Genomic DNA, 115,343 nt, shown 5'->3' with positions numbered 1-115,343 from the left:
ATATAACAAGTTTACAAGAAATGCTTTTTAGTGCTTTTAATGCTATTGTAATAGCATTTTGTGCATTAAGTTTTCATTCTGAGTATAGAAAAGGACATCTAAGAATGGTTTTTACAAGAGGGATTTCTATAAAAAAATTATACATAGCAAAATCCTCATCTTTAATAATTAATATATTTTTAATACTATTATTTCAATTTTTAGTTTCTTGCTTTCTGAGTTCCTTATTTTTACCAAGATTAAATAAAACTTCACTATTTTTCAAAGATGGACCTTACAGTTTAAATGATGTTGTCACCTTTTCTTTGAAATATTATTTATTAGCATATTTAAGTTTAATTGTTTATGCAAGTATTGTAGAATTCATTTCTATAAAACTCAAATCAATCACAGGAGTCATTGGTTTAAGTTTAGGTTTTTTATTCTCCAATATATTCCTTTTTATAGTTATCGGTTATTTTATTCAAGGATATCCAGAGAACCATCCAACTACATTCATGTACCAATCTTTATCCCTATTATTTATACAATTTAAAGGTGCTGCTTATTTTGCTGCTGGAATTTCAAATGTTTTTATATACAGCTTAATCGTTACTTTTGTAATTTGTAAATCCTTATCTTATTTAGCATTTACAAATACAGATTATCTTGATTAAAAAGGAGGATATGTCTTATGCGAAGATTAATTTTATCTGAAATTGAAAGAATTTATTCTAGAAAAAGTACCAAAGTACTGTTTGTAATCTCTGTTTTATTTCCGATATTTTCCTATTTACTATTTCAGTTAAGATGGAATTACACTACTTATACTGTGGATGGAATAAAATTCTCGATAAACAGCTTGAATTATCCAATAACACAAATGAGCGAATATAATGCTCTTTTGATATTTATCTTATTACCATTATTTTTTTCAGAATCACTAAGTTCTGAAATTGATTCTGGTGCTTATAAAATGATTTTACTTCGTCCATTAAAAAAGTGGAAACTAATTGTAAGTAAATGGATTTCTCTTGCAACTGTTTATACCGGAATTCTACTATGTACGTATCTGACAAATGTTTTAATTGGTTATTTACTTATGCCTAAAGTGGAATATACAGTCTATTATAATATAGATAAACATCTAAATTTGTTAGATTCTACTATATATAATCTCAAATGCTACTTAATTATGTTCGGAATACATATAGCGTTACTTGCAGCAATTTCATTACTAAGTGTAATTGTTCAAAAACCAATTTTAACATTTTTAGGAAGTATCGCATTGTTAATTAGTGGTATTTATTTATTCGAACCAGTAAAAATTATATTTTTCCAAACATCCGATATCGCTTTTTCTATTCTAGGCGGAGCATTTGAATTACATTATGTTCTTATATTCCTATTAGTAATTTTATTATTTTTCAGTTTATCCCTATGGATTTGGAATAAAAGAATTGGAGATATAGCTTAGATGACATATTTTATCTTAAAATATTCTTAAAAAAGCCCTAGACTTTTACAGGCAGTCCCCTAAACGTGGTTATACTGATCTCCATCTTTTTTCAACAAAGTAAACTAGTCATAAATTATGAACCTATAAATATTTTCTTCTTGACTTACCATATAATTCATGACTATAATTACTCATGTTAATTTCATAGCATTCGGATGAACCATACAGGAGAAGATCTATTGATCTACCGATGGGGCAAAAAGCTGGTCGGACAGCTTTGAAACTCTCAGGTCTTGTGTTCAAGTAGAACTGTATGGGGACGAATCTCTGGAGAGACTCCCTCCTGTTGCACAGCAACATGGAGGAAACAGAGCACCGAAGGAGCAAATCCGCCATTACAGCGGATAATCTCTCAGGTAAAAGGACAGAGACAAGCGACAGAAAATACCGATTCCCGAATCGGTTTATTTTTCTATTCCTTGTATCTCCAGAGACCATTTCGTTTACATGAAATGGTTTTTTATTTTTTCTAAAGGAGAGTAAAGATGGAAACAGTGAATCAAGTATTAGAAGTAATCAATCATTATGTATGGGGGCTGCCAACACTCGTGTTGCTTGTTGGAACAGGAATCCTCCTTACAGTACGCCTACGAGGCCTACAATTTATCAAACTATTATACGCACATAAGCTAGCATTCGGAAAATCAGAAGACAACTCTTCTAAAGGAGATATTAGCCACTTTCAAGCGTTAATGACCGCCATGTCAGCTACTATTGGGATGGGAAATATAGCTGGCGTTGCAACCGCAGTATCTATTGGAGGACCCGGCGCAGTGTTTTGGATGTGGATTACTGCCTTGTTTGGTATGGCAACAAAATATTCAGAAGCGATCCTTGCAGTAAAATATCGCATGCATGGTGCTAACGGGGAATACTCTGGTGGTCCGATGTATTATTTAGAACATGGGTTAGGAAAGAAATGGCTCGCTATACTATTTGCTATTTTCGGAACGACAGCTTCATTTGGAATCGGAAATATGGTGCAGTCTAATTCAGTTGCTGAGGCGATGAAAATTAATTTTTCCGTATCCCCTGTCGTAACAGGAATCGTAATGGCTCTTTTCATCGCAATTGTCATTTTAGGCGGCGTTAAAAAAATTGGAAAAGTAACTGGTTTTTTTGTTCCAATTAAAGCTTTCTTTTATATCATTGCTGGTCTTATTATTATTTTTTATCATATAGATCAAATTCCAACAGCATTCCAGTTCATTTTCTCAGGCGCTTTTCATGGTACTGCCGCTGCTGGAGGCTTTGCCGGAGCAACCGTTGCTTCAGCTATTCAAATTGGGATGGCGCGAGGTGTGTTCGCAAATGAAGCAGGACTAGGCAGTGCACCGATTGCTGCCGCTGCTGCGAAGACTGATTCCCCCGCTAAACAAGCACTCGTATCTATGACGGGAACGTTCCTTGATACATTTGTTGTATGTACAATCACTGGTTTAGTCCTCATTACAACAGGTGCTTGGAATTCTGGTAAAACAGGTGTTGAAGCGACGACGTTTGCATTTCAAACTGTATTTGGAAGTGCCGGAAGTATGATCCTTGGCATCGCAATTATTTTATTTGCGTATTCAACAATGTTAGGCTGGTCATATTATGGAGAGAAATGTGTTGAATATTTATTTGGCTATCATGCGGTTCGATACTACCGTCTCATTTTTGTTGGTATGATCACGTTTGGGGCAAATTTAAAACTTGGACTTGTTTGGACGTTTTCTGATATTGCAAATGGACTAATGGCAATCCCAAATTTAATTGGTTTGATTGGCTTAAGCGGAGTCGTTGTTTCAGAAACACAACGCTTTTTACAGGCTGAGAAATCAAATAATTCCAATAATCAGATTGCAAGTTAAATTAAGAAAAAGCTGTATAGTGACGGAACACTATACAGCCTTTTGTTTATGCTCTATTCTTAAAGATTGGCGCTAATGAAGATAGAGGTAAAAGGATAATTATAGTAAAATCAAATTACGAGAGGTGAACGATAATGAAATTACCCAAATGTACGAATTGTAACCATAAACTTTCTTGGGCACATACATTTAAACAAACAATGATTGTAAAGAGAGACCCTTTACAATGTCAACACTGTAAACATGACTTATTCTTTACTGCCAAGTCGAAAAAGAGGTTATTTCTATTAGTAGCACTTTTCCCCATTTTATTTGTAATTTTGACTGCCTTCCAAGTTCCAATGATAATAGCTGTTCCTTCACTAATTATCTACCCTACTTTAGTTGTGCTAATTACACCATTCCTTATTGAGGTGAGAAGAGATGAAGAGGCTCTGTTTTGAAAAGGACGAAATTGCCTCTTTCTAACCTGAAATAAAGACTGAATATTTTAAAAATTAAGAGTAGGATTTCTTTTGGTGATATAGAATTATACAGTATATAAATTCATTTTGATTTTTCAACATATAAGTCACTGTAATGCATCGCCAGAGGCTCTCACCCAACTAAAAAGAAAAAGGTTTTTATATCATGCAAAGAACGAAATCCCTCAACAATACAAATGTTTATTCTCTTAAATTACTAATCTACTGCAACAAACTAAAGGAACCCAATTCTTTAAGATAAAGTGAAACTTTAATCAGTGGGGGTTTTCTTCATCCCCCACTGATTATTAGTGGAACCAATCGGGCTTTTACGGGCAGTTTATCTCCCACCTAACTTCTTAAGAAAAGCGGAAGCGGCTCGCTCAGAATCGCAGGACGTTGGAGCACCCGACAGAGAGGCGCTTTTGGCCTCGTCCGAGGGGGAGAAACGACCGGAGATTCTAGCCGCTAGAGCTGGACAATGCTTTCGCCGAATTTTGAGGTGGGAGTATTACTGCCCACAAATAGCGGGATAAATTCTATTTATCACAGTGAATGACCTAGAAAAAGATAATAAAATTAGGAGGATTACGATGGTGCAGCTTGATTCATTACATCCAATTGTAGAAAAGATAATCAACAATATTGAAAAATTGATGGTCGGAAAACGAAAAGAAACGATCCTAACCTTGACAGCTCTCTTAGCTGAAGGACATGTATTATTAGAAGATGTTCCCGGTGTCGGAAAAACAATGCTAGTCCGGGCTCTTTCTAAATCAATTGATGCTGATTACAAGCGAATTCAATTCACACCTGATTTACTGCCGTCAGATGTAACAGGTGTTTCTATTTATAATCCAAAAGAATTGCAGTTTGAGTTTAAACCAGGGCCAATTATGGGGAATTTCGTGCTTGCTGATGAAATTAACCGTACCTCGCCGAAAACACAATCTGCCTTACTTGAAAGTATGGAGGAAGGCAATATTACAATAGATGGCATCACAAGATCGTTACCAAAACCGTTCTTTGTAATGGCTACACAAAATCCGGTCGAATATGAGGGAACATATCCTTTACCAGAAGCTCAGCTCGATCGTTTCTTGTTGAAGCTAAAAATGGGCTATCCTACCCCAGAAGAAGAATTTGAAATTTTAAACCGTATGGAAAAAACAAATCCACTCTCTCGTTTACAAGCTATTACTACAATAGAAGAATTACTGCATTTACAACAAAGCGTACGGGAGGTAAGCATAGACAAATCCATCAAGCATTACATTGTAAAACTTGTTAATCAGACTCGTTCTTATAGTTCTATACAACTTGGTGCAAGTCCACGCGGCTCAATTGCTTTAATGAAGGCTTCGCAGGCTTATGCATTCATCCATGGCAGAAATTATGTTATTCCAGACGATGTTAAATTTTTAGCTCCTTACGTTTTAGCTCACAGACTCATTCTGAAAATGGAAGCAAAATTTGAAGGAATAACGGGAGAAAAAGTTATCGCCAAAATCGTTGCACGAACTACCGTACCGACTCAAAGGACGATGAACCTTTGATGAAAAGACTACTACGTGCACTTTATCACGTTACCAAGTTATTGCTAGTCCCTTTATGCCTTGTCTTAACATTTGTGTATGCTATGCTGCAAGGAGGATTTGTAAGTTGGTTTTTGTTTTACAGCACGGTTCCTTTCGGCCTTTACTCATTACTACTTCCCTTCTACTCTTTACGGGACGCTGAAGTGAGACGAATAACGAATCAAAAAGAATATCTAGCGGGAGAACAATTTTTAAGTACGATTACAATAAAAAGAAAACTCCCTTTTCCCTTGTTTTATTTAGTTGTAGAAGATGAACTGCCGCCGCAATTTACAAATTGGAATCAAACAAAGGCGAATAAAGTAATACTCTTTCCAGGATTGAAGCGACATATTTCGTTTCAATATGTCATTGGCACAATCCCTAGAGGAGAGCACAATTTTTCGAGCGTACGTGTAAAAACTGGCGACCTATTCGGTATTATGGAAAAAGAGACCATTTTTTCAGTTCCTGATACATTTTTAGTCTATCCTCAATATGTAGATATAACGTATCGACAATTGGAAAATCATTTCGAACAAGGAACACTTTCAGCAAATATAAATTTAACAAAAGACTCTACAATCTCTGTCGGTGTCAGAGATTATAAGCCTGGTGATCGTTTTTCATGGATTGATTGGAAGGCAACTGCACGAACAAACAATATTATGACGAAAGAGTTTGAACAACAGCGCAGCCATAATATCATGATATTCATGGACAGAACCCCATCTTCTCTATTCGAATCAGTCGTTACATTTACTGCATCTATTGTAAGGGCTGTCTTGAAACAACATTCACCAGCATCATTCGTATCTGTCGGAAAAGAACGAACGATTTTCCCTTTAGATAATGGAGATACTCAGTTACAACAAATCTTTTGTCATTTAGCGAAAGTACAAGCAGATAGTATATCCCCGCTCTCTCAAATTGTAGAAATGGAATTAAGAAAAATCTATCAGCCAATAACCATTCTATTTGTGACAAGTGATCTTTCTCCCGATATTCAAAAAACGGCTGATTGTGCTGCGATAAAAAATAGAAAATTAATGGTGTTTGTTGTGAAAGAAAAAGCGAACCAACTCTCACATCGAGAACTAAACATATTAGAAACGCTACAAAAACGAAAAATATTTGTAAAAGTGGTTTATGAAAACCGTTATACAAACGTGTTTTTTGAGGTGAGCAGATGATAATATTACAAGCAAAAAATCAATGGGATATGAGCAGATTCTTCATGCATGTATGCGGATTTTTTCTTTTACTAGAGTGGCTAAGACCGCTTATAGGTATTACAAACGTAGGTAGACTAGATATTTTTGTAATATTTATAGGGGTTTGCTTCACTCTCTCTTTTTTTCAAACAAGGTGGCAGATTCCTATAAAAATTGTAACGATCTTATTCATCATTCATTCCCTATTTTACAAAAACGCTTTTATAAATCCATCTTGGCTAACAGCATTCTTTTCTGATATTTCTCGAAATTCCTCTCTGTTTTTTCAGGGGAATTTGCTAGATATTTCTCCCGTTTTTCCGACATCCCTATTTTTTCTATCATTCTGGTTTTTATGTTCTTTCATCTCTTATTGGATCATTCATAAAAAACGCGGATTGTTATTTCTTGTGTTAACTATTATTTATATCACGACTTTTCATAACTTACATCTATACAACGCATACTTTGCTATTATTCGTACTGTTATCATCGGCTTTTTTCTGCTTAGTCTTCTTCAAATTGAACGAATAAAAGCAAGCGAACACTTACATAATTATGCTAGACATATCTCGAAATTACTGAGACCTCTTACGATATTTATTGTATTGTCAGCAACCATCGCATACTTTGCTCCAAAATTTGGCCCTCAATGGCAAAACCCGCTGAATTTTTTGAAATTCGGCACATCTGAAGCGAGTAAGAAACTAGAAGTTGCTAAAATTGGGTACGGTTTAGATGACTCGCAATTAGGCGGGCCTTTTGAGGCAGATCATACAATTGTTTTTACAGCACAAACACAAAACAAACAATATTGGAGAGTAGAAACAAAAGATTTTTATACAGGAAAAGGCTGGAAAGTTTCTGAGGAACCAAAAAAAATTTCTTTTAAAAATAAAAACGACGTCATGAGCTGGTACGAACAAAATACAAAAACGGAGACAAATGCAGCAACGATTACTATGCAAAAAAGTTATCCTCACCTTATTTATCCAGCAGGATTAGTATCTGTTGAGGCTGCTTCTGATGTATCATACAGCGCGGACCCGTTTTCAGAAAAAATTTATACGATGAAGGGAAACTCTTCGACTACTTTAAATTCGTATAAAGTAACATATAAGATCCCGCAGTTTTCCATAGAAAGTTTGAAAGCTGTAAAAACGAATGAAGGTCATGAAACAAGTTCTTATTTCATGACTAAGTATACACAGCTTCCAAAATCATTACCACAGCGAGTAAAAGACTTGGCTGTCAATCTTACAAAGGATAAAGACAACCGATATGATAAAGTATTAGCTATTGAAAGTTACTTCACAAACAATTCTTTTGTATACGAAACAATGAATGTCATGGTGCCTGCCAAAAACCAAGATTATGTAGATCAATTCCTTTTCGATACAAAAAGCGGATACTGTAATAATTTTTCGACGTCTATGATCGTATTACTTCGTTCCGCCTCGATTCCCGCTCGCTGGGTGAAAGGTTATACAGAAGGCACTCTTGACAATACATTTATTAGTTCAGAAAGTGATAGCGTATATAAAATCGCGAATAATAACGCACACTCTTGGGTCGAAGTATACTTTCCTGGATATGGATGGGTTCCGTTCGAACCAACAAAGGGATTTACCAATCCATATAATTTTATAAATAACGCTCCAGCTTCCACTTCGCAAAATAGCGAAGTAATCACTTCTAACAACGAACAAATACAGCAGCGGAACAATGAAGCAAAACTCAAAAGTTTAATAGAAAATTCAGAAAAAGTCTCTACTAAAAAGATTTCAAATTCTAAAGTGGCATTTTCTTGGTGGTACGTATTCCTCTCTACGATACCACTGAGTATCATGGGATATATTCTCTTTACGACTAGAATGAAGTGGATTACATTCTTTCTGATTCTTTTCTATAAATACCGAAAAGGTGATGCCGTTTATCCAAAAGCCTACGATGCACTTTTAAAACAATTTGCGAGAATCGGTATCCCCCGGGGTGAAAGTCAAACATTACGAGAATACGCCCTCCGCATCGATATGCTTTACAACTCAACTGATATGCAACAACTTACTCTCAATTATGAGAATGCTATGTATCAAAATGGGCAGGCCGCAGACGAATGGAACAAATCCGTACAATTATGGGAAGTACTTATGAAAAGAGCGGCTTCTCTTCCTAAATCAAATGGCTTCGATGCAGTGATTTAATTTTTGAATAATGTGGTTTTAAAGGAAATGCCTCAAAGGCTGTCACACTTCCATTTTACCAAAGAACGGTTTCTTTTTGTTTTTCTTGATATAAAAAGGGGCAATCCCTCAGCCAATTTTCCATGGCTTTTGGGACAGCCCCTTTAATCCTTTAACTGATAGAAAACCTGTTCAATTTTGCCTCAGTACCAAGCATGACAGTGTTAAGCTCATTCCCTCGGCTATCTTGTCCCCTTCTGAAATAGAGACTGCGTAAAAAATTCTTGCTGTTCACGCGAGCAATCACCTGACTACGACTTCTCGGCAAATTGCAGCATTGTGTTAAGCCGCTAATCCAATCAGCGATTTCTTGATGTGGAAGTAACTCTTTGTCAATCATCGTATCCACGATGTTGACCAACCGCTCATCATCCTCATCGCTAAAAATGTGTCTACCATTATGAAGCATGCCAGAAATAGCGACAAGAACCTCGCGTAGCATTGCGACGCTACTCTCCTCGCACTGCACCAGCTCGACAAAAACATCCGCACCGTGAGACGCGCTGTGAGCCCAGCCTCCTACTGAAAGGTAACCTCGCAGATCCTTCTCCTCTTTATAATAACGGAGCATTGCATGCATTAATTGCTCAATTTCCGCTTGATTGAAAAATGGATTTTGTCTGTGGTGTTGCACAATCAAAGCGATAGGCAAGGCAGAGAACGTCCTTGTAAAAACTGACTGATCATCCTCGCTGCCAATATTATAGAACAAATGATTCTCATCAGTCAGAACAGTTAAGAGGCTACGCAATTCCTCTCCACTGAACCTATTCTCTTCCTTAATCCACATATAAAACATCGGATAAATCAGGTTATCCCGTAATTCTGGCTGAAGATCGCCAATATATTGAAGTAACAAAGGTAAGAAATCTTGATGCTGCTCACCTTCGCGTAACTTATACTCATCCTTCTCAATTCTTTTCAAATCCAGCATTAATTTTGTCCTTGTATCGCTCATTTTCCCATCCCTCTCATCATTCGTTCACTCGCCCATCATCTAATTTCTTTCCCACATATGTTGAGTCCCAACCCTCTAACCACCTTTTCATTGATTTTTTAGGGTTTGTCCATGACCTAGAACCTGGATAGTGTAGTGCCCCTGTAAAAGGGGACTGAATTGCATAGCTATCTTTGTTTGTAACCGTGGCAACTACTCTCTTTCAATCTCAACCTTTTCGAGTACACGTTCTTTCAGTAAGTCATCCTTCATTTTGATTGTACGAGCTACTTCAGTCACATTCTGTCCTTTATTAACTGTTAATAAAAAATCAGTTGTCATCACAATCGGACTACCAGTTTTAGGGTCAGTAGGATAATTTATACCTAACTCGTTTGCAATAACAATGTAAACCCTTTTTACGCTCGGTCTACCGCTGTGGGCTTTGTCCCCTAACTAATAAAAACACATTTCATTAATCACATTATATACATAATAGACATTTTTTCGAATATCCGATTATTCTATCTATTTTGTATAAAAAATAGAATAGTTAACAGAACGGCCATCTTATGCTTCTTGTTACAAAGACTAAGAGCTACTTTGTTCTTTGAGGCGTTTTTTTAATAAACATAATAAGAGATAGCTAACTTCTAATCTCCTCCGCCGTCTCCCCCACTATCTCCTGAACTGCCACATCCACTATCACTGCTACTATCACACCCATTATCAATATCCCAATGATGAATCTGAAGAACTATTTCTTGATTTTTTTCTTTTGTTCGTCTGTTTATTAGTTTGATCTTCTCCCTCGAACAGTACAAACAATGCTAAATAAAGAAAAAATAATACCATCATTACCAGAAAAAGCAGCATCGAATCCCCAAAACCAGTTGGTTTAATAGCTAAAAATAATCCCCCACATATACATGCTGCTGTTATTCCATATATTATTTTAGCTATCGATCTTTGTTTTCTATTAATTTCTAATTTCCTCTGTTTTCTTTTTTTATTCATATTTCCCCTCGTTTGTCATTTTCTTTAGCCGCATCTATCTTTTATTTTCTCTAAGGCATAACAATCCCTTAATTTGCTTAATATGATGGTTGTCATGTTCCACCATTCCTTTGAAATATTCATTTACTGTCATTTCATTTGACCCTATTTTAAAAATAATCTCTAAATTCTTATCTACTAACGAATCTAATAATCTTTGTCTTGTTTCACAGACCTCTTGAATTAGTTGTACCTTACTAATTCCTGAATGTGCATATTTCTCCGCCAACCTATTCATATCTTCTACATTTACTTTAGATTTAGGAAGTAATTCCCCATTATTCATACCCTCAAGACGTTCCTCTAAAATAAATCGATCCCAATACATGAGATGAGAGATAATTGCAGCCGTTGACCATTTCCCTTCACTAATAGGACTAAAAAATATCTTGTCATTTACTGCCTCCAAAGAGTTAAGAAAAGGGATTAACTGATTTAATTCTTCTATAACGCAATGAGTTGACTTTTTCAAAATTCTCTCCTCCTTTTGTAAAGTTACAATAAATGTATTTCATTCTAATGTCTTAAACATGTATAACCCCGTCCTAAAATCAGAACGGGGTTATACATGTTTAATTTTGGTGTAAAATACTTCACCGTATTTAAAAATATAACAATAACGCCGTTTACATATAAGTTGGGATCTTCCACAATCACGTCTGATTACCGAAGACCAATAATTTTTTCCGTGCCTTTCAAGTTAAGTGGATAAATGACAATTTACCGGTAATTGTCATGGATTGGTTGGAACAAATCTTCTTGGGTAGTCCGAACAACAGAAAAATTATCAACATTGTAATGACCATGAAGTATTTCATTGTGATGACTTATGATCTTTTCAGCAGATAGGATTGACGAATCTGTCGTCGAATGACCATCGCCAACTAAAGTAACATCAAAATGATTCACCGTTGCAGTTCTAACAGCCGTGTCAATACAGTGTTCTGTTTTACATCCCATGATAACAAGATGTTCGATCTCGTTTTCCTTTAAAAAACCCATTAATGGTGTACCATAAAACGCATTTGTGGCTGCTTTATCAAATATTTTTGCAGTGGTTGGCACCTTTAACTTCGGGTGTATTTGAAACCCTGGACCTTTTCCTTCAGCAACATCTTTATCCCTTATGAAGACGATTAAAGCTTGTGATTCTATTGCCTTATTAATAACTAAATTAATGTGATCTAATAATGCTTCTTTATTAAACACACTTTTCATTTCATTATTACCATCAACTAATTCTTGTTGGACATCAATAATAAGCAAGGCTTGTTTCAATAGAAAAACTCCTTTTCATTATAATTTTCACACATATTCTCCATACTTTTTCTTCATTTTAATATTCATAAATATCGCCTCCCTTATCTTTTAATTTATTTCGTTATAGAAATATAAAATCCTCTTTTACAATCTGATATTATGTAGAAATTTTTACCTTTTGTTATTTAACTAAATGGTCCTTTAATGGAATGATATGACTGACTTTTTAAAATGTAGTGTTTTTAAAACAAATGAATAATCATTAAACACAGAAAAAAATCCCTGATTTGATTAAAAAGCAGGGATTTTTGGTATTTTAATAGACTTAGTGAAATGAATAAATAAGCAAATACGGATTAACGAATTCTAGCCTTACGGAAGCCATCAAATACACTGCTTGCCGCAGATATCATATAAATGAAAATTCCACCGCCAACTACCCACGTTCTAAATTGATTAGTAGTAATACTAAATAAATCCGTTATATACGTAATGAAATCTTTACTTATTACATTTGGGTTTAATACGATTACAATAAACACAATCGTTCCAATTAGCTGGAGGACAGTATTGCATATTGCCATTCTTTGCGTCCATTGTCTCTTTATTAATTTATAAAGGGATAATGCTATTTCTAAACCGATCATAATAACAACGATTGGCCAATACTGAAGCAAAACATCTTGACTGAAAGTTGGTGTCACAAATTCAAGGCCGTTTCCACTTTTTTCATATACACCCACAAGATGATTCGCATAAAAATAAAGTGTTGCCCAGATTGCAGTCCACATTAAGCTTCCAAATACTTCGAACCTTGAAATTGCTTTTTTCTTAGGGATATTTTCCTTAGGGATATAATGGATATTTTTCAAATCATCAGGAGTCCATTTTTTAAGACTTGCTGTTAATGGTTGCTCATCTTTTCCTTTATCTGTTCTTTCTAAAATAGCAAACACAAGTGTTAGCCAAAAGAATACATGGATCCCAACTTCAATGATTCCCCCTATTCCTTTGCCCATAAGACTCAAAATAATATTTATAGCCGCTTGATCTCCACTATATCCAATAAAATTTTCGGCAATCATCGAAATTAACGAAATGACAGCGGCAATCGGTAAAATCATTTTTAGTAACGTCACATATACATCAAAATAGCGTGGACCAATTAAGTGCATTGGTCGATCCCGATAGCCACTAGCCATAGTGACTGGACTCCCTAATTTTTCAAGAACCGACTTTACATCTTCTTCACTGTAATCATCAGGCAGCATATCCTCTATGGTTGACCGTAACTCAAGTGTAATATCCTCACGATTTTTTTCAGGAAGCCTCCGAGCAACTTCCTGAATATAAATCTCAATTAAGTTCATCATCTTCCTCCCCCTTTATTAAGTTATAAAGCTCTTTCGAATTATTTATCCATTCCTTTTTTAACTGCAAAAAGATCTCTAACCCATATTCACTTAAAACATAGTACTTACGTGGTCTACTCTCAGATGTATCCCAACTACTCGACACCAACTCCTGTTTCTCTAATCGGCGAAGCAATGGATATAAGGTACTTTGATCTATAGCAATACCTGATCCCTCCAATAACTGAACAAGTGAATATCCATACTGGGGGGTTCGTAATTGACTTAAAACCGCTAATGTCAACGTTCCTCTCCTTAGCTCTGTCGTTAATGAATTCAATAAAGTACTCATTCACCCACCTCATTTTTATTACTATATGTCATACAGTATTTAATTTATACTATGCATCATACAGTATTGTTGTGACAAAAAATAATTGAAAATGAGAAATATTTTAAAATATAAACAGGATGTTTGAATGTTTAAACTATACAAGTAGACCAACTAAAATCTAAAGATTGTTTTTTATGGTAATATAAGGATTGAAGGAAACCTATTTTAGTCTAAAGGAGACGTTTAAATGTTAACAATAAGGATTGAGAAAGCATCTATTATAGACGCTGAAACATTAACAGCAATTTCGAAAAGAACCTTTGATGAAGAAGCAAAAAAATGGCTTCCAGATCAAGAAAGTATAATTGACTATAACATTCAGCCACCAGGGTATGCTTCAATTGAAATGACAAAGTATATGATTAAAGAGTTAAATTCCTTCAAAATTATATATAATGAAACGATTGTGGGTGGAATTATTGTCACGCTTTCAGGTCAGTCTTTTGGGAGGATAGACCGTATTTTTGTAGATCCTAACTATCAGGGGAAAGGCATAGGATCAAAAGTCATAACTTTGATAGAAAAAGAGTTTTTAAATGTACGAGCTTGGGATCTTGAAACATCTAGTAGACAAATCAACAACCACTTCTTTTATGAAAAGATGGGATATGAAGCAACCTTTAAAACAGAAGATGAATATTGTTACATAAAAAGAATAGGAACTTCATCAGGAATAGAAAACTTAGTTGAAAATGAGGATATTTCAGATACCCAATATGAAAACTGTAATATGGCTAAGACGGATTGTTATCAGGTAACTCTAAAAGGCAGTTCTTTTAGCAACAGTAACATGATAAGCAGTCATATTAACAACTGTAACCTTAGTCATTCAAAGTTCCATAATATAAATTTTATAAGCACATTGTTTGCCGATTTAAATTTTTCTAACAGTGAAATGGCTTTCGTGACTTTAGATGGGGTTCGTTTCGTTGATACAAATCTTGGAGAAGAAGATAATCCAATTACGTTTAAAAGATGCAATCTTAAAGGTAGTAAAATAACTCATAGTAACCTTAGGGATGTGGAAATACAGCAAAGTGATATAACAGGTATGAAGATAAACAATATTCCAGTTGCAGATCTTCTTGAGTTGTATGATCAAGTAAATAAAAAGTAACCAACTTATGTTTTTTTTAAGGAGCTTATATATTAGTCATGTCTAGTATGTTAGCTCCTTTATTTTCTAATAGTCTCCTAAAATTAGGTCTTGATAACATCTAAAGAAAAAAAGCCGATTTCCTGTACGCTAAGGAATCGACTCTTTTATGTTTTTTCTACACTAAAGCACTCGTTAGTTCGTAATTCGTTTCTAAATTCACATAGAAAACGTTCTACACCTGGATACTTTTCACCCAGACTTGTTATCTCGAAACCGTATTTTCGATTTAATGATTTTAAATATCTTCCATATTCTTGCTCAACTTTAAAAATGAACGCAAAGTGAGACAGTATATTAAAGTTTGATTAATATTTTTTCTTATCCAATGACTTGTGTGAGCCGTCACAGTTGGGCTGTTTTTGAGATAGCCCACAAGTACAATCATTTAATCCCTTTCCATCGAGAATTCTCTGGGTATATTTTTCAACCCTTGACTCTCGAGTTTTGGATTGTTTGGCTTGAGAAAAATAAAGAATGTATGCTCTTTGCCGTCCCGGTGTCAATGATTCAAAAGCAGTTTTAAAAGTAGGCATTTCATCGAATTTATTTTGAAGTTCTTCAGGAATTATGAATTCTTTATGCTCTTTCTTCTTCACTTCTAAACCGGCTTTTTCGACTTCAATGGCTTCATAAATATAGGCTTTCAAGATGGTTTCCATTTCAACTATTTCTTGAACATTGGTGAATCGAATCTGGCGCCCCGCCTGTACATTCTCCGTTTGTTGGATTAGAATCCCATGAGTATCCTGTAACAAGGCACCTTTGTGAAACGAAAGCGCACAATATTCTTTAAATCCATGTATTAAAACTATGTTTTTTTTCTCAAACGTGTAACAAGGATGCATCCATTTAAATTCTTCGGTTAGCTCACAGTCAAGAACAATATTTCTCAACTTCTCATATTCTTCTTTCCACTTTTTGGCTGCCTTTAAAAATTCATCAACCTTAGGATTCATTCTACTATTTGTCATCAAAGAACACCCCTCTGCAATTTTACAATCAGCTGACAGTCAAGAATGATCATTCTCAATTTCCCGATTCTTTCTGTCACTTTTTGGCTGCATTTAAAAACTCATCAATCTTGAATCATTTTCCATCATCCACTTGGCAAGTTTTCTTGATTTTCCAGCAAGATGGCATCTAAACAATTCATATTCTTGGCAATTAATTAATTTATTTTCATATGGATATCGTCGGAATTCATAAAATTTAGTCTTTCAAAGCAAACGGCTTAGTCCTATACTGAGCCGTTTGCTTTTGCCTATTCATTAGCTAAGCTACACTTCTTCAAAATTTCTTTTCTATCTTAACATATATATAATTTAGTGCGTGAAAAAAGGACCAAAAACGGATGTTTAAGGTACTTTTTTCATTTCTAATGACTCTATATATTTCTTAATCACATGAAATCTTGGACTACTAAGTACTGTTGTAATAGTTGATGAGATGCCTAAAACTATAAGTATTCATTTCAAAAAGTTATGATAAGCCTGCCTTTGATTTATATACGTTTCATTTCATCGATAATCTTATATATCCCCTCTTCAATCCTTTCTGTTTTTACATTCGACACATTCAACTTCAATATTTTTTCTTTTGGAAACGAAGATAAATAATTTTTCTTAATCGAATCTAGTAAGATTTTATTATGCTGTAACTTTCGAATAAGCGATTGAATGATAACCTTCTTATTTAGGATGATGTGTGTATGCACACACGGTAAATTTGCATCGTGATATTGAAATAACTGTTTGTTCATACTACTCCATTCTTTCAAAGAAGCAGCTAACCTCTTGGACCTTTCGTAATAGGAAGCGCGAGTTTTTTGTTTATGCCGATCAAACATCCCGCTCTTTATGTAAACTTCTAGAGCTGCTTGTGAAATCATCGAGCTATCGATATCTTGTAATTTTTTATATGTAAGGAAGATTTCAGTTAAACAATCAGGTATAACGGCAACACCAACACGGAGCCCTGGAAAAATAATTTTAGAGTAACTTTTCAAATAAATAACCTGGGAAGAATCATCGTAACTATACATCGGATCTGCTTTCGCATCTCTTTCTAAATCCGCTAAATAATCATCCTCCACAATAAACACATCATATTTCTTCGCTAAACGGACAATGGATTCCTTTTCTTTCTTAGAATACGATGTTCCTAATGGATTATGAAATCTGGGCATTGTATAAAAAAATTTAATATCTTCTGTTCGAAATATATGTTCTAATTCATTTAAGTCGATCCCTTCGGCTGTTCGTTCTATGCCAATCACAGGAATGCCATGCGTTTCTAAATATTCGATAAACAAATGATAACTCGGCTGTTCAATTAGAAGCGTTTTCTTTTTATTTGGAAACGGAATAGAAGTTAACAAAGATAATGCCTGCTGAACACCTGATGTAATAAAAATATTTTCTTCATTCGTAAATACTTGATAGTTTGCTAATTGCCTTTGGATCACTCGAATTAACGAAGGCAGTCCTTTCGGAGTCCCGTATATAAATAAGTCATTTTTATATGTATCAATTGCTTTATTCATGCAATGCTGAAAATCTAAATATGGAAAAATATCTGGATCAGGTGCAGATGTTGCAAAATCTATGACACTACTATGCCTAACAAGATTTTCGTTTGTTTTTTTCACAACATAGTATCCGCTTTTCAAAACGGAGTATATCATATGTCTTTTTTCTAACTCTTGAAGCGCACGAATAATGGTACTTTTCGTGCATTGATAACGCGCACTTAAAGATCGAATAGAAGGTAACTTATCTCCTTCTTTTAATTCACCAGTTTGAATTAACTTTTCTAAATCATTAAAAACAATTAAATATTTATACACGCTTACACCTCTATATATTTTTGTACCGGTACAGATTGTATGTATTTGTATTGTAGCATCCGCAAGAAAACTTTACCATTTACATATACTGGCCAGTAAGAAAATTGATGATACGAGGTGTGACTATGACACAAACAAAAAAAGCATACGCCGCAGCCATTCTTTATACATTCATTATTGGTTTTTCATTTATGTTTGTAAAACTAACCCTTACAATCACGGGACCACTGGATACATTAGCTCATCGATTTACTGTTTCTTTTCTAACCGCATCTATTCCAGTGATATTCGGTTTGATCAAATTAAATATTACCTTTAAAAATATGCTTTCTATTTTACCTGTAGCCATTCTATATCCAGCTTTATTCTTTACTTTTCAAGCATTTGGATTAGTGTATACCTCTTCTTCTGAAGCAGGAATTATTCAAGCCACCATTCCTATCTTTACAATGGTATGCGCCTCTTACTTTTTAAAAGAACGAACAACAATTTGGCAAAAACTATCCCTTCTTTTATCTGTATCTGGCGTTATGTTTATTTTTGTTATGAAAGGATTTGGCTCTCATACTACTAATTTTACCGGTGTGATCCTTATTCTCTTATCAGCATTATCATCAGCTGGTTATAACGTTCTAGCACGAAAGATGACAAAACAATTTCGATTAATCGATGTAACGTATATGATGACTGTAATTGGGTTTGTTTGCTTCAATACATTATCTATCGGAAACCATATTACAGCTGGAACTATGCATCTATATTTTCAGCCCTTTACAAACTCGTTATTTCTAATTTCCATCTTATATTTAGGAATCCTTTCCTCACTGTTAACAGCATTCCTATCAAATTACGCTTTATCCATTGTAGAAGCGTCAAAAATGAGTGTATTTAGCAATGTGTCTACTTTAATTACAATGTTTGCTGGTGTTATCTTTTTACATGAAGAACTAGCGTATTACCATATTATTGGAGCGATCATAATTATTCTCGGCGTATTAGGTACAAACTTTCTAGATGAAAGATATATGTCAACGAAGAAGAAAAACGTTAGTGTGTAGAAGAAAAATCCTGTTTTGATCTAATCAAAACAGGATTGCAACGATATTAGATACTCTATTCATTATTTTATAACTGCTCTTGTGCCTCTAATCTCAGCATCGCACCAAAATATTGCGAAGCAGTGGTAAAAGCAATAAATGCACACAGCTCACTTATTTCTTCTTCACTTAAACATTCCCTCAAAATATAAAAAGTTGAATTTGATATATCTCCCTTTTGCTTAAAAAACACTTCTGCAAATCCTACTGCAATAGATATTTTTTCATTAAACTTATCAAACTCAGGTTTTCCTTTCGCTTTACAATACTCACAGCCATTACTTTGCGCCAACGTTCTCCTTACTTGTTCCTTTAATTCAGCAGAGAGCAATCCATCTTTTTCTAATACATCTCCTAAGTGAGACCATCCTTTCATCACTTCTATGTTATGCCCTAAAAGTCTTTGAAATGGTGATTCTCCGAAATTCGATTCAATAATTCTTGCCATTAAAAGCACCTCCTTGTTATATTAATTATAAAAAAACAGAATTATTAAATCACATTAAATTAATAAAGAATCGCCAATAAATATTTTAAACATTTAACGAAAGAAAGAGGATTTATTTAAAAAATGAAAATAGATAATATTGATAAAAAAATAATAGATGAATTACATAATAATAGTCGTTTATCAATGAGCGAAATTGGAAGAAGAGTTCATTTATCTTCGCCATCCGTAACAGAACGTGTAAGACAAATGGAGTCATTTGGAATAATAAAAAAATATACTTTAGAAATTGATTATGAGAAATTAGGTTTACCTATCCAATGTATAATAGAAGCAACAGTCAAAAACGGAGACTATAAATCGTTTAAAAATTATATAGAGAAACTTCCAAACGTAGAATTTTGTTATCGTATAGCAGGAAATGCTTGTTACATGCTAAAAATGCAATTTGAAAATTTTTCTAAAGCAGAGGAATTCATTGAAGATGTAAATCCATTTGCACATACTGTTACACATTTTATTTTTTCACCGGTTCAAACAAATTTACGAATGAATACGGACTAAACATCCGCCTAAAAATTGCTAAAGTTTAATAAATTATTCCTAAATCTTTAGTAAAAGAATCCCAAAAAGATTTAGTTAATCTGATTAGGATTAGCTAGCCTTCATCACATTAACGTAAGAAAATGGTTTTTAAAGATATTCGCAGGAGGATTTATATTGAAAAAGAAAATTACTTATAGTGTAATTGTTTTAGTAACTTTATCATTAGGAACGTACATCACTCTAACATATAATGATAAAAAAATAGAAGAAAAGGTTCAGGAAAAACCGAAAGCTCAAACCATTCAAAAGCAACAAAAAGATAGTTATGTAGTTAGTAATGATGATTTATCCAAAGCAGCTCAGTCTATTGGAGAAATCAAAAACGAGCAAACTATAAATGACATGATGATAAACATGTCTTTCCAAAAACTTACGTTTGATAAAAATAATCTTCATGTTCGCGGTACCCGTGATGTAGGTCGAGTTCAAATGACCAAGGAAAACATCCAATACTTAAAAAACAACTTGAATGTTAGTAATGATGATAAAAGGCCAAAATATGAATCTATTCTGAACAAATGGTACAATGGAAATTTCGAATCTGCAGTTGAAGACTTTTTAGAAATTCGTTATTTACGTCTTGGAAAAAAGGTAAGTGCAGAGGAATTTAAACTAGCTAAAAAAACCGATAGCGATGAAAAAGAATATATTCTCCATTTCTTTGGTCAAGAAGGATTAGATATTCATAATAAAGAGTGGAAATAAGGAGCGTTGTAGCAATGAAACTGAATATTTCATTGCACAATATGAATTCTCTTTAATTATTAGTAAATATTATAAAAGTCATAAAACAAGGGAAAGAAAGACGAACGCTCTGAAGAAGTTGAAGAAATAGATTTGCATCCTCAATGAACAAAATTTCCGACACTGTTTTACAGTTTTGTTTATAAAGTGAAACTTCCATCAGTGGAGGTTTTCTTCATCCCCCACTGATTATCAGCCCTCACCAATCGGGCTTTTACGGGCAGTTTATCTCCCGCCTAACTTCTTAAGAAAAGCGGAAGCGGCTCGTTCAGAATCGTAGGACGCCCACGCCCCTGACAGAGAGGCGCTTTCTGCCTCGTCCGAGGGGGCGAAACGACCGGAGATTCTAGCCGCTAGAGCTGGACAATACTTTCGCTGAATTTTGAGGTGGGAGTATTACTGCCCACAAATAGCGGGATAAAATTAACCACCAATGTCTCCCTCTGCCATCATAACGCTAATGGATGCGGCGGCAGTTTTGAATCTAATCAAAACAGGCTTTCAACGATTTTATTGATATTTTTTTGCAACAAAGAACTCAATAAAAGGTAGTGTAATCATTGATAACCCTAATAAGAATAATAAAAAAATGTTGGTCGTTCCATTTACCATTTTGTCACCGATAATTGCTCCAAATATAAAAAGAATGATAAGAAAATAACTAATTTTAGAACTTTTCTCAGTAATTTTTTGGCCCAGTTCTTCTTCCTGCAAAATGCCATCCTTTTCTTCCTTTGTTCCCCAAGTAATACTAGTCAAAAACATTGAAAGTAACAACCCTATAGCAACAATTTCATTAAACCCAACGTCTTTACCTACTATCATTTTATAAATAGTAAAGACAATTACAATTGCAGTGGCAATCCCGTAGATTATGGCACCAATTTTCCTTCTACTCATTTTTTCCCCTGCCCCTCATACAAAAATAATTGATCAACTGTAACCCCTAAATTGCTTGCTATATCAAAAGCTAAATATAAACTAGGATCATATTTGTTATTTTCCACAGCGTTAATTGTTTGCCTGCTAACATTACATAAATCTGCTAGTTCCCCTTGTGAAATGTTCTTTTTCTCTCTGTATTCTTTCATTCGATTTCGCATAAAATTGCCACCTCTATAGCCGATATAGGTGTAAAAAACATTTTACACCTATATTATAGAAAAACACTCTTTAGGTGTCAAATATGTTTTACATATATGTATCGCCAACAAAACTCGAATAAAGAACAAAATAGAAAAACAGCCAGCCTTCACCACATTAAAAATTCTCGTTTTTTCTTGCTGAGTAACTGGAAAATGGCAGGTGTTGATTAATAAAAAAAGCTATCCTAAGTCGGATAGCCAAAATCCATGTATCTATATCTAATGTGCTTTCATTTACGTCCCCGCTAGTTGAACAAATAATAAAGCCTTTAAATTTCTGATAAGCAAGTTTCAATATTTTTTTGCAGTGATAACAAATTAGAGTCTGAGTTAATTTCTATATAAAAACTTTTTAAAAATGACTTACAGTTTGCTTTTAGGAACAAATAATGTTCATCATCAAGCTCTTCTTTTTGAGATTTCATTTCCATTGGTATACCTTTGATTAAAGCTTCTACTTCCTCTATCTCTAATCCTCGATTTAACATTTCTAGAATTGGTCTTATAATTCTTCCGTCTTCATTATGGATATAAACACCTTTTGTGTAAAATATTTTTTTCCAAAGCGTTTCTAATATATCTGAGTAATACTTCTGTTCTATTTTTTCGTTTTTCACAAGTTCCGCACAAGCGTCAGCCACATGTGCTACACTATGAGCCCATCCTTTTTCAGAGATATATCCCCTTAAATCCTGTTCTAAATTAATATAATGAATTAACTCATCTTTTGCTTTATAAACAATGAATTGAGGTAGAAAATGATCTTCGTTATCCTTGTATAAAATGACTGCTATTAAAAGTGAGGTAAATGACCTTGTAAATACAGTGTCTGTCCCATTCTCGCCAATCCCTTTAAATAACAAGTCACTTAAACAAAAATCCAATATTTCCGCTAATAATTCATGCGCAAGTTCATTATCTAATATCAATTGACAAAAAGAACTGTAAATCAATTCTCTAAGTTCGCTATCCGTTGAACCGATATGGTTAATCATCGCTTTAACAATATCAATCTTGTTCTCTTCATCCCATGTTTTTTGCCCGCTTTGAATTTCCTTTAAGACTTTTTCCAGTTCATTTTCCTTTATTTGTACTGGGTTGGACAGTAAATTCATCATTTAATTTTCTTCCTCCTAGTTTATAGCAAGAACAATACTGCTAGGATAAGAAGTCCATAAACCTAGGGAAGTATATTAATAATCCTTTATCAATAAGCAAATTAAAAAGATTATCTATTTACGATAATCTCACGCAAATTCATTTCTGATCATTATCGCTTACGGTTTAACATACCTGTTATAAGTAGGCTTAATGCCGGACATCGTAATTTTTATTGTTCTTGTATGAAATTTAAAAGTATACAAGATTACCCCTCCTTACACAAATATATTTCCTAACATATTCCATTATACAGTAATGCACAACTTTAGTAATTAACATTTATGAATTTTTAGAATATTTTATTTTATAATACGAAAGTAAAGCTTCTATCAGGGGAAGTATTTTCATCCCCCTACTGAACCAATCGAGCTTTTACGGGCAGTTATTTTTGCACGTACACGATTAAAAAACTAAAATATCTTACATACATAAAAATGAGACTTCTATATGGACTACTACCGCATGTCCAACAACTTAAGAATTTTATAACGCCCCAAAACAAAAAAATTGTACATTTCACCTGGAGATGTCAATTTTCTCATTTTGGGGTATTTGCTTTTCTTAGCTTGATAGTGATGGGGCTCTATCCCTTCTATAACTAAAAATCATTCTCGTTCTCATTCAACTTGTTTTCTCTTTCTAGAAATTCTCTATATTCTCACACAAAAAGTCATCTAACGTACGGGGCTCTCTACCAAGCAACTGTTTCACAGTATCCGTAGGTCTTTCTGGCAGCATCACAGACATGGCCTGAATTTCTAAAACGTGATCTGCAAGCCACGGGGGCATGCGTTCCTGCTCAATTAGATTACGTCGTAATACTTGAGGGTCCATGTTGATATAGCGAATTGGCCGACTTAGCAGAACGGATAGTTTACTTGCAATTTGTGGATAGCTATATACTTCAGAGCCGGTAAGTGTGTATACTTTGCCAGCTATCTTACTGTTAGTCAAAACTTCCGCAGCAACATCTGCAATATCTCGGCAATCAATGAAGTTACATGGAGTATCCCCCATAGAACCGTAGAAAACATCTTGCGTTACAATCGTCGGTGCAAAGCGTAGTAAGTTTTGCATAAACGCATATGGACGCAGCACAGTATGAGTGATATTAGATTTAGCTAGAGTTTTCTCAATTTCATGATGCCATCTTGCTACTGCTACTGGAGCGTTTCGATTAAAAGCTGGACTAGATACTTTTACAATGTGCTCAATTCCGACTTCTGCAGCAATACGAATAATCGAAGTCTCCAGCTCAACTTGCCTAGGACTGTTAGACATCGCAAGAAAAAGCTGGTTCGCCCCTGTAAACGCACAGCGCAACGATTCAGGTTCAGCTGCATCGGCCGATGTTATTTCAATAAGTGACTGGTCTAAATCTCCAATCTGCATATGCAATTTCTCAGGATTTCTACTCAGTGCCCGAACAGGAATACTCTGGTTAACTAAACGTTTCAAAAGTGCACCGCCAATCGTACCCGTTGCCCCAATCATAACAATCATCTTCTATTCTCCTTTGAATGAAATATTTTTTTAAGGTTCCTACGCCACCGCCATGTTATCGTTGCGCTCGCGATTACTGCAGATAGTGGAAAATCAATCCACACCCGATTGAGCCAGACAAAGTGGTTGAACGGCCCAAACACTTCCATTAAAAAAGTTGTCATCCACGCAGCAAATATACCAATCGCAGCCCCAATTAATGTGAAAACTACCATCACAACTAAGTGATTTACACCGATAAGCCATTGATTATGAATTCCTCGTCTCTCTAACCAAAGACCAAGTATCAAAGCTACTATGGCTGATATTCCTCCAATCGTTGTCAGTGCAGCAATTTGAAGGTTCTTACTACCAGTAATCAGTCCCCCAATCCCTGCCATCATGGCCGGGCCAACATAAGCCATCAATACTTCACGCCATAATACAAAAGTTTTTACCTTGGTACCCGTATCCGCAATAGCATATACCTCTTCCGTCTTATCCGGATATTTTACGTTTCTCATGTACTCACCTCCTTTCTTTTTATATAGTTAGGTTCCTTATATAATTAGGAACCTAACTATATAAAAAGAAAAATAGGCTAGCTCTACTAGCCCTTTCTGATTATTGCTCATATGTCCTATTCATCTAGTTCTTCCGTAAGTGCTGAGATGCCTTCTGTCACTCGGCTAAGCAAGTCGAGAAACACACTGCGTTCCTCGATACTAAGTAGGCCGACCATGGCTTCTAGCCTTGCGAAATGCTCTGGAGCCATTTCACGAAGTTTCTTTGCTCCTCGCTCCGTTAAAATGATCGATTTTTGCCGACCATCTTTTGAACTAGGTCGACGGGATACGAGACCATCTCTCTCAAGGGTATCAATTAGACCTGTCACAGTAGCACGTGTGACACCTAGATGTTCCGCCAGTTGCGAAGGTAACGCTTCCCCTTCGTTATCTTCAAGGTCTGCCAGTAAACGATAGCGCCCTGTTGATAAACCGAATCTAGAGAAATGAATCTCCGTAGCATGTCCAAGCTTAGCTCCCGCTGCCATTAGCCTAGTCGCAACGAGAACAGCTTGTGCGTCAACGTCTAAATTGTAACGATCAATTTGACGCTTAGATTGTATAAGTGAAGGAACAGCATCATTATAATTTGTTACTTTCATATCGGAACCAGCAGGCGGAACAGCATAAACATCTTCCGCTTTTTCCGAATCTTTCATATTGCTCATATATGTACCTTCTTTCTTCTTTTAAGTCATTCACCAATTACTTTTAGTATTATATAATTAGGGAGCTAACTATATAACAGTAAACATAGGCTAGTTTTACTAGCCTATGTTATTAGTCATATTTATAATATGGCACCTAATCACTTTTTCTGTCAACACATTTTAAATTTTGAAACGATAAGATTGGTCAATAAGCTTACTTGCATTACGTCCAAATAATGGAAATTTTTATTAATAGCTGATTTCGTTAAACTATTACATGTTCCAAATATGAAACTTAAAAAACTTCCTATAATCATTTTTCTTCTACTCTATCTAACCATTCATTTATTAATGAATGGAATAAAACATCCTGCTCAATCTGCAAGTTATGTCCTGCTCTATCTAAAACCGCAAAAGTAGCCCGAGGAAATTTATCAAGCAAATCCCAAGCATCTTTATAGCCTGTTACTGAATCCTGTTTCCCTAATACAAAGAGGCTTGGTTTTTCATATAAGGATAACTGACTATCCACATCATATGAAAAAGCATATTGCTTCTGTATTTTTGTTAAAAACGCCTCATCTGCTATTTGAATTCCTGATATAATCTCTTCAAGATAACGTTGCCAATTATATTCATTAAGCACTACAAAATTCGAACTGAAATTCTCACATTCTTCATTACTTAACTTTGATAAAAACTTCTCATCTCGGTAAATAACGGTATGTGGAGAAAGCTGTCTCTTGTTTATATTCGGAATAATCATCGGGCAAATAAATGCTGCACCATCTATTTTTTCTTTTCTTTTCGATATAACTCCCCTAGTAATGTATCCGCCATATGATTCGCCTGCAATTAAGAAAGATTCGTTTGGAATAATCGTATCTATGAATTTTAAAACGAGATCTAACATTCCATCTGAATTTTGAATAGATTCGTGTCCCTTCGTATGTCCCATACCTGGCAAATCAATATAAATTCGTTTCCAACCTTCTCTTTGTGAAAAAACAGGCTCCATACAACCTGACATTAGTCTATGATCAGGAGTAAAACCATGAAGCATGATAATTGGTTTTCCAGAACCATAAATTTCATAATGAACTTTTACATCCCCTATTAAGCATTCCATTATCATCCACTCCAAATTTTCAGTATTTTTAATACTATAATAAGGTAAAAGCTATTTCTTTCCAAACGATTAATCTTATGCCTCTTATTGTTAGTTAAAGAACATTTTTATTTCTTTTCATTTTAAATTAATCAATCTTTACAACAAAATAAGTATGGAATGTCATTATGTCAACCGTCTCTAGTTATTTCACTTCCTCAACTCACTATACTGTATATGAATTCTGTTTTCTGGATTTCTGTCCACCGTATACAACACAACAAGAAATAACCATTCCAAAGGCTTCATGATAAGATAGATGATGTCTGCGGACCACTTTGAATTGATGTGCCTGCTGATTGGATAGCCATACTTGTCATAAAAGTTACGAATAGCTTTATGTAAGTTTGGAACATATTGTTCAAGAATATTTTCAAATGCATTGGCAATTAGTAGCTGGCGGTTCACAGGGATTCTTGCTCCAGCTCTAATACCTGCCCTGACTGGCTTGACCAACTTTTTATGCCCTCTAGCAGAGACAGTACACAAATAATGTCCATCACCCTTCACTATTTCTGGTTTTGGCGCCGGGATATTCGAATAGTTGAAAGAGCTTGTTTCAAGAAACACACGAATAAGGCTATCTGGTCGTTGTCCAAACAGTACCAAAATGAGCTGGATGATAATCAGGACTGGAAATAAGCTTATAGCCCATAGTTTTGACATCTTTTGATAGTTATTACATATCCTTACGAGAAATAACATACATTTATTGTTGTACTCAATCTCTTTTTCATGCTGGCTATCAAGAAAATGCTTCAGAGATTCTTTCAAACTTGCGATATATAAAAAAAGCAATGATAGAAAGCTAATTTGCAGAAAGAAAATCGAAAATTCTTCACCATCATGTGAGCAGACTGTATGAGTGAGATAAGCAACTGCAAATATGATATTCAATATCATTAATGTACTGCATACCACATAAACAAGTGGGGGAAGATTCCCATAATTAAAGCTTACGATCCAAAAGCTAATCATACCCAATGTTAATAAGACAATTACTGAAACAACATATTCATTTGCAAGAGAAGCATATCCGTTATTCTTAGCACCAGTCATTTCAAAAATGAGCAAACGCTCACCAGCACCTGCTGCCATTCCATTTAGAACAAAGCCAAGCATGAATAAACAATAAATAATTATAGAGGTATAAACATCTATCGCTTTGATTTTGACTGATTTATCTTTTACATCTTGTGGTTTCTCCTTTATAAATATAAAATCCTGAAACATCCTAAAAAAGGCATACACAGGAATTGAAATAAATATAAGAAGCTTTATAAAAACAAGCAACCCTCTTCCTCCTCTAATTCAGCAAAAACTTTGCTAGTATTTTAACTCTTACAAAAGAAACTATCACTCTATTTTCCGCTATTAATAATCCTAGGCACGAGAAAAAATATGAGTGTAAATGTTTGATGATGAATAAAAAGGACACAATTCCGTGTACTAAAATCGCATCCGTTAATTAAAGAAGGACTACCACATCGGTTCATCCTTATTACTAAGCTTATTCCGACTATTTTTATACATCCCAATGTCTATATTTATTTATCTCACCCTTTTTTCTAAATGCATCTTCTAAGTCAATATCGAGTTTGTTAGCAAGATCAAAAAGATTCCATACCACATCGTATATTTCAAAACCTAACTGTTCCTTTCGTTCATTAATATGATCAGAATCAGGTTTGGAAGAGATTTTTAAGACTTCTTGAACGACCTCTCCTATTTCTGTAACCAAAAATAAGGTTCTTTCTTCAATCGTTGCGTTCTCAAAACCTTTGTTTTTACTAAACTCTCTAACCTCTCTTTGTAATGCAGATATTTTCATTTTGCCACCCCCTCCTATTTTGAAACTCTCCAAAAATCTGTTCCGTATTCTCTATTCTGAAATTTAACTGGTAACGATGTGTTTGAAAAACTATCACCTACGCCAATCTTATATATCTTATTTTGCACCGGTGACCCAAAGGAAAATTCAAGCTGACAATCAGTAAGATTAAATAATACAGAATAAACGGTTCCGAAATTTTCTTGGTAATTATGAACGGATAACCCATCTGGAAACTCAGTAGAAATAAGTTTCTTTAATTCGCCAACAGATCTTTTACCAATAGCACTAAACTTACGCTCTAAAACATTAAATCGTATTTGTGAATGAACCAAGCTTCCTATTTCAAGACTTTCAATTTCAGGAAATAGAGCATGATTCGTTGCGATTAAATAGTCGAGATTCGTTTTTCTTACAGCTTTAGCGCCATCATACGTTTCATATAAAGCTGCTTCACCATTTGCATCGGCTAAGAGTAAATTCATATTCGCTCCAATAGGCATGTTCTCTAAACACCAAATGCCTTCCTCAACATTTTTACAATTTTCAAGTAAGGCTCTTACTATTACCATAAATTGCAGTCCTTTTGTGACGGGCTTTTTCATTCCTAGATGCTTTCCAACTGGAATACCACATGAGGCAAAAGCTACACAGAACCCCTTCTCATTTAAGCCTTCACTTCGACCAAAGTAAGAAACAGAGAAGCCAGTGTGACTGTATTTACCTTGAACTTTTGTCGTGCATAGTCTCATATCAGATATTGCTGGTGACAAATCGTAGTTTCTAAGGACATAAGTTTTCTTGTCAATTGTTTTAGATGGTAAAATAGCACCTAAACTACATCCTCCTGGTTGTAACCAAGCTTCATCGTAAAAGTTCAGATAACTATAATTTACATCAAGTGCATCTGCAAATCCTTCTAATTCTTCGTTTAAACCAGGACAATATTGCTCAATTAATTTCTTCATTTTTTTAAATTTGCTTTCATCTATTGATTTAGATGATAAAAGTACATTCATTGCATGAGGATTCTTTTTTATTTCTTCCCCTTGCTTTCTACCAATTTCATAACTATTCCCTTCAAGAAAAGAAAAGTGGGCTTGAAATATATTCATATTTATCTCTCCAATTCAAATTAATAATCAGCATCTTATCTCTCTTTTAAAACCGCATCTATTAATCGTCTATCTGATATATACTTTGCTCTATTTGGTTGTCCTTCCGCTCTTCTTACCTCTAATGTATTTAAGTTTGCTACAACAGAGAAAAGCGTACCAAAATGATGTTCTTTTAAATTTAAACAAACATGTCCTTTCGTTTCCGACATAATTGATTGTGCAATAGAAAGGTTTATTTTATTTATGTTTTCTTTAAGGCTTAATTCTAAAGTTTCAAAACGTTCTTTTGATTTGCTCCAATTCCAGCTTTCACATACTGATGTATTTTCATGATGGTTTGTGCAATGGATATAATTATTAGTAGGAAGGCGTACATTATAGTTGTCAGGGGTAACCTCTACAACAGCCATATTTCCTGATGGATCCGCCAATAAGTAGTTATTGGCAATCGAACTTGGAAAACTTTTCAATACTTCTATACCTTCCTCTACAGTACAACAATTTTCTAAAATGTATTTAACGGCGAAGTAAAAATTCAATCCTGGCTGAATTCTTTCATGAGGAACTGATGTAATTCCGACAAATAAACCATATTGATTTATACCATCAACTTTTCCAATAAAACAATCCGAATGACCGAGATATTTATTTTTCCCTTCAAAACAAACTAATGAGGACTCAGTAGTTTTCTTCAAATTAAAGAGCATATCATAATTACGTCCAATAATCATTTCGCTTCCATTAAAAGCTGAAAAAATACTACATTGACCGGTCAATTCAAATACTCCTATACTTAACAAAAAAGAACTTACTTCTTCAAAAGAAGAATGGCAGCCTTCAGCAAATCCTTGTATTTCCTTCACAACATTAGGATCAAATTCAGTAAGAATAGGTTTGCATGCTTCTCCAAATTTTAATTTTCCTTCAGTTACTTTTGGAAATCGAAATCCATTTTTATAAAGGATTTCTGCATAATGTTTTCCAGCCTCATAAGAATTTCCTTTTAATCTAGGATGATACATAATAAATCCCTCCAGTGTGTACTTCTTTGTATATATATAAATCCAATTTGATTTTCCAACATATAAATCGCTGCTATGCGGAATACAACATGTCCTCCTATTAGCCTGCTCCTTTTGTTTTAAACATCTCATGTGGCAGAAAAAGGCCCTGACCGCTTCTATGCATGGCCAGTTGCTCTCGCCCACCTAAAAAAAGCGGGTTTATGTCGTGTTTTCAATTTGTATTTATATATAAAGAATAAACCCTCCACTTACTGGAGGGTTTACTCTGTTTTTACATAAAAAATTGTTAGTTAACTCTAATTCTCGCTAACTGGTATACATATTTTGGTGATAAATTCTGATGGATGCCTGTTTAAATCTGGTCTTATATCTCTTATATTAAAATTAGACGGAACAAGTCCTTTTTCATAAATCTCTATTCCTTTTCCTATCTGAGTTAGATTCTGTTCCCTTATCCAACTTTCCAACATTTTATACCCTACATCCAATTCTGAATAAGAACCTTTAACAGTAGTGCACGCATATATCCCACCAAATAAAATTTTACAGCCGTCTATCTTATTCGTATCTTTTACTGGAAGAATTAGCTCTACATCTGCCTCTTTTTGATTCAAATCTCTTTCGTGAAAGATGGACATTAACTTTCCGTTAACTACAAGATTAAAAGCATAAACTCGATCAAATAAATTTTTTATTAATTGATCTATAAACTTTATTTTTATTTTCTCACGAATCGTATAGACTGTTATTTCCTTTCGGTTTTCAATATAACAGCTAGATAAAACAGGTCCCGGGATTATAGAAGCTTCTTTTTCTATTTGTACTTTTAACATTTTCATTTCTTCTATTTGTTTAGAAATTTGCTCTTTTTGACTTTCAAGGTCACAAATTTTATGCTCTAATACGCTAGTCCATTGCAATCGACTAGCGCTTTCAATTAATTCCTTAATAGTAGATAAGGAGCATTGAAAACTTTTTAAAAGCATAATTTTTTTCATGACTTGAATTTTTTCATAGTCGTAATACCGATAGTTTGTTACAGGATCTATATAAGAAGGTGTTAATAAACCAATATCATCATAATAGCGTAATGTTTTAACAGGAACATTACATATTTTAGAAAACTTACCGATAGAGTACATTATATTCTTCCTTTATTGGCTAATAATAAAATATTTATTGTAAATTAAAATTCCAACACCTTATTACTCTTCCTCAAGTAACTCCAACTCTTTCTCCACAAACTCCATCAACTCCTGAATTGTTTGCGCCGAAAAGTCAAAACGAATACCTGCCGCTTCATACACTTCTTTTACTGATTTTATACTTCCTAAAGATAACGCTTGTTTATAATTCATTAAAGTTTGTTTTGGATTCTCTTTATATTGCTTGTACATCTGCAGGGCACCTATTTGGGCAATTGCGTACTCGATATAGTAAAAAGGCACTTCGAAAATATGTAAAATAGACAACCACCTTGTCTCTAACCAATTTTCATACCCTTCCCAATTCACAAAGTTAGAGTCATATATTCTTGCTAGTTCTTTGAATTTCTCTCTTCTTTCCACATGCGTATGGTTTGGATTGTCATACATCCAATGCTGGAATTGATCAACTACAGTAATAATAGGTAAGTATTGTATCATCAAGCGGAGTTGCTCACGCTTTGCTCTTTTGAAATCTTCCCCACTTGGATAAAACGTATTCCAATACTCCATCGTTATGAGTTCCATTGTTGTGCTCGCCAATTCTGCTGATTCCATTGGAACGTTTCGATATGGCCCTAGTTCAATGTCTTTCATAAGCTCATTATGAATGCAATGACCCATTTCATGTAAAAGCACCACTACATCATCTTGTGTGTTACAACCATTCATAAAAATAAATGATTGTTTAGACGCAGGTAAGTATTCACAAAAACCACCTGGAGCTTTTCCTTTTCGGCTCTCTAAATCTAAGAGATTATTTTCTTTCATTTCATGTAGTAATGCCGAAAAATGAGAATCAATATTCTCCAGAATATGAAAACTCCCCTTTACTAACTCGTCTACATTTTGAACCGGTTGTAAAGGCTGCTCGTTTATTGGAACGGCTCTAATATCCCAAGGTCTAAAAGTATGTAATCCCAAAGTTTTTTGCTGTTTTTCTTGAAGCTTCTTCTGTAACGGGACAACATATTGACGCATTGTTTCTGCTAACTCAAGACAATTCGCTGCTGTATAATCAAACCGTTCATATTTTTTAAACATATAATCACGATAATTTTGCAAACCCACATTTTGAGCTTTTTGGTGTCGCAATGCAATTAACTTATCCAGAATGATCTGAAGGTCTTCTTCAACTGCTAACATGCTTTCTTGAATAAGAGTCATCGCATTTTTTCTAACCGTACGTTCTGGATCTTGAAGATACATCTGCATGTCGCTTAACGACTTTTCTTCACCTTCCCACATTACAGTTAAGTTACCTGTAATCTCGAAATACCTCGTTACTAACTCATCTTCTTCAATTTCTAAATCTATATTTTTTTCATTGAACAAACGAATCGTATTTTCTATTTTTTTATTCAACAAACTAAAAAATTCAGGATTTAGCTCCAAACGGAATGGGGATTCGTAGTATTTATTGTCTAATAAGCTTTTATATCGTTTTACTAATGGCAGCACATGCTTTTGGTCAAAATCGAAAACTTCTTTCGCTTGCTGGTTATCAGTGTTACACTGAAATTGAATATAATGTTGTCTAAGCTGTTCTTCCACTTCATCTAAAAACCGGGACTGCCTTTTCAACCAACCTTCAAGTTCCTCGCTACATTGAATCTCTGTTTGTAATAAATCTTTAAATTGTTTTTGTAACGCTTCCAAATCACCAATAATGAAATATTCAGTATTGTCCACGCACAAGACACCCTTTCATACGATATTCTTTGCAACAAGTTTCAAATGCTCAGCAGGAATAATTTGTTTCACTGTTTCCTGTAAATCCTCTGCCATCACTTCTTCAACATGCTCCAAAGCGACTTCTAATATGCTACACTCCATCGTTTCCACATTGAGCAGAGAATAATGGTCATGTTTCTTAATCACCAAATATCTATGATGTTCTGTCACTAGTAAAGCACCTAGCTGAATTCCTGATACTCTGTTATCTTCAAATTTCATATATATTCCTCCCCTTTATAATTATTTTACAATAAAAGGATATTGGAAGATACAAAAATAAATAGATGTTTTACTATACTCTCCTTGTAGTAGGAAGAAAAGAGACATACATTCGTACCCATTTTTTTGATCCATTCTTTATTTTGCCAACTTCACACTATAGTAGTTCATTTTTTTAGGAAATCTTCCAGTTCGACTCTATCTAAACGAATGTTTTTATAAAGTGAAACTTTAATCAGTGGGGGTTTTCTTCATCCCCCACTGATTATTAGTTGAACCAATCGGGCTTTTACGGGCAGTTTATCTCCCACCTAACTTCTTTGCTTTCGCTGAATTTTGAGGTGGGAATATTACTGCCCGTTAATGCGGGATAAAAACAGCGAAGAAACATTTGCTAAAATGATAGGCTGGGCAGATCTATCGTTTACGTTAATAAAGTGAAACTTCCGTCAGTGGTGGTTTTCTTCATCCCCCACTGACGGTTAGTTGAACCAATCGGGCTTTTACGGGCAGTTATCCCCCAGCTATCTTCTTTGCTTCTCTCTGAATCTTGAGGTGGGGGTCTTACTGCCCACAAATAGCGGGATAAAAGAAAAAACGGGCTTGTTAGACAACCCGTTTTTTCTTTTAGCTCTTTTTTCTTTTCGGTAAGTCAGGAGCCTTCTTCATTGTGTCAAGAACATGCATGACCGCGAAATATGGATGTTTTAAAATCATTTTCGGTCCGCTCCTCTTCATAACATCTTTAACAAAATCTTTCATATCTGGTTTATAACAATGAATTTTGCAATTTTGACATGCGGGCTTCTTCTCTTGAAATGGACATTTTGATAAACGAAAATAAGCATACTCTTTTAACTTCTGACATTCTCCACATATAGTATCTTGTTCATGTTCGTTTTTACAATACATATCAATCATAATACTAATTGTTTTCTCTTCACGTTCCATTCGATTCATGGCTAGCGCCTCCTTCTCTGCTTTGATTGTAAGACTTTTTTAGAAGGTTTACATGAATTTTTATTGACAATTTTTCTAATGTTTATCTCCTTCCTACGAATTATTAATGGAGAATGTCCCTACCAATCAATTAGACCAAATAAAAAAACACCTCTCATTTCGAGAGGCGTTTACCATTAAGATATTAATTCTTCCCCAATAATTTTTACTTCTGTTTCTAATTCTACGCTAAATTTAGATTTTACCGTTTCCTGCACATAACGAATAAGTTTCACATAATCACTCGCTGTAGCTTCACCTAAATTTACGATAAATCCAGCGTGCTTCGTAGATACTTGGGCATCTCCTATTTGTTTTCCTTGCAACCCGCTATCTTGAATTAACTTACCAGCGAACATACCTGGAGGACGTTTAAAAACACTGCCACAAGAAGGATACTCTAATGGTTGTTTTGATTCACGCAAAAATGTCAATTCATCCATTTTTTCTTTGATTTTATTGTGTTCACCTTCTTGTAAATCAAACGTCGCTTCTAACACAAGATGCCCTTCTCTAGAAATGGAACTGTTTCTATATTCTAATTCTAAATCATTTTTATTTAAATTAAGAATTTCGCCATCTCTAGTTAGAACTAATACACTTTCAATAACATGTGATACTTCGCCGCCATATGCTCCCGCATTCATGTATACTGCTCCGCCAACTGTTCCTGGAATTCCACAAGCAAATTCTAATCCAGTTAGATGATTTTTCAATGCAAATCTAGAAGTATCAATAATAGTTGCTCCGCTTTGAACAATGATCTTATTATCTGTCAATGAGATATTAGTTAACTTAGTTAAATTCAGAACAATCCCTCTAATGCCGCCATCCTTAATAATGATGTTTGAACCATTACCTAAAATAGTGAAATCTAAATTATTTTGACTTGCATATTTTATAACGTCTTGTACATCTTGATACGTAGTAGGTAAAACAAAATAATCCGCATTTCCACCCGTTTTAGTAAAAGTGTATCGTTTTAACGGCTCATCTTTTTTTACTTTATCCTCATCTAATATATTCAATAAATCGCTGTATACTTTATCCATTTCCCTAACCTCTTTACTAAGAATCTTTCCTATCCATTATAATGTATTTAGTTTCAAAAAAAACCTCTAATATGTCACTTTTTTTTGAAATTCAAGCAATAAATTTAACTAGATCTCATTTTTTAATACTAAAATATGTAAAAAAAGGCATACTTATCCCTTATCGAGATATCTTTCGGAATAGACTGCAATTTTTCAATTTCTATTAAATGTAATTATGCAAGGATGCTCTGCAATAAATATTTCGCTTCATCTTCTTGATGTATGTCTCTTCCTCTATTCACTATTTTGTATTTACTAAAGGTTTATAGAATAACTATGATTTCTTTATCCCTTCAAGTGCATTTCTCATCATCTCAACTGGATACTTCGGTAACTTTAGCATAATTAGACGATTAAGATATTGATTCATCTCTGCTATATCTATAAATTCCTGTCCTTTTTCTACTAGTTCATAATAAAAGTAATGATCTACAGTAAAAATGGACTCATTCATTTGTGGTTAAATTCTTCTTAAATACAAGGTGTAAGTTTTGCAAATCCTTCTTTAATACCCCATAAATAACAAAGTGATACCTGGTAGCATTATTCATAATCATTACACATTTTTTGCGGCCAATCTTAAAAAGATGTGCATGCCAACAATTTAGCGGATTAAAATCATCAGCATCTACTTTTTGAACTTTTATTTTCATTTCATCAGCTAACTTTTTTGTACATTGGATAAGTTGCATAAATTCCTCATTCTTTCTTTTAATTAATAACTGAGTTTCCGTCCATATTTTTGAAAAAAACAATTACCCTTACATATTGCAATAGAAATAACTACTTTTGTTTATTCTTTAATTATACACTTTTTGTAACTGTAACCTTGAAATAAAATTTGAGCAAAAACACCTCACAACCAGCAATTTACGAAAGTTAAAAAAGATCCATTTTGAAAAAAGGTTGATTAAAAAACTCATTAGTTCGGGTTGTATTTATTTTCAAATTTCATTTTTGCAATCTTAGTATATTTGTTAACAAACTCTGTTTTTGCTTCCGTATATCCGTCTCTGTCATGTTCATATTTATCTATTAAGCTCATTTTCAAATTACCATATTCCTCGGCAACAGCTTTATGTAGTTGTAAAAAATCTCTAAAATACAATTCATTCCAATTCCCTAAGTACCTAACATGAAGATGAAATACTTTTTCAGCAAATCCATTTTCCGTATAACCTTTCATAAACATCATATGAGGTGCTGGCTTTTGTGGTTGCTTTTCAAAGATATATCCGTTTTTCTCTAACGTACTTATCAAAAATTCCAAATCGCAATCTTCTGTTATTTCAAGCAATATATCTATCGTTGGCTTTGCTAATAATCCGTTCACAGAAGTACTTCCTATATGGTTTATTCGTTCAATATATTGATTACCGATTATGTTGCTAAGCAATTTTTCTTCTTGTAAATACCAATCTTTCCATATTGGATTATGTTCTTTCAGTATAATTGGAAACAGTTCCCACAATTCTTCAAGTGACATTTCTGATAAACTCTTACCCACTATACAATCCTCCATTCTACTTAGTAAACCGTTTTACCAAACGTTATTTCAAAGCCACATCCGTATTCTCAAATATTGATCTCCATCTCTAAATCCTGAATTTTCTCAAACTTTGTAACCTGTATCTTCGCAGGATAAGATTCAAGTATTTCACTATACTCTATTCTAACTTTGTCACCTGTTTGTAATTCCTTTTCTATATTTGGATTATTAAAGTGCAAAATAGCGTCAGCGGGAAATCTCCATTTTAACCTTTGTTCTAAGTTTTTTCTATCGTAATCTGATTTTATAATTTTCTCGTAAATAAAAAATACAGTATCTTCCTTAAGCAAAATATAGCCACGTACCCTATTTGAAACCGTATTATTATCTGTTTTCGTTGTAGACCTTTTTAATTCATTACTAGTATCTGTTTTCCACATTAAAACCATAATGAAGATAATTACAAAAAATATAATCATACCAACTGTTTGTATACTTTTTTTCATTTGCATCTCCATCACCCAAAATGCTGTTTCTAAAACATTCATTACCAAATAGTTAAAATAGCATAAATGAAACTCCTACACTTTAATTTCTTTTAAAGAATGCAGTAAAAATGCCACCATATATTCGCATGCTTTTTCACAAGCTAACATCTTAAATACTTTTTGTTCTTCTACAGTTTTATCATTCGCTTGATCTGAAGCAGCTTTTAGGCAAAGAAACGGCTTGCCGTTCACATGACAAACGTAAGAAAATGCCGCAATTTCTTGATCGACTGCAAGTGCTCCGTATACTGTCTGAAGTAGTTCTCTCGTTTCTGCACTGCGAATACGTTGATCCCCTGAAATAAATGTACCATAATGAGAGTTGTAAGCTAATTGCAACTTTTTCATTTCTTTAATCAACTGTTTAGAAGGTTGAATACTCGCTGCTCGACCCGTATATAAATCAAACGGATCCGTTCCCGTTCCTGCTCCGGTTACATCATGTTGCATAACTTTAGTGGCGACAACAATATCACCGTTTTTCACCTTGTTTGATAAACTACCGCAAATCCCTGTCATAAATAGCTGTTCTGGTTGAAATTCACTAATAAGAAGCTGAACACAACTTGCACATTGTACTTTTCCGACTCCAGTTATAACAGAAATCAATTCGATGCCGTTTAGATTATGAAAATGAAATTCCCAAGCTGCTCGTTTTTCTTTTCGATAGCTTGGGTAATATTTATGTAAATACGTAAGCTCCGGTTCCCATGCCGCCACGATAGCAATTCGATTCATAGATAAAAGTCCTTTCCTACTATTTCTTTCCTTAAATGTAGTACAAACCCATCATTAGTTAACGATAATATAATTATGTAGTTCTTTTTGAAAATTATAATGCATTTTTTATTGATGTGTATATTCCATACCTTTCATAAAGATTTAGAATATACACAATCATTTACTTCGCTCTTAATAACTAATAACCTTTTTTCCTTTTCAACATAAAACACGTAATCTAAAAAACGCTATCCATGTTTTTTAGATTACGTGTTTGGGTCTATAAAGTAACGACATATATGTTGAAAAATCAAAATGTATTTATATAAGCGATAAAAATAACTCAAACATGTACTTACAAAATGGAAAGCTTCTAGTATTGCAAAGATTAAATACTGGAAGCTGCTAATTCTTCTTTATACCATTTGCGAAGTTGATTAATGTGAGCCTGATGATATCTATTATGATCTGCTATATGCCAAATGCCCCATCGGATAGTTGCTGTTGCTCCATTTTCATAATCAACTTTTTTATTCAATTGTTCGTCAGTTAACTGAAGGCAAGTAGACTTAAACATGTTGAATACCTCATCATAATCAGAGAGAACTCTTTCCAAGGAAACCCCAAAAATCAATGGAATTTCATTATTTTTATCCAACATAGGTCCGTACTTATCTTCAAGAAGCTTTGGTACTAGCTCACCTTTAATCCGAAAAGCCCAATTAAGATCTACATATGTCAAATGCCTTATTAATTGCGCTGTACTGTTATATTTCTGATTTGGCCCCTTATAATCTAATTCCTCCTGTGACATACCTGCAACAATGGATATTAATCGCTTATAATTACCATCTACAGCAGAATATAGCATACCTACAATAGGATCCATTTTGAATTCACCTTTTAAATCTAAAATCATGAATCTCCACCTCACTCAAAATTAAATGAACGCTTTTACCCTACAATAATACAATTCAACTTTAGCAATATTACTATTGCTAGTTCAATTTAGGCTACTGTATTAAAATCACATACTGCTAAGTTATTCGGATCGTTTACGTAATCATCATCTACAATAAGCAACACCATCACTATACCTTTAGCTATCGTAAATCCTATATACTCTCATCAATAATTTTGAATCCACTATACTCAATCAAAGTTCTAAACACATCGCTGCCTCCATATGGCCATGCATAGGGATAAAATTCAATTCTTCCAATATTGTTTGATGTCTTTTCACAAGATATCAGTTCATATTCTCCACAAGCAAACGCTTCAATCATAGACTCAAAATCCCACGGGGTGACAAGCTTAGGTTCCGTTAGGCGTTCTTCTACAGGAGTTTGTTCCCATAATATCCAATAGTTATGTAATTCTTCTTCAGTCGGCCACCAAAACTGTTGTAAAACGTCCTCCTCAAAATACTCTAACCACATAGAATCACTAGAATTTATCCTCTCTTTTTCTTTCTCTTCCTTAAGTTTGTAAAAGAACTCTCTTAGTTTATAAAAATGATCCCCTTTATGTATTACAAACTCAAAATAACAATTCGTCATGTACTCACCTCTCTATTTGAATTCTTATTTATATGGTAAGATCATGAAACTGCATTCTCCTAAATTATAACATTCTATAATTCAATTATGGTATACTGTCGTTTTATAAGAAAGTTATTTTCACTTAAAGATTTTTATCATGATTTCGTACAATAATAAAAAGACTCCTACAAGCGTAAGAGCCTTCTAAATCCTAGTGTAGTAACATGATATCTTCCATTTTCTATACTAGATTACACATCGACAACTTCATCCCAAATATTAATATCATTTTCATCTAAAATTGCTTTTATTTGATCTTTTTCAAAGACTACAAGGTATTCAGCAGGCAATGTTAAAACTTGAACAATAGAAGACCTCAATTTTAAAAGTTCATATGCATAAAACGCTTCTAACTCTTCTGTATTGTCCTCATCATTAACAGGGCCTATATACCAACCGGAGTCACCTGTTTCACAATCTTTTGTTCTCTCTAAGTAAATATCATCTAACTGCAATACATTTTTTGCAGCAACAATTTTGTCACAAAAACGCAGCAATTCCCCTTCAACTTTTAATTGTTTTACACAACGAACTTGTTTCAATAGAATCCATAAAGAAATTGTTAAATCATCCGTCATATCTTCAAATGGATTCTTTGTATAATCATGTACGATAATATGATATCCGTCTTCCCTTTGATCAAGAAAGTAAATCGACCACCCAACTTGCATAGAAAACCCATCTATTAATCGATCATTTTCTACCTCAGATAGAAAATGAAATAACCCCTCTACCTGCACCGCTAAATACTCTTCTGCCTGAGCAATGAAAGTTTTATCCCCGATATTTTTAATAAACTTTTCCATTTACGTTCTCCTCTTTATACAAACAGTTTCATATCTTCTTAAGTAGCTACTCTACTACAATATGGACTATTATACTTTTCATCATTTCGAGCCGTTATAGGTATCTCCATTCCCCCTCAATTCTCACTAAAATTTTATCAAGAAGTAAATGATCTCCACATTCCCAAACCTTTTCTATTATACTTTTCATTTTTTCAATTCCGTTACTAGAGCTATAATCACAAAAGACAATAATATCTCTTGCCGGTATGGCAACAGCATACCCATTTGATACGAATTCTTTTTATGACATATTTAACACTATTTTTCACATTTGTATTTGGCATAGAACCAACATGGAAAAATTTAAAAAGCCTAAAAAGAACCCATATCGAAAAATACATTGAGTATCTACATGAATACTCTAAAAATAATCTGAAACGACGTAATTCACACCCAGAAGTTTATGTAATAAGATCGTTATCAATTTTACATAAGTTTCTTGAAGATATACAACGGCATGAATTTGAGATTACTCCTGAAACCCATGTGCAATTATTGATTTTCCCCGAAGATAAGCCACAGCTAAGAAAAAAATCGATTGATCAAATTAACTATATTCCAGACTATGTGTTAGAGCAACTTTTTACTCATATTGATGATTTGCATAAAGAAGTTATCCCTGTTGTTTGGATAGCATTTAAAACAGGACTTAGAATATCAGATGTATTAGAATTAACTAATGATTGTTTAGTTCAACTCAACGGTCAATACTCAATTGTAACCGACACAGGTTCCTACACCGAAACAAGTAAAGCGAGAAATGAATGAAAGTAACAAGGATGCACTTATCGCATCACTTAAAAGGAAAAATAAGAAATTGGAAAATGAAAACAAGCAATTGAGAGAACAACTGAAAGTAGCTTACGCAGATGTATATAAGATGTTATAGTCAATAGGAGAACGTTGTTCTCCTTCTTCAACTATCGGGCCAGATTGTTGAAGAAAATATCTTGAAATTAAATCAAATAAATAAACCATGTAGGAGGTGACAATCATTAATGAAACAACAAGAACAAGTTATCTTTCGTGAGGTTCAGCGACCACAACAAATTTGGGTATGGATACTCATATTGGGGATCGCCACACTGATGTGGTATGGATTCATTCAACAAATTATCCTTGATACCCCGTTTGGAGATAAACCAGCTCCCAATGGTGTATTAATTGTTTTGTGGTTGTTTTTTGGGATTGCCTTTCCTGTATTAATGCTTGGGGTATTGAAACTGATCATTGAGGTCCGTGAACAAGGTCTTTATGTTCGTTTTGTTCCTTTTCACTTTCAATATAAGCAGTACCTTTTCAAAAATATACGTCACTATGAAAGTATTACTTACAGTCCACTAAAACGATTTGGAGGATGGGGAATTCGTTTTAACCTTAAGGGTGAAAAAGCCTATAACATGAATGGAAAGAAAGGTATAGAGTTAAAGTTGAAACATAACACAGTGGTAATCGGTACTCAAAAACCGGACGAATTAAAAAAAGCATTGGACTCGGCACAAAAAGCATAATGAAAATTAATCTTCAACAAACGGGCGCGATTGTTGAAGAAGAGAGGACATTACATATTAGTCATATAAAATATGTAATGTCCTTAAATTTATTTGTTTTTTTAAATTTAGGCCTTGATAAAATCTTGATCAAAATGGATTTTTCTCCAGCAGTTTTAAGTTTAGTTTTTATAAAAAAATTTGATCATTTCTACCTATGTTATATCGACAATAGTTACCCATGAGAACATGACAAATGATTAAAGTACGGAAAATTTCTCCATGCTTTTCCAAACATATATTTTATCTCGAAAGATTTAGTTACCACGAGACAACGAACCGATGGTGTACTTATCCTAACTGGCGTTTAAATGCTTTATTGGCGAAGAAGTAAGCGATGACCATGATGCCGACACACCAAGCAAGTGCGATCCAGATACCGTTGCCAACAGATCCTTCATACAAGAGGGCACGAATCGCATTCACGATTGAAGTTACGGGCTGGTTCTCAGCGAACGCACGGACAATTTTAGGCATGGTTTCGGTGGGGACAAAGGCTGAACTGATAAACGGCAGGAAAATCAGCGGGTACGAGTAGGCTGTCGCTCCTTCCATAGATCTCGCTGTCAATCCGGGAATAACAGCCAGCCATGTCAGCGCCAGCGTAAACAACCCGAGTATCCCAGCTACTGCGAGCCAATCCAGGATATTAGCGCTGGAGCGGAAACCCATCAAGAGCGCAACGAGGATAACCACTACGATAGTAAGTGCATTGGAAACAAGCGAGGTCAATACGTGAGCCCACAATACCGACGAGCGCTTGATGGGCATGGTAATGAAACGTGCCATCAGCCCGCTCTTTACATCCGTAAACAGCCGCACGGAAGTGTAAGCGACGCCGGATGCGATAGCCATCAGCAAGATTCCCGGCAATAAATAATTGACGTAGTTGTCCGTGCCTGTCTCTATGGCGCCGCCAAATACATAGACAAACAGCAGCATCATCATAATCGGCGTTATCGCCACCGTGATAATCGTATCTGGGCTCCGCATGATGTTGCGCATTAAACGCCCTAGTAATACCCCTGTTTTGCTTTTCATTTACATCTCCTCCTTTTTGCCAATGATTGCGAGGAAAATTTCCTCCAATGTCGGCTGCTTCTCGATGTACTCCACTTTCGCTGGCGGGAACATCTCTTTGAGTTCGGTAAGGGTACCGGTCGTGATGATTTTTCCGCCATGCAGGATGGCAATACGGTCCGCCAGTTGTTCGGCTTCCTCCAGGTATTGGGTCGTCAGCAAGATGGTTGTGCCGCCGCCGGCAAGTTCCTTGACGGTATCCCAGACTTCAATCCGCGCTTCGGGGTCAAGCCCTGTCGTCGGTTCGTCGAGAAAAATGACTGCTGGTGTCCCGATCAGGCTCATGGCGATGTCAAGCCGGCGCTTCATCCCGCCGGAATATTCGTCTGCCCGGCGGTTGGCCGCATCGGTCAAGCTGAATCTTGCAAGCAGATTGTCGGCGACTTGAGCGGGATTGGAAACTCCACGCAAATTGGCGATCATCATCAGGTTTTCCCGCCCGGTGAGCATGCCGTCTAAAGCTGCGAACTGCCCTGTCAGGCTGATGTTCTGGCGAACATGATCCGGTTGACGCTGGACGTCAAAGCCGCAAATACTTACTTCACCGCCATCGTGCTTCATCAGCGTCGAGAGGATGTTGACCGTCGTCGTCTTGCCCGCTCCATTTGAACCCAGCAGTGCGAAAATTTCGCCACGCCGCACCTCAAAATCCACCCCCTTTAAGACTTCCTTGTCTTTAAAGGATTTTTTTAACCCTTTTACAGAAATCGCTGCATTGCTCATACCTTTTTCCTCCTTATAAAGTGAAAATTCCATCAGTGGAGAGTTTTTCCATCTCCCACTGATGGTTAGTTGAACCAATCGGGCTTTTACGGGCAGTTATCCCCCACCTATCTTCCTCGCTTCTCTCTGAATCTTGAGGTGGGGGTTTTACTGCCCGTTAATGCGGGATAAAAAGTGCCTTGCGGAGCTAGATTGCCTATACTCCACTATTTAGTCTGACTGATAATCTGTACGACTTATTACCAGGTTAAAAATATAACTGAATAGCGAAGGCAACAATTCATATTTGTCACCAGCTAATCAGTCGGTATTATCTATTGAATTTATTTTTTTCTCAATCGCTTCATGATACTCTGATTCAAATCTTCACGATACTTGGCGACATAGGTTTTAGCGTTTGCCACTAGTTCGTCGGCAAAGGACGCCACGTCGTCCCCAGTGATTTCCAGCACTTGTCTACCTTCCGCCGCACCGGCTTCGAACAACTCAATTAATTCATACTGTATGTGCAGCATATCCATCCCGTTGCCTGTTGAGAAATTCCACATGTAGTTTTGAATTTTCTTAAATACAAACTGGTAGTCCTCTGGCAGGGCTTCAACCCGTGCCATCATCATTTTGTACTCTTTTTTGTCACCAATCATTTTTTTGAACATTTCCATCATTTTATCTTTCCTCCTTTTTTATAGAGCTGAACAAGACACTCCAAAAATATCGGATGGAATATCTTATGAAGCTAGATTGACTTCAAGACATTAATTTTTGATGATACAAAATCCCATTTTTCCCAAAACAATTCAAGTTCCTGGCGGCCAGCCTCATTAAGTGAGTAAAACTTGCGGGGCGGCCCCATATCTGATGGTTTCTTTTCTATATTCACAAGTTTTTTCTTTTCTAATCGCACGAGGATGGTATAGACCGTCCCTTCTACGACTTCGGTAAACCCAAGCTCGTTCAGGCGGCGGGTAATCTCGTAGCCATAAGTTTCATGGCGGCTGATGATTTCCAGAACGCAGCCTTCCAGCGAACCCTTCAGCATTTCAGTTAAATTTTCCATGTTCTGCTCCTCCTCTACCTCCTCTATTTAGTCTGACTTATATTCAGTATAACAGAGTACTAAGGGAAATTTTTACTGAATATCTTTTGAGAAAACACGCTATTCAGTATTGCTTATTACAGGTACATTGTAACACCGAGTAGTAGAGGGTGTCAACTGGATTTTCTGAATATTTTTAAAACCAGCTATCCTCATTGGATACAGCCGACTTTCTTTATGGGGCTTTTACTTCCTCCTATGCTTCTTTCACAATGATTACACCGCGGATCATTCCCATCCGGCAGCTGCACATGTGAATATAGCAATTCTATCCCTCCATTATTTTTCGATTATCTTACTCACTACTTGCTCATTAACTTTTTTAAGTAAAAAGCCGTCTTCTATTTCAATGAACTCACCGAATAGATCTAGAAATTTGTTGTTCATTCGTATATAACTCTTATGTCTTTACTGGATTTATTATAAATTAAAAGCTTTACTCGCTCTAAGGGGGACCGTTCCATACCCATCAAGCTAAGAAAAGCAAATACCCCAAAACGAGAAAATTGACATCTCCAGGTGAAAATGTACAATTTTTTTGTTTTGGGGTAATTCTGTTGATGACAATATACGGTGAACCCTATTAGTTATTCATACGACTTTTACGAAAATAAAATAATAAGTTCCCAATAAATATAGTAGTCCAACAAATTCTCTGAAGCCACTTCATCATAATAGATTCATCTGAAAAAAAAGTCAAAGTTACTATAATAGCGGCACCAACCATCAAAAGTATACTTAATACAGGATAAAATTCCTTTCGTGACATTTAATATCACCGCAATCTTGTTTATATTTATCTATACAAATGATAATATACTCAATTCACAAATCAAAGAAAATTGTAAAAACTTCACTTTCTGTATAAATGATCTTTGATATTAATGGTTTAAAAAACATTAAATTAAGATGAAAAGTTGCGTCACTATTTTCAACAACCTAAAACAACCTTGTATCCATAAAATTTTTCAAACGCCATCCTTTCCTATGATTCTATAGACAGAATAGCGTATTTTTTCATTTTAGGAGGAATTTTGTTTTGTTAGCTTGATAGCGACGGGGCGGGACCACGATATAAATTTTTTAATCACATTTCGTTATTACAGTAAACATTCCTGTCATATTAGGTGAGTAATCCTTAAAATCATATTTTTCATAAAATTTTTCTTTTCCCTCTGATGCAAATAATCCTACAAACGCTTTATTTGGTGCGTTTTCTTTTAGATACTCTACTAACACATTCATAATTTTTTTGCCGATACCCATTCCTTGATAATCTGGATGAACTACCACATCTTGAATATAAAAATAAATAGCTCCATCGCCAACAATTCTTCCCATTCCTATGGCCTTACTCTCATCCTTAACTGTAACGGCAAAAACAGAATTTTTTAATGATATTTCGGCAACATCAAAGTTCATATAATCTTCCCAACCTACAACTGAACATAAATATTTATATTCTTCTAATGTTGGTGCATAATTTGAGATTTCATATTGTCTTTCCATAAATCCTCCCCCTATCTCTCTATAATTTCAAGTTAGCATTTTTGCGTTTCTTTTTCTTCCGAATGTTCAGATTTAAGTATATACCATATTCATGTAAAAGTTAACATAATCACTTATTGAAGTAGAAGGAACATCTATGCTAGGAAACGTAAAAAAATTAAAAAAGGATGAGCTTATAGGGGGATCACCCCATATACACCTTGTTCGTCATTTACATATCATGGTATAATTTCAAGAGGTTAGCAGATAATCATCTATGTTCCATGCTAACGGGTTGGGAATGACAATTTATTCCCCTGCTGACGACTGACGGAGTCGAAAAGTATTTTGGAGTTGAGGTGATCTTATGAAAAAGATAATTGGATTAAGTTTTATTCTATTTGCTGGTATCACATTATCCGGATGTTCAGGTATAGTAGAGAACTCTTTAGATTCAAGTGATAAAGCTGCTTATGAAGTTGCTAATAAACAAGAAACTGGAAACGGAAGTATTGAATTATTAACACCAACAATTACAACAAAAGATAATCAATTAGAATTTAGGACTGAGGGAATTGATGAAAATAAAGTGACCTTTATTTTTGTTGCCAATAAAAAAGTATTTGAACAAAAAATAAAAAATGGTGAATCCTACAAACTTAACATTAAAGGTATCAAAGATGCTCATAGGACGGACTACAAGCCAAAAGTTCAACTTTTGCAAACTAAAGATGATACTGAAAATGGAGACATGGTAAACTTTAAACAAGTTAGATATACAGTTGAAAAAGATTAGTTTTATAGTTATTTAATTTCAATTTGATGAATAAAAATACCAATTTATTCATGAATTGGTATTTTTTTCTTTTCGGCGTACCGCCCCATCGCTATCAAGCTAAAAAGAACGGGTTACCTCAAAACAATAAAAACGATCATAATGCACAAAATTTTCGTTTTGGGGTATTTCAAAATCTTAGCTTGATGGGTATGGGGTACTGCCGTCATTTCACGGATTTTATAAGTTAAGACAAATATTGTAAATTAATAAAACCCAAAACGTCTAACTGTTGCTGTTTTGGTTATTTGTTTTTGGTTTGGCTTTTGGATATACATGTGGCTTTGAAACAAAGTCACATTGTTTATAAAAAAGTTGCGAAATTTAATTGAAAAAGGTTTGAGTATTCAAAATCGTGATTAAGTAGGAATTTACTAAAGACGACAGCAATCAGATAATGTTGAGCCACCTGATTGCTGTCGTCTTTAGTTTTAAAGTTTAATTAAAAAATTTTTTCTTGTTATTTTTGATGTAGCTAACGACAATTACAAAGTAAATAACAGCTATGAGATTAATTATGCTTAATGTTAGACCTGATAGATTGGACCAGGGAAGTACAAAAAGCCAAAATACTACTAAAATTGAACTCAATACATATAACCATTTAAATTGATCTGTCATTTTTAATTCCCCCATTTTTCCTTCTTTGATGATTTTATCTTTCAAGAAATCATCTCCTTTAATTAATTCATCAATGCTAATGTTGAATAAATCACTTAATGTAATAAGTGTTTCAATATTTGGATAGCCTTTTTCAAGCTCCCACTTAGAAACTGATTGTCTGCTTATGTTTAATTTAATGGCTAATTCTTCTTGTGATAAGTTATGTTTTAAGCGTTCTTCTTTTAGTTTTTTATAGAACTCCATGATTTCAACTCCTGTAATTTTATTTTTACTATAACTTATAAAAATTTGTAAGAATCGCAAGGTAGAATGATGTAACCTAAGAGTAGCGAATGGTTGGAACATTCCGCAATCGGGCGCTTTTGCGGAATAACTTACTATTTCAAAGTGAACAATCCAATCCCCTTCTTTATTCCAAAATATGGTCCAATTGCAGAACAAAAAAATCCTGCATCAATACAGGACTTTTGATCAATCTTTTTTATAAACGGTGCAACTTTATTACAAACGGTCAGACTTTATTATAAATTTACAGCTAACGAGCCCATGACTTTTTATATGCAATATCACAAATAATCCGGGAACACTTTACATCCCTTTTCTTGCTCCATATCATGTCCAAAGAAAATAATCGGATTTTCTTTCCTAACAACATCTTTTAAACGTTTTATTGAAGATAAAGCTAAATCTGGATCAAATCCAGCAAACGGTACTTCATCTTCAAAGTTTTCTTTCGTATATGATGCATCAATAGTTAGTAACACTGGACCTGATTTTTCCGTCTCAATTAATAATGACTGATGCCCTGGCGTATGTCCCGGTGTATATATTAATTGAACACCTGGCACTACTTCATAATCCCCTTCAATGATTTTATAGTTTAAATCCGGCAATATACATTCTTTCAAATATTCCTTTCTGTGGAGTGCTGCCTCATATTCAGCACGCTGTACAATAATTGGTGTATTTGTAAAAACGCCATTTCCTCCTGCATGATCAAAATGCAAGTGAGAACTAATGATATAAAGAAGATCTTCTGGCTCATATCCGGCACGCCTTAAAATATTTACGATCCTATCGTTCTCATTCATTTTAGGTAAAATTTGTCCTTCAACAAATGTACCTTTAAAAAGATTCTCATTATTAAGCGCACTTTCTGGCATACCTGTATCTACTAAAATAGGTCCCTCTTCTGTCTCCAAAAGATAACACCAAACAGGTAAGTTTAATAGTTTACCCGGTGTAAGTGTACTATTAACTGAAGAATGATCCAACATACAACGACCTGCTGGGACGAAATAAAGCTTCTTTACTGTCATTATGTATCCACCTTTACAAATAATTTAGGATAAAACAATACAATATTTCGCTTATTAGAAATAAACTCCTTCTCACCCTTCATTATTTCAACTATTATTTTTTCAATTGTTCACAACTTTTCATTACAAATTCAGTGATACTGGAAAGCCTATGCAGGAATTCAGTCCGCCTTTAGGCATAGGATAAAAGTAAACGTCAAGTAACTCCAAAATATACAACAAAGGTTGATTTAGAGTTACTTTTCCACATTGGTATATTTTGTCTTATTCCCCTTTTTCGGGGGATGGGCAAAAACACCCTTTTTACAGTTATTTATGAGAATTCAGCTCATTTTTTTCGTTTTGGAGAACACTCAATTTCTTAAGTTGATGGTGATCGGGTACCGCCAACATTTCAGAAATTTTGTATGCTAAGACATTTTTCAGAATTAAAACCCCTGATTTTTCTACGCTAAGCAGAAAAATCAGGGGTTTTATTAAGATCTATTGTTTCTAGGTTTTAGTTTCCAAATAATGTAACCTTAAACTAAAGCTCTCGTTAGTCCAACAACGATTTAGTCATTAAATATCTTTTCAATATTATTAAGTTCTATCTTTTTTTCTTCTTTTCGATAATCATTATTATTGTTTTTACTCATTATAAAAATATTGTGAAGTAAAACAACTTCTGATTATGTTTATTATGTAAAATAACTTAATAATCTATCAAAAGAATTGATCTCGGCATATGGTTTTATTTCGGTATCATTCTTGATCATATGAGGATTAAACCATATGCCCTTTATATTTGCATTTTGACAACCACTAATATCCTTTTCTATGTCATCTCCAACGAATAATGCGGCTTCCGGTTGCACATTAAGCTTATTTAATGCTAATTCAAATATGCGTTTGTCAGGTTTACTAAATCCCACTTCTTCAGAAATAATTATTATATCAAAACAACTATTTAAATTAGTGTTAATTATTTTAGCTTTTTGTCTCTGAGTTAAGCCGTTTGTTATAATCGCAACTTTAACTTGCCTCTTTATAGTATTTACGATATTTATAGTCTTTTGGTTTATAGAAAAACAATGAGGAAAATTATTATTCCAAAAATCTTGAATGTAATTGCGTGGCAATCTATATTTTGGTGGAAATTCATCAAAAAATGATTCCAAAACTTTTGTTTTATCACCATAGCCATAGCCTCTTTTGTCATATTCTTTGAATTTCCGCAACATTTCGTTTTTTACCGAATGTTTAACATTCTCATAACATTTTTCTAAAATAATTAAAAACATTTTATCTACTGCCTTATCCCTATTAAGTAAGGTATCATCTAAATCAAATAGCATTGCTTTATAACCTCTCAAATAACTTCACAGCCTTTCTCACATTATATAAAGTGAAACTTTAATCAGTGGGGGTTTTCTTCATCCCCCACTAATTATCAGCCCTCACCAATCGGGCTTTTACGGGCAGTTTATCTCCCACCTAACCTCTTAAGAAAGGCGGAAGCGGCTCGCTCAGAATCGCAGGACGTTGGAGCACCCGACAGAGAGGCGCTTTCTGCCTCGTCCGAGGGGGCGAAACGACCGGAGATTCTAGCCGTTAGAGCTGGACAACAAAGAAATGTGGAAGTGGCTCGCCCAGAATGTGAGGGGGATGGAGCTTCTGACGTAGAGGTGTTTTTTACCTCGTAGGAAGAAGCGAAGCCACCGAACATTCTAGCCACTGGAACTGGACAATGCTTTCGCTGAATTTTGAGGTGGGAGTATTACTGCCCACAAATAGCGGGATAAATAATCCCTAGTTCGTACCTTCAAACTTTTGGTTTATCAAAAAAACGTCATCTTCAACTATCGCGCCCGATAATTGAAGATAAGAAAAACTGAGTTGTCAATTGGCAACCAGTTCTTAAAATCAAATTCATTTCTTTGTTAATCATTACGCAAAAATTTATCACAACGGGGTTGGAGCATTAATTAGTTGGTCAAAATTTGTTAATTTTCTCCAGGTACATATGTCCCAGTAGCTGTTATTCTCGCCCCTATCATACGTTTAACCCCATATTTTTTACACTTAACACCAATATCTGGTACTAATTATAACAATTTATTTTATTTAAAATCAATTTGTTTTCTGAATCTTCCCTCAACAATCTGGTCCTCTAACGGAATAACTCTATTGTCACTCAGCAGTTCCTTAACCCACCTTTCAATTCAGATGTTCTATTCCATTTCACTAAAAAACCCCTTAGATAACCATATCCAAGGGGGATAACATCGTATCTTTTTTGCAGAGCTACACCAGAGAATTTCCCGACCATATTTTTACTTATTCAGGGAAATACGGTGTTTTATTTTGCTAATTGTTCTCACATAATGTAGGTTTCGAATAAAGTTTAATTATTTTTATTCAACCACAGTTCCCCGATAGTTAATTTTGAATATAGTTCACTATCTAAAGTGAAAATAGAATGATCTAAAAGTATGTATTAAGTGACATTGGATACTTCACCTGCTTACAACAAACTTCTACTATCCCATCGTTGTCATCAGAATCATAATTCCATTAGTTAGACCATGAATAATAACTGACGGCCAAATTGAGTTAGTTCGTTCATACGCCCATGCAAAGACTATACCACTCAAGAAGTTTACAGGCATCGCATTATAAGTTGGAATGTGGATAATTGTAAAGATTAATGAGCTTAGAAAAATAGCCCCCATCATACCAAAACGTGTACGTAGCCATCGATATAAAAAACCACGATAAAATATTTCCTCATATATTGGTGAAATGACCGCCGCAGAAATAAAAGCAATAAGAACAGTAAAGAAATTTACGTTTTGCTGTATCGCTTCAGTTTTGCTGTTCTCATAAGAATTCCCAATAAAGCTAGTAAGCACCATCACTATTACATCACCAACTATTAATATAATAGTTAGTAAGACAATAAGTTTCCAATCCTTTATAGAGAATGACCTGATTCCTACTTCACTCCAAGAAAGTTTCTTTGGCCGAATGATCATAAAATACACACCTGAAACTAAAACAATCGCTATTGTTAATCCTATTAAAGTTCCTGAATATAGCTCATTATCAAACCACTTAGAATAAATAGGCTTTACTAAGAATTTTATGCATCCTATAACAAATACAAATTCAAGTAGCATCATTAATAGAAATTCTTTTAATCCCCAAGGGTCTTGGTCCTTCCAATTTATGTCCTTTTTCTTCATTCATCATTCCTCTTTCCTTGCATGATATAACCTAACTATAATAGGTGACGTAACGTCACTTGCAACATTCAGTTTCAGGAGGATATGCATCCAAACGACATAATTTCACTCCCATAATAAAAAATACCCCTTTAGACATGATTCTAAAGGGGTAAAAGCATCGCGACTTTATTTCAAAGTTACAACAAATAATAACTGCATAGAAATAATAATGTATTGAACTATACAAATTTATTCACATTAAAAGATAATAAAGCTGTTTAAATTTATTAAACAAAAGCACCTTTTAGTTTAATAAGAAAATTAGTATATTTTTTGATTACATTTCTATGAAATCATACATTAAGCATAATTCCAATCTTTTCCGATATCACAATTCCCATATGGATTTATTCCATTAAATGCTCCGACATACATAACTTCCCCACTACGAATGATCCATTCCATACCATGTTCTTCTTCCCATGTGCAATTTAATTCTAAATCAATGACAGGTTCAGATTTATTTTTAGGATTCGGAATACATATAGTATTTGGTGTAATATAAGGTAGAACATCTGTCGGTTTAGAAAATTCTATAATATCTTCACCTATATCATCAAGAAATTCATTACAGTATCTAATAGATGCTTTACAAAGTTTATTTATCAGTTCCTCACTTAAAGAATTTAAATATGTTATACATAGTTCTGCGTATTCGATATCTGCATCTTGGTCTATGTATACCAGAATATTTTGATCAAATAATTCGAAATAGGCTTCTCCTTCTAATTCGGAATATTCATTGGTTTTAAGGTTTTTAATAGCCATTTCATTTAATACCTCCTTTAAATTGAATTTTCATATTATTTTACCACATAAGTAGTCCCTTATTTTTTAAGGTTATTAACTAACTATATTTGAACGAATCGGAACTTTAAAGCATCGTATTGAATGTAGCTTTAAAATAAAATTTAATTAAAAACTTCACATGAACATTGATTTAATCATCAATAAAAAGAATCCATTTTGAAAAAAGTTCGATCCATTTTTTGTCTTTATTTAACAAACGTCCCTTTAGTTGAATGGCAATAATAAAATGAGCACCGTACTTATGCATCATTATCAATTATAGATTAATAAATTTTAAGATATATTCCTTTTTTAGCAATGCGATGAGCTTGATTAGTCATCCCTCTCACATTTACAGACAAATCTGAAGAGAAACTAGATATCCCATCTTTCAGAATTAAAGGATTTATTATACGTACTTTATTTTTTTGGAAGATATCATAGTCTTTTTGATTAATACGTAATTGTACCTTTGGATGAATCTTTTCTAAGATATTTATAAGCTCAGCATCTTTGGTTTCGTGTATTTTATTTAACAATTCATTATCTGTTCTAAGAAAATCTGTTTCTGTGATTTTTCCTTTGTCAAAAGCCTTTTTTAAACATTCAGCTAACATATAATTAGCATAAATACACAATGGATTCATAAAGAAGTCAATGACTTCTTTATAGTAAGTTTCAACAAACCACTCTGCTATCTCTATATCTCTAAGGTGAATTGTACCTTTAAATACTATCAGGTTATCAAGAAAACTTTGAATGTTGTCTAAAGATATATAACCATACTCATACATATCACGAAGTGTGTAGTCTATTCGATCAGCACATAAAGCTGAGGCAGGCTGTTCTAATATTGACCAGTTAGAATCGTCTATAATTTCACTGTAATTATAATTAAAATCAGAAAGAATATTGGGTATTTCGGAATCATCCACTACATCCTTATATATTTTTTCGTGGTAATCTTCAAATTCGTTCTCAAAGACATAATCCACTACATGAGAAAATGTAGTATGAGAAACATCGTGTAGCAACCCTGCAATCTGTTCTTCTAAAGAACCTCCAAGTTTACGAATTAATAACATTACACCAATTGAATGTTCATAGCGTGTAATATTCCATTTTTCGTTAACTAAATAATTCGCTCCCCCTTGATGAATCCCTTTTAATCGCTGAATTGGCTCACTCATAATCAATTTCTCTAAAACTTTATCGTTAATAATAAATTGACCATAAATATTATCTTTAATAAGCATATTTACATCTCCTTAATTTCTTCAAAATCTAAAAGCCATTAATACAACTCCAATTGCTCTAGCTCTATACGCTTCATCGCTTATTTGGGAAGCTATTGTAACACACAATGAAATAAGTAACGCTGCACACATGGCTGACAATATTCTTGCTACCATAAGAAAAATATATCCATCACTCAAAACTATTATTAAATTAGATAAAAAGAAGATGAATAAGACAATTAGAAATAACCTTTTTCGTTCTATCTTAGACGTCAAAGATAATAAAATGGAGCCTGATACTGCAAAACTTAAGGAAAACATTGAGATTAACAGTCCAACTTGACCATACGAAACACCTAAATCTTCAGCAATAAGAGGAAGTATTCCCCCAATAATTAATTCAACTAGACCTACAACAAAGGTAATAATCGTAAGTAGGTAAATTCTTTTATCCATCTAATCCCTCCCACATTAAAATAAAAAAATGCAGAGCCCCCCTAAGAATTAGGAGGCTCTGCATTAAAACATTTTCTATGTTAATTCGCCAACATGACGTCCATAGCCATGTTGCCTTTATTCAATTTAAAATTACATTAATAAAATTAACACTTACCTTTAATATTGTCAATCCAGTTATTTTTCTGTTTGCCTTCTTAAATGAAGAGTACTTTTGTAATTAAACTAAACTGCATCTTTATTTCAAATTTACAATATGAGTAGAAACGCAGATTATCAACCCAATAGACCGCTTCTCAAACTATTTATAAAAAGCACTTCCGATTACACTGATTATGTGAATGGAAAGTCCCTTCAGCTTGCACAACTTCCTCAACTGTAATTGGCCCATGCTTCGGGATATTTTTCGTATTCCTTATCAATCGCTTTGACAAGTTCTATATTCATTATTCTCCTATACTCATTTATCTCGAATTCACGTCAAATTTTTATACTACTCTTTTTTTACTAACGCCCAAATTCCATACTGATTATAAAACAGTTCATCTTCTGAAAAATGTCTACACTCCGTATGTTGCAATATAAAATGAGGATTATTTTCATCTAGGCTGAATGTAGAATAATCCGTTAAGCTAGGCTTTTCAATGAGATTATACAAACAAAAAACGTTCATTAATTCTTGAGCATATTGCGGCGTTATTTGATCTTTAAAAGTAATTACATCCGGGAGCCCAAAGCAATGCATACCACATGTATAGTAAAAATCATCTTCTTCAATCACTGTCACAAAAGCTTGAAATAATTCTACCGCATCATCTGTATGATACATACGATTCCAGTTTTCAATTGTATTTGCAGTACCTGAAGATTCAACCTTCACGCCAAGTCCTCCAGCTTTTACAAGTGCATTTGCAGCATCAACTAACTTTCTTATCTTTTCAATCGAACCTCCGTCCCCAATTAAATACAGAGTTAAAGAATGTTTTCTAATAAGATCAAGGTCTTCCTCAGTAAATGAATTGTATCCAGCAATTTCAAAAGCTTCTGCTACTCGTTCATCATGCTCATATATATCAACTTCAAAAAACATACTCGGATCCCCTAGTTTACTAATATAATTCCCAGCGAACATATATCCCTCACTTTTTCTTACAATCGCTTCAATTAATTCACTTCTATTCTTCCATAAACCAGGTATACATAATACAACTTTTGAACTTTCCATCTCATTCTCCCCCTACCCACAGCCTCATATAAAAACAAGTACAATTTCTTATCTAATTGTTTCAGTTATTCTTTTTCTCTCTTATAACTTAATGCACTTTCTACTACTTCTTCAGGTGTTAATTCTATATCATTCCAAAATATTAAATCACTAGGTGCCGGATGCGGAACACCGCTATTATTGAATTCATTCACATATTCGCTATGTTCTGCTTCTGGTAAATCAAGATTATAGATCTTTTTTACAAGTTCAATAAGTTCCTCTTTATTCATTTTACTTTCCACATTGTTCAACACCTCAAAGCTATTAATAATAAGATACAGCACCAACAAATATAAATTCTAGATCCTCATATGTATCTTTTACTCTCTCTGCATCGTAACGAAAATCATACAGTAATATAACAGAATTCGTACTGTTCCCTATTGCCCTCTTAGCTAAGTTAAATATATATGAGGGCAAGTAGCTGCCTATATAAAACCTGTAACAATGATTACCAAGTAATCATTGTTACAGACTAATTTTTATTTCTATTTAACTAACGCGCCCCCTAACACAATAGAATGATTAGTCATTATCTTCTGCCCACAGTATACCTATTTTATTTTTATCTATTGCTAAAATTCCTGTGTCAAATGTTGAGTTTGTGATTGATGTCCATTCACTTAACCTAAAGAATCCATCAACCTCATCAAATTTCCCATTAGTATAGTATTTTGCATCTGATAGAAATTCCTTTAAAAAATAATTACTTAATTTTTCTGCTAAAGGCTTTGTTTCTAAATCAATATCATAGGCCATATCCATTGATAAAATGTATTCAAGAATTTTCTTAGCCATTCTTTTGTCAATTACTTCCCATCTTCCTTTTATTTCATTGGATTGATGACCTATCTCTTCTAAAAATTCTTCCTTTGTTATTTCATTTCCTAAATTATTTATACTTTTAAAACTGCAAATAATACTACCTGAATTTCTTTTGGTTAACAATATATCATTAAAATCTTCAAAGCTATTAAACATACATCAATTTCTCCTTGTTGTATTTGCATATTTACGGCTAATTTTGTTTACATTTTTCTTTATTATGAATTAATCTTGATAATTCAACTACATGTTTTCCTTTTTCGCTCACTCTTATATACTACTAATAGTAAATAATTAATTGTATGGTTTCATTAGTTGCTGTTTTGTTAGTGCTGATTTAACGACATATGAATTTTCTTCCTTTTTACAGGGAAATCTAAAATTTTCAGTAATGAAATATATATGTGATTCTGTTTCTAAGGCTACATAAGCTTTAAGTAAATGTTCCTCAATGTCTTTATTATTTCTTAATCCTAACCTTTCACGGCTACGTGATAAAAATTGTATATATGCATGATCTGAGACTATAAAATTTAGTTCGCTAAAGATAGTCACTCATTTTATTCTCAATTTCTTCAATTAAGAGCATACCTAAATCAACCTGATAATTTTCTAAAACTCTCCCCATTGCCATTGAAAATGTTATCAAACCATTTTCTTCTATATTTTTAAGTATCCGATTTTCTGCTTCTTTTGATATTATTCCTACTTTATTCATTAATACTTTCTTTATTTCCATTACTTCTTTAGAAAGCTCTTGCACTGCCGAATCATTTGTGTTCTTATCTGTATAATTCTTCATTTTCTCAAACGTCAAATGCATACTAGAAAATTCTAGTTTATTTTCCTGATTAACCCCTACAACTTTAACATTATCAATTCTGTCCCCTATTGAAATATATTCTTCTATATTTTTAATGAATTTATCCTGAAACTTATTGATGTGTAAAAGTCCTTCGATTTTGTATTCATCATCAGTTACTACAAATATACCAAATCCAACAATATTTTTTACTATGACTGAAACAAAAGAATTTATTTTATAAATAACCTTTAAATCCCTATGCTCTATCGCTGTTGTATGAAGGTGTAGTTCAATATTAGTATCAACAGTTGCTAATCTTTTCTGTACCATTTTTATCACTCCTCTCCATATCACCTTTTCCGTAAATTTCCATGCGCACTTTGAATTCCCTCTAATTAATATAATAACTTGTATAATATTAAAATTTAATTTAACCTACTGTTCGACTTGAAAAATGTTTTAGACTGAATGCTGTTGACCAAATTAGATTTTTCTCTTCTTATTTCTTTAGTTTAATAAGATTAGGATTTAGACTGCTGACTTAGTTTCATTTCGTGTGAAGAACTTTTATTAAAATAAAGTATGAAACTAAATAGTAGATATGAAATTTTCATACAGGAAATAAGGAAAATTTCGAGAAAATATACTTGAAAAAGACTTAAGCCTGTTTGTTTACTACGTATAATGACACATTATGTAAATCTACATTGTTAATACTATGCTATTTAAAAATTAAGTGTAAAAACTGGAGGTTACTACTTATGTCTCAAGTAAACATGAAGGGAATAACTTCTGAAAACTGGCAAGAAGCTCTTGGACTTTCCGTGAATACTGAGCAGCAAAAGTTTGTTGCCGTAGTCACGCCTCCTGTCGCTATTGCTCTTGCCAAGGCATACATCAAGACCAGACGATAGGATGGTTGAACCTTATGGGATATATCATCAGCACAAAATGGTGGGTTTCTTTAATCTGCACTATACACCTGATAGTAAAGAAGACTTTTGGCTTTTTCATTTTTTCATTGATAAAAGGTTTCAAAAAAAGGATTGGGGTCTGCTGCGATGGAAGTGTTGATTAATCATATCAAGGGCACGCATCCTTCTTGCCATCACATTCGCTTGACTGTACATTCTGAAAATGATGCGGGTAAAAAAATTTACACAGGACTTGGATTTACCGATGATTATATTCTTACATACGATGAACTGACTTATTCCTTGTACATTTAGCAGATTTTTAATCTAGCCTAACAACTGTTGATAACACGGATTATATGAATGGAAAGTTCTTTCAGATTCAAATCTTCTGAAGGGACTTTTCATTTTTTACAATACATCGATTTGATGTTAACATAAAGTGCTTTCATGTATAGAAAACACCATTTCAGTCTAAAACTTTTTTCGATAGTCTAAAACATTTTTTATGAAATAACTACACAATCAAGAATTTTTTAGGAGTGATATATCATATTTTTAAAAAATAAATGAATTGAAAAAGCATTGAATGGTGTAAAGCAATTATTAGATAATAATTAGAAGATAAAGATATATATTGGTGTAGGAAAGACTCCAAAAGCAACTTGTAAATTTTCACAATACTTTCGAGTGGAACACCAATTTCATGTATACTTCAGTTCAGCTAGAATATGTAAAAAAACGGGCATAGATATGCCCATTTGGAAAGACAAGCGATTGTTTATACAACTTGATTGATAGTATTATTAAAAACCCTGTTGTACACAATAAATATCGTTAATTTTCGCTACAATCTCATCCACAGCGTACAAGACTTCTTCTTCACTTAAATATGGACTAATTGATATACGAATAGAACTATTTGCTTCTTCTTTTGTTAATCCAATCTCTTGTAATACATATGACGGTTCTAAACTACTTGAGTTACAAGCAGATCCTGAAGAGATAGAAACAGTTCTCATACCTGCTATAAGTGTTTCTGAACTAATGTTTGGAATCATTATATTTATAATATGAGGTATACTATTTTCCATGCATACATTTACGCAAGAATGAGGTATTTCTTGTTGAATTCGCTTTACAACAATTGTTCTTAATCTCTTTACCTTTTCATAATTTTCTTCTAGTTCTAATATAGCAATATCACTTGCTGCTCCCAGACCAGCTATTAGCGAAGTCGGTAATGTCCCACTGCGTAAATATGTTTGTTCACCACCAAATAGTAAAGGCCGGAAATCTTTCTGTTTGTGTTCATTTACATATAAAACGCCTATGCCTTTTGGTCCATAAATTTTATGTCCCGATAATGATAGAGCATCGATATCTAATTTTTTCACATCGATTGGTATTTTTCCAAAAGCTTGAACAGCATCTACATGTATCAATGTTTTATACTTTCTGCATAGAGCAGAGATTTCATTGATAGGCTGAATTGTCCCAATTTCAGAATTAACATATGCAAAACTAACAACCCTTGTATTGTCATCTAACAAGTATCGCAATGAATCTAAACAAATCGTTCCATCACGATTAATATCCACATATTTTACGATAATCCCTCTTCTTTGTAACTCTTTTCCGACTCCTAGAATCGATTTATGATCTATAGGAGAGAGAATTACATTTACCGGTTCTTGTTCATAATAATCAATGGCTCCTAATAATGCCAAGTTATTACTTTCTGTTGCACCTGAAGTAAATATTATTTCTTCTTTATCAGCACCAATAGAAGTGGCAATTTTACTTTTTGCTTGATCAACTGCATACTGTGCTTTTTTTCCCATCACATGCTGAGACGATGGATTTGCAAATTCTGTTTTCATGTACTTTTCCATCACTTCAACCACTTTATTATGACATGGAGTGGTAGCAGCATAATCTAAGTACACTTGTCTCATAAACATTGTCCTCCTTTATCCCGCTATTCGTGGGCAGTAATACTCCCGCCTCAAAATTCAGCAAAAGCATTGTCCAGCTTTAGCGGCTAGAATCTCCGGTCGTTTCTCCCCCTCGGACGAGGCCAAAAGCGCCTCTCTGTCAGGGGCGAGGGCGTCCTGCGATTCTGAGCGAGCCGCTTCTGCTTTTCTTAAGAAGTTAGGCGGGAGATAAACTGCCCGTAAAAGCCCGATTGGTGAGGGCTGATAATCAGTGGGGGATGAAGAAAACCCCCACTGATTAAAGTTTCACTTTATTAAGAAGAAAACACAGAGAAATTAATAGGCTTTTCATAGATTTCTTCCTTGGACATTTCACCACTTCCTCCCGGATCTGCAACGATAACTTTCATACCTGTTAAATTATATAGATTAAGAGCAATTTCAATCCCTGTACGTACTGGCTGGTAACACTCCCCAGGCGCAAATAACAACAATGCTCTATAACCCGCCTTATATACCTCAGCAATCATTTCTGTAATTTCTCCTGCACATCCAGTTACACCGCAACTAATTAATGTTTTATAATTTCCATCTTCATCTAAAAACGATACTTCAGATTGATTGTCTTGATCATTTAACATTCTTTTTTCTAATTTTCCTTCTTTTACTAGCTTACTAGCGCTTTTTTGAAATCTATATTTAAGCCAAGTTTCCGGAAAAAAGATTGGATTTTTTCGGCTAGACAAAATACTTTGTTGATTAAAATACTTACTCTTTTCTAAACTTGTAACGTAAGCTTCTGGAATTTCTGTATATCTTTCATAAAATTCTTTACGAAGATCGCTAACACTTGCATTTGTAGAAGGGACATATTGCCAATCATTAATTAATAACAGGAATTTAATGTCTTTAAACTGTTCATAAAATTGCTCCCCTAACTGAATTCCAATATCCCAAGTATACATAGGGAATATACCTACTCTGCGTGAAATCCTCTCTTTCATTATGTCTGTTTTCTGCTCTTCGGTAATTCCAGGAGTTAAGTTATTCGTTTCTTCATTAAAGAAAAGCATAAAATGCCCTGACATAATTACTAATTTTTCTTGAGTGGTATTTTTTAATTCTTCACTGATTAATTTAATCATTTCTTCTTCTGATGCAACTAATTGATGAATTCCTTTCTTTTTTACATGAATTGAATTTGACATATGTTATCCCCCTTAAAATGGATAGAGGCAGTGCTTGGATTTGAACCAAGGAATTAGGTTTTGCAGACCTATGCCTTACCACTTGGCTACACTGCCATTTCATAAAGTTTAGCTGCCAATTTGAAGCTTGCCTATCACGTTGTTAATGGTATTATTAGTAAAACGAATCGTCAATAATATTTGGAATATAATTATTTTTCTCAACATTAAAGTGAATACCCAGAAAATCTATTGAAAATACAAGCATTCAAATAAAACAAAGGGATATACATACGATTCTAAAATAGGAGTTTTTTTCAAAATATAACCGTATAACATTTTTTCTGTTTTATGAATAATTACTCTGGATAAATTTCTCAAATCATACTCAATTTTTTATTTTGCAAATCTAAGCTATATTATGCTACGGTTAGTTATGATTTTTAGAAATTTTTGGTTTATATACACAAAAGAATTTTCCAACTTATAGAAATCCAAAAAAATTTAATCGTATGTAAACAGTTACATATCAAAACAACAGCAAGCAACATTACAAATAAAACTACTTAATAGTGAAAATTTATTAAGAAAGGAATTCTTTATGTCTAAACAAACATTTGCTTATATTCAAATTTCATTTGCAATGATTGCAATTGGAAGCTTTGTGGTTGTTAATAAATTCATTATTAAAGAACTTCCCATATTTATTGCTTCTGAGCTTAGATTATTAATTGCTAGCCTCATACTACTTCCTTTATTTTTATATAAAGGGGAAAAAATGCCGAAACTCGTAAAAAAGGATTACATCATATTTTTTCTTCAAAGTTTTATAGGTGTGTTCTTATTTAGCATATGCACGTTATATGGACTAAGAAAAACAACAGCTTTAGACAGCGGCATTATTATGAGTTGTACACCTGCGATAATGGCTGTAATCTCTTATTTTTTTCTAAAAGAAAAACTAGGAATTCATAAAATAGGAGGAATTCTTTTAACCATTTTAGGTACATTATCTATTAATGTTTTTGGACAATTTTTAAATTTTAATGAAAACTCACATTCATTAATAGGAAATATACTAATCTTTTGCGCTGTTATTGGAGAAGCAGTTTTCTTTTCATTTGGAAAATTAATTTCCACATCTTTAAGACCTTTAACAATAACGACAATTATGAGTTTGACAGGCGCCGTATTATTTTTGCCTTTGGCCATGTATCAGTCCTTACATTTTAACTTTTTTACTGTATCTCCATTGATATGGTCGCTAGTACTATATACAGGGGTTGTAATTACTGTGTTAGCAGTTCTATTGATGAACCAAGGATTAGAAGTAGTATCAGCGGGAACCGCAGCAGTATTTACTGCTTTAATGCCGATAAGCACCGTCGTTTTATCAGCCCTTATCTTACATGAACCTCTTTTCTGGTATCATATTTTCGGTATGCTATTGGTTATGGGGGGGATTTTTGTGATTACGAACTCTTCAAGTAAAAGTACAGTTACAAGTAATGAAATATTTCCAAAAAGCAAGAACGAAAATATGAGTTCTGATGCATGAGTTTGAATGCAAATTAAATGACAAATTTATACCCACTTAATACGCGATATCTTCAATAAGAATTTAAAAACAATAACAAGAGTCTTTTTTACATAACTTTTGAAAAACACATTCTTGCATAAAAAGAAGCATAAACCGGCATAAAATGCGAAGTTATGCTTCTTAATTTTATTAAATAAATGTAACTACTCAGCTATACCTTTTAGAAATTTAGAAAAGGGTATGATTCTAGTGAAGATGTGTCTCACTATTACTTATAAATTCACTCTTTAGCATATAGACTGCTGTCACGCAAACGGGGCAGGCACCTGCACGTATTGTCTACTTTTGTTTTCAAACCTTGCACGGGGCAGGAAAAGGCCCTGACCGCTCCTATGCATTGCCAGTCCCTCTCGCCCATTAAAAAAAATGCTTTTCTGTCGGTTTTTCATAAAGTAACTGAGTAGTTACAAATAAATACTTTTGTATGAGGATTCGTATGTATTGTAGAAGTATCATACCCTAGCCACCGAATTTTATAGTTATAAATCACGGAACAATTTCAAAAACAGTACCTTGATTAAAATCAGTCACTTTCATAGAGCCATAAACCCCTAAATATAGTCTGGTTTGATCCAAATTCGTTCCCAAATTAACATAATAAGCTGGTTGAGACCCAAAATTATAATCGGTTTCAATAACACTAAAATCATTTTGTTTACAATCTGTCCTTACCCTTGTATAAGCTAACCCCCCTCTAACCGGAGGTCGAGATTCTTCTTTCTGGGCAAAATCGATAAATACAACGCTTCCCGTTAAATTGGGGATTCCATTCCCCATATATGGCTGGACTCCCGTAAGTGCAGTTCCCCCAAACTTGCCGGGCCGGGGATCTTTATGGAAATAACTAGTTAAAGGCTGAAGACGCCCTACTAAAGTTTTTACTGCTTCATTGTAATAAGCAATTGTTTTCTCATCCAAAGTCGGATTTGCAGAACAACTCCTTATAAACGAAGTAGGAAAAGCACCTTCCCACCCCCGCCAGCCAAAGTTAATAAATCCTTCTTGGTCAGGTTTAGATCTCATTAAAGAAGCTTGAATAAGCTGAGTAACCGGTATTGGATTATAATGAACAAATGAAAAAATCGACTCTACCAAATCCTGTCCGACATTTCCCACATATTTGATATACTGATTAGAAAACCTTTGAAATGAAATGCCTGTTATATTGCGAACCCCTTTGGCAATTACCGTAAGCGTTTCCTGAATAGGTGCGGGAAGTTCATTAAAACGTGTTACTACGGGGGGATTATTGATAAATGTATTCTTGGCTACATCAATTTCAATTATTTTACCAGCTATCTCCATATCGTCCTGACTTAAATTAAACGGATCATAGCCTGCTCCACCATCTCCAGTTGTTAAAACAAGTTTTCCGGTTTCAGGTGAAAAGTTTAAGCTATTGACACCATTATGATTAAAAAATGGTCTTCTTATGTTAAGTAATGTCCGGCGTTTTTGAGGTTGACTGTTCGATTGTAAAATCCATTCTTCAACTGTATCAATATGATCATATTGAGTTTCTCTATTTATCCACCTTAAGTTTAAAGTACTGGAATCACACGGGTTAGGCTTAAAATGTTCAGAGAGAGCCCCTGGACCTTGTGTTCCAGCTACTGAATAATGAAGATAAAATAAACCGTTATAATAAAATTCTGGATGAAACGCTAGCCCTAGCAATCCCCGTTCATCATATCCACTACCAGAAACACCTTGTTCAGAATTACCTAATTTTATAATTTGCGAGCGAATATCTAAAAAGGTCTTTATAACTCCGTTTCCTATGTAAAAGATCTCTCCAACCTGGGTTGCAATAAATAATCTTTCCATTGAGTCACCTGGAAGTATAGTTGTTTTCAAAACGGTAGGTAAATTTATCCTACTTACAATAGGTCGTAAACTAACCTTAACTTTTATCAACTAATTTTACACTCCTTCTTATTATTTTCTTCTATAAGAATATGATTAGAACTGTTCTATTAGTATCAAATTAAGGACGGGGATTTAGGGGAATTTCCTTTTAATATTGGTCCGTTTTTGCATTTATATTAAATGTAGACTGATTTAAAAAACGATAAACAACATCCTTGATTACAACGCTTATTCGTTCAAAAAGATTTTACTCAACTTTTAGGCAATGCCCGGCACAATCTATCCATGATTATTCTACAAAGCTCTGCGAAGATCCAACAGTAAAGAAAACTCAATATAAATAGTATTGCAATAACCTTTAAATCCATTGTTGTATCAACAGTAGGGCCTAGCACAGGAAAACGGAATACATACAGAATCATCATAATACCCGTAAGTAGACATAGTGATGAAAAGGAAACAACCAAAATTCTCCTCTTCAATTGTAAAAAGCCCACACCCATCGCTATACCTAATAAACCTGTTGTAAAAGGAAAGATAATTAATTCACTCGGCTGAATAATAAATAAAAGGAAAATCGTAAGGATATAAGAGAGGATTCCCTGGCGGATAGTAAAGCAAGTAGCTAAAAAAATTGGTAATGTCGCTAGAAAACTAATCAGATAGCCTATACCAGGCATAAAGCCACCCGCTGATTGAAACATAGTGGCAAATGTACTCAGTAAGGCTGTAATAACTAACTTGGTTGCAAGGGCCATCTTTCTTACATAAATATAATTCCCATCTATCTCTATCATCGATTGATACCAATAACGAACAAACCGATTGATGAAAATCACCCCCTAAAATATCCAATCTGTCACTTTCTATATAAATCCAACTTAAAAACCTGACATAAACCCCTTTTCTTTTTAAATGGTCGAGAGCATCTGGCATACGTAGAAGCGGCCAGGGCCTTTTTCTGCCACATGCGAAGTTCAAACAAAGGGAGAAAGAAAGTAGCAGGCTATTTTTTGCTTGGCATGGCGGCGACTTGTGTGTTGGAAAGTCAAGTTGGATTTATATATAACTATTCATTCCTTTATGCTTTATGCAGTATTACCTGTTAGTAATCAATTGGAATGAGGATTGCTCCTCTAATAAATATTTAAAAATTAGACGCTTTTTCTAGGGGATGTTCAATTTTAATTTTGATCCTTCTTTCGGTCCTATTGGAGAGGTTTTTATTGCTGAGTTTAGGAGTGAGGTACCTGATGTGACAGGCGGTAAACTTGCACCAAACGTAGGTCATTGTATATCTAGGGCCAACCTTGAAACGGGTGCAATCTATAAGACAGGGCTTGCTGCCTTTACAACAGAAGGTGGTAGCTTAACTTTTGAAAAGGAAAATGAAATGTACAATACCGACTTTGGAATCTATAAGCCACTTGAAAGTAATGTGCGTATTTTCCCGAACACATATAAATCCATTTTAATTTTTCGACATATAGGTTGAGGTTGCTATTTTGCAGACTGCAACACGACCTGTGTTCGCTTTCTCCCTTTGTTTTAAAACATTGCATGTGGCAGGAAAGGGCCCTGACCGCTACTATATATAGCCAGTCCTTCCCTAGCCACTTAAAAACATGCTTTTCTATCGGTTTTTCATAGCGTGACTGAGTAGTTACAAATTAAGTTCATTTTTTTGCTTTAGGATAAAACAAATTTTTTAACTTGATGGCGATGTTTAGTGATTAAGTTAAAAAATGCTAATTTTCTACATAACCATTTTTTAAGGGTCCCCTTTAAAGATTAGATTCATCTTTCAGGAACATTCTTGTTATTCGGGGCTATTTCCGGCTGCGCTGCATTTCCTGCTTCTCCATATAACTGCGCATCCGTTGCATATATTTAGGTGCGTCCATCGGATTCCCTGCGATCATTTCAATGATACAGAGTCTTTCCGTACTTTCCGTTTCAGCTTGGATTATAGCCTGATCAAGTTCTCCACAGGTCCGGACCGTAACGGTAAACGCGTTACCTCCAAAAGCTTCAGCCAGCTTGGTGTAAGACCATTGAGGGATTTGGTTGTACTTTTGATCCTCTGTTTTGACATTCAAATATTTCTCGATTGTATAACCATCGTTGTTCAAGACAAAGATTATAGGCTTGCAGCCGTAATAGAGCATAGAACTGATTTCCTGGGCTGTTAGCTGCAGGGCGCCGTCACCTGTAAACAGCAACACTCGGCGTTCCGGCGCGGCCATCATAGCACCAAACGCCGAGGGAGTTGCGTAACCGATGGACTGCCATCCTCCTTGCCCAATATATGTTACATTGCCCGGCAGTCTCACCTCTGCCATTCCATTATAGAATGTCCCGGTCTCGGCGATCACAATATCGCCCTCTTTCAACATGCGCTGAAAACGGGGATAATAGCCGGCGGCCATTAGAGGCTCGTCGACACTCATTGTGAATTGATCGTAAGGGAATGACAATTTTCCTGACAAACCTTGGCCCGTGTAACCCACTTTCTGCACGGCAAGCAGCATGTCGGCTGCAAGAACATTCGGATATTCTGCCTCGGCAATCTTAACCATGTCCGGTTGAATATTGACAGTCATCAGCGGGTTCAGCTTTGCGGTAAAATTCGCGGTGTTGTTGTCCGCCCATACCATGCCGATTGCAATGATACAATCTGCATTTTCCACCGTACTTTGGACTTCAGAACCTCCGAAAGAGCCTAGGTACATTCCGATATAATTTGGATGGGTTTCGTCGAATGCCCCCTTACCGAACATCATCGTTACAACAGGCACGTTCATGGCGTCGGCCAGCTGCCGAGCTGCTGTCTGAAGGCCAAAACGCATTGTTTTCACATCCACCAGGATAACTGGTCGTTTGGCACGCTCCAGCAGCCGACGAACATGATCCTCCGCAGCCTGAAGGGCTTTCATGTTGGACGTTGGACGTGGCGGTACCGGCTCTTCCCGAAACTTGATTGGCTTGTTCACTAAATCATCGGCCACAACCAGGTATACCGGCTTTTTCTTTTCCTTAGCAATGCGAATCGCAGCTGGAATTTCAATCTTAGCGTTTTCCGGCGTAATCACCGCGGTATAAGCCGTAATCTGCTCATACACCTTGCGAAAGACATCAAAATTCCCATCCATTAAAGTGTGGTGCATCAGCTTGTGCTCTTTTTGATCTTTCTCAGGAGGCGCACCCACAATGTGAATTATTGGCACGTGCTCGCTGTTGGCTCCCGCTATCGCATTGCAGGCGCTGAGCTCTCCGACCCCGAATGTCGTAATAAGAGCGGATATTCCTTTAATTCTTGCATAACCATCTGCGGCATAACCCGAGTTTAGTTCGTTCCGTCCTTCTATAAACCGGATGCCGTTATAACGCTCCAAAGTATCAAGAAGTGTAAAATTATAGTCCCCTGCGACGCCGAAAATTTCGCTAATGCCCTCCAGTTTCAGGCAATCGAACAAATACTGACCAACCGTTTTTTGAGCAGTTCTGCTTTGCGAACCAAAGTTGCCCGCAATCATCATGTTGTCCATCGCTCACTCACTCCTTATCCATTTCTTAGGCTTGTTCTGTTTTATAGTACCCTTTTTGATAATTTCCTTTCGCTAAGCAGGTTATCCGTCGTGCTGTGCTAAAGTGAGGCGTTGACGAAATGATACTATAATAAGACATTAAGTCTTAAATTATCTCGAATTTTAGGAACAAAAAAAGGACAAACCTCTGGTGTAAAAGTATTACACTAGAAAGGTTTGTCCTTTTCTAATACATTTTAGTTATTTAAACAGTTAGTAGCACTACAAGTGATTTAAATAAGAAACTAATGGCTGATAAGATAGATAGTATGAGGAACAAGTATTTCAAAAACTTCATAAGATATGCACCTGGTTTAAAATCCTTCAGTACGTCTACCATATTTTTGAAAACGAAGTAACTGAAAACAAGCACGTTAAAATTAAACCCATAACCTAAGTAAATTAAAGTTTTAGTAGGTAAACCTATAAATCCACTTGCTCCCATCATAATAAATGAGAAAAGAAATGCTAGTCCATATGAAATATAAGTTACCTTTGAATCTCTTAATCTCTTTTTCTGTATTAATAGTCTTATAAACATAACAATGAACCATAATTGCAAACCGAATTCTACTAATCTAATTACATATTCTCTCCAAAACGGTAACACGTTACTACCCCTTTCACTTCACTACTCTTTGTTTAAATTAATTTTCTTATTTTTCGTTTTCCTGCTATTTTTCACGTTTTTAATAAACCGTCTTACCCAAAGTACAAGAAGTATGATATAACCAATTATAGCTGATGGATTTAATATGTACGTGTTTATGAATTCTGCTGTTCCGTCAAATCCTTCATTGGTAAATTCACCCCAGGTTACAAATTTCATCATTATCCACATAGTTGTATTAAACATAAAACCACAAAGTAATATAATATTATAATCGTCTCTTTCGTTATTCATACCAATGCACTCCCCTTTTATGAATGGTTATATAAATTCATCATAAGCATCTCCAAATGATACAAAATCACTCTGCAGCCAATACCAATACTTCCCCTTTTTATGTATATAAATCCATCTTGACTTTCCAACACACAAGTCGCCGCCATGCCAAGCAAAAAATAACCTGCTACTTTCTTTCTCTCTTTGTTTGAACTTCGCACGCAGAAGAAAAAGGAACTGACCGCTTCTACGCATGGCCAGACGCTCTCGACCATCTAAAAAGAAAAGGGGTTTATGTTAAGTTTTCAATTTGGATTTATATATAAATCTTTCAAGTAGATCTGCAAACGATGTTGCAATGATTTGTGATTCTCCTACAATTCCCTTCCTAAATCATGTAGAATCTAGAAAAATGATCGTAGCACTGTCATTCAATTTCTTTTATAAAGTTTCAATTTACTTCATTGATGGCGGAATGATTTAATATAAAATCAACCTTTACCGCATATAACTCTGGCACTTCACTCTTTATATTACATAAAATAGCTCTCACTATTTGTTTTGTATGTTTATCAATCTGTTGTAATGCTTTAATATAGGGAAAAATTAGTTCTTCTGAATGTAAAAGCGTTCGATGAATTCTATCAGCCCAAAATTCTGCCTGAGGTAACATATTTGCTATTCCACTCGCTAACTGTACAAGTCCATCTTCTAATCCATTCCGGCTTGCAATATAAAAAATAGTTTCAATTACATAATCGTCTGCAGAAGGTTCTGCTATTTCATCTTCAAATATTTTACAAAGCTCTGGAATCACCTCATTTCCTGCATGAAATGATAAGTCATTTAATATTTCTTCAAACTTTTCAATATCATCACCTTCATTTTCCATAAAGCGCATCTTATATAAAATAGCAAGTTGTTCTTTATAATTCATAATGTACCTCCTAATTCTATCCGCAGCGTTATTTCCAACTATTCAATCTTGTTCTACTGAATCCTCAATTCATTTTCTACATTTCATTGACACTCACTAAGGGATACGGAACATGATTTAAACAATTATTATGTAAAAAAACAGCAGAGTTTTTAAAATCTCTGCTGTTTTCTGTTATTTAACTTCTAACTTGAACCAATTTTTTATTGAATACACCAACGTTACCAAACTTACGATAAAAGCAAACAAAATAACACTACGATCAATCATGGAACTATATACTACTCCTATTAACATTACTATATACAATAACATGGCTATACCATTAATCTTAATTTTGACTATATCGCCGCTTTTCACTTGCTTTTCTTTACTTCCGAAAAACAATTGATTTGCTTTTATCTTCGCTTCTTTTACATCAGAAGGGAGCGTGTACTCCTCATTATTTGCTAATTTCATCACAACTTCATTATCCACTTTTAAAGCTACTCTTGTAGCCATCCCCATCATACCTGTTGCCCTTATTACTTTTATAGCCATTTTTAAACTCCCCTTAAACTTTTGTTCGTCCAATAAAAGACTTCTCACTTTTCGTTCTAGTATATTTTCTACAATTCTTCATCTTTTTTCCACAATATCCATATTATCATATTTAGAGTTAATTTATTGATAATAATATGAATATTTCTATCTTTTACTTTATAGGGTATCACTAGCATTTTGGAAAAAACCCACGCTAAGCAAAAAATACAATGAGCTGCCCATATGAAAGCTCATTTACATAATGATCGTTATTGGAAGTTGATTAATATCAGCATTGAAAGTAAAAATTACTTGATAAAATAACTCCAATAACTTATTACTACAAGTATTAAAGATAATATTGTATAGACAATTGATCCTATTAAAATAGGATCTACACGTAATTCAAATTCTTCTTCCTCTACTTTAATACCAAATCTAGCTTGAGCTTGAAGGCGAACACTGTTGCTAGAAAATCCGCCTTTAGAGCTAAAGTAATATGTAATAATAACAAAACATATTCCAGCGAAGAAAGTTAGATCGATAAAACTCCATCCTAAGATTTTAGATAATACATACACAATCCCAGCTTCAATTATTATAGTTGCAAGTAACCCTAATCCTTTTTTTATTTTTTCCATGTAGTCACTCCTATACATTTTCTAATGTTTGTATACGTTTCCATTTACAACCATTTTATCATAGGACATGAAAAAAATTAGCAGATTTTCATCTGTATATTCTATTCATGTGAGGTTAACATAACGCATCATTATCGGTAGCAAGGACAAGGTGGAATCCTTGCCCTCATAAGGAATCCACTTTTTTCTCTTTTTATCAATCTATACAATTTTTTATACATTCCTATCATGGTGTGGTTTTTCGTGTTTTCGCTTGTTACTGGATTAGCCGAAAAACTGTATAAAATTCTGCATACTCTTAGCGTGGGGGTTTTCCGAAATGCTGACGGTACCCCATCGCCAGCAAGTCAAGAAATTTACCGTTCTCCAAAATAAAAAAAATGAGATGAACTTTCATCTATAAAGAAGTAAAATTTTCGTTTAGGGGGTACTTCTAAACCTTAGCTTGATGGGCATGTGGCGGTCCCCCTTTATAGTCTATAACAAGGAACCTGTTGCACTCCCGATATGGTTAGTGGATCTTTTAAGTAAGATTTCCTTTTATATAATCTATTCTTATTTGATCGGTTTTTCTGTTTTTAAAACAAATGAACTTAATACAGGAACCTTAATCTTATTATCATGGAAAACATAAAGCACTTTATTTCCTGCATGTTCACCATCTACTAGTACTTTCCAAGGACCTTTTGATGGAAGAGTAATTTCCACGGCTTCTCTATTCGCATTGTGAGCTACAACAAAATATTCGTTTTTATTACCATTTGCTTTGCCATCTATTGTATAAGCTACAACATTTTTTGGCGCATCAATGAACGCTAGATGTTTTTTTATTTGTTCAGCAGATGTCATGCGAAAAGCTGAATGGTTGTTACGCAACTCTATTAAGCCTTTCATATAATCTACTTCTTTACCAAATGCCGCGCGGCGCACCCAATCCATCTGGTTAATAGAATCAGGAGATTTGTAGCTATTATGATCACCATATTTTGTACGCATGAACTCTTGACCTGCATGCAAGAATGGAATCCCTTGCGATGTTAATATGATGGAAGAAGACAACTTGTGCATTTGTTTACGTACTTCTTCACTGTCGCCAGGATTCGTCAACGCAAGCTTATCCCATAATGTATTGTTGTCGTGTGCTTCAACATATGTCAGAACCTGCTCAGGATCCTGATAAGTAGACACTTTTTTATCATAGTCCATACCAGCCGTAATTCCTTTTTTAATGCGTTCTTCCATGTTTTGTTTTCCGTTCACAAAACCATTATCCTTATCCTCAAATACACTGCCTTTCAATCCATCACGAATATCGTCATTAAAATGAGCGATTCCTTTCATTTTTCCCGCATTTTTTTGAGTTGCCTTCAACTCAGACGCAAGAGGGGTATTTAAATCCCACCCTTCTCCATGAATAATAATAGAAGGATCAATTTTATTAACGGCTTTACGTATCGCATTCATTGTTTCGACGTCATGAATACCCATCAAATCAAAGCGGAATCCATCTAAATTATACTCTTTTGCCCAATACGTGACGGAATCTACCATGAATTTTCTCATCATCTTTCGTTCAGAAGCCGTATCATTTCCTACGCCAGTTCCATTTGCAAGTGAACCATCCTCGTTGTAACGATAATAATAACCTGGAACCAACTTGTGGAAATTGGATTCAGCTGCGTTGTACATATGATTATATACAACGTCCATCACAACACGAAGATTATTATCATGTAGTGTTTGAATCATCTGCTTTAATTCAGTAATTCGAACAGTGGGCTCATAAGGATTAGTAGAATATGAGCCTTCTGGTACATTGTAATTTTTCGGATCATATCCCCAGTTATATTGTGGTTCATTTAATTTTTCTTCATTTACTGAAGCATAATCAAATATCGGTAAAAACTGGACATGAGTAACACCAAGATCCTTAATATGATCAAGACCTGTTTTTACGCCTTCGGGTCCTCTCGTTCCTTTTTCTGTTACACCAAGATATTTTCCTTTTTGTTTAATACCACTTTCAGGTTGAATGGAAAGATCACGTACTTGTAACTCATAAATAATAGCATCTTCCGGCTTTTTAAATTCCGGCTTTTTATTTCCCTTCCAATTTTTCGGATTTACTTCTTTTAAATCAACGACTGCTCCTTTATCACCGTTAACAGAAGCAGCACGCACATATGGATCAACAGCCTCAGTCCATTTGTCCCCAATCTTCACCTTATATGTATAAAAAAGGCCCTTTTGATCACCTTTAAGCTTTGCCGTCCAAGTTCCTTTTTCACCTTGTCCCATGTTTATTTCAGTACCTTTTTCATCACTCCATTTTTTGTAAGCGACCAACTTTGCCTCACTCGCAGTAGGAGCCCACAAACGGAACTTTGTTTCCCATGGCGTATATATATTGCCTAAATCATTACCATCATAATAAAATAAATGATCAAATTCCTCGCTACGAATTACTTTACCAATTTCAGTATTAGCTTCAATGGAATTTCCCATTTTGATTTTGTATGTTTTTTTTAAATCAAGATTCTTTTCTGTAATGATTTTGACCTTATTGGTCATATCTCCATTATTTGTATCATAAGGACTAACTTTCTCTATGTTAACGCCCTCAATTTCAATTTTTTGCTCCTTACTATTGAATGGAGCATTGGTAGTTATAGTGATTTCATTGAAACTATCAATAGTGGCCTTCTGAATAGAAAGTTCAGAAGAAGGTTTAGAATTGTATACTTTATCATCGCCAGAAAGAACCCATACTTCAGCACGGCCATCCTTAATATTTTCAATCCAACGATCACCACCATCTTTTTCCCATTCATTCGTACGAACTATAAATCCTACACGATTATAGTTACCATCAATCTTTACCTTAGCATACTTACCAAACTCATCTTCCCCAGTAAATTCATAGGATCTGCCACTCGCATTTTCGCCCCACATCCAAAGATTCCAATCTTTTGTATTTCCAGACTTCTCCTTATAATGAATGATAATTTCAGTTGTTTTCGTATTTGAATCTGCTTTCGCAATCTGAAAAGAAAAACCAGATAATAGCATGACAATTACAGTAAGCAATAACATCGTCTTGTTTATTAATTTTTTTGTAATTTGCACTCCATTCACCCTTTCTTAAAATATTACGAACAATTGATTATGTTCATTTCAAAACTATGTGTTACTAACTAAGTAACACTGCTTAAGTTAATCTAAAAATCTCTTTTATAACACCCCCATATTGAATGTATTCGTATTTATTTCAATGATCTTTTAATAAGAAAATCAAACATAAAAAGAAATAACAAAAATTCACGAAAACGTTTGCATTAAACCTCAAAAAAAAAGATTTACTTATTCCTTGTTATATCTCTAAATATCAAAAGATCATAGAAAACCTTTTTAGGAAAACGTTTGTTATCGCTTTCAATTTTATAGTACTTTCTATAAAGGGGTCAATATATTATTAATTAACTGTTTTTATTCTGTGTACATATTTCAAATTTTGTTAACATTTAAAGTTGTAATCCATTGAAGGAAGAAAGCATGGATATCTCTTAACTTTGAGACTTCATTTCAGCTTCAACAACCAATAAAATTACTATTCTTATTGCTAAGTTAGACTTTTTTCGGAGTGATTGCTCACTCCGATTTTTCTTTTCGTTATGATCCAGTTTCGATACGATTTCAAGTATGATTTTTGAAAATTTACTACATCATAGTTCAATCCAATAACGCTGAACAATTTCGCCGGTATCAGGGGAAATTACTTCATTCTCTAAGATACCCCCAGCTCTTTGAATGGTTTTGGCAGAGCCGATATTTGCCTTGTCACAAGTTATCAGCACTTTCTCTAATCCTAATTTTTTCGCTTCAAATAAGGAAAGCCGAAGTTGTTCAGCAGCGTAACCCTTTCGACGTTCGTCGGGGTGCACACTATAACCGATATGTCCGCTCTCCACCAGTAATTCTGGTGTTAATCGATGGCGGATGTTAATGAAACCGACTAAATTCCCCTTTTCAATGCTCAAAAACTGAGTGGATGGAACTCGATTTGGTGGTAAATCTTGTCCTTTTTCTTGAATTTTGACTTTTTCAAGCCATTCGTCAATGGAATCAAAATGTTGTAAGGAACAACTACCATACGGTTGTTCTCTTGATTTTAGGAATGCCTCCCGATAAGCCATGATTTGTTTACTATGCTGGTGTGTTGGTTTCACTAATTTCATTGTCATCACCTTTCTCCTATATCATTTTTTTACATTACAGTGTCCTACTCATTTCTCCCCACTAAGCAGCTTTCTTTCATTAGTGAATGTTAAAAGATTTTTTTATTTGTACTATCTATCAATCATGCAATTTATTTAAAAACGCAGTGAAGTCACGATCCATACTAATTCCACACTGTTTAAATTTAGGAGTTCGTGATACAAGATAGCACAGTGTCACGTACTATTGGTAGGGAGAAAATAATATACTTCCTTATCTAAAAAAAGACCGTCCAATAACGGACAGTATAGTTCAATAAACGTTCTTATTAAGTTATTTCTTTAATCTCAAACTGGAAATTAGTTCATCTAAGCTATTTGCAATTCCTTCAAACGAACCCCTTTCAAAATCCTCTAATTCAATCTTTCCATCTGTGTTGTCTAGAACAACTATCAAGCCATTCCCCTCTACTCCTATAGGAATTTTATCAATCCTATTATCATGATTATCTTTATAACCTTCTAGGGTACTTTCAAAAGAATCTAATTCAATATTTGGCAATACAGCTTCTAATTTAATATAATGATTATCAATAAAACCATCTAAATCAGCAAACCAGTAAGAATTAAAATAGTCATTAATCGAGGTATGTAGTTTAATACTTAATCTTTCTTCAATACCCAGCAAATGATGCTTAGTATTTTTTTCAACAGGTTTCCACAAAATCTCCTCTTCATCATCCATTTCACCTTTATAAATGAATGATCCAACATCTTCATTGTATGAGGTTTTAAATAGAAAATCTAACCCTTTGTCAAAGCATTCTTTTCTTAAATCAAAATATTCGTTCATAGCATCTTTCATTATCAATGAAATCACCTTCACTTTTCTATTTCTACTGGTTTAATAATAGGGTGCGCATATTGTATGAAATCTGAAAGTCAATGTCTTTAATTTTAAAGCTACACAACTTAGTTACGTCCTTACAATAGATTTCAAGAAGAAAGCATCCATATGACAAATAAAAAATGTAATGAAGAGTTTTTAAAAATGGTGGCTGAATTATATCGTCCAGGACAATCTGTAACACAATTAAGCAGTGAGTATGGCGTATCAAAATTAACCGTTTGTAAATGGATTAAAACATATTCTTCTATTACATCTAATCGTCTAATTCCCCAACCACCTGCAACTTTTTCAGCATTATGAATACCACTATGCATTTATATTTTTTTGATCTCTATCAACATAGGACGTCTCAATAATCAACTGCGGATCAATTGTATACTTAGCTAGTAGCATAGTTTTAACTTTTTTCTATCCAAAATATTGACTCAAATTCATGTTATAGTTTTATTTCACCTTAAAAATTATACCAATTTTAAACATCTGGCTTAAGACTTAAAATATACTTTATTCTACTCCTTGCAGAATCATTATTATTTATAACACTATAATTTTTTTCTTTGAAAAGTTGTTTACAAATAATAATATCTGCCTTTAATTGAGCAATATTCTCAGAACTAATCTCTTTATCAAATTCACTTATTTCAAGATATTCATTTAACTTTTCTACTATGAAATCAGCAATTTCTTTAGTTTTAAAACTTTCTATGGCAATTAAGTTATAGTAACAAGCTTTATTAAAATAACTGTAATTTAAAACCCTCCACTCTTCTTCTAATATTCTTCCAGCTGCTTGTGATGAATTATATCCCTCTTCTTCTATATATTCTTCAAACCCAAATACTACTGAATCTTTAATATCTTCATAGCTTATATTCTTCATTTTATACTTCCTTTCATAAATTATTTATTTCATACTTTTAACATAAATATTTAGTTGTATGTTAGGATGATTTCTTCTAAATTCAAGTATTAACATTACCTTTATTATCTATTTTATCTAATTCTTCATGCTTAAGTTCTTTAATACTACCCTTTTCCGGAAAACCGTAACAATTACGTAGCCAAGCATATTTTCCGCAAAGCAGTTCATTTTGGTGATAGTTTATTCTACCACCTCTTTCATATAGCATGATTATTGGTTCATACAGATCCTCAAATTGCATAGCAATTTTATTATTTAAACTAATCAGATATGACCATTCTAAAAAACTCTTACATAGATATCTAGCGGTCCAACCATATTTTAGTAAATTTAGGTCATTAACAATACCTTCAATATCCACTTGAATCTCAGCGTTTATAGTCTCAGCTGCACTAAAAATTGCTAAACGATACTTATTTTCTGGACTATATATATCCATGAAAATATTACCCCTTCTAATAAATTCTGAAATCAATAATTCAAATGATGGTTGACTTTTCTTTACATCATCCCAATTTATGTCTTTTATTCTTTGAATTGCATTTTTGAATTGTGTCACAAAATCACCATCCTTTTCACCGCTTACCGATAAAGAAATTTCAACTTCTCTTCCACAAAACTCAACATTAGTGTCCTTAAACCATACATAGTTATATTCGGGTGCACCATAAATCGCATCATTTTACAATATTCTTTAATACATTTCTATTTTTTAGCCCATCTACATTCACCTTAATATTTTAGCCCGTTCTTTTAACTTACTCACAAAAAGACTTATATCAGTTGTTTGATTTCTGAATTGGCTTAATGTTAACCACAAATATATAATATCTTCTTTTGATAATTCATGAATATGTTGGAGGTCTTCTTCCAATCTATATCTCATTTTAGACCACAATTTTTCTAATTCTTGATATGTTACAACTATAGGGTCATAGATATAATCAAGATAAAAGCATTTCTCCTTATTAGGAATAAAAATGAGTTTCTCATCTACTTTCCTTACAATAACAGAGCTCGTACTTTTTTTACCATGATTAAATCTCAACTCCAATTCTCCATTTTGAGATGTAACAAAATCATCAACCAGTCCCTCGTAAATAACTTTTTTGTTATGCTTTAATATTAGCTTCTCATAATATGACTACCCAACAATTTTTATGTCCATGATTATTCTCCTAATCTATCATATCTATACTTGGTAAATTCCATCTTATCGAAAATCAACTCCAATCGCTCTTAGAAATAAATACTTTGTGTTTAATCATATCACCTTGAATTGTAATATAATTAACACCTTCCTTATCATTAACATGCCCTTTACTTAACTCAATTCTTTCATTAGGGCGTATATCATATGGTTCTTTTACCAATATGTCTAAATTTAGGGTTTCTAGCATATCGAACTGTACCCAGAATTATGGACTTTTCTTTAGTGTCCATGATTCTGGGTACAGTTCACACCTTATAGTTTCTTTGTTTATTATTTAATCGGCCCCATCAATTGAGTAATTAAATAAATATATTCTATTAACTTAACCTTTTTCAAATTCCCCACTTTCTCTGAACCACCTAAGCCAAGAATAGGTGTGTAACCAAAACACTCACCATAAGTTGGAGAACCATATTTTTGAACTGCTTCTAAGTAAGATTCCCATTCCATATCTTCCTCTAAATATTCTTCTTCCCCAAGAAATTTCAAAAATAAATTAAATTTTGAGGCAATAACTTTCGATTTGCCTTTTCGATAATTTAATTGAATCATATATGATTTATCACCATAATTCTCAAACAGGATGATATCTCCCATACCTGTTGTAAACAAGGGAATTGTATTTTGATTTCTAATATAGGTTTCTTGTACGATTTCAAAGTAATCATCAGGATTAATTAGTCTAAGGTAACCATTTAAAATCCTACCAAATCCATACTCTTGCCACATATTAATTAAAGACTTAGGTAATCTATCGGAATACTTTTCAACTATATCTTTAGATACTTTTTTTTCCAGAATAAAGTCTCCCATTATCTTTAAGTTATCCAAAAATCCCCCTCCTTTAATGAACTGATTTAATATTCAAATATTTATTTTTAAATTATGATTCATTCATAAACAAAGTTAGTTTTCGAATTTACTCATCCAGAGTATCTATTTCATATCTCTCATTAGAGTAACTCCTTGTTCAACCAATTTCTCTTAAAGCTCTTTCTCCTGCTGCCTGCTGATATGAATTACTTTCTAACGCTCGCCTTCCTTTAATATATCTTTTTCTATTATGTAAGTATTCAGCAACCATCAATTTATTTAACTCTTATGTTTTGTTGTATTTGGATTACACTATTAATAAAGAAATCCATGAAAAATCAACCCCCAAAAATAAATACTCATAAGATCCAAATTAAATTTGTTATCAAAGTGGATTTTCAATCAAATGTCTATGCAATTCTAGTTTCTATTAGTATTTATTTTCGCATATCAACTTTACACTACTAAATGACCGTAAAAATACTTTTCTCCAACTTTCCATTCTCTTTTTGTTAATGCATCAACATATGACATCAATTCTCTATATTTTTGATCATCTATTCCCATACCATACTGAACAGGGCATTTAATCCCACTCCAAATGGATAAAATGGACAGGATTGTAATCACATCAAACGCGGTTTTTTCTCTTAAAGAAATCATTACCCTCGGAATTAATTCCTTTACCAAATTCCCTGGAAATGACAAATCGTTATGGTAGTAATATTTAGTGGTATCATTATTTTTAATGGACTCCGAATATATTTCTCCAAATTCTTCTATTGATAATTCATAATAGTCATCGCTAGCCCCAAGCATTAACGTCAGTGTATTTCTGATTGCCTTCTCAACAAAAGTATCTTCCCATTCTTCTAATAAAGCGAAAAGGTATGGAATCACATTATATGAAAGAGTATCTCCTGCACTTGCCACAAAAGTATGAACACCATCTTCAGAAGCATTTGAAAGAAATTTCAATTTATTAGTGTCTAATAGGTCATCGTGAGTAGCTATCGAGCAAAAAAGTCTTGTACATAAATTGAGAATAACCTCATCTTGGGTGCTATTCATGAGTTGTACTAGCAATTCCTTTACAGAAAAATCTCCTAATTTTAACAATTCATTAAGAAGGCGAAAGTATTCTTCTTCTGTTGTAGCATTCTTAAGCTGAGATTTAAGAGCTTGAATTGTATCATTAGGAATTTCTCCATACCAAATATCTTTTACCATATTTTCTAAATTCATAATCTCTCTCCTTATTGGGCATGTTTTTATCAGTACCCGAGGAACTCACAAAATGGTAATCTACATTAGCGTTCCTTAACCACTTTCTACTTAACATGCCCACTGTTTGCATTCGCTTTTTAGCTTGTTCTTTTTAAATTTTCTTTCTTCCCCCTTAGAATCTAGCAAAATAACATTTCAAAAACCATTCATTTTTTAATTGATATAAATTCTATTGGAATAGAATCTGAAAGCCATACCTTTTCATTTCCTAGATAAAATTTAATTCCCTTTTTTTGAGATTCTTCTGTATCAATTATTAAGATAACAGGAACAGAGGTTTTTCGTTTACCAACTAATTCAGCTGTTTCTACATCTTCTGAAAGATGAACGTATTGCCTAGACATTGGTAATAAACCAAATTCGTTAATGGCCTCCATAAATTTTGGTGAAGTCCCATGATATAGTTTTCTTGGGGGTATAGCTTTCTTTTTAATAATCTTCATTGGAACAGAATGACCATATAAAGCTCTAATTTTTCCATTTGATAATTCGTGTCGCTTTTTTTCTGATATTAAAATCATTTGTTCTATGTCTTCTTGCGTAATATTTTTCCATTCTTTTGATTGATGCAATGCAGTTAATAACTGATCAACTGGCACCCATCCTTCGTCATCTAATTCTAATTCATACTTCCATGGAGCATGACGAAGCGCATAAGAAATTTCTTTGCTCATTTCCTGGTAATTCATACATTTTTCCTCCTACCAAAACCTCTACTTATTCAGCTGTAAATGCATCATTTTGCTATTTTCAAAGAAGATTGCAAAATGATGCAAATCCCCAAAATCTAGTTCTTCTAGATTCAAATGTTTAATCTTATCTACCCATTCAGAAATTTCAATCCTTCAACTTAAAAACCTTTAAAAACAATAACCTCCCTAAGATAAGGTACTTATCAATTATTCATATAAATTTTCAATCTCAGTAAACCAAAAACATCCCATTTCCATACACTTAGGGTCAATTCTTTCTAATTCTTCTCTTAACCAATTAATCACAGGTTGTGGTATATCATTATCAATAAAGGCATCCTCACCATTCGCTTGTATTGCCTTGTCAATCATTCTTGAATATACTAATAAACATTCTGCAAATTGACTTAAAGAAGAATTAATACATTCTTCTTTATAACCATCACTATTATTAAGAAACACTACACTTTCATTTTTCTCAATTATACATATTGGATCTCCAGAACCTGTCGATCCCAAAAACCAATATTTTTGAAACTCTTCTGGTATATTGAGTATACTTGTAATAGATTTTAATAACGCTTGTGAAGAAGTAAATTCTAAATATGGTGAAGGAGTTTCAGGTAATCCTCCTATAGACAAAAATCTCTTTACTTCATCAGAAAAATCTGTATCCAATAAATGCTCATAATTAAATTTTATTAGCGGACCATTTTTGCTAACATCCCATTTCTCATTAAACTCCTCTGGTAAAATCATCTTTTCACCTTTCTGTTTTGTAAGTATTGTTGTTCTTTATGTAAAAAGTCATTAAAAAAACTGATTAATCTCACTATATGTTCTTCTTCAGAGTATAGCAATGGGTTATAGCCGTCTCTAGGAGTTATATAATTAATAAACCTTTCCATATCTTCTGGATAGTCAAAATCAGCATATACTTCAACAATTTTATTTAATAATTCTTTAACCCGAGAGCTAATAACTAGTGCTACTTTTCTTCTAATTTTTGCTTTAGATATTCAGCAATTTCTGTTTGCCCAAATTCTCTAGCATATTCATAGGCACCCATATTGTTAATCCTTTCACCAGTATATCTAATTGAAATATCTATACCCTTTTCAACTAGAAATTCGACTACTTCTTTATGTCCGCCATAAATAGCTCCAAATAATGGGTTTCTTTTTGCTAAGCTCACATCTAATTCTGTGCCAACTTCTATTAGATACTTTACTATTCCCAAATGCCCTGCTCCTGCTGCCAAATTTAATGCAGAGGCATCAAATGTACCACCTCTAGCATCAATATCTATACCTTTTTCAATTAGATACTTAACTATTTCAAGGTGTCCATTCTTTGCTGCTACATGCAACCACGTACCAAACGAAGTCATAGTATTCAATATTTCTGTATCATTTCCTATTAATTGTTTTACCTCATTAATATCACCAAGTTTGATTGCATTCCTTATTGCTTTGTTTATACTTTTTTTATCCAAAACAAATCCACCTTAATTTTAATTTATCTTCTACTAGCTAATTCCCCTAATTCTTCAAGAACTTCAACAGCCTTTACTTGAGTTACAACGTTTTCTAAAGAAGCAAAGTCACGTTGCCCTGTTACAGCATTTGGTGCCCAAACAAGATTTTATTTAGCAATTATTAGCTCACGATCACTAATTAATTTTCTAAAATGCAAAAAGCACTCGTTGTTTTTAATACAATCAAGTGCTTTAAGTTCATACATGTTCTAGTCTCTATGTACATTTTCGATTCTATCATTACACATTTTTCCTTCTCGAATTCAGTGTGCGATACATAAAACGTCATCATAATTTTCATAAGTCAAATTCATATTTACTTTTCCTCGTATAAGACCTTTTATATGTTAGCGGAATAAGAATGAGAGTATATTTATTATTTATCATCTATTACTCCAGTTAAAATATGATAATTAATATTATTTCCATTAACCCATTCTGCAAAATTCATATCTAAAATTTGATTGCTTTGTGCTATAGTAGTTAAAATTCTCGATTCTTTAAAAGAATAGGAAAAAGTATGAAGAGTACCGAATAAATTATCGTAATCAGTAAAAAAAACTGGTGAATCTTTATTTGCAAAGTTATGAAACATTTCTCTATGTGTTAATTGACTATCTTTAAATTTCTGCAAATATTCATCCCGTTTAATAGAACCTTCAATAAAGTGCCTATTTTTCTTTTCTAAATCATGGTCTTGAAAATGATTTACACACGACAATAATAATGGTTCTCTTCTTACCCTCACTTTTTCGGGACTTGCTTCAACTACTGCTATATTACCATTCCTATCTCCTAGTGAAAAATTATAACAAGCTGAATGAGGAATTTCTTTTAGCATTTGTATGGCGTCTTCAAGCGTTGAACAAGTATCCAGTATCATTCGAATTGATGTCCAAGCTGATAAACCTTTTGAATAATCGCTATTACTTACAAAATGTAATCCTATAACTAGTCCTTGGCTATTCACACCTTCATGCCTACCTATTGCTTGCAGATTATAGCCTGCTGAGGCATGAGCATTTTCGGGTTGAAGTAGGCTAAAACAACTATCATACAATGCAGGAGAAAAATCATAATTTCTTACGTAATATTCATTTGTAATAATTGCTGAACATCCCATCGCTGCGTTTTTTGGTACGTCATATCCACTAAATAATGCTGCTACTTTGTTTAGTGGCATTTCCATTCCTTCAGCTAAACCCTGTAGTTCATCGAGTAAATGGGGAGCGAAAGTTGAATAAATAGATTTCATATTTTTATAATCTATTTCTGGTTGCACTATCGCAGATTGGAAAAGGGAACGTTTTACTGGCCAACTAAACATCCAAGTGTGCCACTTACCATATCAAGACGAAAATTGAGATGGCTTCTTGATGGATTTACTTTTCAACAAAAACAAGGTCACCAAGTTGTACATGCGAGAACCATTCTATAAAAATCATATATGAAAAAGGAATTTGGATGATTTTGTCGAATGGAGTTATCTATGAAAACAACACTCTCACATTCAAACCAACCCACAATTGAATCACTTCAAGCTCAAGTAGAGGAACTCACGGCAAAAGTGAGATGGTATGAAGAAGAATTTCGTCTTAGTCAACAAAAACAGTTTGGTACGTCTAGCGAAAAAACACCTAATAATCAAATCGCTTTAGAACTGTTTATGGTTAGTGGCTTTGTATGAAAGGATGCATGAACATTTACTTACTCGAACCATTCTTCATGCGGACGAAACAACCTTCCAAGTCTTACGCGAACCTGGTCGAGCCGCAACAACCAAGTCCTATATGTGGTTATATCGTACAGGAGATATCCCTATTGTCCTCTATGACTATCAACCTACAAGAGCAGACGAACATCCGAAACGTTTTTTAACTGCTTTTGAAGGATATAGTGTGGTTGAAACCGTAAAAGAGAACAATCTAAGTCCCTATCATTATCTTCGTTATTTGTTTGAAACGCTTCCCAACATCAATTTAAACAATAAAGAAGAAATTGATAAAGTCTTGCCGTGGTCAACGTATTTACCATCTAGCTGTAGAGTGCCGAAAAAAAGTGAAGTAAACAAAAAATAACTCCAAAATCAACCTTTGTTGTATATTTTGGAGTTACTTGACGTTTACATCTAATTTGTGTTCTAGCTTTTCTTGACCAGGTCAAAATATGAAAACGATAGAGAGAGGAAATAAAATGAATATAGTGAACTTACGTCCTAAACAGCGGTCTAAGTATCGTATTATGCTAGGAACATGGTATTACTCTACAAAGAGGTACATCCAGTGGTTAGCAGACGGAAAAACATACGCAAAAACTTTACAACAAGAAAAGTTACCCTGTACAGCAATTCAGCACCGAACGATACTACTTCGTAAGCTCAAAGATGTAGATATGTGGTATCAACAGAATAAAGTTGTTAATTTAAAGATTGCCATTAAACAGCTAGATGGTATCGTCATTAGACCGGGAGAAACATTCTCTTACTGGCGTTTAATAGGTAAGCCTACTAGGAGAAAAGGGTATGTAGAAGGTATGATACTACACTATGGATCTTTTCAAGCAGGCATTGGAGGAGGGCTTTGTCAGCTTTCAAATTTAATATATTGGATGACCTTACATACACCACTGACAGTAACAGAGCGATATCGTCATAGCTTTGATGTCTTTCCTGATTCCAAGCGGACCCAGCCATTTGGAAGCGGAGCGACTTGTTCCTATAACTATTTGGACTTACAAATTAAAAATGAAACGGACCAATCGTATCAACTTCACCTTTATATCACAGATAAACATTTAGTTGGTGAATGGAGAACAGCCTATCCGCAGCTTTATCAATATGAAGTTTATGAAAAAGAACACTCAATCCAATCTGCATACTGGGGTGGTTATATACGACACAATGTTATTCAACGTAGAGTATATAGCCAACAGAAACAGTTTGTAGAAGATCAATATGTAACGGAGAATCACGCTATAATGATGTACGAACCATTATTAACTTGTAATAACGAGGAAAGTGGAGATTAATATAGCACACCAGTAGTTTATCCGGTTTTGGTGCAAAAAATAAGGTCATTGTGTACACAGAAATTATGCATAAAAAGTACGTCACTCTTTCTCATTAATATAAAAGAATAGTAACGTGTGTGTAGAGAGAACAAAATTGTTTAATTTTGTTCTTAGAAAGCAAGCGTCAAATTGTCTTCTAGTTACAACAAGTGGGGACAGTTTGACGCTTATTTTCAAACAAGGGTATTTTTTCATTTTTTAATTGATAAGCCATATACAAGTGTTTCACTAGGGCTCGTAATACTAAATCCAGTCGTTTTATAATCGAGCTTTAACGTATCGCCCGTATAGTCTTGTGTAAATTTGTCCATCTGTATAATAAGTAGCTCGTCTTCGTAAACAACTTCATTTGGATTGTACGTATCGAAAATTAAGTCAATATCAACAAATATACTGCATGAGTTTGTCATTGTTCCTCGAATACGTATGATGTTTTTGTTGTCAGATTCTAACCGATTCAATACAGCTCTGGCTTCATCAGTTACACGAATGTTCATGAAATCCCATCCTTTGTCTATATTTCTTATTTTTATTATTACAAAAAGATATGAAATAGGAAAGGAGGCTGAATATGTATAACGGATTTATTGTTTAAAAAGTAAAGCTGGCACTGTAAAGGTTTGTGTTGAGCACAAATCATCTTCATCCATTTTCTCAATTTCTTGATATTCAATCTCGTTTTTTTGATAGAATTTTTTCCAGAAAGCCACTGCTCTCGAATTGCTTTTTAATTGGACCACGTAATATGTTCCCATGTGTTGTTTGAAAATCTCTAAAACGGCTTGATCTGCTATTTGTTTTCCTCTATACGGCTTTAATAAGAAAAAATCGTTAATACAAAAATCTGTTTCAGGGGCCGTAAATGGTACTTTAGCTAATAAGATAAAGCCAACATATTTTTCCTCATATTTAATGAAATACGGGATAAGCTCCTCACGAGTACAAATAAGTTCAAAAGCATCAAATTCAAAAAATCCATTTTCATTTGGATGAAGAGTAGGGGAGAATTGGGATAAATCGTGTAAGTATAGGGCATAGAAATTCTTTAATATTTCTAGCTGTTCTGTGGATACAGCTTCTAATGTGACGTTCATTTTAATCCCATCCTTTTTAAAAATATTTTTTGTAATGTAAAAATAAAGCATTCCTTCATATTCTTTAAGTGTTTCCTCTAAGTTTTGTACTTTCTCTTTAAATTGAAATCCAAGCTTTTCTAATACTTTTCGGTACTCTGCATCTAGACGGTAAATCCGTTGACCAAGGCAAAACTTTATCAATTATTTGACGCTTACCTTTTTACAGCATTTGGTACCCAAACAAGATTTTATTTACCAATTATTAGCTCATGATCACTAATTAATTTTCTAAGATACTTACCAAAATCAATTTTAATTAACGCCTCATTATATTCTGAAGTAATACCTAAACAGACACCTTTTACTAATCTCAAAAAGCTCGATTTCTCATTTTAAATGATTACTAACATACAGATTTTTTTGAAGGATTTCTTCGTTCACATAGTCTTTGCTAACAGGAAAAAATATAATTTGTTTAAGAAAACATCATTCATTTTACTACTCAGTAAGCTTTTTCATAAATAAGGCTGTCCACAGTCCAGAGACACCAAATACTTTATTCGATTGTTTTATCTCTTTCATTCTACGTATTTCTACTTCAGAAAAGTCTCTAAAGATGGCTCTAAGTTTTTCATCCGTAAAACCTAATCCACCTTTAAGACTTTGTAGTTTGTATACTTCCCAATCTGTTATGTCCGCCCCACCTAATTCTCCGCCTTGAACAAAACAAGTGATCGCAAAATAACCGCCTGGTTTTAAAGCCTTTTTTACCAAGTTTATGTAACTCATTCTTCTATGTGGAGCAATATGATGAAAACATCCTGAATCATACACAATATCGTATGTATCTTCTTCAATTTGTAAATCAAAGATATTGTTATAAATAAAATTCACATTTACATTTTTTTCTTTTGCTCGTTCTGTTGCCCATTGAATGGATTCCTGCGATAAATCTACTGCATCAACTAAGCATCCGTTTTCAGCAAAATAAATTGCATTCCTGCCTGGACCGCACCCAAGTTCAAGAACTTTTCCTGGATTAAGTAATTTTTTTTCAAAATAACTAACTAGGTTCTCATCCGGTTTATTAGTGAAAAAGGGAATCTCTTTTTCACGATTAGAATAAAAATCATCCCAAAATTGAGTTGGTTCGCGCAATAATGAGTCTAACATATTCAATAAATCTTCATAACTACTAATTGTTTCTTTCACATTAACCCCTTCTTTCCACTTAAATCTTACATTCTAATTGTACTAATAATTAGAATGATTCGTGTTTCACCGGGGTTAAAAACACTTTAAATTCAAATAAGTAAAAACTCTCTACGCATTCTTATTTATGCTAATTTAACACGCATAAAGGTACCTAATTTTCGTTTTATATTGCTTTAAAAGTATTTACCTTACTCTTTGTCAAAATCCAATCAAACAATTGGAAACACCCTTAGAATTAGAATTTAATTTCGATTTTTCAGAATTATCATTACAATCGTTACGGTAATGTTACAAATGGAGTAGCTATACATTCTCATTAAATAAAAATATACTTTAAGTTGAGGGATATGCGGCGCTATCCCTTGTAATAATCAGACTTTGTCAAACCATAAACAACAGTATCTTCATAAACTCCCCAGTACAAACAGCTCTGCTTAAATGTCCCTTCATGTTTCAATCCTAATTTTTGCATGACTTTAAAAGAGGCAGGATTTTTAGTGAAGGCATCAGCATAAATACGATTTAGACTCAATTCTTCAAATGCGTACTTAATGATGACTTTCCCCGCTTCTGTACAGTACCCTTTACCCCAGTATGATTTACCTACCCAATAGCCCAATTCTCCTTTGTTGTGTTTTTTATTAATAAAAAGATATATACAGCCTATAAGCATATTTTGCTCATTAACCATTGCAAAATGAAAACTGTCCCCTTTATCCATAGCTTTATAAGTAGATGTAATCCACTCTTCTGCCCAGCCATCAGGATATGGGTGAGGAATAATTGTGGTAGTTTTTGCAACCTCTTTATCTCCTGCTAATTCTTGAATTTTCGGAGCATCCTCTAATTGAAATGGGCGTATTGTTAATCTCTTAGATAAGAACATTGGATATTGCATTTCTTTTTCCCCTTTCTAATTACTTTCTCTGCTTCTTCTATCGTAATTCCTTTAGCATCTCATCACTAGTTATCTTACTAATAATCTTATTCTCTTTATCTAGTTCAATTAATTTTTTCAATTCAAATTCATTCATTATTTCCATCATGTTATTCCTTTCCGTTCTGGATCGTGTTTATTATCACTAATAACAAAAGGAAACCAACTGATTAAACGAAATTGAAACTACATAATCCTTTTCCTACTTTATTATTTTTCTACTCTTTCATTTAGTCCTTTACCACCTATCATCAACAATTACAGTATATTGAGCAACACCGATGCATTCCAATTCGTTATTTTTATATGTAATCTTTGTTTTTCTAGCGTTATATTCAAAATTATAAACTAGAATCGCAGTATTAAATTCTTTTTTAAGATTAATGTTATCAAATTGTTCAGTAAATTGATCAGAAAATGAAAAACCCTGCAATAAATCTTGAATATTATTCACCGATGTTTGGCCATTCCATTTCTTTTCAACTAAATCACGGTCGTAATAACCTAAGTCGAAATTTCGTTCGAATATTGAGGGTATGCTATCTCCATCTTCCGTATATTTAATATTTGTATAGTTTTCAAGCTCATCATCGCTCTCAAAATTTCCAATCCATACTGTTACTTTTTCATTCATCTTATCCCCCTCCCTTTAATTTATAACTTTTATCATTGGCTTTGTATTTCCACTAATAAAAACCTCTAACTCATCCGCACCTAATCTTTTCAATAAAGCTAGCAATTTCTCTCAACATATCATGTGCATTTTCCGGTCAACATACATGATAACTTTTTTAGATAAAGTGAAACTTTAATCAGTGGGGGTTTTCTTCATCCCCCACTGATTATTAGCCCTCACCAATCGGGCTTTTACGGGCAGTTTATCTCCCACCTAACTTCTTAAGAAAGGCGGAAGCGGCTCGCTCAGAATTGCAGGACGCCCACGCACAAGGCGGAGAGGCGCTTTTTGCCTCGTCCGAGGGGGCGAAACGACCGGAGATTCTAGCCACTAGAGCTGGACAATGCTTCCGCTGAATTTTGAGGCGGGAGTATTACTGCCCGTTAATGCGGGATAAACTTCCTTGTTTTTCAACCACTCTTAAACTCTTTACTTTTATCAGAAACTCTCTCATTACCATTAATGAGTCACTCGATAGTGTTTATGGTAAATCTTTATTTTGCTTTTTAAACAAAACAACTTCGCCCTTTAAGGTATTCTACTATCCAAGGAATAGGAGGGCATATTAGATAAAAAATCTTGACTAAGCGATGAGTACTCGATTAATATTTGAAGAATTATTCTGAAAACTTATCCACTAAAAATGTATAAAAGTTTTTATATTCTCTTATTCCCTCTTCTTCATCTTGCTCCCAGTCAATAACCGGACACTCATTTTCGACTAATCGTGAAGTATCAAGACAATACACACCAGCCCCATAGTTCTGTATTACAACGAATCCCATTGGTAAACCGTATTTTCTCCATTCTTCAGTTTCTCTTACACAAGCTGGAACCTCATGGAGTCCACCTCCGAAAATCTCCATCCCGGCAACTCCTCCAGTTCCATATTCCCTCAAAAACCATTTGTAACTTTTGGGTAATTCTACATTAAGCTCCTTCTCAATATTTTCGATTTGACTATCTTTTAAAGCCCCAACAAAAAACTTTTTTGGAGCATTCTTTATTAATTCAATAACTTCCTCTTTACTCACTGGTACCACCCCCCATATATATCAGGATTCTTAAGGAAAAGCCCATTCATAAGAATCAGCTTTTATTTATTCTCAGGTAAATAGACAATCATGCTTCCTTGTGGATACTTACCCTTCCAGCCACAAGGCCAACCACCAAGTTTATAAATTTCAAAGTTTGTGCTATTTCATTTAAAGTTTCCTCAAATACTTCTATATTATCATCTTCATGCTCCAAAAAACGCATCTTTTTTAAAGTTACTATCATATTCTCTAGAGACATTCTTTCCCCTCTACCCTATTTTTCTTACTAGATAAAACCATTATACAAAGTATTTCATACTCTCCATTTATTTGTTGCACTATATAAATTTTCCTATATTTTATTTAATTTTAGTATACTTTTACATCAAACCCCAGTTTTATGAATCAAATACTTTTTTAGTTCACATTCTCTCCATTCATAAATTGATGTTTTTAGTAATCCTTCCATCTTTTACTCCATTTTGAAAAAAGATTGATTAAAATGGAGTCTTTGTTACGTTAAGTACGTTTCTTCACAATCTTGGTGGTCGTAATAATTCTAATCATATATTCCCCATTCAAACAAAAAGTAATGGCTATCAGATTGTCCGAATATGTAATCATAAATATCCCCTTTTTGTATTTGTATTGTTTCAATATGATTTAACCTAATTAAAAGTTCTTTAACAACTGATTCTGGTGCGTTCACATCAGCTAAATCCCTTTTAAATCTACTTATAAAATCGTCTTTGTTTACTAGCTCTATGCAAGCACATACTCTTGCATAATATGCATTAATCCAGATATCCTTTAGTGCTGTTATCCATTGTTCATCTGAAGGGTCTGGCTCCTCACTAATATCCCATTCCTCTCCATCGAACAATTCCTTTTTAAATAGTGCAGAAAATGCCTCTTGAATAGTATTGAATTGACTTTTTCTAGCGAACATTAAGTCTACTTGCATTGCATATCGATTTCTAAATTCATATACATCAAATAATAAATTCGATAATCTTACGTTTGCAATTTGTCTGGCAAATAAATTGAGATCGCCAAACAATTCTTGAATTTCTTCATTCATCATAATCCTCCCTTCTTCCTAAAGTTCTGATATTTTGATTATTGATGTTTAACCAATCTACATTGTTGGTTCGATAAGAAAAACGAAGTATAAGTAATTCCGATTAAACTTTTTTCAATACGATTTTTCTCATATTGATGAGATTTCCGCCCATTCTTCTGTAGGAGGTGGAACAGGTGGATTCTTTAGTTTTTGTTGTATAACTTGATACAACAAATGCAAATGATCTTGCGTCGAGAAATTCATAAAAAACGTCATCCTTTCTAATCGAGTTTGTTTAGAAAGAATAACGTTTTTTTGTATGTAAGGGTATTAAAATCTCTTAAGTTGATAGGCATGTAAGGTGACCACTAATTAAAAAAATCTTTAAAAATAAAGACTCTGTTAAAGAATTATGTTGATAATCAAAAAATAAGAAAAGCGAGATTGAATCCTTTTACAGTAGTTATTAGTAACTGAACACTCGTTTCGCTAATGGAATATCCGTATTAAAAAACTCCGAGTAGTCTTGTAAATGATAATCAGCTACATCACATTGACTTTGAAACATGCACGTTGCAATTCCTAATTCTTTTGCAGGTAATAAATCTAATTCTCTGTCTCCAATAACTAGATCGATTCCGTGTTTTGTGTGCAAATGAATGTATGCTAATGAATTAGGTTTACGAGGGAAACCATCGTCAATCGTAACCATATCCACAAAGTATTTATCCCAGCCATAATATTTTAAGATGGCTAAAACTCCGTCCCTATGCTTGTGTGTCATAATTACATTTTTATTTGCAAATTTTAAGATTTCTTCTACACCATCAAATGGTTTCATATCTTTTGGAGATAATGTTTTCTTTAATCTTTTTATCTCTTCTTCTTGATTGCTGGAAATGTTATAGTAATTAATTGCATGCGAATACGAAACTTTTAGCTTTTCATAGATTTCCAGTTTATCTACTGCTTCTCCCAACACCAAAGAAAGTATGTTTGTATATGCAGGATACGTATCAAACAATGTTCCATCAAAATCCCATAAAATATTCAAGTAGACCACCCTTTTATAATTATATCAATTAAAGTACCTGATTGTTGTAGTTTTATTCCAATATGATAGTCTGTTTTCATAAAGAATTATCAAGCCATTAAGATTTCTCCCCAATTTTAGTCAGAATCACATTAGCTGCTTCTACTGCACCACCAGTATTCTGAAAAGTTTCTGACAGCTTCTGCGCATTTTCCTGATATGTTCGATTCGCTAACACCTCAGCTACCGCTGATGCCAAATGTTTTGGCTTCTTCCCTTTCAGTTTTAATCCTGCACCCAGTTCTACAACCCGATCAGCCACTAATCTTTGTTCGCTATGTTGCGGAAATAAAACCATTGGAACTCCAAAATACAGGCTTTCATTCGCACTATTCATGCCGCAATGGATAATAAATACATCTGCTGTCTGTAGTACCGATATCTGATCCACGACGTTTTTCACTGTGAAATTTCCTGGTATGTTGCCAAGAGAAGCAATTTCAGTTTTTTCACCAATTGACATCACAACATTATAGTCCGTATTTGCAAATGCTTGGATAAGTTTTTGGTAAAAATCCTGGTTTTGATTAAGTATAGTTCCAAGGGAAACGTAGATTACTTTTCTATCTTTTTTATTATTCTGTACTGGCAAAGACTGCCTGATGGATGGTCCGACAAAAGCATATCGGTCAGAAAAGGTATCTGCCATCGGCTGGAATTCTTTCGAAGTATAAACAATGGTGTCTGTTTCATTATCATTTTGAACAATCGATACAAAATTCTCTATTTCATATCCATGTGCCCTTAACAACTGAATTTTTTTGCTCATTCGTGGCAAGCCTACAATCATTTTCCATAGTTCCGTGAAACTCCGCTTCAACAATTTTGCTGTATACTGATTAAAAGCAAAGGAAGTAGTCGAACAAATATATGGGATTCCTAGTTTCTTGGTAAATAATTTTCCCCAAAAGCATAAAGAATCGAATACAATGCAATCCGGCTGAATTTCCTTTAATTCCTTACATACCTTTCCATCCAAAGCAATGGTCGTATCGGCAACCATTTCAATCAATGCCGCAAAATCTTTGCCATTCTTACGATCCAATTCTTTTTGTGATAGCTGGGGCAAGAATTCATCACAAGCAATAAATGTAGCACCAGCGCCTTCTATTTTCTCCTGAAATTCTAGAAAAGAATAATACCAAACTTGATGGCCTCTATTTACTAACTCAGTTACCACCGGAATGGTCGGATTGGTATGACCATGTGCGGGCATCGAAAAAAATATGATTTTTCTCATTCTGTCTCATCTTCCCTCGGTTCAGCTTTTCGGATCATCTCTACAAATTCTATGAAATTCTCACTTTTTAAGAAAGCAATTCCTTTTGTCGCATCTTCTCCCAAAACAACCAGCTTATCACCAGCTTGAATCTGATACATTTTGCGTGCTTCTTTTGGAATCACAATCTGCCCCCGATCCCCTACCTTCACAACGCCAAAGAACTGCTTCCCCTTGGGACCGAGCTGACTTGCCTCTTCTTCACTCATATTACAAGATAATTGATCTAAGGTTACTTAAAAAATATCAGCGAGTATCTTGCATTTAAAAATATCGGGCAAGGCTTCCCCGTTTTCCCACTTTGCTACGGTCTGTCGCGATACATTTACCTTCTCAGCTAATTGTTCCTGACTCATTTTATTCTTTTTACGCAAAATACGAATATTCATACCAATCATGTTTTTCATCTCCTTATACGTTTAAATATATAAAAGGTATAAGGTAAAATCCACCAATAGTTTGCAACATTTTTTGTTAAAAATTGTGGCAATGTACACATATATTTGGTACAGCTTGCCAAACGAAAAGCTCAGAAAATGGACAGGTCACTTCTTCAAAAAAAAGGTCGTATGCACTTTATCTGTTTATCCTGGCGCCGAGGGATGTAGTCATAAAGCTGGTGTGAAAATTCAACTAGAGTATGACTTGTTGAATGGAGAACTTTCTGATGTGGAAATTGAATCAGGACAACAAAGTGATCAGGCATATAGTGCGACTCGAACAGGCATGACACAAAAGAACGAACTATATATTCGTGACTTAGGATATTTTCGTTTACAAGACTTTAAGTCTATTCAAGATAAACAAGGGTATTATTTAGCACGTCTTAAGTTACCAACTAAAATATATAGAAAAGAATTCGATACAGTAGTATTTAAAACAAAACCAGTTCCATTGGATCTATGGTTTCCGATTCAACTTCAAATAATTCAAGTATATCTCTTTCTAAGGCCAGGGCATCAAAGTCCAGCTTTGCCTTTTTCGATTTTGTACCTATTGACCTTATTGTCTCAATAAGGTTTTTTATTAAAAGTAATTTACGATTTTCCTTATCTCCATTTAAAAATTTTTGGAAGTTAATTTGTAATCTGTAATCACAATCTTTTTCTTTCCTCTGAAAAAGTCTTCTTTCTTCAAAGAAACCTAATTGTAGTAAATCAGGAGGAACGATGATAGGAATGATACTTATACCGTTTACTGCACTACCATAATTTTTCTCTTGAAGATTTTGAAGTTTCTTTTCCATTTCTCTACGAATCTTATTAAAATACTCGCTGACAGATTTATCAACTTCTCCACTAATGAAAAATTCCATATGACACCTCATGGTTTTTATAAAATAATAAAATTCTTATATCCTTAAAAGCAATGGGACATTTAAAAATATTAAGTTGATGGATGTGGGGCGGTACCCCTATATACAAAAACAGAGGGCGGATATGCATCCGCCTCTTGTGTCCAACCAATATTATTCTTGCTCTTCCATAATTTTCTCAAACGCAGCAGATACTTTTTCAAATTCCTCGTCACTCTCAATGTATGAGAATTCACTATCTTCTTCCACTTTTAAAAAGAAGATATCAATGTCTTCCTCTGTTTCCGTTTGAATGTCTTCTACAAAGCCAACAGCAATGTATTCTGCTCCTTCGACGTTCATCGTTCCGAGCACTTCAACTTCCTGCTCCTCATTACTCTCATCGCTAAGGGTAAAGATTTCGCCTACTTCAATTTCCGACATATTCATTCTCCTCCTGTTATACTCTAAAGAATAGAACGTTCAAATCGTATACTTACTAGTATATCTTTCCATAAAAAATCAAATTAATGCTCAAAGAACAACAATTTCTTGCTGCTTCAGCGTAAGAATCCAACTAAAAGGATATCATCTGTGAATATGAATGAATACATTTTGAGCTCTCGTCACATGCCCATCAACTTTAGAAATAGGTTGCCCTAAAACGAAAAAATGAATTGAACTCTCATAATTAACTGTAAAATAATAAAATTTTCGCTTTGGAGACATTTCAAAGCCTTAGCTTGATGGGCCCGCCAACAAAACGCGCAAAACATACGCTAAGGAATAATAATATATCTAGCCTTATTAGGATAAAATTTCCTCCTACAATGAAAAAGTCCGTCACTTGACGGACTAATAAAATTAAACAGACTTATTTTCGTTTTTCTTTATGTCGATACCTAATTGATCTTGCAAGGCTTTTTTACCGTTGTTTGTAAGATGAACTGCTCGACTTTTTTCTTCTTTTGTAATCCATCCCTGTTCAAAAAAAAGATTGGCTATTTCAGATCCTAACCAACCCGAAATATGGTAACGTCTTTCGCTCCAATCAAGACAAGGCTTTGCAAATATCCTCCTTTTTGTATTAGCCTTTTCGATATTGATCCCAAACTTTAAAAACCACTTTTCCCCTTGCTCAGTCACAGCGTATTCTCCATCTTCTAGAGTTAGAAATTGTCTATCAATTAGTCCCTCTGTTATTTTTACTCCTAGCTCCCCTGCAAGATGATCATAACATGTGCGAGCATTGCGAACTTTTTTTAGTTGATCGGACTGCCTCAAAGAGCGAACTGGAGCAGTTGGTGCAATCGTACCTAATTTTTCGAGAGCTTCTGCTACCTCTTGATTAGCAAGTCTATAGTACCGATGTCTACCATGTTGTTCAACATTAAGGAGATTACCCTCGACCAATTTAGAAAGATGGGAACTGATTGTTGGATGTGACACTTTTGCCATATATGCTAATTCACTAGCTGGTAAAGCCTGACCATTCATTAAACAATCTAAAATGATTGCTCTTGTAGGTTCAGCAATTAGTTTTGCTATATATGAGATATTCGGATATACATTCATATTTCGATGATACCCTAATTGTTTAATTGATACAATTATTTTGAAGATACAAACAAGGAGGAATTTATAATGAATGCAATTGAGCTTTGTATATTGAATTTAAAGGAAACAAGAAGGCGCTCTATAAAATTGTGGAGATCTCTTCCTGATAACTTGCTTTCTTGGAAACCTGACAACGAAGCAATGTCTTTTGGGAAGATGATTCGTCATGTGTGGAGTGGAAGTTTCCATTATCACGTGGTCTTGAGGAACAACGGATCGATAAAGACAGAAATATATACCCCATACGATGAAGAACCAATTACTTCTGTTGAAAAAGAAATCGAGTTATCGCAATTGTATTTTGACGATTTTATAGAATATGTTGAATCCATATCAACGGAGGAATTAGAATCAAGACTTATTGATAGAAGTGATGTAGGCTACCAACGATATTTGGGTGACATGCTTTTAAGAATTGCCTATCATGATGCTGTCCATACGGGTCAGTTTTTACAATATTTACGAATGGTAGAGTTGGAGAGACCTCTTATATGGGATTAACCTTAAATAAACAGGTGGTGGTAACTTAATGAATAACACAAATATTATTGTGAATCGTTCCCTTTCTCTTTTTAGTGAAAAAATGGTGATCTTGACGGCTGGTATTGGGATGTTTTTATCAACTTTAGATACTGGCATTATCAATGTTGCTTTACCATTTTTAGAAAAGGAATTTCATTCAACAGTAACTATAACAGCATGGAGTGTAACCATATATGTGATGGCACTTAGTGCTACTATCCTTTTATTTGGAAAAATTAGTGATTGCGTAGGCCGAATTCGAATATGTTTGTGGGGGATTTTTATATTCCTTATCAGTTCTATATTATGTGGTTTATCTCAAGAAATGTGGCAATTGCTTGTATTTCGCGCCATTCAGGGAATTGGTGCCGCTGCTTTACAAGCTACATCTGCCGCTCTCATTACAACTTTTGTCAGCCCTGAGAATCGTAGTCATGCATTAGGTACCTTAGGAGTAATGATAGGCTTAGGACCTATTTTAGGTCCCGCTGCAGGAGGATTGTTCATTTCACTTGGGAGTTGGCGGTGGATTTTTTGGATTAACATTCCATTATGCCTAATTGGATTATGGGCTTGTTACAAAGCCTCTCGAGTTATAAAAGAAGAAAAACATCCATCGCCTCTCGATGTATTAGGAAATATATACTTTACTTTAAGTGCCTTGCTGTTTCTTTTTGGTTTATCGCATGGATCAAGTGTAGGAATGAAAAGTATATCTACGTGGGGATACATCATGATTTCCATTATTTTATTAGGTATTTTCATAATTCATGAATCCAAAGTAAAACACCCTATTATAGATATACATTTATTTCATCATTCAAACTTTATAGTTCCAATATTTGCAACAGTAGGTTTTGGGATGGCCTCAGCAATTGTTTTTATTATTCCACCCTATTTCTTACAAGCATTTACACAATTGGCTCCATGGCAAACAGGATTTGTTTTATTATCAGCTCCTCTTGGTTTAGTAATATTCTCGCGAATAGCAGGAAAATTTATGGAACGTTATGGGTCAAATTTACTTATGAAAATAGGTTTATGTGTAATGCTTATAGCATTTGTTGGATTAAGTTTTATTCAAGCCCATTGGTCATCGTATATAATCGCTAGCCTATTATTTCTATATGGAATTGGAGGAGGAATATTTCAACCAGCTAATATTGCATCAGTTATGGCGTCTGTATCCAAAGAAAAACAAGGTACGATTGGAGCTGTACAACGTATGTTACAAAACGTCGCAATTGCATTTGGTGCTGCAGTTGCTACAACATTTATGAGTTCACAAGGCGATATGGAAACATACAAACTTATTCAAGCCTTCCGCTATTCGTGGTACATCGCAGGGGGATTACTATTATTTAATCTTCTATGTTTTTTAGGCTATCGGAAATGTTAAAATGTAAAAATGCGATTTCTAAGTAAACGTCAAGTAACTCCAAAATGTGCGACAAAAATTAATTTTGGAGTTATTTTTTGTTTGCTTCACTTTTTTTCACTACTCTGCAACGAGATGGTAAATCCATTGACCACGGCAAGACTTTATCAATTTCTTCTTTATTGTTTAAATCGATATTGGGGAGTGTTTCAAACAAATAAAGCTCACCATAATTAATCATTCTTTTAATTCCCCTTTATACGTTCCTTTTACTCCTTTAAATGCATGACTTTTCTTTTATTCTTGTGCACTAGGATTCTCTTTGACTTTTTAACTTTTATCCTCATATAAATTATCCAGAAATTCATTTATGTTATTTGCTAAAAAGTACATATTGTTCATACCATCGTGCTCTTCATCATGTGCCCAATGAAAGATTTTTTCACAATATTCTCCATTGATACCCACACATATTTGATTACCACCCGGATCATTTGCAATTGGTATAAACCCCATATATAAGATTCCATCAAAAAAATCAATGATTTTATCCAAATTATCATACATACTACCAATTCCTTGGAGTAAAGTTTAATTAACAGAATGTCATTAAACCTTATTTGTCTGTATAGAAAAAACTTCATTTTGAAATAAAGATGGATCAAAATAAAGCCTTTCCGTGTGAATAGTGATGAAATTTTTATTAAAAGGTTCGATTATATCTATGATTTATATGTCACTAAAACCCCTGTTCGTTGAATAAAAAATGTGTAATAAACATATAGAATATAGAAACTACTTCAAAACAATTAATTCTTGTACCTGATCAAAGTTCTTCCTTAATGCATACCAAGCATCATTATAAACATGAGGAGATTCTCCGTAGGCATTACAAATTTATTAATAGGAGGAGACGTATGTTTAAAAAAGTTTTATTTTCTGTTTTCTCACTCGCAATATCTGGCTCTATCTTATTTTCTAATCAAACAGTAACGTATGCAGATTTTTATCAAGTAAAAAAGGATTTGGATATATATGTTATGCCAACACTAAACAGTACAAAGGAAATAATTCCAGCTGGAAATACCATTTCCTTATACTGCTACGTAAATAGTGAGTCTTACATGGGAAGTAAGATTTGGACCTTTGCTGATGATAATGGTTATGGTGGTAGTCAAGATTATGGTTATATTCCTGATTATTTTCTTAGAATAGGTTCATCAAGTCCACTCATCGGATATTGCAATTTTTAATATATATAAGAGTAATTGGTTCTGATGTAAATATATGAGGGGTACGGAAACACATATTACCGGTTATGGAAGAATCAAATAAGGGGTCTCGCCATATCGCCATCAACCTAATAGGGTCACCATATCAAAAAAAGAAAATTGTACGTTTTCAAGACCTAAATTATAAAAAGTTTTAAAAAATAAAGGATAGCACATGCCTATTATGTGCTATCCTCTCTCATTTTATTAAATTAAAGTACCCATTAATAGAATAAAAAAGTTTAGTTTCTGTTTGAATCATCAATTTCTGAATTTAATGAACTCTCCCACCAAACGTCTCTTCTTCCGGTTAAGTAATTTTTAATTAGTTTCCTAAATGGATAAGGTTGTAAATTCATACCATGTATATTCACACAACTAAATGTCCATAAAAATACTTTTCACCAATCTTCCATTCTTTTTTTGTTAAAGAATCAATATATAACATCAATTCTCTGTATTTTTCATCAGTTATTATTGTTCCATATTGAATAGGACATTTGATTCCACTCCAAATTGATAAAGTAGAAGGTATTGTATCTATATCAAAAGTGGTTTTCTCTCTTAGAGAAATCATTACTCTCGGCATTAACTCCTTTACCAAATCCCCAGAAAAGGACAGCCTATTATGGTAGTAATATTCTTTCATATCATTATTTTTAACGAACTCAGAACATATTTCTCCCAATTCTTCTATTGATAGTTCATAATACTCATCCTTAATTCCAAGCATCCATGCAAGTTCATTTCTGATAGTTTTTTCAACAAAGGTATCTTCCCACTCTTCTAACAAAGTTAGAAGGTATGGTACTACATGATATGAAAGAGTTTCGCCAGCACTTGCCGCAAAGGTATGAACACCATCCTCTGAAGCACTTGAAAGGAAATTCAAGTTATTTGTTTCTAATAAGTCATCATGAGTAGCGATTGAACAAAAAAGTCTTGTACATAGATTCAAAATAACCTCATCTTGAGTACTATTCATAAGTTGTATGAGTAATCCCTTTACAGAGAAATCACCTAATTTTAGTAATTCATTAATGAAAAGAAAGCATTCTTTCTCAGTTGTAACATCTTTTAACTTAGATTTAAGATTTTCGATTTTATCATTAGAAATTTCTCCATACCAAATATCTTTTTTTAGATTTTCTAAATCCATAATTCTCTCCCCTTTTATTTATTCCCTTCAAACGTTTTCTTTCTATTACTTTGTCATCCAGTATAACTTTATCTCATCTATTTATCGTTCTTGTTACAATATCCTAATATTAGAACGAAACTCCATTATGGTAAAATTCCCTTTAGATTTTAATTTTTTACACAATCAATCTCGACACTTTTTAATTCGTTTAGCTAAGTCCTAAAACTAGCGTGCTAATTTAGGCGATTTACGAAGCTGATTAGCCAACTCTTGATCTACTTAAACAAAACGAGCTCGTCTAGCTATTGTTTTATCATTTCATCCATTGTCACTTCTTTATCGGCGACTAAATCATAAAACCCTATGTGAACTCCTTCTTCATATAGCCAGCATAAATCCGTTCCATAAGGAGCTTCAAAAATCCCCAAAATTACAGGGGTGATTTTTAAAATAGATTCTGCACTTAAAATGATGAAATTCTCCGCATTATTCACATATTCATCAGTATCATCTATAGAATAAAAATTCCAGCCATTTAATTGGGGGATAGAACTTTTTTCTCTAAATGAATATCTAATTGGTTTTCCAGCAAGAATATTCTTTGAAACTACAAAACCGCCATATTCACAATTATTTATTTTCATCTTTAAGCTCCCTAATATTATAATTTACAGCATGTGTTAATGAAGTTTTATAAATTGCTTTCCCCTTTCACATTATACCATTCTCTGCCAAAATGATTAATTTGTCTATTTCGAACAATCAAATTATCAATATCCCCAGATCCACGAAATTGCATTTTTATCAGGCTCCCACCATCTCCTAGTCCATTTGGTTCTCCCGCTGCTATTTGCATTCCTTTATTTTTCTTTCTGTGACCGTCAAGTAAAATTGGTACGCACTTTCGGTGAATATCTATATGTCCCTACATAAAGAAATTCGGATATTTTTTTCAGAAAAACATCTTCTCTACAAAGTTAATCCCCCCTTGTGTTAATAGTTTGCTACTCACACGTCCATACATCATTCGTTTGATTGTTTTAAGTCGATCAAATTTTTCTTAACGTACGAAATTCGCGTTTTGTTGGCGAGATTTCTTTTAGTAATTAGATTTTAGTTATATTTTTGGTTATGTATTTTTCATAGTTTTCGGGCGCAAAGGAGTGATTTGCTTGTTCTAACCAAAAGCGATCGTGTTTGGTTATTATCTTTTGTACAGATTGTATTTGAAAAGGAAATTTTACAAAAATGAAGAAATAGAATTTAAAACAAATAATACTGGAGGTCACTATGTATACTGAAAACATTAGTTTTATTAAGGTAAATGATTATCAGTTGTATGTTAACCTTATAGGTGAAGGTGAACCAATCATATTTCTTCATGGGGGACCTGGGAGTGAACATCGTTTTTTTCTGCCCCATATGGTTCCATTATCAAAAAAATTTAAGCTAGTCTTTTATGATCAAAGAGGCTGTGGGAAATCAGACCTATCGGAAAATAATCAATACTCCATGAAAAATGAAGTAGAAAACCTAGAAGCACTACGAATACAATTAGGTTTTGAGAAAATGAACTTATTTGGTGAATCATGGGGTTCGATGCTTGCTTTACTTTATGCAACTACATATCCAGAAAGAGTCAATAAAATACTTTTAACAGCTGCGATAGGAGTCACTTCTAAGGGGTTAGAAAGATTTAGTAAGGAACTAGAGAAGAGACTAACTGAGAATGAGAAAGTTAAGCTTTCCGAATGCGAAGAGAATCTTAAGACCGGAGAATCTTCAATAAAAGATCTTCTTCAGATATTGGATCCTTATTACGTCTTCTCTCAAGAAACTTTAAAATGTAAAGAAAAAACCACGTTTAGTGGCGAGGTAAATCAAGCAATAGGGACGGATATGGAGAATAATTATGATGTGACTGAAAATCTACATAAGATTTCAAACATCCCTATCCTAGTTGCTCAAGGAAGTTATGACATTCTAACACCTTCTATCATTAAGGAATTATTTTCAGAACATATACCTCATCTACAATTGGTAGAAATTGAGGAATGTGGTCATTGGACTGTTGTTGAGCAGCCAGAAAAGATGTGTAATGTAGCATTAAGCTTTTTTAAATAGAAACAAGAAATACCTAAGATAAAAACCCCGATTTCCCTATGCTAAGCAGGAAATCAGAGTTTTTATCTTCCAGGAAATATATTACTGTATAATATCCGTGTTTTATCGGCAGAATCCCATGTCCCCATCGCCATCAGGCTAAAAAGAACGAATTACCCCAAGCAAAATGCACAAAATTTTTGTTCTGGGGGTATTAAAATCTTAACTTGCTAGCAATGCAAGGTGCCCCCCTCTGATAACGTTCAAACCAATTGTTACTCCGTCATTAGTTTTCACGAGAGCCACCAATATGCATAATCTACATATACTCGAATTCCATCATCAGCAGTTGCTGAAAATAGATAATCTCCCTATTCAAATTGTAAAGTGAGCAGAAAAATCATCATTGGATATATTTTGAATTAACGCTTTATATATCCAATCAAATTCTAAATTAGATAACTTGCTAGAAGATTTATCCCCACCTATACTAATTGCGTCTCCCTTTAAATCATCACTTATATCCAATATATTCCCTAAAATTCCATATCGAATTTGAAACATATTCTACCTTCTTTTTTACGTAACATCAATTTATAAACTACTTCTAAACTTCTTTATTTATGTACTTAAAGTCATTAACGCTAATGATGTCATCGCTCCGTAATAATTTCTCTACTCTTTCAATCTCATTAGCTGCCTCTAAAACACATTTCTTAAAGCAATTAAGAAAATGAATAACTAAATTATCATCAACTAACTCTATTGGCTCTGGAAAGTATTTAACATTCTCATTTTCAAAAGCTTTGCGGCAAGTATAAGCAACTGCATCAATAATACAATTCCATGCTTCCATATCTCTATCATTTCCAGACATTTCTTGGATAATTGTTATGCCTTTTTCTTCATCATCTAAAATATCATATAATTCTTCTCCAATACTGTGTTTATTCACTAACCACTCCCAACAAATATTAATACTATTTCTACTGATAACTTTGTCTTCATTTTGAGAAAAAATTGGAATAACTTTTTCTGATAGACCTAGAAGAAATATCACTTTCTTATTTTCATTTAAAGCATTAAATTGTTTTAAGTCCATAATTCCCCCCACTTACTGAATATATTTATCATCTTTAATGGCAAACTTGACCTAACTAGCAAAAGTAGTGCCAAGTTTCTTTATTATAGTTATACTATGTTCATTTATTTTAAAGTTTTTATTCTAATAAATTGAACAAAATGGGATTTGATAATATAAATATCAATAATATAAAAAAACTGGAAGAAGAAACAAACAGTTATGGAAGCAATTGAAAATAACATACGCAGAGGTATATAAAAAGTTATAGCGTTAGTCTAATTGTTTCATTATTGGATATTAACATTAGTATAGATAGTTTGTGTAAACTAAAAGACAGATTAGTACAATAACGATGTTGTACATTTACCCTTCACTTTTGACAGGTATTAGGCTGTATGAATCACTAAATTATTAAATTAAGAGAGTGAACTAAACTCCCTTTCTAGGCATAAGTTAACAAAAAAGACCTTGAGAGGAGAAGAAAAATGAAACAACAATACGTAATAAGAACAGAAAAGATACCTGTTCAATTCCCTCCTCAACATCAGCCATTTCATCCAGGGTTTGAATACTTAATGGTACCAAGACCTATTTCAGAAATCAGTACCTATAGAGCAGCAGGCAAATTGCAGGGAAAAGTAGCAATTATTTCAGGTGGAGATAGTGGGATTGGAAGAGCAGTTGCATATGCATTTGCTAAAGAAGGAGCAAATATTGTTATTGCATATTTAAATGAGCATATTGATGCATTCGAAACGAAACAGCGTGTTGAGCAACTAGGACAACGTTGCCTTGTCATCGCTGGAGATTTAGGACAAGAAAAAACAAGCCATCAAGTGGTCCAGCAAACCTTATATGCGTTTGGTAAGGTAGATATTATTGTAAATAACTGTGCGGAATCTTTTCCGAAAGAACGAATAACGGAAATTACCAGTGAGCAACTTCTACGAGTTTTTCAGTCCAATGTTTTTTCTTTTTTTTATTTAACGAAGGCCGCTTTACCTTATTTAAAACAAGGGAGTTCGATTATAAATACGGGATCAGCATCCGCATATGAGGGACAGCAGGGAAATCTTGATTACGCTACATCTAAGGGAGCCGTTATTACATTTACCCGATCACTAGCCCTCGACTTAATTCATGATGGAATTCGTGTAAATGGTGTTTCGCCGGGGCCAATTTGGACACCAATCATACCTTCAAGTTTTCCTGCTGAACAAATGATGAGTTTTGGGTATGGGACACCAATGAAGCGAGCTGGTCAGCCGTACGAACTTGCCCCAGCGTATGTGTACTTAGCCAGTGATGATTCGAGTTATGTCACTGGTCAAATAATCCATGTCAATGGGGGGATGAGAACAAGCAGTTAAAGACGCCATAAAAGGATAATGAAAGTCGTTTCCTAATTGAACGAGCCGCCACCCTCTTAAACAGCCATAAGTATACCGTAGAGGAAATTCCCACCCTACGGGGCACACTTCTGGCGTTTTACCAAAGAGGGTCTCCCTTTTCAATGAGACTACGTTTTCGAACTGTAATCATTCCACTCTTCTGCTTGACATTAAGATTTCTCATCATTCTTTATAACTTCCATATTTCCTTAATAAGGTAGTATCTTCTCTACTCCTACATTCTTAGTCAATAAATCATGAATTGATGGTGCTACAAATACAGTCTCGTCAACATCTAAATCATTAAAGTCAACTATATATAATCCAAACTCATTTTTCCCATTAAAATATATTAACGTTCTACCACCTTCATCATCACCAATTGCAAGAGAGTTTGGAATATACTTTTGAATAAAATAAGCTTCATTCAATTCTACACAACCCGATGCTCCCCAAATACGAATATACATTTCATTATCTATATTAATTTCTATATCTGAACCTACACGAATTATATCTATATATTCCATAGGTATATCTATTGTTGAAAATTCCTGAAGTGCTTTCATTTCTTCTTCTGTAGATGGAGCTCTACTAACATCAATCCTATACATGCTACTCATATTAGCTAATACATTCATTAGAAATTAATCATCCCCTTTTATTTCAGTTATCTTACTAGCCCCGTGATCTCCCTTACTTGAACCATCATTCTCTTTCCTCACCGCAAGTGAAGCCTTAAGCTCCTTGATCTCATCATTTATTTTTCATCGTAATAATAATTTAAAAATCCTTATTATTCTCTCTTTTGACATGTCCACTTATTTTTCCAAATGCTTTTTTGATTGGAACATATATACAAAATTCATGTTCATTTAAAAGTGGAATGAAAGGCAATACTAACCCAGCATAAATTGAAAAAATGTATATGCAAAGCAATTATTAATAGCATTAACAAGAAATTTGGTGGTGCATTGTGTTATGTATAAAAGTTTTATTATTTGTTTTAGGTATATCATAGCATTATAAGGTTCATGTAATATCGAAGTAAGATTCATATATTTTAAATAATACATAAAATAACAATTTGGAGGAAATTTATATGATTAAAGGAGGGGCTGTATACTTACGTGTTGCTGTAAAACAAAGTTAAGCTGCTTTAAAAAGTCGTACCGTTAATCGAAGAAAGTTTGACTGTTTATAAAAAAAGATGTAGTAGAACTTTTATTCCATTAAGATTAAGAATATTTATACGTGTTATTACTAGGATTAAGGAGAAAGTTAAAATGAGATTAGAGAGTGAGAGAATTTATTTAAGATCTCTTTGTGAGTTAGATGCACCCATTATATTAGAAATCACAATGGATGAAGAAATACGTTATATGACTGGAACCAAGCCTGATTTTTCATTGGAGCAAATTAAGATACATATAGATAATATAAATAATGATTCAAGTCGCTATGATTTCGCTATTTGTTTAAAAGGTACTGACGAAATGATCGGAGAGTTATCGGTTTTGGATGTTGATGAGGAGAATCAAAGAGCAGGATTCAGAATATCGATGGCTTCCATTTCATTAACAGGAAAAGGATACGGAACTGAAGCGATCAAAAGAGTTCTAAGTTTTGTTTTTGAACAACTCAAATTAAATCGTTTACAGTTAGAAGTATTTAGTCATAATGTACGTGGAATTAGAGCGTATGAAAAGGTTGGGTTTGTAAAAGAAGGAACCTTACGCCAATCCTTATATTATAATGATAAGTACTCGGATGAAATTATTATGGCAATACTTGAAAGTGATTATAAAAATATGCAATTGTAATAGTCTTTTTTGTGAATGAATGTACTTAAACTATCTATCAGGTGCTTTAGTCGAATCAGAATTAAACAACTTTAATACAATTATTTCGATTAACTAAATTATATTCTTCCATATCCAATATCCAAACCTTCCTTCGATTTAATCAATATTAATATTGATTATTAACAATATCTGTATCTAAAACTCTAACATAAATCGAGATAAATATGTTTCACAACCTTCTTGAAAAATTTTTGACCAATCAAGATTTAATTCCGTAAATTCTTTTCAACCTAAAAATAATCCCTTCATAGTAGATAGAGTTTTATTTTTTAATCTATCTACTATAAAGGGAACCTTTAGGATTAAATTTGATTCCGCCTACTTTTCTTTTTGTTAGTGTTCATTTTATTTTTAAGAATATAATCTATCTAATAAATCTGTAAATGACTGACATACTGGGGTAATTAATGTACTTCCAGTTTCTTCGCAATTATAAAAAACAACTTTAGGCGAGTCAGCATTGTCATTATAGTCAAAACATAGTAAATTTCCAAAAGGGTCCCTAGCAAAAGGAATTAATTTTTGTGATAAAAACTCAGAAAACATTTTTATATTTAAATCTTCATCGGTAAAACTAATCAAATCATTGAAAACAGCTTCAATTCTTCCATCATCACAATCAAATGTATTGGGTTCCGGAAACCCTCCATTATTTTTCGTTATACATTGTTTATAATCATCAGGAAGTTTAAATCCAAATAACCTCTCCACTTCAATAATTTCTTGTTCATCTAAAGATTCACCTGAAAAAAGCCACTTTTTTAATCACATAAAATCCCCTTTCTCCTAAACATATTTTGGAAATACAACCTTTTAATTTAACGACACAACACGCTTCATCGGTAACAACAAACCATATGAATCCATTTTGATTTTTCGACATATAATTAGTTAATCAACATTAGAGATTTTTAATATCTCTCCTAGTTCACCTAACTGTTTTAAGTTTTTTATAGCCAACTCAACAGGAATGTCCTTCATCAACACAAATGGTAACTGTTTTGACCCCTTTAACAAATCAAATAACCCTCTTTTAATGTGAAATGCCTCCTGTATCTTCTTTAAATCCACAACTCCTCCAATTGGTGAACGAATTAGTATAAGATTGCAAAGCTTTTCTTTGTGCATTTCTTGCTTTTCATTCACAAATTCAACATCTATCGCTCCATCATTTATCCACTTTACAAAATTCTCACTTACTGTGGTAGCAAAAGCTGGATTCATAACCGCAGAATTAACCTGTAATAATTCAGTTGCATCCTCGTTTGCTTCCATTAATAAAAACTTTCCTCCGCCTTTACTTCCTACAGCAATATACCCTTCCGCATAGTCACGTACCTCATATGTTGTATTTCTTTCATTAATTATATCAATACCAAATATAATCACACCCTCGTCAGTTACAAACCCATTCGTGTACTGTAGCAACTGTTTATAAGAGTTCGGTATGATTAAACCCATTCGTTCTTCAGTCTTTTCAATCTCAGCTTCATCAACCGCAGGAAATAATTCGAAAGTCGATAATTTTTGAAAATCTATCATTTAAATCCTCCTAATCCATTAAAATATTTATACGCTTCTCTACTTTCTATTTTATAGGTCAAGAGTTTAAAAGAACTAAAATCTACATATTCCAACAGAACGGTTCATTTTTTAAATTTTAACCAAGAAAATTATTACTACTTATAAACACTTCCCATTAAATTCCAACTCTTTCTTAATAGCTCTTCCATGTTTATCCTGTTATTTCACCTTTAATTCACAAAATTATTTAATACAAAATAAAACAATACTTATTAGATATACTTATAGGTTTTAATAATTAATAACAAATTTATTTCTGGCAAAAAGCAGGCTATGCTGTATTTATAAATTCGTTTGAATGGAGTAAACCTATGAAAGTATTTGACACACATTTACATATTATTGATCCAGAATTTCCATTGTACGCAAATCAAGGGTATATGCCAGATCCATTTACGTCCGAAGATTATTTACAAACTGTCGGCAATTTAAATGTAATTGGTGGGGCAATTGTCTCTGGTTCCTTTCAAAAGTTTGATCAAACTTACTTAATAAATGCATTACAAACATTAGGGACGAGCTTTGTTGGTGTCACACAGTTACCCTATGATACATCAGATGATGAAATTATTAAATTAAATGAGAAAGGTGTTAAGGCACTTCGTTTTAATGTAAATCGAGGTGGTTCGGAGGATATATCACGTTTAGACAATTTTGCTAGAAGAGTATATGAATTAGTAAATTGGCACACAGAACTTTATATCAATTCAAATGCCTTACCAGAGATAACAAATATATTAGAAAAACTGCCAAAAGTATCAATTGATCATCTAGGGTTATCAAAAGAAGGTCTTCCTAATTTATTACCTTTAGTAGAGAAAGGTATTCGAGTAAAAGCTACTGGATTTGGAAGAATTGACTTTGATGCTGCTGAAGCAATGAAAGCAATTTATTCGATTAATCCTGATGCGTTAATGTTTGGTACTGATCTACCTTCAACAAGGGCAAAGATACCATTCCGATATTTAGATATAGAGTTGATTAAAAATAACTTTGAAGAAGAAGCCGTAAAAAAAATTCTTTATAAAAACGCCTTTGGTTGGTATCTAAAATAAGGGAGCGATTATTTATTTTTTGCCACTCCAATAAAATAACTGATTTAGATTTAAAATAAAGTTTGATAAAAATCCTGTTTGAACTGTACCCCGAATCATGGACCTTTTTTAGTATCCGCGATTCGGGTACAGTTCAGATTCTGCTTTTTTATACTTTTTATATAAATTTTATGCATGTTGTTAGCGTTAAAATCAGTTCATCCTTTTCAACGATAACTATTCGATCCTTTGAATTAGTTGTCCAGTGACGAATAATTTTATATGGATATAATAAGTATGTAGATATGATTAACATTCTATTTATATTAAAAAATTGAAAAGAGGTAGTGCTTTGAACAAATAGGCTATATTATCTTTATCATGTGTACCTTTTATCCTTTTAACTGTATTGAATGAAGCTACATTAGAAATAGGCGGCTCAGAAAACATCTTTTGGAAAATTGGGATAATTATACCAATTGCAGGAGCTATATTTGCAACTGGGGCCAGTAAGACTTATCAACGCCTTATGCTTACAATGTTTAATTTAGGTTACTATATTGGGGTTATATCATATGCAATATATAAATAAAACCCCAAATTCATAACAGTAATGCTTGCGGCTCCCCATATGTAATTAACCGGATATCAAACAGAGAAACTTTTTATTTTAAAAAGGAAATCATGATTTTCTCTAATTCAGCCTTATTTAAAACATCATCAATGATTACAACTTGATAAGCACTGTCCTTTCCTTTTGCAGGAACAATCATCTTCATGCCCTTTACATTACTTCCAGTCGTCTTGGCAAAAGTGAATTTTGCACCTTCTAGCTCATAATTTTCTATCTTGTCATTATCATTAATCCACATATAAAATGGGTCTTTTCCTTTTTCTAAAATGGCGGATTGATAAATTCCATAGCCAAACTCCTCGGCTCTATATTCTGAGTGAATGATAGGATTCAGCTTTTTTGTTGTAATTTCTGTTTCCACTTCTTCCTTCTTTAGTTCATAACCTTTCGCTACATAAGTTGGTTTCTTGATTGGAAAATCAACTAATTTCTGTGCTTCCTTTACAGTAAATGTGAAATGCGAATAAATTTTTTCCCATAATGGTCCAATAGCTTTACTATTTTCCTCTAATTTTTTTTGATCTTCTGGTTCTAAATGTTCAGGTCTCCCTACAGCTCTTGTCTTTTTATCAATGATATACGCCTCTGTTTGTAATTTAATCAGTTGATCAAATTCTTCTTTTGTTAACAGATTCCGTGCCACTTCCATTTCTTCAAGTATAGATTCATATCGACTCTCTGAAACATGAAATTCTGCAAATGCCTGTTCTTTTGTACCAATCATCTTTTCTACAATTTGCTGAATAGGAACTTTAGTTTGTACTTTTGCTTCTTTAATATTATTTTTCACTTCCGTTTGTTCCTTCTGCTGGTTAGTTGGTATATCTGCCCGTGCATTTAATAAAGATACAGATGATACAGCAATAACAGCAACAACTCCAAATGCAGACCAACGATATGATTTCTTTTGAAATTTTTTAATCATAAGGATTCTCCTTTTTAATGTTCTTTTATTTCTACTTAAATTCGCTAAACTAGGCACTTGATAATAACTTGCATAATGTTCTAAAAGCGTAATAATAGTGTGGCCATATGCTATTTGTTCCTCTGAATCTATAAATGTCAAAGCCAATGCATCACATGCCAGTTCTTGATCTTCCCGCATGCTCGAGTAGGCATACCATAGAATTGGGTTAAACCAATTTAAAATGAGTAAGCCATGCATCAACCAATTCACACCAACATCTCTTCGTTTGATGTGAGCCAATTCATGATGAAAAATGTATCGTAACTGTTGCTCATCTAGTACGTTCATATGTACACTTGACAATAAAACCTTTGGCCGAATAAATCCGAACACAGTTGGACTTGAAATCTTTCCAGCTAAAAGTAGTGGGATATCCTGCTGAACAGACATAGATTTCTTACAGTTTTCAAAAATTCTGACAATTCTTTCATCTGTAATAACAGGTTGTTTTTTTATGTAAAGTAATAAACGCCTATTCATAATGATAGTAGTAAAACTCAGAATGATAACCCCAGCAAGCCAAATATATAAAATGATTGTATAAAGTGAAAACGTCTGATCATTTCTATTTTCATTATTGTACGTTTGTTTCTTACCTTCCTCAGCTATTTGTGTTGAACCAGATACATAAGTATTTCCTTTTGTGGCTATCTTTGAATCGCCTATATCTGTCGATTCTTGCATATGTTCTTTTGAAGAAGAAACAGTTACAGGGGTTTGATGAAAGATAACTGCAGTTCCATTACTGTACGAAAGAATAGAATAGATACTGTAGGAACTATCCGGTGACCATGGCAATAAAAGTCTTACAATTAATATCATCCATAATAAATATTGCCATCGTGGGGTTAACTTATTTCTAAGCAAAATTTTCACACATAAGATTAGGCCAACTAATATACTTGCCATAATAGAGGTTTCTATCACCCAATCAAAAAAGCGAGGTAGATAGACATTCACGAACATATGTATCATTATTATTTATCCTTCCTCTGATTTTCCTCAGTCTTCTCATCTAGAATACGTTTGAGTTCGTTAATGTCTTCTGAAGACAGCTTTTCTTCTTTTAAAAAATTCACAAGTAAAGGTTTAAATGCTACACCATAGAACCGTTTGAGTAGGGATTTCGTCTCTACTTGTAGATAACTCTCCTGCGAAACCAAAGGATAATAGGCATACATACGTCCTTTTTCTTGATGATAAGAAACAGCTCCTTTTTGGACTAATCTATTAATAAGCGTTCGAATCGTTTTTGGTTTCCATTCCATTGTAACCTCTAGCGCTTCAATCACTTCATTCGCCGTTTGAGGAGATCTTGACCAAAGGACTTTCATAATTTCTAATTCAGCTTCCGATATTTTAGGTAATTCTTTCATTATTAAAATTACACCCCTTATATTACATTTGTAATCTGTAATTTAATATTACAAATGTAATCCCGATCTGTCAACCATATTTTGGATTTATCAATACAATCTCATGAAAGTAAAGAAAATAAGCTATTCTTTTCATAGAAATATACAGGAAGGATGGTATTGGTATATGAATCGTTCCATTCAAGAAGAGTTTCATTTATTCGCTGAAGAATTAGGCCGATATCTATCTCCACATGTTCTTAAACGACTTGC

General features: G+C 33.8%; 125 protein-coding genes, 1 tRNA gene, 11 pseudogenes and 1 riboswitch (2 of these 138 cut by a window edge). Of the genes and pseudogenes, 34 read left to right on the top strand and 103 right to left on the bottom strand.

The annotated features are described in order from the left end of the window. The 7 genes from MR076_RS05910 to MR076_RS05880 form a co-directional block, all read left to right on the top strand. A protein-coding gene (locus MR076_RS05910; RefSeq protein ID WP_242218610.1) for an ABC transporter permease crosses the window boundary here: on the top strand, positions 1-656 show its 3' portion. Its footprint begins 172 nt before the window's first position; the window shows 656 of its 828 coding nt (coding positions 173-828); its start codon lies off the left edge, out of view; its stop codon occupies positions 654-656. A gap of 17 nt (positions 657-673) precedes the next feature. After that, positions 674-1,456, top strand: a complete 783-nt coding sequence (locus MR076_RS05905) for an ABC transporter permease (RefSeq protein WP_242218609.1) — start codon at positions 674-676, stop codon at positions 1,454-1,456. 299 nt (positions 1,457-1,755) lie between these two features. Then, a riboswitch (glycine riboswitch) is annotated at positions 1,756-1,876 on the top strand. 107 nt (positions 1,877-1,983) lie between these two features. After that, positions 1,984-3,351 carry an alanine/glycine:cation symporter family protein gene (locus MR076_RS05900; protein ID WP_242218607.1) on the top strand — a complete coding sequence of 456 codons (1,368 nt, stop codon included), beginning with the start codon at positions 1,984-1,986 and terminating at the stop codon, positions 3,349-3,351. 134 nt (positions 3,352-3,485) lie between these two features. After that, the gene (locus MR076_RS05895) at positions 3,486-3,794 is read left to right on the top strand and encodes a TIGR04104 family putative zinc finger protein (protein ID WP_277928387.1); all 309 of its coding nucleotides are present in this window, start codon (positions 3,486-3,488) and stop codon (positions 3,792-3,794) included. 614 nt (positions 3,795-4,408) lie between these two features. Beyond that, positions 4,409-5,371, top strand: a complete 963-nt coding sequence (locus MR076_RS05890; protein ID WP_242218605.1) for an AAA family ATPase — start codon at positions 4,409-4,411, stop codon at positions 5,369-5,371. Further along, positions 5,371-6,585, top strand: coding sequence for a DUF58 domain-containing protein (locus MR076_RS05885; RefSeq protein ID WP_242218603.1), 1,215 nt, complete (start codon positions 5,371-5,373; stop codon positions 6,583-6,585). The genes MR076_RS05890 and MR076_RS05885 overlap by 1 nt, the downstream gene beginning before the upstream one ends. Beyond that, positions 6,582-8,810 carry a transglutaminase TgpA family protein gene (locus MR076_RS05880; RefSeq protein WP_242218601.1) on the top strand — a complete coding sequence of 743 codons (2,229 nt, stop codon included), beginning with the start codon at positions 6,582-6,584 and terminating at the stop codon, positions 8,808-8,810. The genes MR076_RS05885 and MR076_RS05880 overlap by 4 nt, the downstream gene beginning before the upstream one ends. A 151-nt stretch (positions 8,811-8,961) precedes the next feature. Here MR076_RS05880 and MR076_RS05875 read toward each other — a convergent pair whose 3' ends face one another. The 7 genes and pseudogenes from MR076_RS05875 to MR076_RS05845 all read right to left on the bottom strand — a co-directional run bounded on the left by MR076_RS05875 (position 8,962) and on the right by MR076_RS05845 (position 13,806). Further along, positions 8,962-9,807, bottom strand: coding sequence for a DUF2785 domain-containing protein (locus MR076_RS05875; protein WP_242218599.1), 846 nt, complete (start codon positions 9,805-9,807; stop codon positions 8,962-8,964). Between the two features lie 195 nt (positions 9,808-10,002). After that, positions 10,003-10,194: pseudogene (locus tag MR076_RS05870) on the bottom strand (TnsA endonuclease N-terminal domain-containing protein); the annotation flags it as partial. A gap of 321 nt (positions 10,195-10,515) precedes the next feature. Beyond that, positions 10,516-10,803 carry a hypothetical protein gene (locus MR076_RS05865; protein WP_242218597.1) on the bottom strand — a complete coding sequence of 96 codons (288 nt, stop codon included), beginning with the start codon at positions 10,801-10,803 and terminating at the stop codon, positions 10,516-10,518. Positions 10,804-10,837: 34 nt separating this feature from the next. Continuing rightward, positions 10,838-11,314, bottom strand: a complete 477-nt coding sequence (locus MR076_RS05860; protein WP_242218595.1) for a DinB family protein — start codon at positions 11,312-11,314, stop codon at positions 10,838-10,840. A gap of 248 nt (positions 11,315-11,562) precedes the next feature. Then, on the bottom strand, positions 11,563-12,120 hold the full coding sequence (locus MR076_RS05855) for an isochorismatase family protein (RefSeq protein ID WP_242218593.1): 558 nt from the start codon (positions 12,118-12,120) through the stop codon (positions 11,563-11,565). A gap of 338 nt (positions 12,121-12,458) precedes the next feature. After that, a complete protein-coding gene (locus MR076_RS05850; protein WP_242218683.1) occupies positions 12,459-13,472 on the bottom strand; it encodes an HAAS signaling domain-containing protein in 1,014 nt (337 codons plus the stop codon). Next, positions 13,459-13,806, bottom strand: coding sequence for a PadR family transcriptional regulator (locus MR076_RS05845; protein WP_242218591.1), 348 nt, complete (start codon positions 13,804-13,806; stop codon positions 13,459-13,461). Before MR076_RS05845 ends, MR076_RS05850 begins: the two co-directional genes overlap by 14 nt. Positions 13,807-14,035: 229 nt before the next feature. Here MR076_RS05845 and MR076_RS05840 point away from each other — a divergent pair, with 229 nt between their 5' ends. Further along, positions 14,036-14,965 (top strand): GNAT family N-acetyltransferase, encoded by a 930-nt coding sequence (locus MR076_RS05840; protein ID WP_242218588.1) that lies wholly within the window; start codon positions 14,036-14,038, stop codon positions 14,963-14,965. A 347-nt stretch (positions 14,966-15,312) separates the two neighbouring features. Here MR076_RS05840 and MR076_RS05835 read toward each other — a convergent pair whose 3' ends face one another. Beyond that, positions 15,313-15,978 carry a DUF1801 domain-containing protein gene (locus MR076_RS05835; protein ID WP_242218586.1) on the bottom strand — a complete coding sequence of 222 codons (666 nt, stop codon included), beginning with the start codon at positions 15,976-15,978 and terminating at the stop codon, positions 15,313-15,315. 530 nt (positions 15,979-16,508) lie between these two features. Next, the gene (locus MR076_RS05830) at positions 16,509-17,852 is read right to left on the bottom strand and encodes an aminotransferase-like domain-containing protein (RefSeq protein WP_242218585.1); all 1,344 of its coding nucleotides are present in this window, start codon (positions 17,850-17,852) and stop codon (positions 16,509-16,511) included. Positions 17,853-17,977: 125 nt separating this feature from the next. Here MR076_RS05830 and MR076_RS05825 point away from each other — a divergent pair, with 125 nt between their 5' ends. Then, positions 17,978-18,910 (top strand): DMT family transporter, encoded by a 933-nt coding sequence (locus tag MR076_RS05825; RefSeq protein WP_242218583.1) that lies wholly within the window; start codon positions 17,978-17,980, stop codon positions 18,908-18,910. Positions 18,911-18,977: 67 nt separating this feature from the next. Here MR076_RS05825 and MR076_RS05820 read toward each other — a convergent pair whose 3' ends face one another. After that, entirely contained in the window at positions 18,978-19,397 is a 420-nt protein-coding gene (locus MR076_RS05820; RefSeq protein WP_242218581.1) for a carboxymuconolactone decarboxylase family protein, read from the bottom strand. 123 nt (positions 19,398-19,520) lie between these two features. On the opposite strand from MR076_RS05820, the gene MR076_RS05815 reads away from it, so the two are divergent. Both MR076_RS05815 and MR076_RS05810 read left to right on the top strand, forming a co-directional pair. Then, positions 19,521-19,961 carry an Lrp/AsnC family transcriptional regulator gene (locus MR076_RS05815; RefSeq protein WP_242218580.1) on the top strand — a complete coding sequence of 147 codons (441 nt, stop codon included), beginning with the start codon at positions 19,521-19,523 and terminating at the stop codon, positions 19,959-19,961. A gap of 183 nt (positions 19,962-20,144) precedes the next feature. Further along, positions 20,145-20,708 carry a DUF6241 domain-containing protein gene (locus tag MR076_RS05810; RefSeq protein WP_396021666.1) on the top strand — a complete coding sequence of 188 codons (564 nt, stop codon included), beginning with the start codon at positions 20,145-20,147 and terminating at the stop codon, positions 20,706-20,708. Between the two features lie 549 nt (positions 20,709-21,257). Here the strand turns inward: MR076_RS05810 and MR076_RS05805 are convergent. The 24 genes from MR076_RS05805 to MR076_RS05690 all read right to left on the bottom strand — a co-directional run bounded on the left by MR076_RS05805 (position 21,258) and on the right by MR076_RS05690 (position 41,311). Next, positions 21,258-21,647: a hypothetical protein gene (locus tag MR076_RS05805; RefSeq protein ID WP_242218578.1), complete on the bottom strand. Its 390-nt coding sequence runs from the start codon at positions 21,645-21,647 to the stop codon at positions 21,258-21,260. Beyond that, the gene (locus tag MR076_RS05800; protein ID WP_242218576.1) at positions 21,644-21,850 is read right to left on the bottom strand and encodes a helix-turn-helix transcriptional regulator; all 207 of its coding nucleotides are present in this window, start codon (positions 21,848-21,850) and stop codon (positions 21,644-21,646) included. Before MR076_RS05800 ends, MR076_RS05805 begins: the two co-directional genes overlap by 4 nt. 311 nt (positions 21,851-22,161) lie before the next feature. Then, positions 22,162-23,010 carry a DUF2785 domain-containing protein gene (locus tag MR076_RS05795; protein ID WP_242218574.1) on the bottom strand — a complete coding sequence of 283 codons (849 nt, stop codon included), beginning with the start codon at positions 23,008-23,010 and terminating at the stop codon, positions 22,162-22,164. 682 nt (positions 23,011-23,692) lie between these two features. Beyond that, positions 23,693-24,556 (bottom strand): SDR family oxidoreductase, encoded by an 864-nt coding sequence (locus MR076_RS05790; RefSeq protein WP_242218571.1) that lies wholly within the window; start codon positions 24,554-24,556, stop codon positions 23,693-23,695. Then, complete coding sequence (locus MR076_RS05785) at positions 24,553-25,059, bottom strand: hypothetical protein (RefSeq protein WP_242218568.1); 507 nt, start codon at positions 25,057-25,059, stop codon at positions 24,553-24,555. The genes MR076_RS05790 and MR076_RS05785 overlap by 4 nt, the downstream gene beginning before the upstream one ends. Positions 25,060-25,175: 116 nt before the next feature. Beyond that, positions 25,176-25,703, bottom strand: a complete 528-nt coding sequence (locus tag MR076_RS05780) for a MarR family winged helix-turn-helix transcriptional regulator (RefSeq protein ID WP_242218680.1) — start codon at positions 25,701-25,703, stop codon at positions 25,176-25,178. A gap of 361 nt (positions 25,704-26,064) precedes the next feature. Then, positions 26,065-26,883: an alpha/beta fold hydrolase gene (locus MR076_RS05775; RefSeq protein WP_396021665.1), complete on the bottom strand. Its 819-nt coding sequence runs from the start codon at positions 26,881-26,883 to the stop codon at positions 26,065-26,067. A 186-nt stretch (positions 26,884-27,069) separates the two neighbouring features. Beyond that, a complete protein-coding gene (locus tag MR076_RS05770) occupies positions 27,070-28,212 on the bottom strand; it encodes a DUF6688 domain-containing protein (RefSeq protein WP_242218565.1) in 1,143 nt (380 codons plus the stop codon). A 232-nt stretch (positions 28,213-28,444) separates the two neighbouring features. Continuing rightward, positions 28,445-28,750, bottom strand: coding sequence for a MazG nucleotide pyrophosphohydrolase domain-containing protein (locus MR076_RS05765; RefSeq protein WP_242218564.1), 306 nt, complete (start codon positions 28,748-28,750; stop codon positions 28,445-28,447). A 14-nt stretch (positions 28,751-28,764) separates the two neighbouring features. Further along, a complete protein-coding gene (locus tag MR076_RS05760; protein WP_242218560.1) occupies positions 28,765-29,865 on the bottom strand; it encodes a C45 family autoproteolytic acyltransferase/hydrolase in 1,101 nt (366 codons plus the stop codon). A gap of 35 nt (positions 29,866-29,900) precedes the next feature. Continuing rightward, a complete protein-coding gene (locus MR076_RS05755) occupies positions 29,901-30,890 on the bottom strand; it encodes a C45 family autoproteolytic acyltransferase/hydrolase (protein ID WP_242218558.1) in 990 nt (329 codons plus the stop codon). 299 nt (positions 30,891-31,189) lie between these two features. Further along, the gene (locus MR076_RS05750; protein WP_242218556.1) at positions 31,190-32,035 is read right to left on the bottom strand and encodes a MerR family transcriptional regulator; all 846 of its coding nucleotides are present in this window, start codon (positions 32,033-32,035) and stop codon (positions 31,190-31,192) included. A gap of 63 nt (positions 32,036-32,098) precedes the next feature. Then, positions 32,099-33,790, bottom strand: a complete 1,692-nt coding sequence (locus tag MR076_RS05745; protein ID WP_396021660.1) for a M3 family oligoendopeptidase — start codon at positions 33,788-33,790, stop codon at positions 32,099-32,101. A 15-nt stretch (positions 33,791-33,805) separates the two neighbouring features. Continuing rightward, complete coding sequence (locus tag MR076_RS05740) at positions 33,806-34,054, bottom strand: hypothetical protein (protein WP_242218554.1); 249 nt, start codon at positions 34,052-34,054, stop codon at positions 33,806-33,808. A 627-nt stretch (positions 34,055-34,681) separates the two neighbouring features. Beyond that, the gene (locus tag MR076_RS05735) at positions 34,682-35,014 is read right to left on the bottom strand and encodes a nitrous oxide-stimulated promoter family protein (RefSeq protein WP_242218552.1); all 333 of its coding nucleotides are present in this window, start codon (positions 35,012-35,014) and stop codon (positions 34,682-34,684) included. Between the two features lie 176 nt (positions 35,015-35,190). Beyond that, positions 35,191-36,105: a UDP-N-acetylmuramate dehydrogenase gene (gene murB / locus MR076_RS05730; protein ID WP_242218551.1), complete on the bottom strand. Its 915-nt coding sequence runs from the start codon at positions 36,103-36,105 to the stop codon at positions 35,191-35,193. A gap of 316 nt (positions 36,106-36,421) precedes the next feature. Beyond that, on the bottom strand, positions 36,422-36,601 hold the full coding sequence (locus MR076_RS05725) for a hypothetical protein (RefSeq protein WP_242218549.1): 180 nt from the start codon (positions 36,599-36,601) through the stop codon (positions 36,422-36,424). Further along, on the bottom strand, positions 36,594-36,839 hold the full coding sequence (locus tag MR076_RS05720; protein ID WP_242218547.1) for a DUF6933 domain-containing protein: 246 nt from the start codon (positions 36,837-36,839) through the stop codon (positions 36,594-36,596). The genes MR076_RS05725 and MR076_RS05720 overlap by 8 nt, the downstream gene beginning before the upstream one ends. Positions 36,840-37,069: 230 nt before the next feature. Continuing rightward, the gene (locus MR076_RS05715) at positions 37,070-37,654 is read right to left on the bottom strand and encodes a GrpB family protein (RefSeq protein ID WP_242218546.1); all 585 of its coding nucleotides are present in this window, start codon (positions 37,652-37,654) and stop codon (positions 37,070-37,072) included. Positions 37,655-37,722: 68 nt separating this feature from the next. Beyond that, entirely contained in the window at positions 37,723-38,148 is a 426-nt protein-coding gene (locus MR076_RS05710) for a DUF3221 domain-containing protein (RefSeq protein WP_242218544.1), read from the bottom strand. 69 nt (positions 38,149-38,217) lie between these two features. Further along, the gene (gene mtnN / locus MR076_RS05705; RefSeq protein ID WP_242218542.1) at positions 38,218-38,922 is read right to left on the bottom strand and encodes a 5'-methylthioadenosine/S-adenosylhomocysteine nucleosidase; all 705 of its coding nucleotides are present in this window, start codon (positions 38,920-38,922) and stop codon (positions 38,218-38,220) included. Positions 38,923-39,292: 370 nt separating this feature from the next. Continuing rightward, the gene (locus MR076_RS05700) at positions 39,293-39,823 is read right to left on the bottom strand and encodes a DinB family protein (RefSeq protein WP_242218540.1); all 531 of its coding nucleotides are present in this window, start codon (positions 39,821-39,823) and stop codon (positions 39,293-39,295) included. Between the two features lie 196 nt (positions 39,824-40,019). Then, a complete protein-coding gene (locus MR076_RS05695; RefSeq protein WP_242218538.1) occupies positions 40,020-40,463 on the bottom strand; it encodes a hypothetical protein in 444 nt (147 codons plus the stop codon). Positions 40,464-40,696: 233 nt separating this feature from the next. Further along, a complete protein-coding gene (locus MR076_RS05690) occupies positions 40,697-41,311 on the bottom strand; it encodes an immunity protein Imm33 domain-containing protein (protein WP_242218536.1) in 615 nt (204 codons plus the stop codon). Positions 41,312-41,605: 294 nt separating this feature from the next. Here MR076_RS05690 and MR076_RS05685 point away from each other — a divergent pair. The 3 genes and pseudogenes from MR076_RS05685 to MR076_RS05675 all read left to right on the top strand — a co-directional run. Then, a pseudogene (locus MR076_RS05685) lies at positions 41,606-42,079 on the top strand (tyrosine-type recombinase/integrase); the annotation flags it as partial. Then, positions 42,078-42,242 (top strand): annotated as a pseudogene (locus tag MR076_RS05680) (DUF6262 family protein); the annotation flags it as partial. The pseudogenes MR076_RS05685 and MR076_RS05680, both read left to right, overlap by 2 nt. A 109-nt stretch (positions 42,243-42,351) precedes the next feature. Beyond that, positions 42,352-42,864, top strand: coding sequence for a DUF6141 family protein (locus MR076_RS05675; protein WP_242218533.1), 513 nt, complete (start codon positions 42,352-42,354; stop codon positions 42,862-42,864). 330 nt (positions 42,865-43,194) lie between these two features. Here the strand turns inward: MR076_RS05675 and MR076_RS05670 are convergent, their stop codons facing one another. From MR076_RS05670 to MR076_RS05650, 5 genes are all read right to left on the bottom strand, one after another. Next, entirely contained in the window at positions 43,195-43,944 is a 750-nt protein-coding gene (locus MR076_RS05670) for an ABC transporter permease (protein ID WP_242218531.1), read from the bottom strand. Beyond that, positions 43,945-44,706, bottom strand: coding sequence for an ABC transporter ATP-binding protein (locus MR076_RS05665; protein WP_242218529.1), 762 nt, complete (start codon positions 44,704-44,706; stop codon positions 43,945-43,947). Between the two features lie 323 nt (positions 44,707-45,029). After that, a complete protein-coding gene (locus tag MR076_RS05660; protein ID WP_242218527.1) occupies positions 45,030-45,371 on the bottom strand; it encodes a DUF1048 domain-containing protein in 342 nt (113 codons plus the stop codon). Between the two features lie 71 nt (positions 45,372-45,442). Then, positions 45,443-45,763 (bottom strand): PadR family transcriptional regulator, encoded by a 321-nt coding sequence (locus tag MR076_RS05655; RefSeq protein WP_033796096.1) that lies wholly within the window; start codon positions 45,761-45,763, stop codon positions 45,443-45,445. 1,122 nt (positions 45,764-46,885) lie between these two features. Then, positions 46,886-47,311 carry a GNAT family N-acetyltransferase gene (locus MR076_RS05650; protein ID WP_242218525.1) on the bottom strand — a complete coding sequence of 142 codons (426 nt, stop codon included), beginning with the start codon at positions 47,309-47,311 and terminating at the stop codon, positions 46,886-46,888. 346 nt (positions 47,312-47,657) lie between these two features. Between MR076_RS05650 and MR076_RS05645 the strand changes: the two genes are divergently transcribed. Further along, entirely contained in the window at positions 47,658-48,086 is a 429-nt protein-coding gene (locus tag MR076_RS05645) for a hypothetical protein (protein ID WP_242218523.1), read from the top strand. Positions 48,087-48,563: 477 nt separating this feature from the next. On the opposite strand, the gene MR076_RS05640 is transcribed toward MR076_RS05645, so the two are convergent. The 11 genes from MR076_RS05640 to MR076_RS05590 form a co-directional block, all read right to left on the bottom strand. After that, positions 48,564-48,992, bottom strand: coding sequence for a helix-turn-helix domain-containing protein (locus tag MR076_RS05640; RefSeq protein WP_242218522.1), 429 nt, complete (start codon positions 48,990-48,992; stop codon positions 48,564-48,566). Between the two features lie 323 nt (positions 48,993-49,315). Then, complete coding sequence (gene aiiA / locus MR076_RS05635) at positions 49,316-50,068, bottom strand: quorum-quenching N-acyl homoserine lactonase AiiA (protein ID WP_242218520.1); 753 nt, start codon at positions 50,066-50,068, stop codon at positions 49,316-49,318. Positions 50,069-50,748: 680 nt separating this feature from the next. Continuing rightward, positions 50,749-51,405, bottom strand: coding sequence for an HAD family hydrolase (locus tag MR076_RS05630; RefSeq protein WP_242218518.1), 657 nt, complete (start codon positions 51,403-51,405; stop codon positions 50,749-50,751). A gap of 1,185 nt (positions 51,406-52,590) precedes the next feature. Next, complete coding sequence (locus MR076_RS05625) at positions 52,591-53,295, bottom strand: CPBP family intramembrane glutamic endopeptidase (RefSeq protein WP_242218516.1); 705 nt, start codon at positions 53,293-53,295, stop codon at positions 52,591-52,593. Between the two features lie 342 nt (positions 53,296-53,637). Then, on the bottom strand, positions 53,638-54,105 hold the full coding sequence (locus MR076_RS05620) for a DUF6985 domain-containing protein (protein WP_242218514.1): 468 nt from the start codon (positions 54,103-54,105) through the stop codon (positions 53,638-53,640). Between the two features lie 305 nt (positions 54,106-54,410). Beyond that, positions 54,411-55,382: an HD domain-containing protein gene (locus MR076_RS05615; RefSeq protein WP_242218512.1), complete on the bottom strand. Its 972-nt coding sequence runs from the start codon at positions 55,380-55,382 to the stop codon at positions 54,411-54,413. A gap of 21 nt (positions 55,383-55,403) precedes the next feature. Beyond that, the gene (locus MR076_RS05610; RefSeq protein WP_242218510.1) at positions 55,404-55,820 is read right to left on the bottom strand and encodes an MFS transporter; all 417 of its coding nucleotides are present in this window, start codon (positions 55,818-55,820) and stop codon (positions 55,404-55,406) included. A gap of 493 nt (positions 55,821-56,313) precedes the next feature. Continuing rightward, positions 56,314-57,045 carry a DUF4261 domain-containing protein gene (locus MR076_RS05605; RefSeq protein WP_242218508.1) on the bottom strand — a complete coding sequence of 244 codons (732 nt, stop codon included), beginning with the start codon at positions 57,043-57,045 and terminating at the stop codon, positions 56,314-56,316. Positions 57,046-57,110: 65 nt separating this feature from the next. Continuing rightward, a complete protein-coding gene (locus tag MR076_RS05600) occupies positions 57,111-57,329 on the bottom strand; it encodes a bacteriocin immunity protein (RefSeq protein ID WP_242218506.1) in 219 nt (72 codons plus the stop codon). A gap of 283 nt (positions 57,330-57,612) precedes the next feature. Continuing rightward, entirely contained in the window at positions 57,613-58,068 is a 456-nt protein-coding gene (locus MR076_RS05595; protein ID WP_242218504.1) for a hypothetical protein, read from the bottom strand. Positions 58,069-58,453: 385 nt separating this feature from the next. Then, complete coding sequence (locus MR076_RS05590) at positions 58,454-59,047, bottom strand: S1 RNA-binding domain-containing protein (RefSeq protein ID WP_242218502.1); 594 nt, start codon at positions 59,045-59,047, stop codon at positions 58,454-58,456. Positions 59,048-59,478: 431 nt separating this feature from the next. Between MR076_RS05590 and MR076_RS05585 the strand changes: the two genes are divergently transcribed. Both MR076_RS05585 and MR076_RS05580 read left to right on the top strand, forming a co-directional pair. Beyond that, positions 59,479-59,631 (top strand): hypothetical protein, encoded by a 153-nt coding sequence (locus MR076_RS05585; protein ID WP_242218500.1) that lies wholly within the window; start codon positions 59,479-59,481, stop codon positions 59,629-59,631. A gap of 147 nt (positions 59,632-59,778) precedes the next feature. After that, a complete protein-coding gene (locus tag MR076_RS05580) occupies positions 59,779-59,946 on the top strand; it encodes a GNAT family N-acetyltransferase (protein ID WP_242218497.1) in 168 nt (55 codons plus the stop codon). A gap of 491 nt (positions 59,947-60,437) precedes the next feature. On the opposite strand, the gene MR076_RS05575 is transcribed toward MR076_RS05580, so the two are convergent. From MR076_RS05575 to MR076_RS05565, 3 genes are all read right to left on the bottom strand, one after another. Next, positions 60,438-61,589 carry a cysteine desulfurase family protein gene (locus MR076_RS05575; RefSeq protein ID WP_242218495.1) on the bottom strand — a complete coding sequence of 384 codons (1,152 nt, stop codon included), beginning with the start codon at positions 61,587-61,589 and terminating at the stop codon, positions 60,438-60,440. 293 nt (positions 61,590-61,882) lie between these two features. Beyond that, entirely contained in the window at positions 61,883-62,776 is an 894-nt protein-coding gene (locus MR076_RS05570) for an LPD16 domain-containing protein (RefSeq protein WP_242218493.1), read from the bottom strand. A 25-nt stretch (positions 62,777-62,801) separates the two neighbouring features. After that, positions 62,802-62,872 (bottom strand) — tRNA-Cys (locus MR076_RS05565). A 484-nt stretch (positions 62,873-63,356) separates the two neighbouring features. Between MR076_RS05565 and MR076_RS05560 the strand changes: the two genes are divergently transcribed. After that, positions 63,357-64,313 carry a DMT family transporter gene (locus tag MR076_RS05560; RefSeq protein ID WP_242218490.1) on the top strand — a complete coding sequence of 319 codons (957 nt, stop codon included), beginning with the start codon at positions 63,357-63,359 and terminating at the stop codon, positions 64,311-64,313. 528 nt (positions 64,314-64,841) lie between these two features. Here MR076_RS05560 and MR076_RS05555 read toward each other — a convergent pair. Continuing rightward, the gene (locus tag MR076_RS05555) at positions 64,842-66,272 is read right to left on the bottom strand and encodes a PQQ-dependent sugar dehydrogenase (protein WP_242218488.1); all 1,431 of its coding nucleotides are present in this window, start codon (positions 66,270-66,272) and stop codon (positions 64,842-64,844) included. A 203-nt stretch (positions 66,273-66,475) separates the two neighbouring features. After that, entirely contained in the window at positions 66,476-67,054 is a 579-nt protein-coding gene (locus MR076_RS05550; protein ID WP_242218677.1) for a hypothetical protein, read from the bottom strand. A gap of 344 nt (positions 67,055-67,398) precedes the next feature. Between MR076_RS05550 and MR076_RS05545 the strand changes: the two genes are divergently transcribed. After that, a complete protein-coding gene (locus MR076_RS05545; protein WP_242218486.1) occupies positions 67,399-67,719 on the top strand; it encodes a hypothetical protein in 321 nt (106 codons plus the stop codon). Positions 67,720-68,053: 334 nt separating this feature from the next. Here MR076_RS05545 and MR076_RS05540 read toward each other — a convergent pair whose 3' ends face one another. The 10 genes from MR076_RS05540 to MR076_RS05495 all read right to left on the bottom strand — a co-directional run bounded on the left by MR076_RS05540 (position 68,054) and on the right by MR076_RS05495 (position 77,864). Next, on the bottom strand, positions 68,054-69,772 hold the full coding sequence (locus MR076_RS05540; RefSeq protein WP_242218484.1) for an alpha-keto acid decarboxylase family protein: 1,719 nt from the start codon (positions 69,770-69,772) through the stop codon (positions 68,054-68,056). A 244-nt stretch (positions 69,773-70,016) separates the two neighbouring features. Beyond that, the gene (locus tag MR076_RS05535; protein ID WP_242218482.1) at positions 70,017-70,421 is read right to left on the bottom strand and encodes a hypothetical protein; all 405 of its coding nucleotides are present in this window, start codon (positions 70,419-70,421) and stop codon (positions 70,017-70,019) included. Between the two features lie 21 nt (positions 70,422-70,442). Then, positions 70,443-70,715 (bottom strand): hypothetical protein, encoded by a 273-nt coding sequence (locus MR076_RS05530; protein ID WP_242218481.1) that lies wholly within the window; start codon positions 70,713-70,715, stop codon positions 70,443-70,445. A gap of 27 nt (positions 70,716-70,742) precedes the next feature. Continuing rightward, positions 70,743-70,952 carry a hypothetical protein gene (locus MR076_RS05525; RefSeq protein ID WP_242218478.1) on the bottom strand — a complete coding sequence of 70 codons (210 nt, stop codon included), beginning with the start codon at positions 70,950-70,952 and terminating at the stop codon, positions 70,743-70,745. A 196-nt stretch (positions 70,953-71,148) separates the two neighbouring features. Then, positions 71,149-71,634: an Imm30 family immunity protein gene (locus tag MR076_RS05520; RefSeq protein ID WP_242218476.1), complete on the bottom strand. Its 486-nt coding sequence runs from the start codon at positions 71,632-71,634 to the stop codon at positions 71,149-71,151. A 174-nt stretch (positions 71,635-71,808) separates the two neighbouring features. Beyond that, entirely contained in the window at positions 71,809-72,174 is a 366-nt protein-coding gene (locus MR076_RS05515; protein ID WP_242218474.1) for a hypothetical protein, read from the bottom strand. Positions 72,175-72,464: 290 nt separating this feature from the next. Beyond that, complete coding sequence (locus tag MR076_RS05510; protein WP_242218676.1) at positions 72,465-72,788, bottom strand: hypothetical protein; 324 nt, start codon at positions 72,786-72,788, stop codon at positions 72,465-72,467. A 564-nt stretch (positions 72,789-73,352) separates the two neighbouring features. Then, the gene (gene pulA / locus MR076_RS05505) at positions 73,353-75,923 is read right to left on the bottom strand and encodes a type I pullulanase (protein ID WP_242218472.1); all 2,571 of its coding nucleotides are present in this window, start codon (positions 75,921-75,923) and stop codon (positions 73,353-73,355) included. Positions 75,924-76,519: 596 nt separating this feature from the next. After that, positions 76,520-77,032, bottom strand: coding sequence for a GNAT family N-acetyltransferase (locus MR076_RS05500; protein ID WP_313897306.1), 513 nt, complete (start codon positions 77,030-77,032; stop codon positions 76,520-76,522). A gap of 313 nt (positions 77,033-77,345) precedes the next feature. Further along, positions 77,346-77,864 carry a SecY-interacting protein Syd gene (locus MR076_RS05495; protein WP_242218674.1) on the bottom strand — a complete coding sequence of 173 codons (519 nt, stop codon included), beginning with the start codon at positions 77,862-77,864 and terminating at the stop codon, positions 77,346-77,348. Between the two features lie 162 nt (positions 77,865-78,026). On the opposite strand from MR076_RS05495, the pseudogene MR076_RS26760 reads away from it, so the two are divergent. Then, positions 78,027-78,170: pseudogene (locus MR076_RS26760) on the top strand (transposase); the annotation flags it as partial. Positions 78,171-78,393: 223 nt separating this feature from the next. Here MR076_RS26760 and MR076_RS05485 read toward each other — a convergent pair. The 10 genes from MR076_RS05485 to MR076_RS05435 form a co-directional block, all read right to left on the bottom strand. Then, positions 78,394-78,801, bottom strand: a complete 408-nt coding sequence (locus MR076_RS05485; RefSeq protein WP_242218467.1) for a hypothetical protein — start codon at positions 78,799-78,801, stop codon at positions 78,394-78,396. Between the two features lie 82 nt (positions 78,802-78,883). Next, complete coding sequence (locus tag MR076_RS05480) at positions 78,884-79,402, bottom strand: hypothetical protein (protein WP_242218465.1); 519 nt, start codon at positions 79,400-79,402, stop codon at positions 78,884-78,886. Positions 79,403-79,570: 168 nt separating this feature from the next. Next, the gene (locus MR076_RS05475; RefSeq protein ID WP_242218463.1) at positions 79,571-79,891 is read right to left on the bottom strand and encodes a hypothetical protein; all 321 of its coding nucleotides are present in this window, start codon (positions 79,889-79,891) and stop codon (positions 79,571-79,573) included. A 435-nt stretch (positions 79,892-80,326) separates the two neighbouring features. Beyond that, on the bottom strand, positions 80,327-80,869 hold the full coding sequence (locus tag MR076_RS05470; protein WP_242218672.1) for a T6SS immunity protein Tdi1 domain-containing protein: 543 nt from the start codon (positions 80,867-80,869) through the stop codon (positions 80,327-80,329). Between the two features lie 456 nt (positions 80,870-81,325). Then, entirely contained in the window at positions 81,326-82,114 is a 789-nt protein-coding gene (gene imm47, locus MR076_RS05460) for an Imm47 family immunity protein (protein ID WP_242218461.1), read from the bottom strand. Positions 82,115-82,302: 188 nt separating this feature from the next. Then, positions 82,303-82,845 carry an RNA 2'-phosphotransferase gene (locus MR076_RS05455; protein WP_242218460.1) on the bottom strand — a complete coding sequence of 181 codons (543 nt, stop codon included), beginning with the start codon at positions 82,843-82,845 and terminating at the stop codon, positions 82,303-82,305. Between the two features lie 210 nt (positions 82,846-83,055). Then, positions 83,056-83,607 (bottom strand): SUKH-4 family immunity protein, encoded by a 552-nt coding sequence (locus MR076_RS05450; protein WP_242218458.1) that lies wholly within the window; start codon positions 83,605-83,607, stop codon positions 83,056-83,058. Then, on the bottom strand, positions 83,604-83,828 hold the full coding sequence (locus MR076_RS05445; RefSeq protein WP_313897305.1) for a DUF2247 family protein: 225 nt from the start codon (positions 83,826-83,828) through the stop codon (positions 83,604-83,606). The genes MR076_RS05450 and MR076_RS05445 overlap by 4 nt, the downstream gene beginning before the upstream one ends. 8 nt (positions 83,829-83,836) lie before the next feature. Next, positions 83,837-84,343: an ankyrin repeat domain-containing protein gene (locus MR076_RS05440; protein WP_242218456.1), complete on the bottom strand. Its 507-nt coding sequence runs from the start codon at positions 84,341-84,343 to the stop codon at positions 83,837-83,839. 418 nt (positions 84,344-84,761) lie between these two features. After that, a complete protein-coding gene (locus tag MR076_RS05435; protein ID WP_242218455.1) occupies positions 84,762-85,712 on the bottom strand; it encodes a C45 family autoproteolytic acyltransferase/hydrolase in 951 nt (316 codons plus the stop codon). Between MR076_RS05435 and tnpB the strand changes: the two genes are divergently transcribed. From tnpB to MR076_RS05420, 5 genes and pseudogenes are all read left to right on the top strand, one after another. Then, positions 85,662-85,823 carry an IS66 family insertion sequence element accessory protein TnpB gene (gene tnpB / locus MR076_RS26755; RefSeq protein ID WP_396021657.1) on the top strand — a complete coding sequence of 54 codons (162 nt, stop codon included), beginning with the start codon at positions 85,662-85,664 and terminating at the stop codon, positions 85,821-85,823. The genes MR076_RS05435 and tnpB overlap by 51 nt on opposite strands. A 39-nt stretch (positions 85,824-85,862) precedes the next feature. Continuing rightward, on the top strand, positions 85,863-86,072 hold the full coding sequence (locus tag MR076_RS05430) for a transposase domain-containing protein (protein ID WP_472927081.1): 210 nt from the start codon (positions 85,863-85,865) through the stop codon (positions 86,070-86,072). Then, positions 86,053-86,280: pseudogene (locus MR076_RS26750) on the top strand (IS66 family transposase); the annotation flags it as partial. The gene MR076_RS05430 and the pseudogene MR076_RS26750, both read left to right, overlap by 20 nt. 3 nt (positions 86,281-86,283) lie before the next feature. Next, the gene (locus MR076_RS26745; RefSeq protein WP_396021664.1) at positions 86,284-86,463 is read left to right on the top strand and encodes a transposase domain-containing protein; all 180 of its coding nucleotides are present in this window, start codon (positions 86,284-86,286) and stop codon (positions 86,461-86,463) included. 115 nt (positions 86,464-86,578) lie between these two features. After that, positions 86,579-87,412: a VanW family protein gene (locus MR076_RS05420; RefSeq protein ID WP_242218451.1), complete on the top strand. Its 834-nt coding sequence runs from the start codon at positions 86,579-86,581 to the stop codon at positions 87,410-87,412. Between the two features lie 233 nt (positions 87,413-87,645). Here MR076_RS05420 and MR076_RS05415 read toward each other — a convergent pair whose 3' ends face one another. The 13 genes and pseudogenes from MR076_RS05415 to MR076_RS05355 all read right to left on the bottom strand — a co-directional run bounded on the left by MR076_RS05415 (position 87,646) and on the right by MR076_RS05355 (position 96,228). After that, a complete protein-coding gene (locus MR076_RS05415; RefSeq protein ID WP_242218449.1) occupies positions 87,646-87,951 on the bottom strand; it encodes an iron-sulfur cluster biosynthesis family protein in 306 nt (101 codons plus the stop codon). An 87-nt stretch (positions 87,952-88,038) separates the two neighbouring features. Next, on the bottom strand, positions 88,039-88,731 hold the full coding sequence (locus tag MR076_RS05410) for a GNAT family N-acetyltransferase (RefSeq protein WP_242218447.1): 693 nt from the start codon (positions 88,729-88,731) through the stop codon (positions 88,039-88,041). 297 nt (positions 88,732-89,028) lie between these two features. Continuing rightward, the gene (locus MR076_RS05405) at positions 89,029-89,742 is read right to left on the bottom strand and encodes a class I SAM-dependent methyltransferase (RefSeq protein ID WP_242218445.1); all 714 of its coding nucleotides are present in this window, start codon (positions 89,740-89,742) and stop codon (positions 89,029-89,031) included. 358 nt (positions 89,743-90,100) lie between these two features. After that, on the bottom strand, positions 90,101-90,643 hold the full coding sequence (locus MR076_RS05400; protein WP_242218443.1) for a GNAT family N-acetyltransferase: 543 nt from the start codon (positions 90,641-90,643) through the stop codon (positions 90,101-90,103). A 277-nt stretch (positions 90,644-90,920) separates the two neighbouring features. Further along, positions 90,921-91,316 (bottom strand): immunity 22 family protein, encoded by a 396-nt coding sequence (locus MR076_RS05395; RefSeq protein WP_242218441.1) that lies wholly within the window; start codon positions 91,314-91,316, stop codon positions 90,921-90,923. A 659-nt stretch (positions 91,317-91,975) separates the two neighbouring features. After that, on the bottom strand, positions 91,976-92,392 hold the full coding sequence (locus MR076_RS05390; RefSeq protein ID WP_242218439.1) for an SMI1/KNR4 family protein: 417 nt from the start codon (positions 92,390-92,392) through the stop codon (positions 91,976-91,978). Positions 92,393-92,454: 62 nt separating this feature from the next. Next, a pseudogene (locus MR076_RS05385) lies at positions 92,455-92,547 on the bottom strand (cytoplasmic protein); the annotation flags it as partial. Between the two features lie 407 nt (positions 92,548-92,954). After that, the gene (locus MR076_RS05380; protein WP_313897302.1) at positions 92,955-93,479 is read right to left on the bottom strand and encodes a hypothetical protein; all 525 of its coding nucleotides are present in this window, start codon (positions 93,477-93,479) and stop codon (positions 92,955-92,957) included. 35 nt (positions 93,480-93,514) lie between these two features. Continuing rightward, positions 93,515-93,707 (bottom strand): annotated as a pseudogene (locus tag MR076_RS05375) (IS4 family transposase); the annotation flags it as partial. A gap of 217 nt (positions 93,708-93,924) precedes the next feature. Beyond that, positions 93,925-94,512, bottom strand: coding sequence for an HAD-IA family hydrolase (locus tag MR076_RS05370; RefSeq protein ID WP_242218435.1), 588 nt, complete (start codon positions 94,510-94,512; stop codon positions 93,925-93,927). A 97-nt stretch (positions 94,513-94,609) separates the two neighbouring features. Beyond that, entirely contained in the window at positions 94,610-95,791 is a 1,182-nt protein-coding gene (locus tag MR076_RS05365; protein ID WP_242218429.1) for a macrolide family glycosyltransferase, read from the bottom strand. After that, positions 95,788-96,039, bottom strand: coding sequence for an AbrB/MazE/SpoVT family DNA-binding domain-containing protein (locus MR076_RS05360; RefSeq protein ID WP_277928383.1), 252 nt, complete (start codon positions 96,037-96,039; stop codon positions 95,788-95,790). Before MR076_RS05360 ends, MR076_RS05365 begins: the two co-directional genes overlap by 4 nt. A gap of 27 nt (positions 96,040-96,066) precedes the next feature. Then, a complete protein-coding gene (locus tag MR076_RS05355) occupies positions 96,067-96,228 on the bottom strand; it encodes a helix-turn-helix transcriptional regulator (protein WP_231559663.1) in 162 nt (53 codons plus the stop codon). Between the two features lie 181 nt (positions 96,229-96,409). Between MR076_RS05355 and MR076_RS05350 the strand changes: the two are divergent. Beyond that, positions 96,410-96,787: pseudogene (locus tag MR076_RS05350) on the top strand (transposase); the annotation flags it as partial. Here MR076_RS05350 and MR076_RS05345 read toward each other — a convergent pair. The 3 genes from MR076_RS05345 to MR076_RS05335 all read right to left on the bottom strand — a co-directional run bounded on the left by MR076_RS05345 (position 96,705) and on the right by MR076_RS05335 (position 98,699). After that, positions 96,705-97,145 (bottom strand): Imm44 family immunity protein, encoded by a 441-nt coding sequence (locus MR076_RS05345; RefSeq protein WP_242218424.1) that lies wholly within the window; start codon positions 97,143-97,145, stop codon positions 96,705-96,707. The pseudogene MR076_RS05350 and the gene MR076_RS05345 overlap by 83 nt on opposite strands. A gap of 153 nt (positions 97,146-97,298) precedes the next feature. Next, entirely contained in the window at positions 97,299-97,568 is a 270-nt protein-coding gene (locus MR076_RS05340) for a DUF1292 domain-containing protein (protein WP_242218419.1), read from the bottom strand. A gap of 420 nt (positions 97,569-97,988) precedes the next feature. Then, positions 97,989-98,699, bottom strand: coding sequence for an ArsR/SmtB family transcription factor (locus MR076_RS05335; RefSeq protein ID WP_242218417.1), 711 nt, complete (start codon positions 98,697-98,699; stop codon positions 97,989-97,991). 69 nt (positions 98,700-98,768) lie between these two features. On the opposite strand from MR076_RS05335, the gene MR076_RS05330 reads away from it, so the two are divergent. Together MR076_RS05330 and MR076_RS05325 are read left to right on the top strand one after the other, a co-directional pair. Beyond that, positions 98,769-99,242: a DinB family protein gene (locus MR076_RS05330; RefSeq protein WP_242218415.1), complete on the top strand. Its 474-nt coding sequence runs from the start codon at positions 98,769-98,771 to the stop codon at positions 99,240-99,242. A gap of 28 nt (positions 99,243-99,270) precedes the next feature. Further along, positions 99,271-100,662 carry an MFS transporter gene (locus MR076_RS05325; protein WP_242218413.1) on the top strand — a complete coding sequence of 464 codons (1,392 nt, stop codon included), beginning with the start codon at positions 99,271-99,273 and terminating at the stop codon, positions 100,660-100,662. 70 nt (positions 100,663-100,732) lie between these two features. Here the strand turns inward: MR076_RS05325 and MR076_RS05320 are convergent, their stop codons facing one another. Together MR076_RS05320 and MR076_RS05315 are read right to left on the bottom strand one after the other, a co-directional pair. Next, a complete protein-coding gene (locus tag MR076_RS05320; RefSeq protein ID WP_242218411.1) occupies positions 100,733-100,882 on the bottom strand; it encodes a hypothetical protein in 150 nt (49 codons plus the stop codon). An 89-nt stretch (positions 100,883-100,971) separates the two neighbouring features. Next, positions 100,972-101,208 (bottom strand): SMI1/KNR4 family protein, encoded by a 237-nt coding sequence (locus MR076_RS05315; RefSeq protein WP_242218409.1) that lies wholly within the window; start codon positions 101,206-101,208, stop codon positions 100,972-100,974. A gap of 350 nt (positions 101,209-101,558) precedes the next feature. Between MR076_RS05315 and MR076_RS05310 the strand changes: the two genes are divergently transcribed. Next, complete coding sequence (locus MR076_RS05310) at positions 101,559-101,894, top strand: hypothetical protein (RefSeq protein ID WP_242218407.1); 336 nt, start codon at positions 101,559-101,561, stop codon at positions 101,892-101,894. Positions 101,895-102,282: 388 nt separating this feature from the next. On the opposite strand, the gene imm47 (MR076_RS05305) is transcribed toward MR076_RS05310, so the two are convergent. From imm47 (MR076_RS05305) to MR076_RS26980, 3 genes and pseudogenes are all read right to left on the bottom strand, one after another. Continuing rightward, positions 102,283-103,071 carry an Imm47 family immunity protein gene (imm47, locus tag MR076_RS05305; protein ID WP_242218405.1) on the bottom strand — a complete coding sequence of 263 codons (789 nt, stop codon included), beginning with the start codon at positions 103,069-103,071 and terminating at the stop codon, positions 102,283-102,285. Positions 103,072-103,355: 284 nt separating this feature from the next. Continuing rightward, on the bottom strand, positions 103,356-103,697 hold the full coding sequence (locus tag MR076_RS05300) for a DUF2185 domain-containing protein (protein ID WP_242218404.1): 342 nt from the start codon (positions 103,695-103,697) through the stop codon (positions 103,356-103,358). A 59-nt stretch (positions 103,698-103,756) separates the two neighbouring features. Then, positions 103,757-103,924: pseudogene (locus MR076_RS26980) on the bottom strand (DNA/RNA non-specific endonuclease); the annotation flags it as partial. Between the two features lie 419 nt (positions 103,925-104,343). On the opposite strand from MR076_RS26980, the gene MR076_RS05290 reads away from it, so the two are divergent. Then, a complete protein-coding gene (locus tag MR076_RS05290; RefSeq protein ID WP_242218402.1) occupies positions 104,344-105,177 on the top strand; it encodes an alpha/beta fold hydrolase in 834 nt (277 codons plus the stop codon). 354 nt (positions 105,178-105,531) lie between these two features. On the opposite strand, the gene MR076_RS05285 is transcribed toward MR076_RS05290, so the two are convergent. Together MR076_RS05285 and MR076_RS05280 are read right to left on the bottom strand one after the other, a co-directional pair. After that, positions 105,532-105,720, bottom strand: coding sequence for a hypothetical protein (locus tag MR076_RS05285; protein WP_242218399.1), 189 nt, complete (start codon positions 105,718-105,720; stop codon positions 105,532-105,534). 43 nt (positions 105,721-105,763) lie between these two features. Beyond that, positions 105,764-106,258: an Imm6 family immunity protein gene (locus tag MR076_RS05280; RefSeq protein WP_242218397.1), complete on the bottom strand. Its 495-nt coding sequence runs from the start codon at positions 106,256-106,258 to the stop codon at positions 105,764-105,766. Positions 106,259-106,725: 467 nt separating this feature from the next. Between MR076_RS05280 and MR076_RS05275 the strand changes: the two genes are divergently transcribed. Further along, complete coding sequence (locus MR076_RS05275) at positions 106,726-107,610, top strand: SDR family oxidoreductase (RefSeq protein ID WP_242218395.1); 885 nt, start codon at positions 106,726-106,728, stop codon at positions 107,608-107,610. 230 nt (positions 107,611-107,840) lie between these two features. Here the strand turns inward: MR076_RS05275 and MR076_RS05270 are convergent, their stop codons facing one another. Beyond that, entirely contained in the window at positions 107,841-108,272 is a 432-nt protein-coding gene (locus tag MR076_RS05270) for an SMI1/KNR4 family protein (RefSeq protein ID WP_242218393.1), read from the bottom strand. Between the two features lie 645 nt (positions 108,273-108,917). On the opposite strand from MR076_RS05270, the gene MR076_RS05265 reads away from it, so the two are divergent. Beyond that, a complete protein-coding gene (locus MR076_RS05265) occupies positions 108,918-109,454 on the top strand; it encodes a GNAT family N-acetyltransferase (protein ID WP_242218390.1) in 537 nt (178 codons plus the stop codon). A 393-nt stretch (positions 109,455-109,847) separates the two neighbouring features. Here the strand turns inward: MR076_RS05265 and MR076_RS05260 are convergent. Beyond that, a pseudogene (locus MR076_RS05260) lies at positions 109,848-110,252 on the bottom strand (SMI1/KNR4 family protein); the annotation flags it as partial. 135 nt (positions 110,253-110,387) lie between these two features. After that, on the bottom strand, positions 110,388-111,038 hold the full coding sequence (locus MR076_RS05255; protein ID WP_242218385.1) for an SMI1/KNR4 family protein: 651 nt from the start codon (positions 111,036-111,038) through the stop codon (positions 110,388-110,390). Positions 111,039-111,391: 353 nt separating this feature from the next. Here MR076_RS05255 and MR076_RS05250 point away from each other — a divergent pair, with 353 nt between their 5' ends. Beyond that, complete coding sequence (locus tag MR076_RS05250) at positions 111,392-112,135, top strand: amidohydrolase family protein (RefSeq protein WP_242218383.1); 744 nt, start codon at positions 111,392-111,394, stop codon at positions 112,133-112,135. Positions 112,136-112,779: 644 nt separating this feature from the next. Here MR076_RS05250 and MR076_RS05240 read toward each other — a convergent pair. Next, on the bottom strand, positions 112,780-114,690 hold the full coding sequence (locus tag MR076_RS05240; RefSeq protein WP_242218382.1) for a M56 family metallopeptidase: 1,911 nt from the start codon (positions 114,688-114,690) through the stop codon (positions 112,780-112,782). A gap of 2 nt (positions 114,691-114,692) precedes the next feature. Beyond that, positions 114,693-115,094, bottom strand: coding sequence for a BlaI/MecI/CopY family transcriptional regulator (locus tag MR076_RS05235; protein WP_396021663.1), 402 nt, complete (start codon positions 115,092-115,094; stop codon positions 114,693-114,695). A 163-nt stretch (positions 115,095-115,257) separates the two neighbouring features. Between MR076_RS05235 and MR076_RS05230 the strand changes: the two are divergent. Beyond that, a pseudogene (locus MR076_RS05230) lies at positions 115,258-115,343 on the top strand (IS4 family transposase) (its annotated part continues 100 nt past the right edge of the window); the annotation flags it as partial.

This window comes from Bacillus cereus group sp. BfR-BA-01380 (assembly GCF_022663535.1).
In the GTDB taxonomy this organism is placed as follows: Bacteria; Bacillota; Bacilli; order Bacillales; family Bacillaceae_G; genus Bacillus_A; species Bacillus_A cereus_BB.
The sequence above is the reverse complement of the archived record's forward strand: the minus strand, read 5'-3'. Positions and strand labels throughout refer to the sequence as shown.

Bases quoted from the DNA above. Each gene is read 5' to 3' on its own strand.
- MR076_RS05905 (WP_242218609.1), top strand. From the start codon at position 674: ATGCGAAGATTAATTTTATCTGAAATTGAAAGAATTTATTCTAGAAAA.
- MR076_RS05900 (WP_242218607.1), top strand. From the start codon at position 1,984: ATGGAAACAGTGAATCAAGTATTAGAAGTAATCAATCATTATGTATGG.
- MR076_RS05895 (WP_277928387.1), top strand. From the start codon at position 3,486: ATGAAATTACCCAAATGTACGAATTGTAACCATAAACTTTCTTGGGCA.
- MR076_RS05890 (WP_242218605.1), top strand. From the start codon at position 4,409: ATGGTGCAGCTTGATTCATTACATCCAATTGTAGAAAAGATAATCAAC.
- MR076_RS05885 (WP_242218603.1), top strand. From the start codon at position 5,371: ATGAAAAGACTACTACGTGCACTTTATCACGTTACCAAGTTATTGCTA.
- MR076_RS05880 (WP_242218601.1), top strand. From the start codon at position 6,582: ATGATAATATTACAAGCAAAAAATCAATGGGATATGAGCAGATTCTTC.
- MR076_RS05875 (WP_242218599.1), bottom strand. From the start codon at position 9,807: ATGAGCGATACAAGGACAAAATTAATGCTGGATTTGAAAAGAATTGAG.
- MR076_RS05865 (WP_242218597.1), bottom strand. From the start codon at position 10,803: ATGAATAAAAAAAGAAAACAGAGGAAATTAGAAATTAATAGAAAACAA.
- MR076_RS05850 (WP_242218683.1), bottom strand. From the start codon at position 13,472: ATGAACTTAATTGAGATTTATATTCAGGAAGTTGCTCGGAGGCTTCCT.
- MR076_RS05845 (WP_242218591.1), bottom strand. From the start codon at position 13,806: ATGAGTACTTTATTGAATTCATTAACGACAGAGCTAAGGAGAGGAACG.
- MR076_RS05840 (WP_242218588.1), top strand. From the start codon at position 14,036: ATGTTAACAATAAGGATTGAGAAAGCATCTATTATAGACGCTGAAACA.
- MR076_RS05835 (WP_242218586.1), bottom strand. From the start codon at position 15,978: ATGACAAATAGTAGAATGAATCCTAAGGTTGATGAATTTTTAAAGGCA.
- MR076_RS05825 (WP_242218583.1), top strand. From the start codon at position 17,978: ATGACACAAACAAAAAAAGCATACGCCGCAGCCATTCTTTATACATTC.
- MR076_RS05820 (WP_242218581.1), bottom strand. From the start codon at position 19,397: ATGGCAAGAATTATTGAATCGAATTTCGGAGAATCACCATTTCAAAGA.
- MR076_RS05815 (WP_242218580.1), top strand. From the start codon at position 19,521: ATGAAAATAGATAATATTGATAAAAAAATAATAGATGAATTACATAAT.
- MR076_RS05805 (WP_242218578.1), bottom strand. From the start codon at position 21,647: ATGAGTAGAAGGAAAATTGGTGCCATAATCTACGGGATTGCCACTGCA.
- MR076_RS05800 (WP_242218576.1), bottom strand. From the start codon at position 21,850: ATGCGAAATCGAATGAAAGAATACAGAGAGAAAAAGAACATTTCACAA.
- MR076_RS05795 (WP_242218574.1), bottom strand. From the start codon at position 23,010: ATGATGAATTTACTGTCCAACCCAGTACAAATAAAGGAAAATGAACTG.
- MR076_RS05790 (WP_242218571.1), bottom strand. From the start codon at position 24,556: ATGATTGTTATGATTGGGGCAACGGGTACGATTGGCGGTGCACTTTTG.
- MR076_RS05785 (WP_242218568.1), bottom strand. From the start codon at position 25,059: ATGAGAAACGTAAAATATCCGGATAAGACGGAAGAGGTATATGCTATT.
- MR076_RS05780 (WP_242218680.1), bottom strand. From the start codon at position 25,703: ATGAAAGTAACAAATTATAATGATGCTGTTCCTTCACTTATACAATCT.
- MR076_RS05765 (WP_242218564.1), bottom strand. From the start codon at position 28,750: ATGAAAATATCTGCATTACAAAGAGAGGTTAGAGAGTTTAGTAAAAAC.
- MR076_RS05760 (WP_242218560.1), bottom strand. From the start codon at position 29,865: ATGAATATATTTCAAGCCCACTTTTCTTTTCTTGAAGGGAATAGTTAT.
- MR076_RS05755 (WP_242218558.1), bottom strand. From the start codon at position 30,890: ATGTATCATCCTAGATTAAAAGGAAATTCTTATGAGGCTGGAAAACAT.
- MR076_RS05750 (WP_242218556.1), bottom strand. From the start codon at position 32,035: ATGTACTCTATCGGTAAGTTTTCTAAAATATGTAATGTTCCTGTTAAA.
- MR076_RS05740 (WP_242218554.1), bottom strand. From the start codon at position 34,054: ATGAAATTTGAAGATAACAGAGTATCAGGAATTCAGCTAGGTGCTTTA.
- MR076_RS05735 (WP_242218552.1), bottom strand. From the start codon at position 35,014: ATGAATCGAATGGAACGTGAAGAGAAAACAATTAGTATTATGATTGAT.
- murB (WP_242218551.1), bottom strand. From the start codon at position 36,105: ATGGATAAAGTATACAGCGATTTATTGAATATATTAGATGAGGATAAA.
- MR076_RS05725 (WP_242218549.1), bottom strand. From the start codon at position 36,601: ATGAATGAGTCCATTTTTACTGTAGATCATTACTTTTATTATGAACTA.
- MR076_RS05720 (WP_242218547.1), bottom strand. From the start codon at position 36,839: ATGCAACTTATCCAATGTACAAAAAAGTTAGCTGATGAAATGAAAATA.
- MR076_RS05710 (WP_242218544.1), bottom strand. From the start codon at position 38,148: ATGCAAATGAAAAAAAGTATACAAACAGTTGGTATGATTATATTTTTT.
- mtnN (WP_242218542.1), bottom strand. From the start codon at position 38,922: ATGAATCGAATTGCTATCGTGGCGGCATGGGAACCGGAGCTTACGTAT.
- MR076_RS05700 (WP_242218540.1), bottom strand. From the start codon at position 39,823: ATGATTTTAGATTTAAAAGGTGAATTCAAAATGGATCCTATTGTAGGT.
- MR076_RS05695 (WP_242218538.1), bottom strand. From the start codon at position 40,463: ATGACGAATTGTTATTTTGAGTTTGTAATACATAAAGGGGATCATTTT.
- MR076_RS05690 (WP_242218536.1), bottom strand. From the start codon at position 41,311: ATGGAAAAGTTTATTAAAAATATCGGGGATAAAACTTTCATTGCTCAG.
- MR076_RS05675 (WP_242218533.1), top strand. From the start codon at position 42,352: ATGAAACAACAAGAACAAGTTATCTTTCGTGAGGTTCAGCGACCACAA.
- MR076_RS05670 (WP_242218531.1), bottom strand. From the start codon at position 43,944: ATGAAAAGCAAAACAGGGGTATTACTAGGGCGTTTAATGCGCAACATC.
- MR076_RS05665 (WP_242218529.1), bottom strand. From the start codon at position 44,706: ATGAGCAATGCAGCGATTTCTGTAAAAGGGTTAAAAAAATCCTTTAAA.
- MR076_RS05660 (WP_242218527.1), bottom strand. From the start codon at position 45,371: ATGATGGAAATGTTCAAAAAAATGATTGGTGACAAAAAAGAGTACAAA.
- MR076_RS05655 (WP_033796096.1), bottom strand. From the start codon at position 45,763: ATGGAAAATTTAACTGAAATGCTGAAGGGTTCGCTGGAAGGCTGCGTT.
- MR076_RS05650 (WP_242218525.1), bottom strand. From the start codon at position 47,311: ATGGAAAGACAATATGAAATCTCAAATTATGCACCAACATTAGAAGAA.
- MR076_RS05645 (WP_242218523.1), top strand. From the start codon at position 47,658: ATGAAAAAGATAATTGGATTAAGTTTTATTCTATTTGCTGGTATCACA.
- MR076_RS05640 (WP_242218522.1), bottom strand. From the start codon at position 48,992: ATGGAGTTCTATAAAAAACTAAAAGAAGAACGCTTAAAACATAACTTA.
- aiiA (WP_242218520.1), bottom strand. From the start codon at position 50,068: ATGACAGTAAAGAAGCTTTATTTCGTCCCAGCAGGTCGTTGTATGTTG.
- MR076_RS05630 (WP_242218518.1), bottom strand. From the start codon at position 51,405: ATGCTATTTGATTTAGATGATACCTTACTTAATAGGGATAAGGCAGTA.
- MR076_RS05625 (WP_242218516.1), bottom strand. From the start codon at position 53,295: ATGAAGAAAAAGGACATAAATTGGAAGGACCAAGACCCTTGGGGATTA.
- MR076_RS05620 (WP_242218514.1), bottom strand. From the start codon at position 54,105: ATGGCTATTAAAAACCTTAAAACCAATGAATATTCCGAATTAGAAGGA.
- MR076_RS05615 (WP_242218512.1), bottom strand. From the start codon at position 55,382: ATGCTTATTAAAGATAATATTTATGGTCAATTTATTATTAACGATAAA.
- MR076_RS05610 (WP_242218510.1), bottom strand. From the start codon at position 55,820: ATGGATAAAAGAATTTACCTACTTACGATTATTACCTTTGTTGTAGGT.
- MR076_RS05605 (WP_242218508.1), bottom strand. From the start codon at position 57,045: ATGGAAAGTTCAAAAGTTGTATTATGTATACCTGGTTTATGGAAGAAT.
- MR076_RS05595 (WP_242218504.1), bottom strand. From the start codon at position 58,068: ATGTTTAATAGCTTTGAAGATTTTAATGATATATTGTTAACCAAAAGA.
- MR076_RS05590 (WP_242218502.1), bottom strand. From the start codon at position 59,047: ATGGTACAGAAAAGATTAGCAACTGTTGATACTAATATTGAACTACAC.
- MR076_RS05585 (WP_242218500.1), top strand. From the start codon at position 59,479: ATGTCTCAAGTAAACATGAAGGGAATAACTTCTGAAAACTGGCAAGAA.
- MR076_RS05580 (WP_242218497.1), top strand. From the start codon at position 59,779: ATGGAAGTGTTGATTAATCATATCAAGGGCACGCATCCTTCTTGCCAT.
- MR076_RS05575 (WP_242218495.1), bottom strand. From the start codon at position 61,589: ATGAGACAAGTGTACTTAGATTATGCTGCTACCACTCCATGTCATAAT.
- MR076_RS05570 (WP_242218493.1), bottom strand. From the start codon at position 62,776: ATGTCAAATTCAATTCATGTAAAAAAGAAAGGAATTCATCAATTAGTT.
- MR076_RS05560 (WP_242218490.1), top strand. From the start codon at position 63,357: ATGTCTAAACAAACATTTGCTTATATTCAAATTTCATTTGCAATGATT.
- MR076_RS05545 (WP_242218486.1), top strand. From the start codon at position 67,399: ATGTTCAATTTTAATTTTGATCCTTCTTTCGGTCCTATTGGAGAGGTT.
- MR076_RS05540 (WP_242218484.1), bottom strand. From the start codon at position 69,772: ATGGACAACATGATGATTGCGGGCAACTTTGGTTCGCAAAGCAGAACT.
- MR076_RS05530 (WP_242218481.1), bottom strand. From the start codon at position 70,715: ATGAATAACGAAAGAGACGATTATAATATTATATTACTTTGTGGTTTT.
- MR076_RS05525 (WP_242218478.1), bottom strand. From the start codon at position 70,952: ATGCGTAGAAGCGGTCAGTTCCTTTTTCTTCTGCGTGCGAAGTTCAAA.
- MR076_RS05520 (WP_242218476.1), bottom strand. From the start codon at position 71,634: ATGAATTATAAAGAACAACTTGCTATTTTATATAAGATGCGCTTTATG.
- MR076_RS05515 (WP_242218474.1), bottom strand. From the start codon at position 72,174: ATGGCTATAAAAGTAATAAGGGCAACAGGTATGATGGGGATGGCTACA.
- MR076_RS05500 (WP_313897306.1), bottom strand. From the start codon at position 77,032: ATGAAATTAGTGAAACCAACACACCAGCATAGTAAACAAATCATGGCT.
- MR076_RS05495 (WP_242218674.1), bottom strand. From the start codon at position 77,864: ATGAACGAATATTTTGATTTAAGAAAAGAATGCTTTGACAAAGGGTTA.
- MR076_RS05485 (WP_242218467.1), bottom strand. From the start codon at position 78,801: ATGAAGAATATAAGCTATGAAGATATTAAAGATTCAGTAGTATTTGGG.
- MR076_RS05470 (WP_242218672.1), bottom strand. From the start codon at position 80,869: ATGGGAGACTTTATTCTGGAAAAAAAAGTATCTAAAGATATAGTTGAA.
- imm47 (WP_242218461.1), bottom strand. From the start codon at position 82,114: ATGAATTTAGAAAATATGGTAAAAGATATTTGGTATGGAGAAATTCCT.
- MR076_RS05455 (WP_242218460.1), bottom strand. From the start codon at position 82,845: ATGAATTACCAGGAAATGAGCAAAGAAATTTCTTATGCGCTTCGTCAT.
- MR076_RS05450 (WP_242218458.1), bottom strand. From the start codon at position 83,607: ATGATTTTACCAGAGGAGTTTAATGAGAAATGGGATGTTAGCAAAAAT.
- MR076_RS05435 (WP_242218455.1), bottom strand. From the start codon at position 85,712: ATGTTTAGTTGGCCAGTAAAACGTTCCCTTTTCCAATCTGCGATAGTG.
- MR076_RS05430 (WP_472927081.1), top strand. From the start codon at position 85,863: ATGGAGTTATCTATGAAAACAACACTCTCACATTCAAACCAACCCACA.
- MR076_RS05420 (WP_242218451.1), top strand. From the start codon at position 86,579: ATGAATATAGTGAACTTACGTCCTAAACAGCGGTCTAAGTATCGTATT.
- MR076_RS05415 (WP_242218449.1), bottom strand. From the start codon at position 87,951: ATGAACATTCGTGTAACTGATGAAGCCAGAGCTGTATTGAATCGGTTA.
- MR076_RS05400 (WP_242218443.1), bottom strand. From the start codon at position 90,643: ATGCAATATCCAATGTTCTTATCTAAGAGATTAACAATACGCCCATTT.
- MR076_RS05395 (WP_242218441.1), bottom strand. From the start codon at position 91,316: ATGAATGAAAAAGTAACAGTATGGATTGGAAATTTTGAGAGCGATGAT.
- MR076_RS05380 (WP_313897302.1), bottom strand. From the start codon at position 93,479: ATGATGAATGAAGAAATTCAAGAATTGTTTGGCGATCTCAATTTATTT.
- MR076_RS05365 (WP_242218429.1), bottom strand. From the start codon at position 95,791: ATGAGAAAAATCATATTTTTTTCGATGCCCGCACATGGTCATACCAAT.
- MR076_RS05360 (WP_277928383.1), bottom strand. From the start codon at position 96,039: ATGAGTGAAGAAGAGGCAAGTCAGCTCGGTCCCAAGGGGAAGCAGTTC.
- MR076_RS05355 (WP_231559663.1), bottom strand. From the start codon at position 96,228: ATGATTGGTATGAATATTCGTATTTTGCGTAAAAAGAATAAAATGAGT.
- MR076_RS05345 (WP_242218424.1), bottom strand. From the start codon at position 97,145: ATGGAATTTTTCATTAGTGGAGAAGTTGATAAATCTGTCAGCGAGTAT.
- MR076_RS05340 (WP_242218419.1), bottom strand. From the start codon at position 97,568: ATGTCGGAAATTGAAGTAGGCGAAATCTTTACCCTTAGCGATGAGAGT.
- MR076_RS05335 (WP_242218417.1), bottom strand. From the start codon at position 98,699: ATGAATGTATATCCGAATATCTCATATATAGCAAAACTAATTGCTGAA.
- MR076_RS05330 (WP_242218415.1), top strand. From the start codon at position 98,769: ATGAATGCAATTGAGCTTTGTATATTGAATTTAAAGGAAACAAGAAGG.
- MR076_RS05325 (WP_242218413.1), top strand. From the start codon at position 99,271: ATGAATAACACAAATATTATTGTGAATCGTTCCCTTTCTCTTTTTAGT.
- MR076_RS05320 (WP_242218411.1), bottom strand. From the start codon at position 100,882: ATGATTAATTATGGTGAGCTTTATTTGTTTGAAACACTCCCCAATATC.
- MR076_RS05315 (WP_242218409.1), bottom strand. From the start codon at position 101,208: ATGTATGATAATTTGGATAAAATCATTGATTTTTTTGATGGAATCTTA.
- MR076_RS05310 (WP_242218407.1), top strand. From the start codon at position 101,559: ATGTTTAAAAAAGTTTTATTTTCTGTTTTCTCACTCGCAATATCTGGC.
- imm47 (WP_242218405.1), bottom strand. From the start codon at position 103,071: ATGGATTTAGAAAATCTAAAAAAAGATATTTGGTATGGAGAAATTTCT.
- MR076_RS05300 (WP_242218404.1), bottom strand. From the start codon at position 103,697: ATGAAAATAAATAATTGTGAATATGGCGGTTTTGTAGTTTCAAAGAAT.
- MR076_RS05290 (WP_242218402.1), top strand. From the start codon at position 104,344: ATGTATACTGAAAACATTAGTTTTATTAAGGTAAATGATTATCAGTTG.
- MR076_RS05285 (WP_242218399.1), bottom strand. From the start codon at position 105,720: ATGTTTCAAATTCGATATGGAATTTTAGGGAATATATTGGATATAAGT.
- MR076_RS05280 (WP_242218397.1), bottom strand. From the start codon at position 106,258: ATGGACTTAAAACAATTTAATGCTTTAAATGAAAATAAGAAAGTGATA.
- MR076_RS05275 (WP_242218395.1), top strand. From the start codon at position 106,726: ATGAAACAACAATACGTAATAAGAACAGAAAAGATACCTGTTCAATTC.
- MR076_RS05270 (WP_242218393.1), bottom strand. From the start codon at position 108,272: ATGAATGTATTAGCTAATATGAGTAGCATGTATAGGATTGATGTTAGT.
- MR076_RS05265 (WP_242218390.1), top strand. From the start codon at position 108,918: ATGAGATTAGAGAGTGAGAGAATTTATTTAAGATCTCTTTGTGAGTTA.
- MR076_RS05255 (WP_242218385.1), bottom strand. From the start codon at position 111,038: ATGATAGATTTTCAAAAATTATCGACTTTCGAATTATTTCCTGCGGTT.
- MR076_RS05250 (WP_242218383.1), top strand. From the start codon at position 111,392: ATGAAAGTATTTGACACACATTTACATATTATTGATCCAGAATTTCCA.
- MR076_RS05240 (WP_242218382.1), bottom strand. From the start codon at position 114,690: ATGATACATATGTTCGTGAATGTCTATCTACCTCGCTTTTTTGATTGG.